Source organism: Actinomadura sp. NEAU-AAG7 (genome assembly GCF_018603865.1).
Lineage (GTDB): Bacteria > Actinomycetota > Actinomycetes > Streptosporangiales > Streptosporangiaceae > Spirillospora > Spirillospora litoris.
Genome location: NZ_JAHFZY010000001.1, coordinates 397,792 through 511,357, shown reverse-complemented (window position 1 = coordinate 511,357; position 113,566 = coordinate 397,792). Strand labels below are relative to the sequence as shown.

Sequence of the window (113,566 nt, the reverse complement as noted above, 5' to 3'; positions counted from 1 at the left end):
ACCAGCGGGCCAGCCTCCTCGCGCTGGACGAGGGCACGATCGGCGATTCGCTGTACTTCGCCGACCAGGCACTGGCGGCGCGCGGCGACGGCCTTCCCGTCCAGACGCACGCGCGGCTGCATCTGGCGGCGGCAAAGGCGCTGCTCAGGGGCGTCCCGCCGTTCTCGGACGCGGCGCCCTCGCCGCTTCCGGGGGACGCCGGCGGGGTGGTCCCCACGTCCGGCGAGTACAGCGGGACGGGTCTGCCGGGCATCGAGCGGCCCCGCGCGGAGGGGACGAGGGAGAGCGCGCAGGAGGCGCTCGGGCTTCTCCAGGGCGCCGCCGACCTCAGGGGCGCCGAGGCGACCGAGAGCGTCATCGCCAAGGCGCGCGCGCTCGTGCTGGTGGGCGAGGTGGACCAGGCGATCGTCCTGCTGGAGGAGTTCATCGACGCGGGCACGGCGCTCGCGCCGCCGGGCAACGGACCCCGTCCGGTGCCCGCGCCGCCCGACAACGAGCTCGTCGCGCGTAGCCAGCGCACCGTCCTGGCCCGGCTGGTCCTGGCGCGGGCCCGTGTCGCCCAGGGCGACCCCGGCGCCGCCCAGGCCGTCCTCAGGGCCGCCTCGGAGCAGCTCACGACCCTTCCGGCCGGGCGTCCGGCCGCCCATCTCTACCGTGAGCTGGGCGAGATGTACGAGCTCGTGCGCAGCAACGACGACGCCGCGGCGGCCTACCGCCGGGCGCTGGAGGCCGCCGGCCTGCACCCCGCGCGGGCGCAGGAGGCGACCAGCGACCTCGGACGCGTCTGACCGTCCCTGGTTGGTGACACTGGACCCCGGAATAAATCCTGGGTACCAGTGTTCCTAACATAGAGACATGGGATGACCGGATGTCGCTGTGACGGGCGGCACCCTGTGTTCCGAACCGCAGCCGACCGAGGGGGACCGTTGACCCTGCGCACCGCCCGCCGCTCGTCGCTGGTCGACCAGGTGATCGACCAGCTCAGGAGCGAGATCACCGGGGGGACCTGGCCGCTGGGCGCGAAGATCCCGGCCGAGCCGGTGCTGTCGGAGACCCTCGGCGTCGGCCGCAACACCGTCCGGGAGGCGGTGCGCGCCCTCACGCACGCCGGGCTCCTGGAGAGCCGCCAGGGCGACGGGACGTACGTGCGCGCCGTCAGCGAGCTGTCCGGCGCCGTCCGGCGGCGCCTGGAGACGGCGGAGCTGGTCGAGATCCTGGAGGTCAGGCGAGGGTTCGAGGTCGAGGCCGCCCGGCTCGCCGCCGAGCGCAGGACGCCGGAGGACATCGCCGCGATCACCACCGCGCTCGCCGAGCGGAACGCGGCCTGGGCGGCGGGAGACCACGCCGTCTTCGTCGAGGCCGACCTCGCGTTCCACACCGCCGTCGTCGACGCCACCCACAACCGGGTGCTGACCGACCTCTACCGCGACTTCAGCGCGGCGCTCCGCGCCAGCATCGGCGCCGCCGGGATCCTCCTGGAGCACGCCGACGTCCCGCACGGCCCCATCGCCTCCGCCATCGAGGCCGGGGACGTGACGGCCGCCACGGCCGCGACGCATGCGTGTCTGGACCAGATCCTGGCCTCGACGAAACCCCGCGTCCGCACCACTTGAAGGGACGCCCCCGCCGGGACGTCCGTGCCGCCTCCGACTTCCGCGATCGCCAGATCTCCTAGCGCCGCCGAGTAGCCCGACTGCGCCTCGGCACGCCCGGGATCGTTCGTGCAGCCCTCCGAAACCGAAGACCTGCCCAGTTCGACGCGCCATGACGGCGCATGACGAAGGTGAAATGACTACCTCGGCCATGACCCCGACCACCCGCGTCTCGCGCGCCACGGCCGCCTGGTCGCTCGCCGGCCTGGTGCTGCTGACGATCAACCTGCGCGCCGCGATCACCGGCGTCTCGCCGCTGCTCGGCGATCTGCGCGACGCGCTCTCGCTCTCGGGCGTGCAGGTCAGCGTGCTGACCACGCTCCCGGTGCTGTGCCTCGGCCTGTTCGCGTCGCTGGCGCCGGTGCTCGCGCGCCGGGTGGGGGCGGAGGTCGCCATCGCCGGATCGCTCGTGATGATCACGGCGGGGATCGTGGTCAGGGTCGTCCCGTCGCCGGTCGCGCTCTACCTTGGAACGGTCCTGGCCGGGGCGGGGATCGCGATGGGCAACGTGCTGATGCCCGCCGTCATCAAGCGCGCCTTCCCCGAGCGCGTCGGGTCGCTGACCGGCCTCGCGATGATGCTGATGGCCGCGAGCGGCGCCGTCGCGGCCGGGCTCGCCGTGCCGCTGGACGCGGCGGGCGGCTGGCGGCTCGCGCTCGCGGTGTGGGCCGTCCCGTCGCTGATCGCCGCGCTGACCTGGGGGCCTCTGGCCCGCGGCGCCCGCCGCGACCGCCCCCGGCAGGAAGGCGCCCCCCGCGCGGCCCGCGCCGGCGGGACGCTGCTGCGCTCGGCCAAGGCGTGGTTCGTGGCCGCGTTCATGGGCCTGGCGTCGCTGATGTTCTACGTGCTGATGTCATGGTTGCCGGAGATCATGCGGGACGCGGGATACGCGCCCGCGACGGCCGGGATGATGGTCTCGGCCATGCTGATCGTCGGTATCCCGCTCGGGTTCCTCGTCCCGGTGTTCGCCGCGCGGCTGCGCGACCAGCGTGCCCTCGTCGTCGCCGTGGCGGCGACGATGGTCGTCGGGATCCTCGGGCTGCTGGCCGCGCCCGAGGCCGGCTGGGTCTGGGTGCTCACGCTCGGCCTCGGGACCGGCAGCGCGTTCCCGCTCGCCTACACGCTGCTGAGCCTGCGGTCGCCGAGCCCCTCGGTCGCCGCGCGGCTGTCCGGGATGGCCCAGACCGGCGGTTATCTCCTCGCCGCGGCGGGGCCGCTGGCCGTGGGCGTCCTGCACAGCGTCACGGGCGGCTGGGAGGTCTCGCTCGTCCTCCTGCTCGCGCTCGTGGTGCCCGAGCTGGTCTTCGGCCTGCTGGCCGCGCGACCCGGGTTCGTGCGGCCGAGCCCGGACCGGGTGGAGCACCTGGTCGAGGCCAAGGAGATCAGGCTCCCCGAGCCCGCCAGGGCCCGCTGAGGCTCCAAGCCGTCCGTGCGACCGTGGCCTCAGAGTTCGAGCTTGAACCCCTCGTGGCTCCGGACGAAGCCGAGCGAATCGTAGAAGCGGTGCGCGTCGTCGCGGCGGCGGTCGCTGGTCAGCTGCATCAACGTGCAGCCCCGCGAACGCGCGCGGTCGATGGTGTGGCGGAGCAGGAGACGCCCGAGCCCGGCGCCGCGCCGGTCGGCCCTGATCCGGACGGCCTCCACATGCGCGCGTTCCTGCCCGTGCCGTCCCAGGCCCGGGATGTAGGTGACCTGGAGGCAGCCCACGGCGGCGCCGCCGTCGTCGAGGACGAGAATCTCGTTGCGCGGGTCGGCGTCGACGGTCTCGAACGCGCGGATGTACGCCTCGTCCACCGTCGCGACGCCGTCGGTGAGCAGCGCGACGATGTCCGCGAGGTCGGCACGGACGGCCGGACGGACGATCACCCGTGCATGTCCACGGCGTCGAGGTCCAGGACCCGCGCGTGCAGGACGACCCGCTGGTGCAGCGCGGCGCGCAGGGCGCGGTGCAGGCCGTCCTCCAGGTAGAGCTCGCCCTTCCACTGGACGACGTGCGGGAACAGGTCGCCGTAGAAGGTGGAGTCCTTCGCCAGGAGCGACTGGAGGTCGAGCTCGCGTTTGGTGCTGACGAGCTGGTCGAGGCGGACCTGGCGGGGCGGGATCTTGGCCCAGTCCCGGGACGAGAGTCCGTGCTCGGGATAGGGCCTTCCGTCACCCACCGCCTTGAAGATCACGCCCTGAGTCTACGGGGTCGCATGGGGCCGGAGAAGGCACGGCAACTGAAGGGGTCACCGGGTTTCGCGAATCCGGTAAACCACTGACATCGCCGCTCGGCGACGCGGTGAATAACTACGTCGCCGTGGCCGCGTCCAGCCTGGCCCCGCCGCGCCCGAGAGGGTCGCCCAGATCACACCCGGCCCTTCTTGGCCGCGTCGAGGAAGGACCTCCATTCCGCCGTTCCGAAGCGCAGCACGCCCGCACCGGGAGCCTTGGAGTCCCGGACCAGAAAGGCGCCCCGTCCATCCCGGGCTATTTCGACGCAGTCCTGGCCGTCCCCGCTGTGCCTGCTCTTTCGCCAGGTGGGGCCCGATGGGGTGGACGTGATCAAGCTGGGTCTCCGATCCGTGGTGGTCGTGGGGGGCGTCCTACATCTCGTCCGCGGCGCGGCGGATGAAGGCGCTGGATTCGTCCGGGGGGATCGCTCGTTCGCGGAGCTGCTCGAAGGCGAGATGGTAGCGGTAGACCTCCATCTCGTCCTCCACGTAGACGCTTCCCCGGAGAAGTTCCACAAAGACCATATCGGTCTGCGGATGGGGGAATTTGAGCGTGATGAATGATCCGGCCATCGCGGCGTGCGCGCCGGCGTCGAACGGCAGCACCTGGATCACCACGTTCGGCATCTCGGCGAGCGCGGACAGATGTTCGAGCTGCGCCTTCATGACCGCCGGGCCGCCCACGCGCCGCCGGATGGCCGCCTCGTCCAGCACGACGTGCAGATCGACGGGCGGCTCCTCACGCAGGCGCCGCTGCCTGCGCAGCCGGACGTCCACCCGCCTCTCGACCCTGCCCGGGGCGGGGTCGACGACCATGCCGATCAGGGCGCGGGCGTACTCCTCGGTCTGTAGGAGCCCGTTCAGGGACTGCGCGCTGTAGCAGCGCAGGGCCTGGGTCTCGGCTTCGAGGCCGATGTAGTCGGCGTAGTCGCTGCCGACATCGGGGAAGGCGTCCCACCAGCCGCGTTCCTCGGCCCCCCGCGCCATCGCGAGCAGCCGCTCGCGGTGGCTGCCGGTGACGTGGTAGAGGTCGATGAGCTTGCCGAGGTCGCCGGGCCGGACGAGCGTGGCCGCCGTCTCGACCCGCGACACCTTGGCGCTGGACCACCCGAGGCTGCCGGCGACCTCCTCGCCCGTCAGCCCCTCGATCTCGCGCAGCCTGCGGAGTTCGCGGGCGAGCTGCCGCGCCCGCACCGGTGGTGAGCGGCGTTCTGCCATATGGACCTCCGCCAGGCAGCCGACTGCTATGTTGCAAGGCTGCAAGCAATACTACGTGAAAGCTTGCATGTATCGCTACGTTCCCGCATGCTGAGACTTGGGGAGTGGGGCCCTGTGGCCTCGGGAGGCGAGAGCCTTGGCGATACCGGCACCAGAGCACGCACGTCCGGCGCGGGCGTGACCGCGGATGGACGAGCGAAACGGCATGATCGCGGGGGAGCCGCGTCCGGACGAGGGGCGGCTCGGCTACCACTTCCTCGCCGCCGTCGACATCGAGGGCTTCAGCCGCCTCCACACCCTCGAACAGGTGCGGACCCAGCGCGCGCTGAGCGTCGCGCTGGACGCCGCCGCGCACGCGGCCGGCCTCGACCGGCACCGCTGGACGATCCAGGTCACCGGCGACGGCGAGCTCGCCGTCCTGCCGCCCGGAATCGACGGGCCGCGCCTCGTCGCCGACTACCCGCACGAACTCGCCGACGCTCTAGCCGCCGTGAACCGGACCCGGCACCCGGCATCGCCCCCGTCCGCGCCCCGACTGCGGGTGCGGCTCGCCCTGCACCACGGCCCCGTCGCCGACGGCCACCTCGGCCCGGCCGGCAGCGGCCCCATCGTGATCTCGCGCCTGCTCGACCTCGACCCCCTGCGCGCCGAGCTGTCCCGCCAGGAGGACGAGGACCTCGCCCTGATCGTCTCCCCCGCCCTCTACGACGACGTGGTCAGGAGCCGTTTCCGCGGCCTCGATCCGGAGGGCTTCTATCCGGTGGAGCAGATGGTCAAGGGCGTGCGGCACCTCGGCTACATCCGCGGCGGCCGGGAGCCGTCCGCCCCCGCCGCCCGTCCGCGCGCGGGCCCGCCGCGGACGCCGGTTCCCCTATTCTCACTCGGCCGAAGGGGACGGACAATCCCGGCGCCGCAATGACCGGTGGGCGAACTCTTGCCGAGCGGACAATACCGGGATAGAACTCGATCAGGGACGAGACTCCGGTATGTGTTCGAACCCCGGCACCATCCGGTCCGGGGTCCTTTTGGCTGAGAGGGATGTAATGTCGGCTCCTGATTGGTCCACCGCCGCGTGGCGCAAGAGCGCTCGCAGCAACGGTATCGGCAACTGCGTCGAGGTCGCGACATCCGGCGGCATGATCGGTGTCCGCGACTCCAAGGACATCTCCGGAGGCGTGGTGCTCGTCTTCGCCAAGGACGACTGGTCGGCGTTCACCGGCACCGTCAAGGCGGCTCGCGCCCGCCACTGAAACGCTCCCTCCCCCGGTTTTCGTCCGCCCCCCGCTGATCAAGCGCGGTCCCTGCGGCCATCACCGGCGAATCCGGAGTACGTTCGCGGCTTGGACGTGTCATTCGTTGGGGGCACGTCCAAGCCGCGTTTCGTCTTGCCGCCATGCGGAGTCTCTGAACGATCATAGTTTTGGCCGCACGCCCACAACGGGAAGGCGAAAACGTTTGATCCCAACCGAGCTGTAAGGCCCAAAAACGGAACCGGAAGATCCCGCCATCGGGCCGCGCCGTCGGCTCGGCCGGCCCACCGGCCCGCCCCGACCGGGTGGCGGCGGCAGCCGGGGTATAGCTTGCAGCAAAGGCATCGGCAGAGCCCCATCGGCAGGGCCCCACCGGAGGCAGGCGCTTCATGGCTGAGTTCAAGGTCTTCCCCGATCCCGCCTCGCTCGCGCGGGAGGTCGCGGCGAGAGCGATAAGGGAGATCGACGAATCCGCCGGCGAGAATGGCGCGGCGACCTGGGTGCTGGCGGGCGGCAGCACTCCGGCGGCGGCCTATCGCATCATCGCCGAACACGCGGCGGACGTCGCCTGGGACCGCGTCAGCGTCATCATGGGCGACGAGCGATGCGTGCCGCTCGACCACCCCGACTCCAACTGGCGTCAGGCGGTCGACCTGCTGCTCTCCAAGGTCCCGATCCCCGAGTCCGGTCGGACGCCGCCTCCCGTGCACCTGCCGCCGGCCGAGGCCGCCGCCGAATACGCGAACGTCCTGGGCGCCCTCCTCGGGCAAACGGAATTCGGCCCCCGCCTCGACCATGTCTGGCTCGGCATGGGAGAGGACGGCCATTGCCTCTCCCTCTTCCCCGGCCACCCGGAACTCGACGTCACGGAACCGAGCGTCATTCCCGTCCTCGATTCCCCCAAGCCGCCGCCGGCCCGCATCACCCTCACCCTCGGCGCGCTCCGCGCGACCCGGAACTGCCTGATCATCGCGGCGGGCGCGGGCAAGGCCGCCGCCGTCGCCGCGGCGCGATCGGGCGACCTGGACCTTCCGGTGGCACTGGCCGCCCACACCATCGAAGAAGCGGGCGGAACAGTCACCTGGCTCGTGGACGAGGCCGCCGCGGGAAACTAGCCGGTCACCGCGCCGAGAGCCGAATCAGGGCCGGACGACCCTCGGACGCTCGACCGTGCCGGGAAGGTCGGTGACCTCCCAGGCCGCCTCGATCATCTGGAAGATCTCGTTCAGCGCGGCGTCCGGATCGGCCGCCTCGCGGGCCAGGGAGAAGGCGTCGATCGCGAACCTGGCGATCGTCCGGCAGGACGTCGTGGAGTCCGGCAGGCCGAACTCGGCGGCCATGGCCGCCGCCAGCGATTCCGCGTGGCGCAGCCGCATCGCGCTCTCGTACTGCCGCAGGGCGGGTGACTCGTCGATCATCTCCCAGATCGGGAGGGCGCCCTCGGCCCCGCAGTGCGCGACCAGGGCCTCGATCTCGCGGCGCAGCGCGGGGATGAGCCCTTCGTGCGGCGCCCGGTCGGTGACGGCCCGGACGAGGCGCAGCTCGAAGTCCTCGTCCTGCTCGAACACCAGGGCCTCTTTCGAGGCGAAGTGGGAGAACAGCGTGGTGACGGCCACGTCGGCCTCGGCGGCCACGTCGCGGATGCCCACCGCGTCGTAACCGCGCTCCAGGAAGAGCCGCAGGGCCGCGTCGGCGATCTTCTGGCGGGTCGCGGCCTTCTTGCGCTCGCGACGTCCGGGCACCGTCATGGCCTGATGCTACCAGATCCAAAACTGAACCAAGTGCTAAAAGCTAACCGTTAGTGCTATCGTCGGCCGCATGAAGAAAGTGATCTACACAGAGTTCGGCGGTCCTGACGTCCTGCGACTCCTGGACGCCGAGGAGCCCCACGCGGGCCCCGGCGAGGTGCGCGTCGCTGTGCGGGCGGCGGGGGTGAACCCCGTCGACTGGCGGCTCCGAGAGGGCCAGGTCCTGGGCGCCCACCCGATCACCCTGCCCGCCGGTGTGGGGCTGGACGCCGCCGGCGTGGTGGACGAGGTCGGCGACGGCGTCGAAGGCGTCGCGGTCGGCGACCAGGTGTTCGGCGAGGGGACCGACACCTACGCCGAGTTCTCCGTGCTGTCCGGCTGGGCCCGTATGCCCGCGGGCCTGACGTTCGAGGAGGCGGCCGGCTACCCCTCCGTGGTGGAGACCGCGCTGCGCGTCATCCGCGAGGTCGGCGTGCAACCGGGGCAGACGCTGCTGGTCAGCGGCGCGGCCGGGGGAGTCGGGTCCGCGGTGCTGCAGATCGCCCGCGACCGGGGCATCACGGTGATCGGCACGGCCGGCGCCGAGAACCAGGACTACGTGCGCGGCCTGGGCGCCGTCGCCACGACGTACGGCGCGGGCTGGGTCGAGCGGGTGCGCGGGCTCGGCAGGCCCGACGCCGCGCTCGACCTGGCCGGCGCGGGCGTGATCGGTGACCTCGTCGAGTTGACCGGCGACCCGCGGAAGGTCGTCACCATCGCCGACCTCGACGCGCCCAGGCTCGGTGTCCGGTTCTCCGACCAGGCCGGGAGCATGAAGGACGCGCTGGCGGAGGCCGTCCGGCTCATCTCGGGCGGCGGGCTCCACATCCCCGTCCAGAAGTCGTACACGCTGGGCGAGGCCGCGGCCGCGCACATCGACAGCCGCTCCGGCCACACCCGCGGCCGCCGGGTGATCCTCATCTGACACCCCGCCGTAAAGGGCCGTGAGCGCGCCCCCCGAGTCGCCTCGGGGGCGCGTGGTGCACACGAGGGCCGGCCGGCCTCACACCACGTCGAGGAACCGGAGCACGGCCAGCACCCTGCGGTGGTCGGCGTCGGCCTTGGGCAGGTCCAGCTTGGCGAAGATGTTGTTGATGTGCTTGGCGACGGCGCTGTCGCTGATCACCAGGCCCGCCGCGATGCCCGCGTTGGAGCGTCCGCTCGCCATGAGCTCCAGGACCTCGTGCTCCCGCCGGGTGAGGCGGTCGAGCGGACCGCTGTGGCGGCGGAGGAGGAGCTGCGAGACGACCTGCGGGTCGAGCGCCGTGCCCCCGGCCGCGACCCGGCGGACGGAGTCGGCGAACTCCTCGACGTCCGCGACCCGTTGCTTGAGCAGGTACCCGATCTTCGAGGTGTTGGCGGCGAGCAGATCGGTGGCGTACCGCTCCTCCACGTACTGCGAGAGGAGCAGCACCGCCGTGTCCGGCCACCGGCGGCGGATCACGGTGGCGGCGCGCACGCCCTCGTCGGTGAAGTCGGGGGGCATGCGCACGTCCACCACGGCGATGTCGGGGCGGTGCTCGGCGACGGCCGCGAGCAGCGCCTCACCGTCTTCCACCTGGGCGGCCACCTCGAAGCCCGCCATCTCCAGCACCTTGACCACTCCGATCCTGAGCAGGACGGAATCCTCGGCTATCACGGCGCGCACGGCAGCTCCACGGTGATGACGGTCGGCCCCCCGAGGGGGCTGTGGCAGGTGAACGTGCCATCGACGGACGCGGCGCGCTTGGCGAGGCCCGCGAGCCCGGTACCTCCGGACGGTCCCGCGCCGCCCACCCCGTCGTCGGCGATGACGACCACCAGTGTCCCGCCTCTCCGCTCGACGGTGACCTCCGCCTTCGACGCCCGGGCGTGCTTGACCACGTTCGTCAGCGCCTCGGAGACGGTGAAGTACGCGACGGCCTCGGCGGTCGCCGGCGGACGGGTCGCCAGGTCCACCGAGAGCCGGACGGGGATGGGCGCGCGGGCCGCGACGCCCGACAGGGCGGCGTCGAGCCCGCGGTCGTCGAGGACGGCCGGGTGCAGCCCGCGCACGAGATCGTTCAGCTCTGCGACGGCCTGCTTCGCCTCGGTGTGGGCGTCGTCGATCACCCGGCGCGCCTCCGCGGAGAGGCCGGTGAGCGTCGCCCTGGCGATCCCGAGGTTGACCGCCAGCGCCACCAGCCGCTGCTGGGCGCCGTCGTGCAGGTCGCGCTCGATCCGGCGCCGCTCGGCGTCGGCCGCGTCGACGACGCCCGCGCGGCTCTCGGTGAGGTCCTCGACCCTGCGTTGCAGTCGCTCGGCCCGGGTCTGACCCAGCAGGACGTTGGCCACCCCGGTCTCCAGCCGCGCCACACGCCCGGTCAGCCACGGCATCACCGCCATCAGGGCGAGGCCGCCCGCCGTGATGTAGGCGGCCTGTGTCGTGTATCCGACCTGGGTCAGCCGCTGCTCGGGCGGCAGCGCCCAGATCCACACGTAGATGCTCGCCGCGGCGAATCCCGCCGCCCACAGGACGAGCACGGCGGCCTCCACCGGGGCGAGGAGCGGGCCCACCAGACCGTGGTAGGCGATCTGCCGCCAGGCGCCCGGTGATCGCAACCACTGGATCGGGTGCCGCAGCGCCGGCCGTCCCGTCCTTTGCGGCACTTGGAGCGCGCCCGGCCCGCGCAGCATCCGGTACCTCCACCGCTGCACCGCCGTCAGAACCCCGGCCGAGACGATCAGGAGCGCCGCCGGGAGCGGGGCGAACCCCGGCACCACCACCGCCAGGCCCACCAGCCAGACCCACAGCGCCACCGCGACGAGGTGCGGTGGCAGGCCCGCCGCGACGAAGGCCGTCGAGCGTCCCGCTTCCCGGAACGGCCGCCGCAGGGACTCCGGCGGGTGAAGCGCGAAAGGCATGGGCACGACAGTAAAGCCCCAGGACATGGCGGAGCCATGGCGCCCGTGCCCGCATCGGGGTGCGGTTTTCCGCACCCCGAGCCGGGCCGGACGCCCCGCCCGGTGCCGGTGCCGGTGCCGCACGCGTCGAAGCACCCGATGGCGGGCGCGGCGGTCAGGAGATCGACATGCCGCCGTCGATGCACAGCACCTGGCCGGTCATGTAGTCGGCGTCCAGCAGCAGCTCGACACCGCGCGCCACCTCGCCGGCGGTGCCCATGCGGCCGAACGCGGTCCGGGCCACGAGCGCGGCGCCGACCTCGGCGGGCACGGTCTCGGTGAGCGCGGAGGCCATCAGCCCGGGGGACAGCGCGTTGACCGTCACCTTCCACCGACCGCACTCCAGGGCCAGGCTCCGCGTCATCCCCAGCACTCCGGCCTTGGAGGCCGAGTAGGCCGTCTGGCCCCGGCTGCCGATGAGCGCGGCGGGCGAGACGACGTTGATGACGCGTCCCCAGCGGGCCCCCACCATGTCCGGGAGCACCGCCCGGCAGGTGTGGAAGGTGCCGATCAGGTTGACGGCGATGGTCTGCGTCCAGTCATCGACGGACTGCATGGCCATGAGCCCGTCGCGGCGGATCGCGCCCGCGTTGACGAGCACGCTGATCGGACCCAGTTCGGCGCGCACCCGGGCCACCATGGCCTGCGTGGCGGCCCAGTCGGCGACGTCCGCCCGCACGAGCACGCTGGGCCCGCCGAGTTCGGCCGCGACCTCGCGGGCGCGGTCCTCACCGGAGGCGTGGTGCAGCGCCAGCCGGTAGCCGCGCTCGTCGAGGACGCGCGCCACGGCGGCGCCGAGCGCGCCCGAGGCGCCGGTGACGAGGGCGACGCGGCCGTCGCTGCCCGGCGGTGCCATCAGATCGGCGCTCCCGGCGCCCCGCACAGGCCGTGGGCGCTCCGTGCCGAGGCGAAGCCTCCGATGGTCATCGCATCCACTCCGAACTCATGAGATACGGGACAGCCCTCCAAGCGCGGCCGACCCCCTGGCGCCGCGTACGGGCGCCTCGCCAGCGGGTTCCCTGCGGTTCCGCTACCGGCTGGGCTCGTCGGCGGCGTCCACCACGAACCGCTCGGCCGCCGCCGCGTCGACCCCGAGCGAGGTCAGCAGCCCGGTGCCGTTCTCCTCCTCCAGCAGCCCCAGCAGGACGTGGCCGGTGCCGACGCCGTCGTCGTCGAGCCGCAGCGCCGTCCTGAAGGTCAGTTCGAGCGCCTTCTTCGCGGGGGCGCTGTAGGGGATCATCACCGGGTCGGCGTCGCCGCGCGGCGGCAGGGTCGCCACCGCCGTGTCCCGCGCCCGGTCCGGGTCGACGCCCTGGGCCCGCAGCGCGGCGACCGCGGTGCCGTCGGTGCCGAGCAGGCCGAGGACGAGGTGCGCGGGCACGATCTCGGCGTTGCCCGCCTGCTTGGCCTCGTTCATGCCCGCGACGACCGCCTTGTGGGCGGGCCGGGTGAGCTTCTCGAAGGCGGGCGGGCCGGCGGCGGGGGGCTTGGCGACGAAGCGGCTCTGGACGGCCTGCTTGGTGACGCCCATCGCGCGCCCGATGTCGGTCCAGGACGCCCCGGAGCGGCGGGCCTGGCCGACGAAGTGGTCGAGGAGGCGGTCGGAGACCTCGCCGATGTGGTCGGCCATCCGCACCGCTGCGGTCAACCGGTCGAGGGCGCCGGTGTCGTCCGTGGCGATCGCCGTGATCAGGTCGTCGAGCCTGACCGGCGGAGTGCTCTGGGTCATGTCGTCAGCCTTCGTTGTCGATCCGCTGGCGTCAAGGTGAAGTTGACGATCCATCGCCGGAGGTGCACCACCCATCGCCGGAGGCGCGCGCGCCGCGGTCGGCGGGCGGCGAGCCCCGATATGCGTCGAACACCCTGCTCGGGGCCGCCGCGCCCGCCTCCCGGGCACGCGCGACGGCCGGTCCGCCTACCAGGTGATCGGCATTTCGGCCGGGCCGAATGCCTGGATCGAGTGGTACTTGTACGTCAGCTCCGATTCGGGCACCGCCAGCGCGAGCGTGGGGATCCGCTCGAACAGCATCGTGTAGACGATCTCCAGCAGGTCCGGCACCATGCGGTTGGCCGGGCACCGGTGCGGCCCGTGGCCGAACGCCAGGTGCTTGACGGGCTCCTCCCGCATGAGGTCGAGCCGGTTGGGGTGCGGGCACACCGCCGGGTCGCGGTTGACGGGGAACATCGGCAGGGCCAGGCCGTCGCCCGCCTTGACCAGCGTGTCGCCGATGAGCACGTCCTCCGTCGCCAGCCGCATCGGGGTGCCGTCGTTGACCGAGAAGAACCGGAGCATCTCCTCCACCGCGATGGTCAGCCGGTCCGGGTCGGCGAGCAGCGTCACCCGCTCCTGCGGATGGTTCAGCAGGGTGAGCACGCCCAGCGAGATCATCGTGGCGACCGAGTTGTGGATGCCCTGGGCGTTCGCCAGCATCATGGGCGCCAGCCTGAACCAGTCGACCTCGCCGTGCTCGTCGCGCTCCCTCATGATGAGGCGGCTCATCATGTCGTCGCCGAGGTTGTTCGCCTTCTCCTTCAGGACGTCCATGGCGTGGCCGTTCAGTCGCGCGGCCATCGCCTCCTCCTCGTCCTCGCTGGAGAGCAGGAGGTTCCGGACGTTGTCCCGCATCTCATGCAGTTCGGCCGCCGGAATTCCGAGGACCATCTCCTGGAGCCGCCAGGCGACCGGGAACGACAGTTCCGACACCAGGTCGACCGGCTTCTCCCCGCGCTCCAGCAGGGCGTCGATCTTCTCGCTCGTGGCGGCCCGCATGAGCGGACGCATTTTGGCGAGCGCGCGCGGGGCGAATTCCTGGAGGATCGACCTCTTCTTCTCCATGTGCGCCGGGCCGTCCAAATTGATCATGAACGGCGCGCAGTACTTCAACTTGTTCAGCGCGCTCGGCGTCAGCTTCGGGAAGTCGGGCCGCAGCTTGTCCGAGCTGAACCGCGGGTCGGAGAGCACGAGCCGGGCGTACTCGGGCCGCACCACCATCCACGCCAGTTTTCCGGTGGGCAGCGTCACCCGGCCGATGCCGCGCTCCCGCAGCGTCTCGTACTCGGCCGGCAGCACGCCGGGCTCTTGTCGCCGGATGGGGAAGGTCGGTAGCTCCGTCATGCTATGCCTCCGCGGTCCAGTGGTAGAAACGGGTGGCCAGTGAATGGCTGTTCGGGTCATAGGGCGGAATGATCCGCGTCAGGTCGTCGACGAGTTGCAGGAAACGGGGATCCCCGTCCGTCCACACCTTGCTGATCGCCTCGATGCTGTTGGAATCGGAGAAGTCCTGGATGTGCAGGTAGACCCCGCGCCACAGATAGATCTGGCGGCGCAGCGTGCCCATGCTCTGCGGGATGTCGGTCGCATCCGATTCCGCGAAAAGGCGCGCCACCTCGGGGATGTGCTCCCGCAGCTGCTTGTTCACGATGATCGCGCTGTAGGTCTGCTCCAGGTTCTCCAGCCGCTCGGCCGGCCACAGATAGAAGCGCTCGGCCTCCCGCTGGTCGTGCGGGCCGTCCCATTCATCGGTCGCGGTGTAGTCGCCGAAATAGGCCGAGAGGCGCTCGTTCAGACGCGCGCACCGGGGATCGGTGGTCGCCGCCTGGTACGCCTCGGCCGCGTCCGCGACGTCCCAGTCCTGTAGGTGGATGTAGAGATCGCTGTAGGTGAAGACCTGCCTGCGGCGCAGTTGGGGCAGCTCGGACGCGACCTCGCCGTCGAACTCCTGGAAGATCTTCTTGACATCGGGGATGTCATCACTGTCGAACGTGCCGACGGCGACGGTGCTCGGCATAGGCGTCTCCTCACGGTTCGCTGATGGAACTGCGCCGCGTCACGGACCCCGCGGGGTTCGCTTCAAGGTCGCGGCCAAGACTGCGCTCGCGCCTTCGACGCCGGATCGACGACGAATAGATGACCGGTTCGCGCCCTCCGCGGGCCGCGTGGCGGGCTCGACGGGTCCTCGAACCGAGGTCGAACGGCGCCGGACATCGTCGGGGCGACGGTTCCGAACCCGCGACGGTTGTGAGGTGTCTGGTCGTGCCGAGCACGCAGCAGCAAATTGACCACGGCGTGGTCGTCGACGCCGGCTATGAGACGGTGTTCGACCTGGTGGCCGACGTCGGGCGCTGGCCGCAGTTCCACCTTTCCGCCGTGCACGCGGAAGTGCTCCACAGCAACGAGAAGGGCGACCTGATCCAGCACTGGGCGCTGGACGGCGACTCCACCGTCCGCACCTGGCGGACGGTGCGCCGCTCCGACCGGGCCGGACGCCGCATCACGTTCTCCTACATGGACGCCGATCCGCCGGACACCGAGGTTCGCGGCGAATGGGTGTTCACCGAACTGGCGCCGGACCGGACCCGCGTCGAACTGCGGCACACCATCGAGGGACCGGCCCGCGCCGATCTCGGCCCGCTGCTGGACGGGATCGGCCTGGACGGCAAGGAGCATCTCGACACGCTGCGCGACACGGCGGAACGGCGCGCCGAACTCGACGACCTCGTCGTCTCCTTCACCGACCCGCTCTTCATCGCGGGCTCCGTCGAGGACGCCTACGAATATCTCTACCGGGCGGACCTGTGGCCCGAGCGCATCCCGCACGTGGTGGGGCTCGACCTGACCGAGGACGTGCCGAACGTCCAGTTCTTCGACATGGACACCAAAAGCCCGGACGGCACCACGCATTCCGTCCGCTCGGTGCGGATCTGCCTGCCGCCCAACCTGATCGTGTACAAGCAGATCTCGCTGCCCGCCGTTCTGGACGCGCACACCGGTCACTGGCGGTTCACCGAGACGCGGGAGGGCGTCGTCGCCGAGTCCCGGCACAGCAGCACGATCAAGCCCTCGGCGGTGTCGCAGCTCGGCGGCGGGACGGTCGACGGCGCACGCCGGTACCTGCGGCGCCTGCTGAGCGGCCACAGCATGACCAACCTCCGCCTCACCAAGACGTTCGCGGAGGAGCGCGCCGGTCTCCGACCGGGTACGGACCGTTGAACCGACAGGAAACCGCTGAGTCAGGAGGGGTCATGGCCGAGGAGACGACCGCGAGAGGCGGGGGGATCTGGGCGGCCGCCGATCTGCTGACGCCGATGGCCGTCCGGGTGGCGGCGACGCTGCGGCTGGCCGACCACATCGCCGCGGGCACCCGAACGGCGCGGGCACTGGCCGAGGCCGTGCACGCCGACCAGGACGTGCTCGGACGCCTGCTGGACCATCTGGTGACCGCCGGAGTGCTGTCGAGCACGGGGGAAGGCGCCTATGACCTGACGGACATGGGCGGCCACCTCCGGGACGGGGAGCCCGAGGGGATGCGGTCGGTGCTCGACATCGAGGGCGCCATCGGGCACGCCGAGTTGAGTCTCATCCATCTGCTGCACACGGTCCGCACCGGCGAGCCGGCGTTCCCGCAGCAGTACGGCCTGACGTTCTGGGAGGACCTCTCGGCCGACGACGGGCGCGCCGAGTCGTTCGACGCGCTGATGGGCGCCCGGCTGGCGGCGCACGCGCCCGCCGTGGCCACCGCGTACCCCTGGGGAAGCCTGCGCCATGTCATCGACGTCGGCGGTGGCGACGGCAGCATGCTGATCGCCATCCTCCAGGCCCACGGCGAGCTGCGCGGGACGGTCCTCGACCTGCCCGGCCCCGTCCGCCGCGCTGGGAAGGCCATCGCCGCGGCCGGTCTCGACCACCGCGCCGACACCGTGGCCGGCAGCTTCTTCGACGAGCTTCCCACCGGGGCGGACGGCTATCTGCTGTCGAGCATCCTGCACAACTGGGACGACGCGTCGGCCGCGCGCATCTTGCGGCGCTGCGCCGACGCCGCGTCCACGTCTACATCCGCGTCTACGTCCGCGGGCACGGGCGGCAGCGTGCTCGTCGTCGACTACTTCACCGACCAGAGCGTCATGACCGAAGGCGACCTCCGCATGCTCTGCTACTTCGGAGGCAGGCAGCACAGCATCGAGCAGCTCGGCGAACTGGCCGGGGCCACCGGCCTCAAAATCGCCTCGATCATGCCCGCCGGACGCCTCTCCGTCGTCGAGCTGCGCGCGTCCGGCTGAGGCGTCACATCACGGGCGACCTGGTTTCGACGCGGTCACCCGGCCGGGCGTGAACCGCCGTTCCCGGTTTTCGTCAGGAACCGGGCCTGCACCCCGTCCAGGAGTATCGCCAGCCCGTTCTCGAACCGTTCGTCGGGCTCGCCGATCTCCGAGGCCCGCATCATCTCGCTCAGATGGGGGAACTCGCCGGTCGCGATCATGGACTTCAGATACGGCCCCATGCGCAGCCGCCAGGCATGGCGGTCGACGCCGGACCGGTGAGCGGTCGCCCGCTCGGTCAACTCGGCCTGCACGGTGCCGCTGACCCAGGAGTGGAGCAGGTTCAGCACGTCGAGCGTCTCGTCCATGCCGAGCCCGCCGCCGGCGAGCAGGGCGAGATCGCGCTCCATGCCGCGCAGGAGGTTGGGGCCCATGACCGGGCGGGTGCCGAGGAGCGGGGCGAGCCAGGGATGCCGCAGGAAGGTCTGCCTGCGGCGGCGGGCCAGGGCCGTCAGATCGGCGCGGACGTCCCCGGTCGGCTCCTGCGGCTCGAAGCCCGTCGCCTGGTCGATCATCACCGTGTACAGGTCTTCCTTGGCCGGCAGGTACCGGTACAGGGTCATCGTGCCGGTGCCGAGCCTCTTGGCGATCGTCCGCATCGACGCGGCCTCGATGCCCTCGGCGTCCGCGATCTCGATCGCCGCCTCGGCGATCTGCTCGCGGCTGTGCTGGGGCGCCGGACCTCGCGTGGGCTTGTCCGCCCGCATCCAGATGATGGGTTCCGAGTCCGACACGACGACCATCGTACGCGCGCGGTTCCGCCTGTTGCGTGCGTCGCTCGCGGCTGGTTATGTTGAAACCGCGTACATTGTACTCGGTCAGGAGGTGCTCCATGGATGACGCGATCGTGCACACCAGCCGGCTGCGGAAGCAGTTCGGGGAAGTCGCCGCGCTGACCGGCCTGGACCTGATGGTGCCCTCGAACATCATCTATGGCCTGCTCGGCCCGAAAGGCGCCGGCAAGAGCACCGCCGTGCAGATCCTGAGCACGCTGACCAAGCCCACCGGCGGACGGGCCGTCGTCGCCGGATTCGATGTGGCCCGGTACCCCGAGGAGGTCCGGAAAATGATCGGGATCGCCGGTCAGGACGCCTCCCTCGACGACAGGCTGACGGCCCGGGAGAACCTGCGGATCTTCGGCCGCCGGTCGCGGCTGGGCACGCGCGGCGCCCGGCGGCGCGCGGACGAGCTGTTGGAACGGTTCGATCTCGCTCACGCGGGCGACCGTCCGGTCGGCGGCTACCCCGGCGGCAGGCGCCGCCTGGTGCACCTGCTCGCGAGCCTGCTGCCCGGCCCCGCCGTGCTCCTGCTCGACGAGCCCACCAAGGGGCTCGACGTCCGGAGCCGCCGGGCGATCTGGGCGAGCGTCCGCCAGCTGGTGGCCGACGGGACCACGGTCCTGCTCGCCACCCAGTACCTGGACGAGGTGGACCAGCTCGCCTCGGCCGTCGGCGTGATCGACCACGGCAACCTGATCGCCGAAGGCGGACCGGCCCAGCTCAAGTCCCAGATCGGCAGGCACATCGACGTCGTGGTGGAGGCCGCCGAGCACCTGCCGTGCGCCATGGCGCTGCTGGAGAGGATCACCGGCCGGTGCCCGGAGGCGGACGGCCTGCACATCGTCGTCGCCGCCGTCGACGCGGTGCCGACCGTGCCGCAGATCGTGCGCGAACTCGACGCGTCCGGCGCCGTGATCCGCACCATCGGGATTCGCGAGCCGAGCCTCGACGACGTCGTCCTGTCCCTGACCGGCAAGAACGCCCCACCGGCGGAACCGGTCGGGTGCGTCGCAGGCGGGACGGGAGCGCGGTTCCCGGCTCAGGAGGGGCACTGATGCGGGTCGTCATCGTCGGAGGTGGGACCGTCGGGCTGTGCGCCGGCGTCATGCTCGCCCGCCACGGGATCTCCGTCCACGTACTGGAGCGCAGGACGCGGGCCGACGACCATCCGAGGGCGTTCGGCGTCACCGACCGGTCGGCGGAGATCCTGCGCGAGGCCGGTATCGAGATCGAGACGGAGGAGCGCGCCCGGGGCCTGATGAGCGGTCCCAGCCTGGCCGAGGCGAAGGCCGTCACCGCCCGGTTCGAGCCGCCGGAGATCGGACCGGCGAGGCTGGGAAGCTGCCCGCAGGACCGGGTCGACCGGGCCGCGGCGGCGCGGCTGCGGGAACTGGGCGGCACGGTGGAGTTCGGCGGCGAGGTGGTCGCGGTCGCCGATGGCGCCGTCACGACGTCCGACGGCAGGACCGTCACGGCCGACCATGTGATCGCCGCCGACGGCGGCCGCAGCACGGTCCGGGACCTGCTCGGCATCGGCGTGACCGGGCCGGGCGCGATCGGCACCGGCCACATGCTCAACGTGCTGTTCCGCGCCGAACTGCCGGCCCCGCCGTCCTCCATGACGTTCCTGCGCAACGAGCGGGCGTCCGGAACCCTGATGAAGGTCGACGCGAGCCGCTGGGTCTTCCACATACCGAACGGCGACCCGAACACGCCCACCGAGCGGATCCGGCAGACGATCAGGGACGCCACCGGGGTCCCCGATGCCGAGCCGGAGATCATCAGCCTGCTGCCCTGGTCGGCACGGGCCCAGGTGGCCGACAGCTTCAGGCGGGGGAACGTCTTCCTCGTCGGCGACGCGGCGCACGTGGTGCCCCCGGTCGGCGGTTTCGGGCTCAACATGGGCATCGCCGACGCCCACAACCTGGCGTGGAAGCTGGCCGCCGGCGGTGACGGGCTGCTCGACACCTACGACGCCGAGCGCCGGGCGGTCGCGCTGTTCACCATGCGGCAGTCCATGATCCGCCTCCGCAACCGCGACCTGCACTGGGACACCGATCCGGGCCGGGCCGCCGACCGCGCGGCCGTCGGCATGGCGGACCTCATGATCCCCGTGGTCGGGTACCGGTACGAGTCGCGCGCGATCATCGCCCCGGAACCGCTCGCTGACCTGCGGAGCCTCACACTGGACGGGGCGCCGGGCAGCCGCCTGCCGCACCGCTGGCTCCCGGACGGGCGGTCCACGGTCGACCTCGTGGACGGCTTCACGCTGATCACGGGGACCGCGGGCGACCACTGGCTGGAGGCCGCGCGGGAGCTGGGGATCACGGCGCACGCGGTCGACCGGTGGGCCGAGGCCGCCGACATCCGCGAGGACGGCGCCGTGCTCGTCCGTCCCGACGGCTTCGTCGGCTGGCGTGTGGCCACGACGCGAAACACCGCGGCCACCGGCGGGCAGCAGTTGCGGGACGCACTCGACCGCATCCTCTGCCGCCGGTAGGACGACCGCCACCGCACACAAGGACGCGCACCGCCGGACGCGATCGCACCGCCTCCGGCAGCACCCTCCTACGCCTGCCGCGCGGGCGCCCTCCTGCGCCGCCGCGCGGGCGGCCCCGGTCGAACCGGACACGAAGCCGCCTCGAATCACCGCCGCGAAGATCGGCACAGCGTCTTCGCCCGTACCTCGCGGAGCGGATGAAACGGCGTTGTGGCGGCCGGCATCGAGATGCCTGTCAATGCGGAGGAGGCGAACGGGTGGATTTCGGAGCTGATCCCTATCCCGAGTACGCGCGGCTGCGTGAACACGAGCCCGTCCGGCACGTTCTGGAAGGCCAGGGGCTCTACGGAGTGCTGGTGACCCGGTATGAGGACGTGCGCATGCTGCTGAACGACCCCCGGATGAGCAAGGACCCGCGCAACGCGCCGGGCGATTGGCAGGAAGCGGGGAAGGGACGGCCGCTGGAGGACCGTTCCGGGCTCGGGACCCATCTGATGACCACCGACGCGTCCGAGCACACGCGGCTGCGCCGGCTGGTCTCGACCGCGTTCACCGCCCGCCGCGTCGAGGGCCTGCGCGGCCAGGTCCAGCAGATCACGGACGGGCTGCTCGACGAGATCGTGCCGGCGGGACGCGTCGACCTCGTCTCCGAGTTCGCGTTCCCACTGGCGATCACGGTGATCTGCGAGCTGCTCGGGGTGCCGGCGGCGGACCAGGACGTGTTCCAGCGCTGGACGAAGGACTTCCGCCGGTGGACGAACAAGGCCGCCGACGACCCGGGCGGCGGGGCGGGCGAGCGGCCGGTCGGCCTGCGCGACCTCCTCACGTACCTGACCGAGCTGGTCGAGATGCGTCGCCGCGAACCGGCCGACGGCCTGGTGGACGCCCTGATAGCGGCCAGGGACGCGGGCGACAGGCTGAACGAGACGGAGCTGCTGTCCATGCTCGCCCTGCTGCTGGTCGGGGGCTTCGAGACGACGGTCAATCTGATCGGGAACGGCACCCTCGCCCTCATCCGCCACCCCGACCAGCTCAAGCTGCTGCGGGAGCGACCGGAACTCCTCGATTCGGCGCTGGAGGAAATGCTCCGGTACGACGGATCGTTCGAAACGGCGACCTGGCGGTTCCCGCTGGAGCCCATCGAGATCGCCGGTACCCGCATCGAGAAGGGCTATCCGGTCCTCCTCTCCTTGGCGTCGGCCAACCGGGACCCGGGGAAGTTCATGACGCCTGACCGGTTCGATGTCGCCCGAGCCGAGAACGGGCACGTGGGCTTCGGACGCGGCGCGCACTTCTGCCTCGGTGCCCCGCTGGCCCGGATGGAGGGCCGGATCGCGTTCGAGGGCCTCCTGCGCAGGCTGCCCAACCTCGCCCTGGCCGTACCGCCCGAGCGGCTGCGCTGGCAGCGGAGCCTCACGATCCGCGGCCTGGAATCGCTGCCGGTCACGTTCGACGCCTGACCCCGCCTTCGGCGCGGGCCATCAGTGAAGGGCTATCAGTGAAGGGACTCACATGCTGAACGCTGCGTTCTTGGTGCCGACGGTGGGATCACGATGAGCCGCCGGGTCGTCATCACCGGAATCGGCGTGCGCGCCCCGGGCGGCGGCAACGCCAAGGAATTCTGGGAGCTGATCTCGTCCGGCACCTCGGCCATTCGCGCCATCACGCAGTTCGACGCGTCGGGGTTCCGCTCCCGCATCGCGGGCGAATGCGACTTCGACCCGGTGGCGGAGGGCCTGTCGGAGCGGGAGATCCGGCGGCTGGACCGGGGCGCGCAGCTCGCCGTCGCCGCGACCAGGGAGGCGATCGCGGACGCCGACCTCGACGTCCAGAAGATCGACCCGCAGCGCACCGGGACCAGCGTCGGCAGCGCCATCGGCGGCACGATGAGCGTGGCGGAGGAGTACGGCATCCTCTCCGACGGCGGCCGCGAATGGCTCCTCGACCACGAGTACGCGGTGCCGCACATGTACAACTACCTCATCCCGACGTCGATGGCCGCCGACGTGGCCTGGGAGGTCGGCGCCGAAGGCCCCGTGGCGCTGGTGTCCACGGGGTGCACCGCGGGAATCGAGTCGGTGTCCCATGCGGCGCGGCTCATCCGCGAAGGCTCGGCCGACGTGATGCTGGCCGGCGGCTCGGACGCGCCCATCTCGCCGATCTGCGTCGCCTCCTTCGACGCGGTCAAGGCGACGACGCCGCGCAACGACGAGCCGGCCACCGCGTCCCGCCCCTTCGACCGCACCCGGAACGGGTTCGTGCTCGCCGAGGGCAGCGCGATGCTGGTGCTGGAGGAGTCGGAGCACGCCAGGGAGCGCGGCGCGCGCGTCTACGCCGAGATCGGCGGGTGGGACGTGCGCGCGAACGCCTACCACATGACCGGGCTGCGGCCCGAGGGCGTCGAGTTGGCGAAGGCCATCGAGGTGGCGCTGCGGATGGCCGGGCGCACCCCCGAGCAGGTGGACTACGTGAACGCGCACGGCTCCGGCACCGCGCAGAACGACAGGCACGAGACCGACGCGTTCAAGCGGAGCCTCGGCGAGCACGCCTACCGGACGCCGGTCAGCTCGATCAAGTCCATGATCGGCCACTCGCTGGGCTCGGTCGGCTCGGTCGAGATCGCGGCGTGCGCGCTCGCCCTCGAATCCGGGCTGATCCCGCCGACGGCCAACCTGAACGAACCCGATCCGGAACTGGACCTCGACTACGTGCCGCTGGAGGCACGGCGCGCGGATCTGCGCACGGTGCTCAAGGTCGGCAGCGGGTTCGGTGGTTTCCAGAGCGCCATGGTGCTGACCAAGGGGGAGGACCGATGACCGCGACCTTCGCGGAACGCGACGCCCGCGCGGAGCGCGGGCTCCAACGCGCGGTGATCACCGGCCTCGGGACGGTCGCGCCGAACGGGTTCGACGCCGGTGAGTACTGGGACGCCGTCCTGCACGGGCGGGGCGGCATCGACCGCATCACCCGGTTCGATCCGGCGCGGTACCCCGTGAGGCTGGCGGGCGAGGTGCCCGAGTACGACGTCCGCGAGCACGTCCCCGGACGGCTGGTGCCGCAGACCGACCAGGCCACGCGGCTGGCGCTGATCGCGATGGGCGGCGCGGTCGGCGACTCCGCCCTCGACCTGGCCGGCATGCCGGGCGACCAGGTCGGCGTCGTCACCGGCATGGCCGTCGGCGGGCTCGAATACAGCCAGCGCGAGCTGGAGAAGCTGTGGCGCCTGGGCGGCGACCATGTGAGCGCCTACCTCTCGTTCTCCTGGTTCTACGCGGTGAACACGGGTCAGATCTCGATCCGGCACGGGGTGTACGGGCCCGGCGGCGTCCTGACCGGCCAGACGAGCGGGCTCGACGCCATCGGGCATGCCCGCAGGTACGTGGCCGAGGGGCTGCCGGTGGTGATGTGCGGCGCGGTGGACAGCGCGATGTGCCCGCTCGGGTTCGTGATCGAGCTGGCCGCCGGGCGGATGAGCACCGTGGCCGACCGGACGCGCGCCTACCTGCCGTTCGACTCCGCCGCGTCCGGCTACCTGCTCGGTGAGGGCGGCGCGATGTTCACCGTCGAGGAGGCCGGGCACGCACGCGATCGCGGGGCTCGGCCGTACGGCGAGATCGCCGGTTACGCCACGACCTTCGACCCGCGTCCCGGTTCGGGACGCGAACCCGGGCTGCGCCGCGCGATCGAGGCCGCGCTGGCGGACGCGGGCGTGACCCCGTCCGAGGTGGACGTGGTGTTCGCGGACGCGGCGGGCGTCGCCGAACTCGACCGCGCCGAGGCCGCCGCCATCACTCGCGTGTTCGGCCCGCGCGCGGTTCCGGTGACCGCGCCGAAGACGATGACCGGACGGCTGTACGCGGGCGGCCCGGCGCTCGACGTGGCCACCGCGTCGTTGAGCATGCGGCACGGGGTCATCCCGCCCACGATCAACGTGACCGACCCGGTCCGCTCCGATCGGCTCGACCTCGTGCTCGGCGAGCCGAGGGAGACGACCGTGTCCACCGCGTTGGTGCTGTCCCGCGGTGAGGGCGCCAACTCCGCGATGGTGCTGACGGCCGCATAGCGGGCGGCGCCTGCACCGCGGTCGCGGTGCAGGCGCCGGCGCGTACGCTCACGGCCTGCCGACGATCTCCAAAATGGCGACCGTCCAGGTGAAACCGGCGCCGACGCTGGCCAGCGCGCAGATCTGGCCGTGCTCCAGGGCGCCCTCCGAGGCGAGATGGGCCAGCCCGCCGAACTGGTCGCCGGGGCCGAGGTGGCCGACCCGCCTGCCCCACGACCAGGTGGAGCGCTGCGGGTCGATGCCGAACGGGTCGAAGTACTGCGCCCGCATACGGGTGCGGCCCAGGTTGGGCAGCACGTACCAGTCGACGTCGCCGAGCTTCACGTCCGCCTGGTCGCAGGCCCGGCCGAACGCCTCCCGCTGGCCCGCCTCGATGCGGTGGAGCAGGGCCTCAAGCCCGAGCTCGCGCACCAGGGCGTCGCTGTTGAGGCCCAGGTCGATCGGTGATCCCGCGGCCATCGGCGCGTCGCTGAACAGGTCGCCGTGGCTCCCGCGCTCCAACCCGGGGTCGGACACGGTGGCGAGCCCCCGGAGCGTGGCGAACCCGCCCCGGGTGGACAGCACCACGGCGGTGGCGCCGTCGCCGCAGACGGTGCTCGGGTCGCTGTGCCAGCGGTCGAAGCCGGGCGGGCAGTACCGGTCCGCCGTGGTGATCAGGGCGGCCGGGCGATCGTCCGCGACCAGGTAGCCCGCCGCCAGTTCCAGCGCCGCCATCCCGCCGTTGGACATCTGCCGGACCTCGATGGCCGGACACGCGCCACCACCGCAGAACCGCTGGATATAGGACGCCGGCGGCCACATGTCGTGCCCCTGGTGGTAGGCGCACGCGTGCAGGAGCAGGTGGAGGTCCTCCGGCGCCGTCCCGGCGCGGTCGAGCGCGGACCGCGCGGCCAGCACCGCCATGTCCGGCGCCGACTTCTCCGCCGAGACGCAGACCGACTCGATGCCGGTGTTCCAGACCCGCGACCGGTCGGCGAGACCGGCGCGTTCCGCCTCGTCGAGCGTCATGCGCTCGGGAAGCCACGAACTCGCGGCGGCGACGTAGAGTGCACGGCTCATCGGGGTCTCTCACAGCTTGATTCAGGTGCGCGCATTCGGACAGCGTCGTCATGTCCCGCGGAGCCTCGTTCGAGCCCCGGGCCAGGCCGCATCGCCGTCGATTGGAACTCGATCGAGTGTTTAGGCCGTCCGGCGATGTTGGGTTTCAGGACGAGGAGAAGGGCGTTTCCATGGCGACTTTTACCCTGGCGGACCTGGTGGGATACATCCGGCAGGCGGCGGGTGAGGACGAGGATTTCGACCTGGACGGCGACATCGGAGAAATCACCTTCGCCAATCTCGGCTACGACTCGATCGCGATGGTCGAGGTGGTGGTCTCGGTCGAGCGGGAACTCGGGATCAGTCTGCCGGGCGAGGGGACGGACAAGGACTCGACGCCGACGAAGTTCGTCGAGGTGGTCAACGAGCTGATGCCCGCGTCGGTCCAGCCGTAGGCGCACACCGGCGGCCCCCCGAAGGCCCCGGGAGCCCGGGGGCCGCCCCGGTCGGCCGGAGGGTCCCGGTCGGCCCGGGGGCCCGGGAGCCGGGCGGGACGGGACGTTCACCGGGCGCGAGCGACAGGAGAACCCCATGTACAACACAGACCACGAGGAACGCTTCGACAATGACGCGCCGGTGGCGGGCGAGCAGTTGGCCCTGCTCGCCCAGATCCTCAACCGGGAGACGTTCGGCGTGCTGGGCGAGGTGGTCGTCAGCCACGGTTACCGCAGCTGGGACGTGGGCACCGGGGACGGCTCGGTCGCCCGCTGGCTGGCCGCGCGGGGCGGCGTGAACGGGCACGTGGTGGCCAGCGACCTCAAACCGCAGCACGTGCCCGACCACCCGCGGATCGAGGCGATCCGCCACGACCTCACCGCCGACCCGTGGCCGGAGCCGAAGTTCGACCTGATCCACGCCCGGCTGCTGCTGATGCACCTGGTCGACCGGGACGCCATCGCGGTGAGGTTGGCGGAGCACCTGCGTCCCGGTGGCGCGCTGGTGCTCACCGACTGGGCCTGCGCCTGCGCTGACGGGAGCCTGATCAGATCGCCCGTGGACGAATACAAGGAACGCGTCTTCGATGAGTTCCACAGCGCCGTGCACAAACTCGGCGAGCAGACGGGAATGGATCTGGCCTGGGCGTCGCGCACCCGGGACGTGCTGTCCGCCGCCGGATACGAGGACATCACGGTGCGGGACTACCAGGCGCCCGGCCGGGGCGGGGAGCCGAGCGCGAAACTCGCCCGCATGCACATCTCCATGATGGAGTCCTTCCTCTTGAACCAGACCGGCCTGACCGAGGCGGACATCACCGTGATGCTGGAGACGCTTCTTGATCCGGAATTTGAGATGGTCACCAACCACGCGTACACGACCATCGTCCGGATACCGAAGTGACGTGGCCATTGCATTCGACGCTGTGACACCTCAGGAGGTCTGAGTTTCGAGGTCAAGGCGACTTGCTATCGCATGCCCGGCGGCGGGCGAGGACGGCGGGTGAGGGCTCGGCTTCGGTGTGCTCGGGTTTGGTCGGCCCGGTGTGCGAGAGTGCGGCGAGGCCGCCCGCCCATGTCGGCGGGCCGGGTCGCCGTGCCCGCCCCGGGCCGCGCCGATGTGCTCTGCCGGAGTCCGCGCCACACACCTGACGGGGCGGGCGCCGCCGTTCCGGGACCTCACGTCCCGCTCCGGGCCGACCGCGGCCGGTGGCCACCGCTCCGGCGCCGCTCGGCGTCGAGGCCGCCGTGCTCCCGGGCGGCGCCCGCGCCGGGACGGGGACCGGCCGAGGCCGCGGCGCGCGCGGATTGCGAAGCTTCAGGGATTGGGTGGTTTACGTTTCGGGCTCAACCGGATGCCGCACACCGGTTTCCCGGCTGTTAGTGGATGTTCGCCCATGACGTCGGCGGGCGTGTTTCAATCGAGGGTTAGCGGGTCTATTGTCAGGTGCTCGCGCTACGGCCCGAAGTTCGCCGCATCAGATGGTGACAGGCCCGCGCCCCGGGGAAGTACTGGCGCGGCGGCCAGGCACCCGTGACCTCCCATCCGTGCCTGAAGCAACCGCTTGGTCCCGAGGGCTCGGAATGGCGCGACGCTTGCCCTCGGCGTGGCCGAAGCTGACCAGATCCGTCCGTGTTCGGGTGCTGGATTCAGTTGAATGCGCCATGTTTGCTCATACTCCTGGCGTGCGGTAACCTCTGGATGATCATCGTTGCGAACAACGGAATCGTAGTGACAGATGTCACAGACGAGCGTTCGGGGGGGTGATGGGGATGGGGAAAGTGGCAGCTTGTGCGGCTCGGGAATTAACGGAACATCGGCCGATCGGACTCGACCGCCTGCGTCTGCTCGCGGAGCGCGAGCCGGCGGGCGGCCTCGGTCACCGGGCACGCGGAAGACCTCTGCCGGACACCATCCGCGGGGGCGGGTCCGGTGAAGGCCGCCGCCTCGTGCACGACCTCCGGCACGTCACCGTCGACGGCGCCGTCCAACGAACCCTGCGGAGCCACCTCGGCGAGGAGAGACCCGACCAGGCCACCAGCGTTGTAGTCGCCGGCCGTGTCGCGGGAGGCCGCCCGGCCTTCGCGAAGCCGGATGGCAACGGGCTCCCACCCGCCCCGGCGCGAACGCGGCTGCTCGACGGAGAGTTCTCTGTGCTCGATCTCCCGAGGATGCCCGCACCGCTGTAGGAATCGTCGTTCCCGCTGGGGGAGTGGATGATGCCGAAAGGCCACGACAGTCAGCTACGAATTGTACTGATCGACGACCACACGATGCTGCGCGAGATGATGCGCGAGGCGCTCGACGTGGAACCGGATATGGTCGTGGTCGGCGACGCGGCCAGCGGTGCGTCCGGTATCGAACCCTGCCGGACCGAACAACCCGACGCCGTTCTGCTGGACGCGGATATTTCCGGCGAGTCGGTCACCGAGACCGTGCACGCCATTCGCGCCGTAGCGCCGGGCGCCCGAATCCTGGTCGTGAGCATGACCGATGCGCCGGTGCTGCTGCGTCAATTGCTCGACTGCGGTGTTCGCGGCTATCTCATCAAGTCGGTGAGCCGCACCGACCTGGTTTCCAGTATCCGCGCGGTGTGCGCCGACGACAGCCGCATTGTGCTGCACGTGTCCGCGGACGCGCTGACCCATATCGCCTCGGCGGCGAACTATCCAGAGGTGCTCACCGAACGCGAGCTCGAAGTTCTGACACTGGTGAGCAAGGCGATGAGCAACCGGCAGATCTCACGGCGGCTGACCATCGCCGAGGGCACCGTGAAACGCCATCTGGGGGCCATTTTCGCCAAGCTGGGCGCCCGCACGAGGCTTGAGGCGGTCAACAAGGCGATCGCGGGCGGCATCATCACCCCCGCCGGGCAAGACCTTTATTGGAATCCGTAGAGACAATCCGTGGAGCGTGGCAAACCGGAGAAGGCTGCCGCGCCCTGGAGCGTGCCGCACCTTGAAACGTGCCGCGCCCCGGAGCGTGCCGCGCCCTGGAGTGTGCCGCGCCCTGAAGTACCGGGCGCACCGTCATCATCGACGGTGGCCGGTCGCTCCGCGGCGGACGGTTCCTGGCAGCCGGACCCGGCCCCCGGGTCCGGCCGCGTCGTCCTAGCTGTCGGCCGGGAGCCGCTTCGCGGCCGCGCCCGGGGTGAGCCAGTCCGACCAGGAGTCGCGTCCGGTCAGCACCTCCTGGTGCAGCCGTTGCAGCACGTCCGACGGTTCGAGCCCGAGTTCGATCGACAGTGTCTTGCGCAGGTCCTGGTAGGCGAGCAGCGCTTCGTGCCGTCTGCCGATGCTGGCCAGCGCCTTGATGAGCTGCGCGTGGTACCACTCGTTGAGCGGGTTGGTCAGCAGCATGGCCTTCAGCTCTCCGACGAGCTCCCGGTGCCCGCCGAGCATCGCGTCGGCCTGGATGCGCAGTTCCAGGGTGTGCGACCGCTGCTCCATGAGATGGACGACGTGCGCCTCGATGGCCCGTCCCGCCGTCACGTCGGCCAGCGCCGGCCCCGACCAGAGGTCGAGCGCCTGCCGGAGCAGCCGCGCCGCCGCGGCCGGATCACCGGCGGTGAGCGCGGTGCGCCCCTGCTCGGCCAGCTTGAGAAACGCCTCCAGGTCGAGCTGGTCGGGGTTCACCCGGAGTATGTAACCGGTGCCGTAGGTGCCGAGCACCTGCTCGACGGTATCGGCGGGCAGCCACGGTTCGAACTGGCGCCGTAGCTGGTAGATGTAGGTCTGCGCGGTGGGGACGGCGCTCTTGGGCGGTTTGTCGCCCCACAGCTCGTCGATGATCGCGTCGAGCGTGACGATGTTGTTCGTGCACAGGAGCAGCAGCCCGAGCACACGCCGCACCATCGGCGCGGTCGGCGTGCAGTCACCGAGATCGTTGGTGACGGTGAGGCGGCCGAGCACCTTGAATCGCAACACTGGTGAATCCTTTACCTGGTGTCCGATGGGTCGAGGCCTCGATTCAGATTCTGCCGAGCCCTTTGCCGGGCTTGCAACGCTCAGGGGCGAAGATCCCACGCCGGTGATCATGTCGGGTCGCGTCGATACAACCTTCGTCGCATTGCCATGGACGAAGAGTTCGCGTCCGGTGCTCCGGCCCGTCCCTGAGAGCAGAGTGAGAACCCGCTGCCATGACAGATAACTCCGGGATATCCAATGGTCACGACGTCGTCGCGGTGGTCGGGCTGGCGTGCCGCTTTCCGGGCGCGAACTCGCCCGGGGCGTACTGGGACCTGCTCTCGGCGGGCCGGGAGGCCGTCGGCGAGGTGCCCGCCGACCGCGCCGCGCACGTCGGCACCCGGGCGGGCCGGGCCGGGCTGATCGGCGGGGTCGCGGATTTCGACGCGGGCTTCTTCGGGGTGTCGCCGCGCGAGGCGGCGGCGATGGATCCGCGGCAGCGGCTGATGCTGGAGCTGGCATGGGAGGCCGTCGAACGCGCGGGAATCGAGCCCTCGACGGTGCGCGGCGACCGCGCGGGCGTCTTCGTCGGCGCGATGGGGGACGACTACTCCAGGCTGGTGCACGACCAGGGCGAGGGAGCGGTCGACAGCTTCACCCTGTCCGCGCTCCAGCGCGGCATCCTCGCGAACCGGATCTCGTTCTTCCTGGGGCTGACCGGCCCGAGCGCGGTGGTGGACTCGGCGCAGTCCTCGGCCCTGGTCGCCCTGCACCAGGCGTACGAGAGCGTGCGCCGGGGCGAGTCGGCGTGGGCGCTGGCGGGCGGGGTGAACCTGATCCTCGCGCCGGAGTCGACGGCGACCGCGAGCGGGTTCGGCGCCCTGTCGCCGGACGGCCGCTGCTACACCTTCGACGCGCGCGCCAACGGGTACGTGCGCGGCGAGGGTGCCGGAATGGTCGTCCTCATGCCGCTGGCGGACGCCCGCGTCCACGGCCACGAGGTGCTGTGCGTGATCCGCGGCGGCGCGGTGAACAACGACGGCGGCGGCGAGCAGTTGACCCGGCCGAGCCGGTCGGGACAGGAGAAGGTGCTGCGGCTGGCCCTGTCCGACGCCGGGTCGGACCCCGCCGACGTGGGCTACGTGGAACTGCACGGCACCGGCACACCGGTCGGGGACCGGGTGGAGTCGGCGGCGCTGGCCGCGGTCTTCGCCGACCGGGACCGCCCGCTGGTGGTGGGCTCGGCGAAGACCAACGTCGGGCATCTGGAGGGCGCGGCGGGGATCGCCGGTTTCATCAAGGCGGCGCTGGCCGTCCACCGGGGGCAGGTCCCCGCGAGCTTGAACTTCGTCGCTCCGCCGGACGACCTGCCCCTGGCCGGGCTGGGCATCGAGGTCGCCACCGAACTGCGCGGGTGGCCGCGCGACGGGCTGCGGGTGGCGGGTGTGTCGTCGTTCGGGATGGGCGGGACGAACTGCCACCTGGTGCTCGCGCAGGCCCCCGATGCGGCACCGGGCGAAGGGGGCCGTCCCGAGAGCGCGGGCACGGTCCCCTGGCTGGTGTCCGGCGCCACCGCCGAGGCGTTGCGCGCCCAGGCCGCCCGGCTGGCTGAGCACGTCGCCGCATCGGACGCCCCCCGTCCGCTCGACATCGGATTCTCGCTGGCCACCACCCGCGCCGCGTTCGCGCACCGCGCCGCCGTGTTCGGCGCGGACGCGGCCGAACTGGTCGGCGGCCTGACCGCGCTCGCGGCGGACCGTCCCGCGCCGAACGTCGTGTCGGGCGAGGTCTCCGAGGGCGGCACGGCGTTCATGTTCACCGGGCAGGGTGCGCAGCGAACCGGTATGGGACGGCGGCTCCACGCGGAGTTCCCGGTGTTCGCCGAGGCCCTCGACGCCGTGTGCGCGGAACTCGATCCGCTGCTGGACGCGGAGCTGCGGGAGATCATGTGGTCCGACGCCGCCCCGCTGGAGGAGACCCGGTTCACGCAGGCGGCCTTGTTCGCGCTGGAGACGGCGCTGTTCCGGCTGGTGGAGTCGTTCGGAGTGCGTCCGGATCACCTGATCGGCCATTCGATCGGCGAGGTCACCGCCGCGCATGTCGCGGGGGTGCTGTCGCTGCCCGACGCCTGCGCGCTCGTCGCGGCGCGCGGCCGGTCGATGCAGGCGGCGCCGGCCGGAGGGGCGATGGTGGCCGTCAACGCGGCCGAGGACGACGTGCGGGCGCTGCTCCCCGTCTCGGGGGTGGGCGTCGCGGCGGTCAACGGCCCCGGTTCGGTCGTGATCTCCGGCGACACCGGACCGGTGCTCGCGCTGGCGGAAGCCTTCCGGGCCACGGGGGTGAAGACCAAGCGGCTCAACGTCAGCCACGCCTTCCACTCCCACCACCTCGACGGGATCCTGGACGAGTTCGCCGACGCCGTCAGCGGGCTGGCCTTCCACGCCCCGCGGATCCCGATCGTCTCGAACCTCACCGGGCGCTTCGCCGAGACGGCCGAGCTGACCGACCCCGGCTATTGGAAACGCCACATCCGTGATGCCGTCCGCTTCGCGGACGGAATCCGCACCCTCCGGGACGCGGGCGTCTCCCGGTTTCTCGAACTCGGCCCCGAGCCCGTACTCGTCGGAATGGCCAGGGAAACGCTCGCCGACAACACCTCGGCAATGGCCTCCACGCTGCGGAGCGGGCAGGCCGAGGTCCGCACGCTTCTGAGGGCGCTCGGAACCATGCACGCGGCCGGCGCCGTCGTGGACTGGACGCCGCTGACGAACGGCGGCCGCAGAGTCGCGCTGCCCACGTACGCCTTTCAGCGCCGTCGCCATTGGATCGGTGAAACGCGGGAGGCCGAACGCGCGGCGCAGCCGCTGCCCGTCCGCGATCGCGAGGGAGTGCGCGACCAGGTGCGCAGGCACCTCGCGGCGGTTCTGGAATACGACACGGTCGACATGACGACGTCGTTCAAGGACCTCGGGCTCACCTCACTGACCGCCGTCGAGTTGACCGACGGGCTTTCCCGCGAACTCGGGCTGGTCCTGTCCGGATCGCTGGTGTTCGACCATCCGACCGTCGAGCGGCTTGCGGCATACCTGCACGCGGAACTCACCGGTGCGGACAACGCGGTGAGCATCGTCGCTCCCGCATCGGCGGGGAGGGGGGAGCCGATCGCCGTCGTCGGTATGGGCTGCCGTTTTCCCGGTGGTGTCCGGTCGCCGGGCGAACTGTGGGATCTGACGCTGTCGGGGCGCGACGCGATATCGGAACTGCCGCGAGACCGGGGCTGGAACCTGGACGACCTGTTCGACGCGGACCCGGCGGCCTCCGGCCGGGCCTACGTCCGGCATGGGGGCTTCCTCGACGGCGTGGGGGAGTTCGATGCCGCGTTCTTCGGGATCTCGCCGCGTGAGGCGTTGGCGATGGATCCGCAGCAGCGGTTGTTGCTGGAAACGGTGTGGGAGACGTTGGAGCACGCCGGGATCGAACCGGGCTCGCTGCGCGGCAGCGATACCGGTGTGTTCATCGGCGCCATGGCGGGTGACTACGGCCCACGGTTGGACAGTCCGTATGGAGGCGTCGACGGATATGTCCTCACCGGTACCGCCGGAAGCGTCGCGTCCGGCCGGGCGGCCTTCTTCCTTGGCTCGGAAGGGCCGGCGGTGACGGTGGACACGGCGTGTTCGTCGTCGCTGGTGGCCTTGCATCAGGCCGCCCAGGCGCTGCGGAACGGGGAATGCTCTCTGGCGTTGGCCGGCGGCGTGACGGTGATGTCTTCGCCGGGGATGCTGGTGGAGTTCTCGCGGCAGCGCGGGTTGTCCGTGGATGGGCGGTGCAAGGCGTTCGGGGCGTCGGCCGACGGCACCGGCTGGGGCGAGGGGGCCGGTTTGGTGCTCCTCGAACGCTTGTCGGACGCTCGCGCCAACGGTCATCGGGTGTTGGCGGTGTTGCGGGGTTCGGCGGTGAACCAGGATGGCGCGTCGAACGGGTTGACCGCGCCCAATGGTCCTTCGCAGCAGCGGGTGATCCGCCGGGCGCTGGCCAACGCCGGGCTCACCGGCGCCGATGTCGACGCGGTCGAGGGGCACGGCACGGGCACCAAGCTCGGGGACCCGATCGAAGCGCACGCGCTGCTGGCCACCTACGGCAACGAGCATTCGCCGGATCAGCCGCTGTGGCTGGGCTCGCTGAAATCCAATGTCGGCCACACGATGGCGGCGGCGGGCATCGGCGGCGTCATCAAAATGGTCGAAGCCCTGCGGCATGGCGTGCTGCCACCCACTTTGCACGCCGACGAGCCGACCCCTCAGGTGGACTGGAGCAGCGGCGGCGTCCGGCTGCTCACCGAGGCCCGTGAATGGCCTTCGCTCGGTCGGCCGCGTCGAGCGGGGGTGTCGTCGTTCGGTATCAGCGGCACCAACGCCCACGTGATTCTGGAGCAGGCACCACAACCGGAACAGGTCACCTTGGAGCCTTCTGCGGAGGGGCCGGTGGGGTGGGTGCTATCGGCCCGCTCTGAGGAGGCGTTGCGGGCGTATGCGGGACGGATCGCCGCAGCCGCCGACTCGGACCTGTCTCTCGCCGACGTCGCCGCGACACTGGCCGCGCGCACGGCTTTCGAGCACCGCGCCGTCGTGGTCGGCACCACCCGCGAGCAGTTGCTGGCCGGGCTGGCATCTCTGGCCGAGGGTGAACCCTCGGAGGCTGTCGTGACCGGGGTCGCCGGGAGCGGTAAGTGCGTGTTGGTGTTCCCGGGCCAAGGTTCGCAATGGGATTCCATGGCCCGCGACCTCTATGCGGCTTCCCCTGTGTTCCGGAACCGTCTCGACGAATGCGCGCACGCCATCTCGGCCCACGTCGATTGGGACCTGTTGCAGGTTCTGCTGGCCGACGACGGCGCGCCGCTTCTGTCACGGGTGGATGTGGTGCAACCGGCGTTGTTCGCGGTGATGGTGTCCTTGGCCGCGCTCTGGGAATCCCACGGACTCCGTCCGGCCGCAGTACTAGGACACTCGCAAGGAGAGATCGCCGCCGCATGTGTCGCCGGAGCGTTGTCGCTGGAGGACGCGGCGCGTGTCGTGACGCTGCGCAGCCAGGCGATCCGTGCCCTGGCCGGGCAGGGCGGCATGGTCTCCATCGCGCTGCCGGTCGACCAGGTCCGGCCCCGCCTGAAGCAGTGGAACGGTGACATCGGCATCGCCGCGATCAACGGCCCAGGGGCCACCGTGGTCTCCGGTGGCGCTCACGCCCTCGATGAGTTGCAGGCAGTTTTTGAGGACGAGAGCACTCGCACCTGGCGCATTCCCGTCGACTACGCCTCGCACTCCCCGCACGTCGACCAGATCCGCGAGGAGCTACTGAACCTGCTCGCCCCGATCAGCCCCCGGCCCAGCGACGTCCACTTCTACTCCACGGTGACCGGGCAGCGGATCGACACCACCGAGTTGAACGCCGACTATTGGTTCCGCAACCTTCGCGGCACGGTCGAGTTCGAGGCCACCACACGGCGGCTTCTCAAGGACGGCTACGACACCTTCATCGAGTCCAGCCCCCACCCCGTCCTGGCGCCCGGGGTGCAGGACACCATCGACACCACAGATACCCCGGCCCGCAGCATCGCGACGCTCCGCCGCGACGAGGGTGACCTGACCACCTTCCTGCTCGCCACCGGACACGCCTTCACCGCCGGCGCCGGCACCGCCCACCACCACAGCGGCGGCCACGCCACCCTGCCCGCCTACCCCTTCCAACGCGACCGCTACTGGCTCACACCCAGCCGGGGCGATGTCAGCAGCGCGGGCCTGACCACCGCCGACCACCCACTACTCACCGCCGTCACCGAAGGCGCCGCCAGCACGGTCTTCACCGGCCGGATCTCCCTGACCACCCACCCCTGGCTCGCCGACCACAAGGTCGCCGAGACCATCGTGCTGCCCGGCGCCGCATTCATCGAACTCGCGTTCTTCGCCGCCGACCATGTCGACTGCGGCACCATCCGCGAACTCACCGTCCAGACGCCGCTCCTGCTCCCCGAACACGGCGCCCTGCGACTACGCGTGGAAGTCGGAGAGCCCGCACCCGGCGACGAGGCGCGGCCCATCCGCATCGACGCCCGCCCCGACACCGGCACCGACACGCCCTGGACCAGCCACGCCACCGGCCTCCTCGACACCCGGACGCCCCCCGCCGACTGGGACCTCACCGCCTGGCCCCCGCCCGGCGCACGCCCCCTCGACCCTTCCTACGAAGCCCTCGCCACCCTCGGATACCACTACGGCCCGATCTTCCAAGGGCTCCAGAAGATGTGGCGCCACAATGACCACGTCTACGCCGAGATCACCCTCCCCACCGAGCCCGACACCTTCGACATCCACCCCGCGCTCCTCGACGCCACGATCCACGGCGCCCTGATGGGCCAGGTCCTGCCGAACGACGGCGGGATACGGCTGCCCCACACCTGGGAAGGCGTGACGCTGCACGCATCCGGCGCGTCCACACTGCGGCTCGCGGTGTCGCCGGTGGGGGACAACGCGCTCCGGCTGCGCGCGGCGGACGGTGCCGGAGCGCCCGTCGTCGGGGTGACCTCCCTGGCCATGCTTCCGGCCGACGTCGCCGACCTCGGCGCCCCGGCCGCGAACCACGACTCCGTCCTGCACCTGGAATGGGTACCCGCGCCGACGGCGCCCGCGGAGCCGCCCACCCGGATCGCGCTGGTCGGCCATGACCCGTTCGGCCTGCGCGCGGTGACGGGGACCGTTGATCGGCATGAGGCCGCCGAGCTGTCCGAGCTGCCCGACGGCTCGCGCGACGTGGTCGTGTGCATCGCGGGTGACGACGCGCCGGACGTTCCCGAAGCCGCCCGAACGGTGCTGAACGACGCGCTCGACCTCGTCCAGGTGTGGCTGTCCGACGACCGGTTCGCGGACGCGCGGCTGGTCGTCGTGACCCGGCACGCGGTGATGACCGGACGCGGCGAGCCCGCCCCCGATCTCACCACCGCACCCGTCTGGGGGCTGCTCCGCTCCGCGCAGACCGAGAACCCCGGGCGGCTCGTGCTGGTCGACGTTGAGGACGATGGTCGCTCGCTCGCCGCGCTGCCGTCCGCGCTGGCCGGTGGCGCCGCCCAGTGCGCGCTGCGCGACGGCCAGGTCCTGGTGCCGAGGCTGGCCAAGGCCGGTTCAGAGGACCGACCACGGGTAGCGGAAGGTGTACCCCGGCGCCTGGACGGCGGCACCGTGTTGATCACCGGCGGCACCGGAACGCTCGGCGGGCTGTTCGCCCGGCACCTGGCCGCGAAGCACGGGGTGAGGGACCTGTTGCTGGTCTCGCGGCGTGGAGGGGACTCCCCCGGAGCCGCGGGCCTGGTCGCCGAGCTGTCCGGACTGGGCGCCGAGGCGACGGTCGCCGCCTGCGACGTCGCCGACCGGGACGCGCTCTCCGCGCTCATCGCGCAGATCCCCGCCGACCGCCCCCTCACCGGCGTGGTCCACGCGGCGGGGGCCCTGGACGACGGGCTGATGACCGGGATGACGCCGGCGCGGCTCGACGCGGTACTGCGGCCCAAGCTGGACGCGGCGTGGAACCTGCACGACCTGACCAGCGACCTCGGGCTCTCCGCGTTCGTGCTGTTCTCCTCGATCATGGGCACGATCGGCAACGCGGGCCAGGGAAACTACGCCGCCGCGAACACCTTTCTCGACGCGCTCGCCCAGCACCGCCACGCCACCGGACTCCCGGCGACCTCGCTCGCCTGGGGCCTCTGGGGCGAGCGCAGCGAACTGACCGGCGACCTGGGCGATGCGGACATCGCTCGGATGGCCCGCACCGGGCTGAAACCGCTGCCATCGGACGAGGGCGTCGCGCTGTTCGACGCTGCGCTCGCCTCCGGTGAGGTCAACGCGACTCTGGCCGCGCTCGACCTGGACCGGTTGCGCGCACAGGCCCGGGAGGCGAGCCTGCCCGAGGTGTTCCGCGGACTCGTCCGGACGCGGCGCGCGGCCACCTCGGTCACGGCGGCCGGCACGTCGCTCGCCGACCGGCTGGCCGGACGCCCGGCCGAGGACGTCGATCGCGAGCTGCTCGAACTCGTGCGCTCGCACACCGCCACCGTGCTCGGCCACGCCGGTGCGGGCTCCGTGCAGCCGGACGTCGCGTTCCGGGAACTGGGCGTCGACTCGCTGTCCGGGATGGAGCTGCGGAACCGGCTGAACGACGTCACCGGGCTGCGGCTGCCGTCCACCGTGGTGTTCGACCACCCGACCCCGTCGGCACTGGCGGTGCTCTTGCGCGGCGAGCTGCTGGGCGAGGTCGTCCACGTCGCCGCCCCGGCGGCGCCGGCCCCGGCGGGGAGGGGGGAGCCGATCGCCGTCGTCGGTATGGGCTGCCGTTTTCCCGGTGGTGTCCGGTCGCCGGGCGAACTGTGGGATCTGACGCTGTCGCGCCGGGACGTCATCGGCGGGCTGCCGCGAGACCGGGGCTGGGACCTGGACGACCTGTTCGACGCGGATCCGAGGCGCACCGGCAAGAGCTACGTCGACAAGGGCTACTTCCTCGACGGCGCGGGGGAGTTCGATGCCGCGTTCTTCGGGATCTCGCCGCGTGAGGCGTTGGCGATGGATCCGCAGCAGCGGTTGTTGCTGGAAACGGTGTGGGAGACGTTGGAGCACGCCGGGATCGAACCGGGCTCGTTGCGCGGCAGCGATACCGGCGTGTTCATCGGCGCGCTGTCCCAGGATTACGGGCCGCCGATGCACGAGGGTTCGGTGGAGGCCGACGGATACGTTCTGACCGGCACCAGCGGGAGCGTCATCTCGGGTCGAGTGGCGTTCTTCCTGGGTTCGGAAGGCGCGGCGGTGACGGTGGACACGGCGTGTTCGTCGTCGCTGGTGGCCTTGCATCAGGCCGCTCACGCGGTGCGGAACGGCGAGTGTTCTCTGGCGTTGGCCGGCGGCGTGAGCGTGATGTCCTTGCCGGGAGTGCTGGTGGAGTTCTCGCGGCAGCGCGGGTTGTCCGTCGATGGGCGGTGCAAGGCGTTCGGGGCGTCGGCCGACGGCACCGGCTGGGGCGAGGGGGCCGGTTTGGTGCTCCTCGAACGCCTGTCCGACGCTCGCGCCAACGGTCATCGGGTGTTGGCGGTGTTGCGGGGTTCGGCGGTGAACCAGGACGGCGCGTCGAACGGGTTGACCGCGCCCAATGGTCCTTCGCAGCAGCGGGTGATCCGCCGGGCGCTGGCCAACGCCGGGCTCACCGGCGCGGACGTCGACGTGGTCGAAGGCCACGGCACGGGCACCCGGCTCGGCGACCCGATCGAAGCGCAGGCCCTACTCGCCACCTACGGAAAAGAACACTCGCTCGACCGCCCCCTGTGGCTGGGCTCGCTGAAGTCGAACGTCGGCCACACGATGGCGGCGGCGGGCATCGGCGGCGTCATCAAAATGGTCGAAGCCCTGCAACGCGGCGTGCTGCCGCCCACTTTGCACGCCGACGAGCCGACCCCGCACGTGGACTGGAGCAGCGGCGGTGTCCGGCTGCTCACCGAGGCCCGCGAATGGCCTTCGACCGATCGGCCGCGCCGTGCGGGGGTGTCGTCGTTCGGTATCAGCGGCACCAACGCCCACGTGATTCTGGAGCAGGCACCACAATCAGAGTCGGCCACCGAGGAGCCGTCCGAGGACGGGCCAGTGGGATGGGTACTCTCAGCCCGAACCCAGCAGGCGTTGCGAGCCTATGCATCACGGATCGCCGCAGCCGCCGACTCGGACCTGTCTCTCGCCGACGTCGCCGCGACGCTGGCCGCACGCACGGCTTTCGAGCACCGCGCCGTCGTGGTCGGCACCACCCGCGAGCAACTGCTGTCGGGACTGACCTCGCTGGCGGAGGGCGTCCCCTCAGACGACGTCGTCACCGGGACGGCCGGTGAGGGCAAGTCCGTGCTGACGTTCCCCGGCCAAGGTTCGCAATGGGATTCCATGGCCCGCGACCTCTACGCGACCGCCCCCGTGTTCCGGAACCGTCTCGACGAATGCGCGCATGCCATTTCCGCCCACGTCGATTGGGACCTGCTTCAGGTATTGCTCGACGACGACGGCGCGCGGCTCCTCACCCGGGTGGACGTGGTGCAACCGGCGTTGTTCGCGGTGATGGTGTCCTTGGCCGCGCTCTGGGAATCCCACGGCCTCCGTCCGGCCGCCGTGCTGGGGCATTCGCAAGGGGAGATCGCCGCCGCATGTGTCGCCGGAGCGTTGTCGTTGGAGGACGCCGCGCGCGTCGTGACGCTGCGCAGCCAGGCGATCCGTGCCCTGGCCGGGCAGGGCGGCATGGTCTCCATCGCGCTGCCGGTCGACCAGGTCCGGCCCCGCCTGAAGCAATGGAACGGTGACATCGGCATCGCCGCGATCAACGGTCCCGGAGCCACCGTGGTCTCCGGCGGCGTCCAAGCCCTCGATGAGCTGCAAACACTTCTAGAGGCCGATGACGTCCGGACCTGGCGCATTCCCGTCGACTACGCCTCGCACTCCCCGCACGTCGACCAGATCCGCGAGGAGCTACTGAACCTGCTCGCCCCGATCAGCCCCCGGCCCAGCGACGTCCACTTCTACTCCACGGTGACCGGGCAGCGGATCGACACCACCGAGTTGGACGCCGACTATTGGTTCCGCAACCTTCGCGGCACGGTCGAGTTCGAGGCCACCATCCGGCGGCTTCTCAAGGACGGCTACGACACCTTCATCGAGTCCAGCCCCCACCCGGTGCTGGTCCCCGGTATCCAGGACACCATCGACGACACCGCCGCGTCCGCCCGCAGCATCGCGACGCTCCGCCGCGACGAGGGTGACCTGACCACCTTCCTGCTCGCCGCCGGACACGCCTTCACCGCCGGCGCCGGCACCGACCACCACCACAGCGGCGGCCACGCCACCCTGCCCGCCTACCCCTTCCAACGCGACCGCTACTGGCTCACACCCCACCCCGTCCGGGGCGATGTCAGCAGTGCGGGCCTGACCACCGCCGACCACCCGCTGCTCACCGCCGTCACCGAAGGCGCCGCCAGCACGGTCTTCACCGGCCGGATCTCCCTGACCACCCACCCCTGGCTCGCCGACCACAAGGTCGCCGACATCACCGTGCTGCCCGGCGCCGTCTTCATCGAGCTGGCGTCCCATGCCGCCGACCACATCGGCCACGGCGTGATCCGCGAGCTGACCACCCACACCCCGCTCCTGCTCCCCGAACACGGCGCCCTGCGACTACGCGTGGAGATCGGAGAGCCCGCACCCGGCGACGAGGCGCGGCCCATCCGCATCGACGCCCGCCCCGACACCGGCACCGACACGCCCTGGACCAGCCACGCCACCGGCCTCCTCGACACCCGGACGCCCCCTGCCGACTGGGACCTGAGCACCTGGCCCCCTACCGGCGCACGCCCCCTCGACGTCTCCTACGACACCCTCGCCACCCAGGGGTACCACTACGGTCCGACGTTCCAGGGCCTCCACCAGATCTGGCGCCACAACGACCGCGTCTACGCCGAGATCACCCTCCCCACCGAGCCCGACGCCTACACGATCCACCCCGCGCTCCTCGACGCCGCACTCCACGCCGCTTACGGCGACGGCCCCGGGCTGGCGACGACCTGGCGCGGCGTCGCGGTGCACAGCGTCGGCGCGACGATCCTGCGGGTGCGGATCAGCCCGAACCAGGCCGGGTCGGTGTCGATCCTGCTGGCCGACAGCGTGGGCGACCCGGTCGCCGAGGTCGGCGGAGTCAGCATCACCCCGACGGATTCGGGGCAGTTGCAGGCGGCCAAGGCCGCGCAGCTCCACGCGCTGTACCGGGAGGCGTGGGTCGACCACCACGACGCGAGATCCCTGCCGCGCAAGGCGAGCTGGGCGGTCATCGGCCCGGACGCGCTCCTCGCCGTGGCGGGGCTGGCGGCCGCAGGCGTGCAGGCGGAGGCATTCCCGGAACTCGGCGCCCTGGCCGGAGCCGTGCCGGACCACCTCGTGTTCAGCGTCCCGCCGGACGGGGAGGTCGGCGCCACCGCACGGGAGGCGTTGCGCCAGGTGCAGGCCCTGCTGGAGACGGAGACGCCGGCCTCGGCGACGGCGGTGTTCCTGACCACCTCGGCGGTACCGGCGTTCGATGACGCCGCCGTCGACATCGCGGGCGCGGCGGTCTCCGGCCTGCTCCGGTCCGCGCAGGCGGAGAACCCCGGCCGCTTCGTGCTCGTCGACATGGACGCGGACGAACGCTCCTGGCGAGTCCTACCGAGAGCCGTGATGTTCGGCGAGCCGCACCTGGCTCTGCGCGAGGGGAAGGTCAGGGTGCCGAGGCTCGTACCGGTCAAGCCGAGCAGCGACACGGAGCGGCCCACCGAACCTGACACCACCGTGGTGGTCACCGGCGGACCCACCGCGATGGGTGAGTGCTTGGCGCGGCACCTGGCCTCCGCACATGGAACACACCGGGTCGTGCACACCGACGCCAGGAACCCGGCACTGCGCGAGCTGATCGACGGCCTACCCCCAGGCCGTCCGCTGAGCACGGTCGTCCACATACCGCAGCCGCCGCCGGGCGACCTGACGACCCCCGATTCGCTCGCCGAAACCCTGCGCGCGACGGTCGCGGCCGTGGAGATCCTCGGGCGGGAGGCCGGGAAGGCCACCGTCGTCCTGTGCTCCTCGTTCGCCGGGACCGCGGGCGGCGGAACCGCGGCCGAAGCCGCCTCCGCCGCCGCCCTGGACGCGCTCGCCCGGCGCCGCCGCGCGGGCGGCGCCCCGGCGGTGTCGCTGGCCTGGGGTCCGTGGGCGCTTGGCGACGAACCGCCCGGTGCTCGGATCGCGGGAGTCGGCGTGCTGGGAGAGTCGGAGGCCGTCGCGCTGTTCGACGCCGCCCGCCTCGCGAGCGAGCCCGTGTTGATCCCGGCCAGGCTGGACCTGGACGATCTCGCCCGGCAGGCCAGAACCGGGACGGCGCTGCCGCCGGTGTTCAGGTCGCTCGTCAGGACCACCGCCAAACGCACCGCGCGCGGAGGCGCGGTCTCCACGACATCGCTACGGCAACGGCTCGCGGCGATGGCGGAGGCCGACCGGGACGAGGCGCTGTCCGACCTGGTCTGCACGCATATCTCGGAGGTGCTCGGGCTCGGGCCGGCGAACGTCGTGCGGCCGAACCAGGTCTTCCGGGAACTCGGGTTCGACTCGCTGTCCGTTCTCACCCTGCGGAACCGCCTGAAGTCGGCGACCGGCCTGCTTCTGGATTCCTCGTCCATTCTTCAGCACTCGACACCGGGCGAGCTGGCTCGGCACCTCAAACAGGCCCTGCTCGAAACCTGATGGGTCGGGCCTCTCACCACCCGAGGAGATGATGATGAAATCCGCACGGGTCGTCAGCCCGACGGGCCATGGGTATCTCCTGCTCGAATCGCATCCGGCCGGGTGCTTCCGCGGCGTCGCGCGGATGTGGGACGAGGTGTCCGCGCCCGGGAGGCCGCCGGCGCGGCGTCCGACGGCGCTGGTGATCGGTGCGAGCGGGGGCTACGGCCTGGCGATCACGGTCGCGGGGCTGGCGCGCCACGGCATCGACGGCGTGGGCGTCAGCGTCGAGCGCCCGGCCGGGCGCCGCACCGCCTCGCCAGGCTGGTACCGCACCATCGCGACCGAGGCGATCGCCCGCGAGACCGGGTCGGACTTCTCCTTCCGCAACGCCGACGCCTTCGCCGACACCACCAAGGCCGAGACGCTGGACCTGCTGGCCGAGCGGTTCGGCGGCGTGGACTACCTGATCTACAGCGTCGCCGCGCCCCGGCGCACCGACCCCCGCACCGGTACCACCCACCGCTCGGTGATCAAGCCCCTCGGCACGCCGTACACGACCTGGAGCCTGGAGTTCTCCGGCGACGGCGCCGCGTCCCTGCGCGAGGCCGTCCACCTCCCGGCGACCGAGGCCGAGACCGCCGCGACCGTGCGCGTCATGGGCGGCGAGGACTGGGGCCGCTGGATCACCGCGCTGGCCGACCGGGGGCTGCTGCGCGACGGTTTCCGCACGGTCGCCCTCACCTACATCGGCTCGCCGATCACCGCGCCGATCTACCGCGCGGGCACGATCGGCGCGGCGAAGAGGGACCTGGAGTCCACCGCGGACGCCCTGACCAAGCAGCTCGCCGAGGTGGGCGGCCACGCCTACACCTCGGTGAACGGCGCCGCGGTCAGCCACGCGCTGACCGGCACCCCCGGCATCCCGCTCTACGCCAGCCTGCTCCGCGCCGTCCTGGGCGACCGCTTCCCGTCCCCCGTCGAGCAGTCGGTCGAGCTGTGGGAGCAGCTCACGACGGACCGGCCCGACCTGGACGAGTCCGGCCGCATCCGCCTCGACCGCTGGGAGCTGGCCGATCCGGTCCAGGCGGCCGTGACCGAGCGCTGGCGGACGATCACCCCCGAGACCCTCACCGAGCTGGCCGACATCCCGTGGTTCCGTGCCCAGGCCCGCTCGCTGTACGGATTCGACGTCCCCGGCGTCGACTACGACGTCCCGGTCGAGACCGACCTCCCCTGGCCGAACCCGAGCTGACCACCTTCGACACCGACCACACCTGACACCGACGAGTCCCGCTCCCAGATCCGGGGGCGGGACTCGCGCGTCGCGTCAGCCGGCCTCGGCGGCCTGGCTGGTCCAGGTCGCATACATCCGGGCGTAGGCTCCCCCGGCGGCGACGAGCCGGTCGTGCGAACCGGTCTCGACGATCCGGCCCTCGTCCACGACGACCACGCGGTCGGCCTTCATGGCGGTGGACAGCCGGTGCGCGATCAGGATCGCGGTGCGGCCCTCCAGCAGCACGTCCAGCGCGCTCTCGATCCTGGCCTCCGACCGGAGGTCCAGGTTGGACGTGGCCTCGTCCAGCACCAGCACCCGGGGCTGGGCCAGGAAGGCCCTCGCCAGGGCGACGAGCTGCCGTTCGCCGGAGGACAGGGACTGGCCCCGCTCCTGGACGACGGTGTCCAGGCCGTCCGGCAGCCGCTCGACCACCTCGTCCAGTCCGACCGCCCGCACCGCCTCCCAGACCCGGTCGTCGGACGCGTCGGAGGTGGCGAAGCGGATGTTGTCCCGCAGCGGCCCGGCGAACAGGAAGGGCTCCTGCGGCACGACGCCGAGTTGCCCGCGCAGCGACTCGATCCGCACGTCCCGCAGGTCGCGCCCGTCGATGAGGATCCGCCCGGCGGACGGGTCGTAGAACCGGGTGACCAGCTTGGCGAGCGTGGACTTGCCCGCGCCGGTCGGACCGACGAACGCCACCGTCTCGCCGGCCCGGATCTCCAGCGACACATCGGAGATCACCGGCCGGTCCGGAAGGTAGCCGAACGACACGTCCTCGAAGGTGATCTCACCCTCGACCCGCGGCAGGTCGACGGCTCCGGGCGCCTCCGCGACCTCCGGCCGGGTGCTGAGCAGCTGCCTCAGCTTCACGACCGACGACTGCCCCTGCTGGTAGGTGTTGTACTGCTGCACCAACTGCTGGATGGGCTGGAAGAACGATCCGAGGTAGAGCAGGAACGCCACCAGCTCGCCGATCGTCAGCGTCCCGTCGGTGACCATGCCCGCGCCGATGGCCAGCAGGACGATCTGCCCGGCCACCCCGACGACCTGGGTGCCGGGCGTGTAGATCGAGTTGATCCGTCCGGTCTGGAGGCTGGCGTCGAAGTACCCGCCGGTGACCTGCCGGTGGTGCTCGGCGTTGCGCCGCTGCCGGTTGTGCGCGGTGACGACGCGCACGCCCTGGAGGCTCTCGGAGAGGTCGGCGATCACGTCGGCGGTGGCGTCCCGCACCCGCAGGTAGCCCTTGGCGGACGCGCGGCGGAACCACAGCGACATCGCGGTCATGACGGGCACGACCAGCACGATCGTGATGAGCGCCAGCTCCACGTCGTAGGTGAACAGCACCACCGAGACGATGACCATCGTCAGGCCCTGGATCGCGAACTGCACCAGGCCCTCTTGCAGCAGCGCCTGGAGGTTCTCGATGTCGGCGGTCATCCGGGTCATGATCACACCGGCCTTCTCGCCGGTGTAGAAGCTCAGCGACAGCCGCTGCAACTGGGTGAAGACCCGGACCCGAAGGTCGTTCATCACCCACGCGGCGATCCGTCCGGTCACCTTGACCCGCGCGGCCTGCGTGAGGCCGGTGACCACCAGGTTGACCAGGTACATCCCCGCGACCACCACCAGGACGCCGAAGTCCTTCGCCGTGATGCCGTCGTCGATGCCGATCTGGGTCAGCAGCGGACCGGCCTGCAGCGTCACCGCCTCCACGATCACGAGCACACCGGCCAGCAGCGCCAACGCCCCGTACGGGCGGACCAGGCGCCGCAGGCTCAGCCCGGCGCCGTCGGGATCGGGCGTGCCGTGCTCGAAGACGACCTCGGGCTCGGGATGCTCCGGCTCGGTCTCCAGCAGCCGCTCGACACCCGGCCGCATCTCCGGCGGCACACCGGCGAACGGGTGGGCCGACGCGCCCGCGTTACCGCCGGTGAACGCCGCTCCGCCACCACCTCCGGGAAACGTCATCGGCCCGTACCCTCCAGCTCCTTGACGCGCTCGTCCGCCTGCGCGAGCACTTCCGCATACAGCTGCGTGCTCGCCAGCAGTTCCGTGTGCGTGCCGTCGGCGACGACGCGCCCGCCGTCCAGCAGCACCACGCGGTCGGCCAGGCTGATCGTGGACGGCCGGTGCGCGATGATCAATGTCGTCCGGCCGCTGAACAGGGTCCGCAGCCCGGCATGGATCTCCTGCTCGACCTGGACGTCGATGGCGCTGGTGGCGTCGTCGAGCACCAGCACCGGCGGATTCACCAGCAGGGTCCGGGCGATCGCGATGCGCTGCCGCTGCCCGCCCGACAGCGTGTAGCCGCGTTCGCCGATGACGGTGTCATACCCCTCGGACAACTCGCCGATGAACCCGTGCGCCCCCGCCAGCCGTGCCACGCGCTCGATGTCGGCGATGCCCGAGTCCGGGCGCCCGTAGGCGATGTTGTCGCGGACCGACGCCGAGAACAGGAACGGCTCGTCCAGGACGATGCCGACGGCGTCGCGCAGGCTGTGCAGGGTCAGCTCCCGCACGTCATGCCCGTCCACGATGACCGCCCCCTCGCGGACGTCGTAGAAGCGCGGCAGAAGCCTGGCCACGGTGGACTTCCCGGAGCCGGTCCGGCCGACCAGCGCCACGGTCTCGCCGCCGCGTAGCCGCAGCGAGAACCCGTCCAGCACATCGGGCCCGTCGCCGTAGCCGAAGCGGACGTCCTTGAACTCGACGTCACCGCGCGCCCCGGTGAGCTCCAGCGCGCCGGGGGCGTCCACGATCTCCGGCTTCTCGTCCAGCACCTCATACAGCCGCTTGGCCGCCGCCGACGCCCGCTGACCGAACGTGATCAGCTTGCCGAGCACCCGGAACGGCACCTGGAGCATCAGCAGATACGAGCTGAAGGCCACGATCGCGCCGATCCCCAGACTTCCCTCGATGACGAGGTGCCCTCCGTACAGCAGCACGATCGCCATGCTGATGCTGGGCAGGTTCTGCACCAGGGGCGTCCACCGCGCACGCAGATCGGCGTCCTTCACATAGGCCCAGCGAACCCTCGTCGCCGCCTTCTGGAGCAGCGACAGCTGGTTCCGTTCGGCCGCGAACGACTTGACCACGCGGACGCCGTTGACGTTCTCGTCCACCACGGTCGCGACATCGGCCAGCCGGGCCTGGATCAGCCACGACACCGGGAACATCGAGCGCTGCATGCGCTTGCTCGCCACGTAGAACAGCGGCATCGGCAGCATGGCCATGACGGCGAGTGGCACGTTGATCGCCAGCATGTACACGAACGCCACCAGCGAGACACCGCACTGCACCAGCAGATACGGCGCGAACCCCAGATACATCTGCACCGTGCGGATGTCGGAGTTGGCGCGGGAGATCAGCTGCCCGCTCTGCACCCGGTCGTAGAACGGGAACGACAGCCCGGTCAGATGCGCGTACACCATGTTGCGCAGGTCGTACTCGATCCTGGCGGCGGCGCGGAACAGCAACTGCTTGGACAGGTAGCCGACGACCAGCATGATCACCGTGAGCGCGACCAGCCACCACACGTAGTGCGACAGCGGCACCCGGTCCGCCACGACCGAGTTGTCGAGCGCCTCCTGGATCACCTTCGGCACCTGGACGGCCACCAGCGTGCTGGCCCCGGACGTCACCAGCGCCGTCCCGAACATCCACTTGTGCGCCCGGACCAGCGGCCACGCCCGCCGCAACCAGGAGCGACTCGGATCCGGGTCGATCGCCGCGCTCGGCGGCGGATGGACCTTGCTCACCTGGACTCCTTCCTCCGCGCGCCCTCGCGGGCGGCCCACTCGGCCTGCTTCTCACCGGCCAGCGCCTCATGCCACAGCGACAGCGCGGCCATCGCCCGCTCGGCCTGCTCGGCGTCGAGGAACGAGGCCAGCTCGCCCAACCTGCGGTTGATCTCCTCGTTGGCCGTGGCCAGCAGGTGCCTGCCCTCGGACGTGATCACGAGCGTGACCTTGCGCCGGTCGTGCGGATCCCGCTCACGCCGCACGTACCTTCCGGCGACCAGACCGTCCATGACCGCGGTGACGGTCGCCGGCATCACCGACAACATCCACGCCACGCGCGACGCCGTCGGCGGTTCCTCCACCGTGAGCACCGACAGCATCCGGTACTGCGGCAGCGTCAACTCCACGCGGAGCAGGGCGTGTTCAACGGACTTCGCCAGCGCGGCCACCACCACGCCCGGCTCAACTGCTTCGGCCATCACACATTTAGATTATCAAACTTAGTACAGTGTGCGCAGTAGCACTCCAGCAGCCTCGCACACACGACGAAGACCATCAAGAGAACCGCCGCGACCCGGCCCCACGGCTCAGCCGACCGTGATCACCGCTGCACACAAGCCCGAAGACCCAGGGCGACCCGGCTGCCGGCAACGATGACGAAGACGACAAAAAGCCGGTGCTCTGGCGAGCACCGGCTGTTGTTGCCTGGTCAGGCGAGCGGAGGATACGAGATTCGAACTCGTGAGGGCGTGAACCCAACACGCTTTCCAAGCGTGCGCCCTAGGCCACTAGGCGAATCCTCCACGGGAGAGCCTACCGGGTCCTGGGCAGTGGGAGGACCTCAATAACCGCCGAGGTGGGTATCGGGCCGTACACGTGCGGGAACACCTGATCGCCCACAGGCTCGTACCGGACGGGCGAGCCGAGGCCCGCGACGTCGATGACCAGCAGCACCAGGCCGTCCCTGGCCACGCCGGTGTAGAAGTTGGCGAGCACGCCCTCGACCTGCGCCATGTCGAACGAGCAGTGGACGAAGCCCTCCTCGTCCAGCGTCCTCCCCAGCGTGGACATGGTGTAAGGCGCACCGGCGTCGCGGACCGGTTCCCAGTGCTGCCGTTCGGCGATATGCAGGAGCGTCTCCTGCCGAGGCACGGACATACAAGGAGCCTAAAGCCCCCGTGAGGGCCAGGAGCGTTGAGCGAACGCGAAAGCCCCGGCCCTTGCCAGGCCGGGGCTCATGCTGGAGGGGGCTATCGCTTGAGGTCGGCCACGAGCGAGGCGAAGGCGTCGCGAGAGACGACCAGCCTGGGCCCGTCGGGGTCCTTGGAGTCTCGGACGCCCACGACCGCGCCGAGGTCGGCGAGTTCGATGCAGGCATCCCCTTGCGAGCTGCTGTGGCTGCTCTTCCGCCATGGGGGGCGAGGCGTCATTGCTTCCATACTTCGTCTGCAATCTCCCTGATCAGCGCCGCCGACATGGTCGCCGGGAGCGCGTACGTGCTGATGTCGGTGAAGCGCCGGTTCAGCTTCTCGACGTCAGACCGGCCGTCCCTGATGGTTCCATGCGGTTCGCTGACGGTGTACCCCACTTGATCGCCTGCTGGCAACGTCGCAATCATGAACGCTCCGCTGTTGCCGGGGTGGGGCTCGCCGTCCGGGATGACCTGGATGCTGACGGTCGCCGACACGGCATCGGCGAGGCGGTGGAGTTGCTCGTACATAACGGCGGCCGTGCCCACACGCGATCGCAGAACCCGCTCGGGTAGGACATACACCACACGCGGTGGGGGCGGGTCCTCGCGGAGCAGGACCGCCTGGCGTTCCAAACGACCCATGATCTTTTGCTGGTCGCCATACAGCAGGACCTCGGCGACAGCGGGCGTCTGGAAGAGCCCGGTGACTACGAGCGGTTCATAAACGCGCAGCAGCTCGGCCATCCCTTCTGTGTCCGGCCAGTCCTCGAACCACACGGGGAACCTGGCGGAGCGGCCGTCGAAGAGGCCGTCGTGGAGGTGGGCGAGGGCCTCCCGGGTGTTGAGAAGGCGGTCGCATTCCACGGCGAACACCCGGTCGCAGCCGGACTTGCCGAGTTCGATGTCTCCGATGGTGGACGCCGCGTAGGGGATCTGGTCCGCGAGCTGGGCGAGGGAAAGCCCCGCCAACTGGCGGTATCGACGTACTTCGGACCCGAACAAATCCATCGGGCCGCGCGAGGGGGTCAGACGCTTGGGGCGTTGCGGCATGTCGGCCTCCTCATGACCGATGATCACCGGGCGCGTGCGGGAAGTCGTGAGTGACGTCCGCGACGATGCGCTTTGTCTGTGCCGCCATTCTTGCCTGAGTCAAGCTCGGACACAGGAAAAACGCAGATGTTCCGAGGTGATTCCCGATGTCCTCTCCAGTCGCGGCGCCCGAAATTCCCACCCTCGTCCTTGAATCCACCGATAAGGCCCCAGGGATAGCGCGACGGTTCGTGGCGGACGTGTTCGCCGAATGGAAGATCGCCGACGACTACGTCGGACGGCTCGCGGTGTGCGAGTTGGTCACCAATGCCTATCTGCACGGCGAGGGCCCGATCGTGGTGCGGATACTCCGGGATGACCGGCTGGTGATCGAGGTCTGGGACGCCGGTTTGGGGCGTCCGAAGATCGTCCCGGAGGACTGCGCGGGCACGTCGGGCCGGGGCCTGTTCCTGCTGGCGGAGATGACGCGGGCATGGGGTGTGCGCCCGCTGAACGAAGGAGGAAAGATCACATGGTTCGAGCTTCGCTGACGGTTTACGAGATAAGGCGCAGGCTCCACGTCCGCTATCTGAAGTGGCGTACCGAACTACAGCGAGAAACGGCGATCGAGTATCTGGACGCGCTAGCGCCGGAATTGGAGGCATATGGGTGGCGCTGTGTCCGGACGTATTACCCGGAAGTGATCCCGGTGCGCCCTCCGCTGCTGCGGGTCTATGGCGAACTGGGTCCGGTGACCACGCTGAACGTGATGGCCGTCCCTGGCGGCCGCTGGGGTTTCCACGAGGCGGCGCGCGGACGGCGCGGATTCCTCTCCCCCTGCGAAGGCGACATCAAGGGCGCGGCCGAAGGAATAGATCACTTCCTCCGGGCCCGCGCGGCGCGCTCGATTTCGTGATCTAGCTGACGAGACCGTCGGCGAACAGGGCGAGCCGGGCTGCCAGGTCCGCGCGGTCGCCGGACTCCGATCGTGCGATCTCCTTCAGCGCGCGACTCATCAGAATCACCGGGTCCCGGTCTTGGCGGGCCTTCTCGTGCAGTCGCAGCCTTGCCTGGTCCTCGCTCATGGTGAGCAGGTATTCCGCTTGCTGCCTGGCGGCCTCATAGTCGCCCATGGCGCGAGCGAGCGCGCCAATAGTCTTTCCGGCATTCTCCAAGAAACCCATTGGGGCCTCCAGACCTGGGGGAGAAACTGTTCTCAGCGTATCCCCTGGAAGCGACTCGATCTTGGCGAGATCCGGTCAACTCGAATCAAGGCTAGGCTCGTCTGCTGCTCAAGTTTGACCGCCGGTGCGCCCCGATAACGGGTGCACTGGATGAGCTTGATCTTATTTACGTCCATGCGCGCCACCTGCTCTCGGAGACGGTGCAGGGTTTCACGTTCTCGCAGGTCATGTCACCTGTGCGTGAAGTTGGTGACGCTCGGTGGTGGATGACCGGAACCCATGAGCCTTGACCACCGCGGGAACGTGGTTGCGGAGAACTCTGGCCGGATAATTGGCCTCCAGGTGGAACGCCCAGCGGTCAGGCAGCGTGTTCCACCGGCCGCGATATGGGAGAGGCGGACGGCGGCGTCGCGCCCCGAGGGCTTCTGGCTGGCCTTGTCGGCCCGTAGGCCGGCAGCGACTCTGACATGGATGCCCGGATGACGGGGTCGAGCGGCGCCTGATCGGTCGTGAAAGGTCGTCGCTGGTTGTCGATGTCGGTATTGCCGGGGCTTAGGTCGTGGGCGTCGAGGGTCTGGGTGTGAACGGCGTGGTTGGGGCGGGGGTGGGTGGGGTGTGGTGGCTGCGGCGTGGCTATCTGGGGATCCGGCCGATCCTGGGGCGGGGATGCCATAGACTCTGGGCAGACCCCTCGCACGGCGTCACCCTGTGAACCTCCCCAGGGCCGGAAGGCAGCAAGGATAAGCAGGCTCTGGCGGGTGTGCGGGGGGTCCTTTTCGCTTCTGACGCTCCGCTTCTTGAGGGAGGGCGGGCCCCCGATGAGTCTGGCTCTGTACCGCAAGTACCGGCCAGCGACGTTCGCCGAACTGAAGGGGCAGGAACACGTCGCCGAGCCCCTGCGGCAGGCGCTGCGCAACGGCCGGATCAACCACGCCTACCTGTTCAGCGGTCCGCGCGGCTGCGGCAAGACGTCCAGCGCCCGTATCCTCGCGCGTTCGCTCAACTGCGAGCAGGGGCCGACCGCGGATCCGTGCGGCGAGTGCGACTCGTGTGTCGCGCTCGGTCCGTCGGGCAGCGGCCACATCGACGTCATCGAGATCGACGCGGCCTCGCACGGTGGCGTTGATGACGCCCGTGACCTGCGGGAACGTGCGTTCTTCGCGCCGGTGTCGGCGCGCTTCAAGGTGTACATCATCGACGAGGCGCACATGGTCACCCGCGAGGGCTTCAACGCGCTGCTGAAGCTCGTCGAGGAGCCCCCGCCGCACCTGAAGTTCGTCTTCGCGACCACCGAGCCGGAGAAGGTCATCGGGACGATCAGGTCCCGGACCCACCACTATCCGTTCCGGCTCATCCCGCCGGGCGTCCTCCAAGATCTCGTCGAGGAGATCCTGCGGTCGGAGAAGGTGCCCTACGAGGAGTCGGCGCTGCCGCTCGCGGTGCGGGCCGGGGCGGGCTCCGCCCGTGACACCCTGTCGATCCTCGACCAGCTTCTCGCGGGGTCGGACGAACAGGGCATCACCTACACGCGGGCCGTCTCGCTGCTCGGATACACCGATTCCGCCTTGCTGGACGAGGTGGTCGCGGCCTTCGCGGCCCGGGACGGCGCGGCCGTGTTCGCCGCGATCGACCGGGTTGTGGAAAGCGGTCAGGATCCGCGGCGCTTCACGGCCGACCTGCTGGAGCGCGTCCGGGATCTGGTGATCCTGTCGAACGTCCCGGATGCCGGGGGTTCCGGTCTCCTCAACGTTCCGGCCGACGAGCTGGAGCAGATGCGGCGGCAGGCCTCGTCCATGGGGCCGGGGGAGCTGACGCGCGCGGCGGACCTGCTGCACACCGGGCTCACGGAGATGCGCGGCGCCACGTCCCCGCGCCTGCTGCTTGAGCTGATCAGCGCACGTATCCTCCTCCCCGCCGCGTACGAGGACGAGGCGTCGATGTTCGCGCGGCTCGACCGGCTGGAGCGAACGGCCGCGCAGGGCGGGTTCGCCGGCGGCGGCCAGGGCGGCGCCCAAGGGGGCGGCGGGTTGGCGCCCGCCTTCCAGGCCGGGCAGGGAGCACCTGTCCCGGGGGCGCCTGGTCGGGCGACGCCGCCTGGCGGGGGTGGACGGCCGGGGCAGGACTCCGCGCAAGGACCTCCGCAGGGCTCCGCGCAAAGCCCTGCCCAGAGTCCCGCGCAAGGATCCGCCCCTGGACCAGCGCAAAGCTCTGCCCCCAGGCCCGCGCAAGGGTCCGCGCAGGGTTCCGAGCAAAACCCGGCGGGACAGCCCCCGCCCGCCCAGGGGGGCGACCCCACTTCCAGTGTCAACCGCCGCCCCGGGTCTCCGGAAGCGGAACGCGGTTCTGTGGATAACCGCTCGAACACCCCTGCGGACAACCGCCCCGACGACCGCTCGGACCACCGTCCGGACAACCGTCCGGACAACCGTCCGAGCCAACCCGCTGCGCCCACTTCGCCGGCTCCGCCCGTCTCACCCGCCCCCCAGACCGCCGCTCCGGGCGGCGGGATGGACGTGGGCACCGTCCAGCAGTACTGGCCGGACATCGTCGAGGCCGTCAAGCAGGTCAGCCGCGCCACCTGGATGGTCATCATGTCCGGGGTGCGGCCCGTCGCCCTCGACGGACGCGTGCTGACGCTCTCCTTCGACGCCGAAGGGTCCCGGCTGGGCTTCGTCAACGGCAACCGCGACGTGATCCTCTGCGAGGTCCTGAAGGAGCGGATGGGCGTCGACTGGCGGATCGAGACCGTCGTCGGCGGCGGCTCACCCCCCGCAGGCGGACGTCCCGGCGGACGGCCGGGAGGCGGCGGCAGCCCGCCCAACCGCGGAGGCGGCAACCCGGGCGGCGGCCAGGGAACCAGGCCGGGCGGCCAAGGCAGCGGCAATGGCGGAACGGGAAGCGGTTTCGGTTCCTCCCCCGCGGCCGGGTTCGGCGGCGCGTCCGACCAGGCGGCCCCGGCCGGTGCGCCGAGCGGAGCGCCGGCGCCGTCCGCCGGTGCGCAGCCCGGCCGGGCTCCCGCGCCCCGGACCGCCCAGGGCGATCCCGGGCCGATGCCCCCGCCTCCGGACGAGCCTCCCCCGCCGCCCGACCCGGGCCCGGTGGACGAGAGCGACGAGGTCGACCCCGAGGGCGACGCCGACGCGGACGGCACCGAGGCCGAGATGAGCGGGATGGCGCTCATCCAGCGGGAGCTGGGCGGACAGATCATCAAGGAGATCGACAACACCTGAGGCGGGCCCGCGGAGGGCTGAGGGGGAGGCCGGAGGGGGGCGGCGCACCGGGCGGGGCCGGACGTACCGCATCATGGTCGAACCCCGTAGTCTCGGGAGGACGGACGTCCGGTGGTCGGCTGGTCGCCAGACAGAAGGCCCTCGCGAGAGGGCCGGAACAACGCCGGAATAAGGAGTGGACCGTGGAACCCGGTGGTCAGTTGAACATCCAGGAGCTGCTCCAGCAGGCGCAGGCCGTCCAGGAGCAGCTCTTCACCGCCCAGCGCGAGCTGGCGGAGGCCGAGGTGAAGGGGACCGCGGGGGGCGGGCTCGTCACCGCGACCGTCAACGGTGAGGGCGAGGTCACGGGGCTCTCGATCGACCCGAAGGCCATCGACCCCGACGACCCGGCCGACACCGCCGAGACCATCGCCGACCTGGTACTGGCCGCGATCCGCGACGCGGCCCGCGAGGCGCGCGAGCTGCAGCAGGAGAAGATGGGTCCGCTCGCCGCGGGCCTCGGCGGCGCCATGCCGGGCCTTGGCGGCGGCGGGTTGCCCGGCGGTCTTCCGGGCGGTTTCCCCGGCCTCGGCGGCGGCCCCGGTGCGGGCGGCGCGGGCGGCGCGGGCGGTGCCGGTGGGCAGCAGGGCGGCGAGCCCGGGGCCTGATCGCGAGGCGGCCAGGGCGAAAGGACGCGCCCCGGTGGAACGTCCTAGAAGGTAGTTGGACGCGAAGAAAGGAAGGGTCCGTTGTACGAAGGGGTGGTTCAGAACCTCATCGACGAGCTGGGCAGGCTGCCCGGCGTCGGCCCCAAGAGCGCGCAGCGGATCGCCTTCCACCTCCTCGCCGCGGATCCGGCCGACGTCGAGCGGCTGGGCAAGGCGCTCAAGGAGGTCAAGGACAAGGTCCGCTTCTGCAAGACGTGCGGGAACGTCGCGGAAGAAGAGGAATGCCGGATCTGCCGTGACGCGCGCCGCGACCCGCAGGTGATCTGCGTCGTGGAGGAGTCCAAGGACGTCGTCGCCATCGAGAAGACGCGGGAGTTCCGCGGCCGCTACCACGTGCTGGGCGGCGCGATCAGTCCGATCGAGGGCGTCGGCCCGGACGACCTGCGCATCCGGGAGCTGATGCAGCGGCTCGCCGACGGCACGGTGACCGAGCTGATCCTCGCGACCGACCCGAACCTGGAGGGCGAGGCGACCGCCACGTACCTCGCCCGACTGGTGAAGCCCATGGGCCTCACGGTCACTCGCCTGGCCAGCGGCCTGCCGGTGGGTGGCGACCTCGAATACGCCGACGAGGTGACGTTGGGCCGCGCATTCGAAGGACGGAGGCTGCTCGATGTCTGAAGCCAACAGCCCACAGGACTGGAACGTCCTCGCCGAACGCGTGGCGCGCCATGTGGAGAACTACCTGAACGGCCTGGAGGCCGTCGCGCGCGGCGACGGCGAGGAGCACACGATCCCGCTGCTCCTGCTTGAGGTGTCGCAGGTCATCCTGGCCGGCGCGCAGCTCGGCGCGAGCGCCGACGTGATCCTGCCCGACAACTGGGAGCCCGAGGTCGGCCCCGACCCGGACCTCGACGCCGTCCGGCAGGGCCTCGCCGAGCGGCTCGCGGGGCTGGACGAGTACGTCGAGGTCTTCGACCCCTACAAGGACACCGAACCCACCTCCTACCGGCTTTCGGACGACCTGGTGGACGTGGCCAGCGACCTCGTCCACGGGCTGCGCCACTACCAGCAGGAACGTCCGCTGGAGGCGCTCTGGTGGTGGCAGTACTCCTACTTCAACCACTGGGGCAACCACGCGGGCGCGTCCCTGCGAGCCCTCCACGCGGTGGTCGCGAACGCCCGCCTGGACGTCGCGCACGAGACCGCCACCGCCTGACCTAGCCGGACGCCTCGCGGCGTTCGGTTCGCCCCACCCTCCCCAACCGGCCCGTTCGATATCCAGGGTGACGTCCGTCCCTTATATCCGGGACCGGTCCCGGGCGGTCGCTGGCACGCTGTGCTCCCTATCGGCGGATGGGGAGGGAGACCGCGCGTGGACGGCGTGGGGACGACATTACGCGGCGCGCTGGCCGCCATCCCTCTCGTCCTGCTGATGACGGCCTCGAACGCGTCCACCGGGCAGGCGGCGGCACGACCGACGGGCTGTTCGTCCCCCGGCCAGGTGTATCAGGCGAACATCCTCGTGAAGCACGGAGACGCTCCGTCCGAGGCGAAGGCGCTGTTCCTCGTCTGCCAGCAGAACCGGTTCGTGAAGATCGTGGACTCCGACGGTCGCTCCTACGACGACCTGGACGACTTCCGCGCGCACAACCGCCTCTTCGGCGAGGACGACATGATCATGGTGCCGCGCTCCTTCCCCGCGGTCGACGCGAGCCAGAGTCCCGGGTTCGGGCCGTGGGTCACGGGACACACGTCCACGTCGCAGGCGTGGCGCTGGCTGCCCGCCGGAATCGTCCTCGTTCTCGTCCTGGGCAGCGGCGGCGGCTTCGCCTGGCTGGTCACCCACCGGCGGAAGGCGCCGGTCGGCGGTGCCACGAGCACGGGAGCCCCGGGTGACGGAACCCCTGATGGCGGCGAAGTCCCGTGACCTCGGACGGCTCAGGCGAAACCCGCCGAGACAACCCCGCCCCCACGCCACGACCACCACCGACAGCGGAAACAACCCCTCAACAGGGCCTTCTTTCTGGAACGCCACCGCGCGGAGGGGCTGAGCGCCCTCCGCGGCAGGGCCGTGATCTTGGCTATCCGTGACAGGTGTTACCTGGTCGTAATCCACTGGAACCGGATCGGTAGACTCGCTGATCGGTACGCCTGACCCCGATCCGAGGAGCGCCCACCCGTGGCTCTAGTCGTGCAGAAGTACGGTGGCTCCTCCGTCGCCGACGCCGAGTGCGTCAAGCGGGTCGCCCAGCGCATCGTCGCGACGAAGAAGGCGGGCAACGACGTGGTCGTCGTGGTGTCCGCCATGGGTGACACGACGGATGATCTCATCGACATGGCCAAGCAGGTCAGCCCCCTGCCACCGGGCCGTGAGCTGGACATGCTGCTCACCGCCGGTGAGCGGATCTCCATGGCGCTGCTCGCCATGGCCATCGCGAACCTGGGCCACGAGGCCCGCTCGTTCACCGGCTCCCAGGCCGGTGTCATCACCGACGGCTCCCACGGGAAAGCCAAGATCATCGACGTGACGCCCGGACGCATCCGGACGGCGCTGGACGAGGGCTCCATCTGCATCGTCGCCGGGTTCCAGGGCGTCTCGCAGGGCACCAAGGACATCACCACCCTCGGCCGCGGCGGCTCCGACACCACCGCCGTGGCGCTCGCCGCCGCGCTGGACGCCGACGTCTGCGAGATCTACTCCGACGTCGACGGCGTGTTCACCGCCGACCCGCGCATCGTCCCGCCCGCCCGCAAGATCCCGCGGATCTCCTACGAGGAGATGCTGGAGATGGCGGCGAGCGGCGCGAAGATCCTGCACCTGCGCTGCGTGGAGTACGCGCGCCGCTACAACATCCCGATCCACGTGCGGTCCTCGTTCAGCCAGAAGGAAGGCACGTGGGTCGTCGACAGCAGCGACATCGAAGGGCACGACATGGAGCAGGCGATCATCTCCGGGGTCGCGCACGACCGGAGCGAAGCCAAGATCACCGTGGTCGGAGTGCCCGACAAGGTCGGTGAGGCGGCGACGATCTTCACGGTGCTGTCCGAGGCCGAGATCAACATCGACATGATCGTGCAGAACGTGTCCGCCGCGTCCACCGGGCGGACCGACATCTCCTTCACGCTGCCCGCGAGCGACGGGCAGAGCGCGCTGACCGCGCTGAACAAGCTGAAGGAGCGGATCGGGTTCGAGTCGCTGCGCTACGACGACCGGATCGGAAAGGTGTCGCTGATCGGCGCGGGCATGCGCTCGCACCCGGGCGTCACCGCCGCGTTCTTCGCCGCGATCGCCGACGCCGGGGTGAACATCGAGATGATCTCCACGTCCGAGATCCGGATCTCGGTCGTCGTCGCCCAGGACGACATCGACACCGCCGTCGCCGCCGCGCACCGCGCGTTCGACCTCGACGCCGACCAGGTCGAGGCCGTGGTCTACGGCGGCACCGGCCGCTGATCGCGGACCGCCCCGTCCTCCTAGGAGACCGCCGAGGACGGGGCGGGACGGGACAGCCGGCTCAGCAGCCGCTGCCCCTGCCGCGGGCTGAGGTTCAGCCGCCGTCCCAACTCGGCGCCGGTGATGTTCGGATCGGCCGCCAGGATGATCTGCGCACGCGCCTCGGTCCCGGCGGTCGCCGACGTGAGGCCACGCCGCGGCGCACCCGAACCGCGCGCCTGCGCGGCCGCGGCCGGGCCGCGTTGCCGCACGGGCGCGGCCGGCTCGCGCGGTTGCGCCGAAGCCGCCGGAAGATGAGGCTGGACGGCCGGGCTGCCCGGCTGCGCTGCCGCGGCCGGTGGACGTTGCCGCGCTGGTACAACGGGGTCGCGCAGTTCCGGAGCCGCGACCCGATCGCCTTCTGGTGCAGACACCGCAGTGCTGCGAGGCTCCGCGGGCGCACCCGGATCGTGCGGTTGTCCATGCGCGGACTGATTCCGTGGCCGCTCGGCGGCGGGACGCGCCGGCGCCGGACGCGGCGCGCGTCCCCCGGCAGCCCGTCCCGGCGCAATCGAGGTCTCCTCGCCCGGAGTGTCGGACGCCTGTGCTTTGGTGAGCGTGGACGGTTCCTCGGCGGACGCAGCGCCCGTGACCTCGGGCAGAGCCCCGCCCAGCGCGGTCCCGACCGGCGGCGCCTCCTCCAGCGCGGTTCCAGCCGGTGGGCCGGGAGTGGGGGTGGTCAGTTCGGTGACGCGGGCCAGGGCCTGGTCGAGCATGACGCCGTCCGACAGCATCCAGACGACGTCCGCCGGGGCCTTGTTCTTCCACGCGCGGCCGTAGTGGTCGCGTAGCAGGGCCAGCGCGCGCCGGCGGCGCTGCTCGGCGGTGAGCGCCCGGGGGTAGGAGGTGATCTGCCACAGCACCATCCGCCGCCACATGCGGAAGGTCGAGATCGGCGCCAGCAGCCAGCGGGCCAGCGGGACGCCCTCGCGGACCGTTCCGGCCGCGATCCCCGCGCGCCGCCGGATCGCGTGGCGGACGGCCTCCACGAACGTCACGAACAGCACGGGCATGGCCGCGTGCATCACGACACCGGCCGGATCCCCATGCGCGGCGGACACGTTCAGCCAGACCGTCGCGCCGGTGAAGGCCATCGCCATCCAGCGCAGCGCGGGCATCGGCATGGCCAGCCATTCCAGGAGCAGGGCCACGGACACGAGCGCCAGGATGCCGAGGTCGACCCCGGCGGGCACGATCCACGCGTGCCCGCCGAACCAGGGCTCGGCGACATCCCGGACGGAGGCGTACGAACCGTAACCACCGAGGCCCGCGAGCCCGGCGAAGAACACGCCGCCGATCACCGCCAGGATCCGCTGAGCCCACGTCAAGGGCGGTACGGGCGGGCCGTGGCCCGCCGTCGTGTCCTCGTCCATGGCGGTCATGTCGATGTCCCTTTCCGCGCGCCCGGGCCTGGGCGCCTGGTCGACGATCTCCCAGGGACCGTAGCGTGATGGCGTCCTTGATAAGGGGCAAAGCCGACGAATGGTGTAAAAGCCCCGGTCAGCGGCATGCGGTCCGGGCTGCGTCGCGTGACGCGGCCCGTCGGTGTCACCGTGATCGTGGGAACCGGCCGGAGCCGGTGAGAGTTCAGTTGTGTGGACCTGCGTACGCGACTCGATGACGAGAGGGCGGGTGCGACCATGGCTTCGACGGCCGGGCCGAACAGCACGGACGGACGAGAGGGCAGACCCACCCTCACCGTCGTCGGCGCGACCGGCGCGGTCGGCGCGGTGCTGCGCGACCTGCTGTCCACCCGCCTGGACGTCTACGGGGAGATCCGCCTGGTGGCCTCGCCGCGGTCGGCGGGCCGGACGCTGACGGTGCGCGGCGAGCCGTCCGAGGTCGTGCCGCTCGGGCCCGAGGTGTTCGACGGAGCCGACATCGCGATCTTCGCGGTGCCCCCGCCGGTCGCGGCGGAGTGGGCACCGGTCGCGGCGGCCCGCGGCACCGTGGTGGTGGACGCCTCGCCCGTGTTCCGGACGAGCCCGGGTGTGCCGCTGGTCGTCCCCGAGGTGAACCCGGAACGCGTCCGCGACCGTCCGCGCGGCATCATCGCGAGCCCCGGCTGCCCGACGCTGTCGATGATCGTGGCGATCGGCGCGCTGCACCACCGCTACGGGCTGCGCGAGCTGGTCGTCTCGTCCTACCAGGCGGCGTCCGGGGCGGGCCGGAGCGGCATCGAGACCCTGTACGCGCAGATGGAGAAGGTCGGCGGCGACCGCGCGCTCGGCAACCGCGCGGGCGACGTGCGCGGCGCCGTCGGTGAGTTCGGACCGTTCCCGGCCCCGCTCGCGATGAACGTCGTCCCCTGGACGGGCTCGCTGGGCGCCGACGGCTGGACCTCCGACGAACTCGGCATCCGGGACGAGACACGCAAGGTCCTGCGCCTGCCGGACCTGAAGGTCGCGGCGACCTGCGTCCGCGTCCCGGTGACGAAGGCGCACTCGCTGTCGGTGCACGCGGTGTTCGGCGACCGGGTCGACCAGCGCGAGGCCCAGGCGATCCTCGCCGGATCGCCCGGCGTCGTCCTCTGCGACAACCCCGAGTCGCACGAGTTCCCCACCCCGGCGGACGTCGTCGGCACCGACCCGACCTGGGCCGGACGCGTCCGGTGCTCGCTCGACGACCCGAAGGCGCTCGAACTGTTCCTGTGCGGCGACAGCCTCCGCAAGGGCGCCGCCCTCAACGCCGCCCAGATAGCCGAACTGATCGCCACCGAGCTCTGACGTCCCCCAGGACGGACATCCGCGCCGCCGCCCGTCCCGAGCGCAGGCTTAAACACCCACCACATCACCTGGTGCCGCGCCCACGAACCACTTCCCCATGACCGGTCGGCGTTGCCCCAGCCACCTCCGCGTGGTCACGCTCGGCCGGGCCCGCTTGGCGCAGGTATCGACCTGGGGCGCGTGCCTGTAGGTGCAGATCACATCCGCGTGCACCGGACGACGTCCACGCGATCAACGTCGGTTCTGGACGGGGTTCTGGTGAGGTTGGACGGTGTCCAGGCGGGTTTGGACGGCGGGAGCGAGACCGCGCGACTGGCCTTTAGGGTGGCAAGGGTGACCGAGACGAAGGCCGTGAAGTCCGAGCAGACGCGCGCCCTGATCGTCGTGACCGCGTTGAGGCTGTTCCGCGAGCGCGGGTACGAGGCGACGACGATGCGGGCCATCGCCAAGGAAGCGGGCGTCTCGGTCGGCAACGCCTACTACTACTTCGGCTCCAAGGAAGCGCTGATCCAGGCGTACTACGACGAGCTCCAGGAGGCGCACGCCGCCGCCTGCCGGGCCGTGCTCGCCGCCGAGAAGGACTTCGCGCCCCGGCTGCTGGGCGTCCTGAAAGCCCGGGTGGACACGATGGTCCCCTACCACGAGTTCGCCGGGAAGTTCTTCAAGTTCGCCGCCGAGCCGACCAGCCCGCTCAACCCGTTCAGCGCCGAGTCCGGGCCGTCCCGCAACTCCGCCGTCGAGATCTACCGCGAGGTCGTGGACGGCTCCAGCCTCAAGGTCGACAAGGAGTTCCGCAAGGAGCTGCCCGAGCTGCTGTGGCTGTACTCGATGGGCATCGTCCTGTACTGGGTGCACGACAACTCGCCCGGCTGCCGCAAGACCTACCTCCTCGTCGAGCGGACGGTCCCGCTGGTCAACCGCATGGTGTCGATGTCGCGGATCCCCGGCTTCAAGTCGGTGACCAGGGAGCTGGTCGACATCATTCGCGACGTCCGGGCCTGACGCCCGGGATCAGCGGAACAGGATGTCCCAGTGGTCGCTCTCGCGGGCGAACAGGGCGCCCGCCGGTGAGCGGTAGAGCTTGGCGCCGTCCCTCCGCACTCCCACGAACGGATAGCGCGTGACGGCACCGTCGACGCAGGGGCCCGTCGCGATGTCGAGTTTGTAGCCGTTCTCGTGGCTGTACTGCCCGCCCGCGTGCCCGCGCTCCGTCCCGCCGGTGACGGTGATCTCACAGCCGCTCCCCCTGGCGAAGACGAGCAGCCCCTTGAGCGAGCCCCAGCGCAGCCCCTCGAAGGACGTGCAGGTCGGGATCGCCGCGTCGGAACAATTGCCGGTCGAACGCCAATCGATCCCCTTGGCCCGTAGGACGTACTCGGCGAACTGCTGCTCCACCCGGATCGAAGCGGGCAGATCCTCGATCTCAGAACGCGGCGGGACGGTCCGATACGGCGTGCCCGACACATTCCGACGGGACATGGGCTGAGGCTCCGCCGACGCGGAGGCCGACGGAGACCCGAGAAAGAACACCGCAGCGGCCACGGCGAAAACCGTCACGCCAACCGCCGACCGGCCCCCAAGCCCCGCACCACTTCGTCGCCGACCAACCTCCAGCCCATCACCCACCCGAACATCGACCACTGGAGCATCTGCGACCCCGGCCTCGACCGCCCCGATGTCACCCCCTCGCCCACTCCCCGACCGCCCACCGGCGCCGGCTGCTCGACCGCCCAAGCCTCGGACCTCAGACGCGCCGTCGGGTCTCGCCGCATCGGACGCCGCGTTGCGTTCGGGGGAAGGGGCGTTGTCGAGCCGTGCCATGCATCCCCCCCGCTTCGGCTCTCCGGCGCGGAGAGCGACGGTTCGAGCGCTGCGCCGCCGCGTCGGACGACGGCGCCGGGGGGTGCCGATCACGTGGACCGGCTCCTGCTCACTGGCGACCGTTCGAAGGGATGCCCCCCACTTCGATCTTGTAAACCCACAGCCCAGACCCCACCCGCAGCCCAAACTCCACCCGCAGCCCAGACCCCACCCGCAGCCCAAACTCCACCCGCAGCCCAGACCCCACCCGCAGCCCAAACCCCACCCGCAGCCCAGACCCCACCCGCAGCCCAAACTCCACCCGCAGCCCAGACCCCACCCGCAGCCGGAGCGGCGCCTCGCAGGAAAGCGTGTGCCGGACGTTCCATTGGTCGACCGCACGAGAGCCGCCCTGTGGACTCGCGGGTGGCTGCCCACGCATTTACGCGCAGTACAAACGAGACCCCGCCTCCCCGCCTCTCCGCCTGCGGGCACGAACCACGACTTACGCACCCGGCACGGCGACCCCGCGCAGACGCATGCGGCCGGAACCCCGACCCCCAATGCGCAACAACGGACCGCCTATGCGCATGCGAGGCGCCAGCTCCCAGCTGCGGACTGCTTCTCGCGTACCGCCACACACGACCGTCCGCCCACGACCGTCCGCCCACGACCGTCCGCCCACGACCGTCCGCCCACGACCGTCCGCACACGATCGGTGCCGTCGCGCACGCCGGGCGATCATCGCCGGGGGCGGGCGGCGGGTCAGGGCCCGGGGCCCGCCCGCCGCCGGAGGGTGGGTCAGGGCATGTTGAGGTGTTTGCGGGCGAAGGCGATTTCGGTGGCCATCTGTTTGATCCGTTCCTCGACGACGAGGGAGCCGTGGCCGGCGTCGTAGCGGTACACCTCGTGGGGGAGGCCCAGGTCGGTGAGCCGTCCGAGGTAGTTGTCGATCTGCCGGATCGGGCAGCGCGGGTCGTTCTCCCCGGCCAGGACCAGGACCGGGGCCTTGACCTGGGAGACGTAGGTGATCGGGGACGACTCGCGGTAGCGGTCGGGTACCTCGTCGGGGGAGCCGCCGAACAGGGAGCGGTCGAAGGCCTGGAGGCCCTCCATCTCGTCCTCGTAGGCGGCGACGTAGTCGGCGACGGGGACCCCCGCGACCGCGACGCTCCAGTCGTCGGGCTGGGTGCCGATGCCGAGCAGCGTCAGGTAGCCGCCCCATGACCCGCCGGTCAGGACGAGGCGTTCCGGGTCGGCGAGGCCCGAGGAGACCGCCCAGTCGCGGACGGCCTTCACGTCTTCCAGTTCGGTGAGCCCGACCCGCCCTTCGATCGCGTCGCGCCAGGTCGAGCCGTATCCCGTCGAGCCCCGGTAGTTGACGCGCACCACCGCGAAGCCGTGGTCGACCCACGCGGCGACGGCCGCGACGAACGAGTCCTCGTCCTGCGCGGTCGGCCCGCCGTGGATGTCGAACACCGCCGGGAACGGACGATCGCCCTCCGGCTTGCTGATCAGGGCGTGGATGCGGCCTCCCGGGCCGTCCACCCACACGTCCTCGACCGGCACGGACGGCGGCGCCGTGGGACCAGGCGGGGTCAGCACGACCGCGCCCGACGTCGAGCGGATCACCGGTGGCTCGGCGGCGGACGACCAGGAGAACTCGACCGTCCCGTCCGGCCGGACGGCGGCCCCGCCGATCACCCCGCGCGGCGTCTCGATCCGCTCCAGCGCGCCGGTGCCGAGGTCGTAGCGGTACAGCTCGTCCCGCGCCTCGTGCGAGTGGGAGATCAGCAGCGCGGACCCGTCCGGGTACCAGCTCGCGCCGATCTCGCCGGGCAGGTCGAGGACGATCTCCTGCTCGACTCCCGCGACCGCGTCCCAGATGAGCAGTTCGTCCCGGCCGCGCCGCTCGTGGCCGACCAGCAGGCGCGCGTCGCCCTCCACGGGCGCGAACCCCGAGCCGTAGACGCCCTTGCCCGGCCCGTCCCACAGGTCGCCGACCGCGGACCCGTCGGCGCGGACGACCCGCAGCGCCATGTGGCGGCTGTCGCCGTGCTCGCTGTGCCCGATCGCGACCAGCGCCTCGTCCCGCGAGAGGCCCGCGACGTGCGCGTCCTCGGCGTGGTGGTAGAGCACCTCGGGCTCGGCGCCGGGGCGGCACAGGTGGACGGAGTTGCCGGATTCGTTCGTCCGCCCGACGACGGCGAGCCCGCTCGCGCCCAGCGCCAGCCCCGACGGGTACGACGGCTCCAGCCCCGGAACGGCCGGGACGCTCTCCGCCCCCTCCGGCGCGTCGAACGCGACGCGCTTCCACACGCCGAACTCGTCGCCGTCGGTGTCGGCGAACCACCACACCCACGCGCCGGACGGATCGACGGCGCCCGTCCACGTCCCGTTGGGACGCTCGGTGACCTGCCGCCGCTCACCGGACTCGCGATCCCAGGTGTAGATCTCCCAGGTCCCCGTGACATTGGACTGGTAGATGCTGCGACTCGGGGCGTCGCGCGCCCACCGGGGGAGGCTCATCCGCGCGGCCCGGAACCGCGCCCGCCAGCGCTCTTCGTCGACCATGCACCCCAGTATCGCCGCTCACGGCCGCCTCGGACGAAACCCGGTGCACCTGTGGACAACCCTCAGCGATCAAGGGGGACGGAACCGTCCGATTCCTCCCAAACGCCATCCGGGACGTTCCTGACCTCCGCCGACCGCGAACCCGGGTTGAGCGTCCGGTGGACGGCCCGCGCCACGCGCTCGATCGTGGTCACCCCGTACGCCATCGAGGGCGTGTCCTGCGTCAGCACCACGATCATGTAGTCCTCGCCGTGCCCGTCGAACGCGCCGATGCTGTGGACGCGCCAGTAGCGGCCCTTCCTGGGAAGCCAGCCGTTCTTCACGTGCCACGTCACCTTCGCCGGGGTCCCCGCCGGAGCACCCCACCGCTGGGATGCGATGACGTCGTTCATGAGCCCCAACGCATACGCGCGCGCCTTGTCCGGCAGCAGTTCGTTGTGCTGGGTATAGCGGCTGAGCAGCGTGATCTCGTCCTCTGCCGTTATCTGGGTGAGCCCCCAGTAGCCGGACGGGCCGAGCGTCGTGTGCGACATCCCGGCCAGTTTCAGGAACCGGGCCATCCGGGCCCGTCCCACCGAGCGCCACAGCCGGGACGCGGCGTCGTTGTCCGAACGCGTGACCATCTTCTGGGCCAGGGACTTCTCCGTGGCCGTCAACGACCGGTCCTCGTCCGCGGCCTGGCGGAGCAGCCCGCCCAGGATCGTGGCCTTGACGACGCTCGCCGAGTCGTAGTGGCGGCCGGCGGCGACCGCGCAACGGATGCCGCGCTTCCGGTCGAGAACCGCTACCGATTCCGTCCCGGCGCGGTCGGCCAGCGCGATCCGGATGCGCGAGCCCAGCGTTTTCGCCATCGTCGGATGCGCGGACGACGCGCACACGCTGGCCGGGGCGGCCGAGGCGTCAGGCACCGGTAGCAGAGCGCCGGTCGCGAGCACGGCGACCGGTAGCAGCGTCGAGGAGCGGAGTCCTGGCACGCCGTCACGGTAACGACCCCTGGACGGGAAGTCGCGGACATGACCGGCAACGGACCCCTACGGAACCGTCAGGATGTGGCCAGGCGTCCGACGAACTGGTCGATCGCCACGCGGACCTGCCGGTCCATGGCCCGCGCGAAGCCCGCCTCGACGGTGATCTCGGCGCCGGGACGCAGCCGCGTGAGGGTGTCGGTGAGGTCGCCCAGGCTGGTGTCGCCGACGCGTCCGACGACGTGCTTGGCGATCAGCCGGACGAACAGCGCGGCGAGATCGTCCATCGTGCGCTGGATCTCGCGTCCGGCCGTGAGCACCTCCTCCAGCGGGACCCCCGCGCCGACCAGCGTGACGGCCGCGTCGAGCTGGCGGCGGCTCCAGAGGGTGACGCGGTCGCCGTCCATCTCGACGAAGCCGAGGGAGGCGGCGCGGTGGATGACGCTGGGCGGATCGTCCTCGTCCGGGAAGAGCGCGGCCAGCTCGTCCAGCGTCATCGTCACCGGGACCTCGTGCGACCACGGTGTCGTCGCCGCCTTCTCGACGCCGAGCACGACGCCGATGTCGCGGCCGAGCTCCCAGGCGGACAGCAGCTCGCGGATGCCCTCCAGCGTGTGCCCGCGCTCCAGCAGGCCGCCTATCATGCGCAGCCGCGCCAGGTGTGTCGCCGAGTACAGGCCGACACGGCCCGAGCGTCGCGGCGGCGGAATCAGCTTGCGTTCCTGGTAGTAGCGCAGTGTCCGTACTGGAACCCCGGCGGCCTCCGCGAGCTCGCCGATACGGTACTCGCGCCTGTCACCGGTCGCGTCGGGCCAGCGGCCCTGCACGCCGTCCCGGCCTCGCGCCGGTTCTTCAGTCACGGCCGCCAGCATAGTTCGTGACGAACGGCAACCCTCCGTGCCCGGGACGCCCTAGGGACGGGCGAGGGTCGGACAGGGGAGACGCCCAGACCTGCGCGGGGACGACCAGGGCCGCGCCGGGGGAGCGGGCGGGCAAGAGCGTGGCCGGAGTCGGGCAGCGGCCAAACGCGGTCGGGCGGCGGCGATGCCGTGGACGCGGAACGCCTCCATGATCGCGCACGTCAGACCTGCGTTACCCTCGGCCGGGCTCCGGCATCCGCGAAGAAAGAGGCATTTGATGCGGAAGTTCCCCTCCGTCGTGCTCGCGACGTCCGTTCTGGTCGCAGGGCTGGGCCTCGCCGGATGCTCCGAGAAACGCTGGTGCGAGCACGACGCGACCGACACCAAGGTGAGCGACCGTTACTGCAAGAACGGCACGCCCGGATACGAGTGGGAGTCCGGTAGCAGTCACAAGAAGTCCAAGAAGTCCAAGAAGAAGAACTGACGCATGCGGGCGCCCTCCACATGACCCACGGCGCGGGCCTACGTGCCGTACCCCCGCGTCGGCCTAGGTGACGCGCCTCGTGCTTATGACCTTGCGTGGTCGGCGCCGCCGCTTCTCGTCGTTCTCCTGTGCCGCCTCGGCGGCGATCAGCTCGCGGAGCGAGCGGGGAAGGATGTCCTCGCGGCGGTCGGTGAACGGTGAACGCATCGGATCTCTCCCTCGGCAGAAGTCCTGGGTGCGATTCCTCTTGCGGGCCGTGCTCGGATGTGGCGGGTGCCAGGCTCGTTGGGACGGGCGGTCTCAGGCCGCGGCGGCGTATGCGGCGGACACCGTGGTGAGCGCCCAGCGCATGCGGGTGGTGTAGGTCTCCGGGTGGTCGCCCGCCTCCTGTGCGACGACGGCGGTGCATATCGAACGGTCCCCGCCGCAGGCGCAGAGCCGCGCGTCGATGGCGGTGCGGACCTGCTCGGCGGACGGGTCGTCGGACGCCTGGAGCACGGAGCTGAACAGGATCTGGGCCAGGTCGGAGGTGCTCAACGGGGTGAGGCTCAGCGTGTTGTGTGACATCGTGCGCCTTCTTCCTGCGGAGGGGCTCCTCATTCCCCTGCTTGCTACTTACGACTCTGACGGTTGGCGCGAGTCATCGCTATCGGGGAAAACCCCTATCCAAGGTGGAGTCTTCCCCGCGACGATCCGTAGGGTTGGCCCTACTATCAGAACGGAAGGATCTATTCCGCAAGATGTTCCATGAGGCGGGACAGCAGGGCGCGGCTCGCGTCCGGGGAGAGCGCCTCACGTTCCAGCCTGTTCCAGACCCGCTCGAACGCGTGTGTATCGGCTGGTTTGTCGAGGTAGAGCGCCGTCGTGAGCAGCTCCACGTAGACGACGTCCGGAATGGCCTGCTCGTCGAAGCGCAGCACGGTGAACGCGCGGCCGGTCGGCGCGAGGGACGCCCGGTCCGCCGGGATGATCCGCAGGTCCACGGTGGCGGCCTCGCTCACCCTCGACAGGTGCCGCAACTGCCCGCGGATCAGTTCCGGACCGCCCACGAAACGTCTTAACGCCGCCTCCTCGACGATCGCCGCCAGCGTCCTGCGCCGGGATCGCGCGAACATCCGCTGGCGCATGAGCCGGACGCTGATCCGGCCCTCGATCTCGATCGGCGGCATGCCCTCGCGGATCCCGTCCCTGATGGCGAGGCTGGCGCGCGCGTACTCCTCGGTCTGGAGCAGCTCGGGGATCTGGCACGGATCGTAGGTCCGGACGGACCCGGCGGCCTCCTCCAGGTCCAGGTAGGGGTGCGTCCAGGACGGGATCATGTCGCTGTAGCGGTGCCACCAGCCGCGGGCGTTCGCCTCGCGCGCGAGGCGGAGCAGGTTGCGGCGCTCGGCGTCGTCGGTCACGCCGTACAGGACGAGCAGGTCCGCGATGTCGCGCTCCTTGACCGCCGTGCGGCCGAGCTCCATCCGGCTGATCTTGGAGTGGCTGCCCCGGATCGCGTACCCGGCCTCCTCGCGGGACAGGCCCTTCAGCTCGCGGAGCCTGCGCAGCCGGGCGCCCAGCAGCATGCGCCTGACCGTCGGCCCCCGGGCGTGGGCGGCCGGCCCCGCAGCCATCAACGGCGCTCCTCAAGATCGTCACAGCACGTGCATATGCACGTGCATTGGAACAATCTTCCCACGGCTCACGGACGCTCGACGGACTATTTCGGGGATGGCCAGAATAAGGATATATGTCAGAATTTGGCCATGCATCGTGTCGTCGTGCTGGCCCTGGAGGGCGTGTACCCGTTCGAGTTGAGCATCCCGACGCGGATCTTCGCGTCCGCGCGGTCGGCGGCCGGCGAGCCGCTCTACGAGGTCCTCACCTGCAGTATCGACGGCGGTCCCGTCCGGACGTCGGCCGACTTCTCCATCACCGTGGACCACGGGGCCGAGCTGGTCGGCACGGCCGACACGCTGATCATCCCGCCGTTCGGCCGCAGCGGCCCCGCGGACGAGACGGACTGGTATCCGCCGCCGCTCGCCGTGGTCTTCTCCCGGCTGCGTCCGGAAACCCGGATCGTCTCCATCTGCACCGCGTCCTACGCCCTTGCCGCCGCCGGCCTGCTGGACGGCCGCCCCGCGACCACCCACTGGCAGGAGGCCGACCACCTCCAGCGGCTGCACCCGGAGATCAAGGTGGATCCGGACGTCCTTTTCGTGGACGACGGCGATGTCCTCACCTCCGCCGGGGTCGCCGCCGGAATCGACCTGTGCATGCACATCATCCGCCGCGACCACGGCAGCGAGGTCGCCAACGGCGTCGCGCGGCGCTGCGTCATCCCGCCGTGGCGCGAGGGCGGGCAGGCCCAGTTCATCGAGCGGCCCATTCCCGGGCCGTCCGCCGCCACCACGTCCGCGACGCGCGACTGGGCGCTCCGGCACCTGCACCGCCCTATTCCGCTGACCGAACTCGCGGCCCACGCGCGCATGAGCGTCCGGACGTTCTCCCGCCGTTTCCGGGACGAGGTCGGCATGCCCCCGGGCCAATGGCTGACCCAGCAGCGCGTCGAACTCGCCCGCCGCCTGCTGGAGACCACCGACCTGCCCGTGGACCGCATCGCCGCCGAATCCGGATTCGGCACCGCCGCCTCTCTCCGCCAGCACCTGGTCGCCACGATCGGCGTTCCGCCGTCCGCCTACCGCCACACTTTCCGCACGGCCGAGCCCCGCAGAACCGGGGCCGGGCCCCGCGCGTTCGGGACCCGTCCGGCGGAGGCTCGCGAAACGGTCTGACCGTGGACGCCGTCAACGCAGGAACTGCTCGAACCCCCTGGCCAGCGCCACGGCCATACGCTGCCGGGACGTGGCGTCCGACATCGTCGACGCGTCCCCCGGATTGCCCATGTTGCCGCATTCGATGAACACGACCGGAACCGTGGACATGTTGAGGCCGCCGAGGTCATCCCGCTGGTCCAGGCCGTTCCGCCCCACATAGGTGGAATAGGGGATGCCCGTTCCCGTCCGGTAGGCATCGCGCACCACCGTGCCGAGCCGCCCCGACTCGGAAACGATGGAGGCGTTCTTCCCCACCGGAAGGGGCCGGATCACATGAAACCCATGCCCGTTGGGCGGAGCCCCGTCGGCGTGGATGGACAGCACGGCGTCGGCGTGGAGCCGATTGCCGATCGCCGCCCGCTCGGTGACACAGGGGCCGACGCCCTTGTCGTTCTTCCGCGTCAGCACGACCCGGGCACCCGCCTCTCGCAGGACGTTCGCCAGCCGGTTGGCCAGATCCCAGGTGAACGCATGCTCGGTGTAGCCGTCGGCCGTTTCGGTCCCGGTCGTGTTGCAGGGCTTGTAGCCGTTCCCGATGAAGACCTTCTTGTTGATCTCCTTCAAATGCCGGGCATTTCCGCCATTGTGCCCTGGGTCGAGCACAATGACCTTCCCTTTCATCCCGGCACGCGAAGGGGAAGGCGAAGCCGGGCTCGCCCTATCCGAACCCACCTCGCCGTCACCTCCGGAAGAACACCCGCCGACCAGGCACAATACAGCCAGAACCCATCCACGCCACCCCATGCCCCGTCCCCCCGGTCCCGAAGCCGCTGACGCTCGAAACCTAACCGCCGCCCAATGCCCAGGCAATCACCGATCAGCCCCAGGCTGATCAAAAAGAAACACGAGATTCGCGATGACGAGACGCGGATATCGCCTGCGAACTGACCCTGAGCGCCACTCGGCCGGGCACCCGCCCACGGCGGACACCCGGCCGGGCACCGCAACGGTTCAGCGTCCGCAGCGGGCGGGCGGCGGAGCCAGATCGACCGCGCCGTCGATGACCTCGATCACGTTGCCGGCGGCGTCCAGGCGGACGGCGTGCGCGGCCATATGGTTCGAGACCCCCCGAGCGACCGGATTCGGGTGGACCTCCCGGATCCCGGTCGCGGTCGAGATGTCGTTGTCGTTCCGGAAGAACTCCGTGCCGTTGTCGGTGAAGCTGACCGACCAGCGCTGCCCGGCCGCCGTGGTGGCGATCTCGAACTCCTCGCCCGCGACCAGCTGGTTCGGCGGGGTGCCGTCGTCGTCGTACTGCGACTTCAGCGTCCACGGCGTGCCCTGCGAACCGGTGCCGGCGGCCATCACGGGACGTCCGCACGGACGCTCCTTCGCCTGCGCGGCGGTGCCCGTCGCCGCGGCGGTGGTCAGCGCCAGCGCCGCCGAGGTCAACAGTCCTACTGCTATTCGCATACGCATCGAGGTCTCCTCCTCTGTTCGGCTCGTCCGGTTGATAGACCCCTGGGTTACAGGGGCCGTGTAACCCGGGTGCCTATCCCTTGTCGAACCCGACTGTCGGAGAAGGGACGGGGAGATGGGGAAAGCAATGGTGGTCATGGCCGCCACCGTGGGTGCCGCGTTGTCGACGGCCATGGCGTACGTGCCGCAGGCCAGACCCGCGCAAGCGGCCACCGCCACGCGGGGGGAGGTGGTGATCCAGTGGAACCGGACCCTGCTGGGGATCGTGCGGACGCCCGGCGCGCAACCGGCGACCGTCCACGCCACGCGCAACTTCGCCATCATGCACACGGCCATCGCCGACGCCGTCGACGCGAGGTCCGGTTCCGCCTATGCCGCCGCGGCCGAGGCCGGTCACGACAGCCTGACCGCGTTGTACCCCGCCCGGCGCGCCGACCTGGACCGGCAGCTCCATGACGAGCTCGCGAACGTGCCGGACGGCCCGGCCAAGACCGCCGGTATACGCGCAGGTCAGCGCGCGGCCGCGGCCGTGCTGGCCGACCGCGCCCACGACGGCTCCGACGCGACCCCGCCGCCGTTCGTCCCGGGCGACCGTCCGGGCGACTACCGGCCCACCCCGCCGGCGTTCGCGGCGCCGGTGTTCACGCACTGGTCCGGTGTGCGGCCCTTCGTGCTGGAACGCGGCGACCAGTTCCGGCCACGCCCATACCCCGCGCTGACCAGCCGGACCTATGCCAAGGCGCTCAACGAGGTGCAACTCCTGGGCAAGGACACCAGCACCGAGCGCACCGCGGACCAGACCGTCCAGGCGCGCTTCTGGGCCGCGCCGATCTGGAACTACTGGAACGAGATCGCCCAGGACGCCGCGCAACGCCACGGAACCGGGCTGGCCGCCACCGCCCACCTGTTCGCCACGCTCGACCGGACGTTCGCCGACGCGGCGATCGCCTTCTACGACGGCAAGTACCACTACCGCATCTGGCGTCCCGTAACCGCGGTCCGTGCCGCCGACACCGACGGAAACCCCAGGACCCACGCCGATCCGGCATGGAACCCGCTGGCGGTGACGCCTCCCGACCCCTCCTACCCCGGCGCGCACAGCGTCGTCGGGGAGGCCGGAGCGACCGTCCTGACCTCCTTCTTCGGCCCGGACGACCACTTCACCGTCCGCTCGGAGGCGCTGCCCGACGTCACCCGGTCGTTCACCGGCTACCAGGACGCGGCGGACGAGGCCGGCCTCAGCCGCATCTACGCCGGCATCCACACCCGCCTCGACCACACCGCGGGCCAGACGCTCGGCTCCCGCGTCGCCCAGTACGTGCTCACCCACACAACAAGCTGACTGACCCGCCCGGGAGAGGGCGGCCGAGTGCGTCCACCACGTGGGCGCACTCGGCCGTGGACGGCGGCGAACGGAGGATCACCCCCCAGGTGATCCTCCAAGCCCGTTTCGGCGTGCTCCAAGAAACGGCGGAAAGGATCGTCATGCGCCGCTGGAACCCAGTACGACGCAAACCACCCGAACCGGCGGCACCACCCCCCGACGCCCGGGCGCCGCTGCACCTCGTCCAGGCGGACACCTATGCGAACTGGGAGGCGATCTACCTCCACAACGTCGACCGCATCTACCGGCTGATGTTCTCCAAGGTCGGCAACCGCCCCGACGCCGAGGACCTCACCGCCGAGGTCTTCCTGACCGCCCTGCGCCCGCTACGGGTCTCCGCGAGCGTCGGCGAGGTCCGCGCCTACCTACTCGCCACCGCCCGCACCGTTCTCGCCGCACACTGGAAACGCACCCTCGGACGCGAAATCACCGTCATCGACCTGGACCAGATGGCCATAGGCGACGAGCCCCCTCAGGAGACCAGCAACTCCCAAGGACGAGTCGAACAACTCCTGGCCGCACTACCCGAACGCTACAGACGCGTCCTGGAACTGCGCTTCCTGAATTCCTGCACGATCCGCCAGACCGCGGCCGAACTCGGGACCACCATCGGCAACGTCAAAGTGATCCAGCACCGCGCCTTACGCCTCGCAGCAGAACTGGCCCGCGACGACCCAAGCCTCCAAGGATGAGGGTGACCATGAGAGGACTGCCCCGCTTCGTCGAGACCCTGCTGTCCGGCGGCCGCCCCCGGCCGTTTCCAGCCGACGACGCCGACGCGGAAGCCCTGCGCGTGGCCATCGACCTGCGCGCGGCCCGCCCCGGCTCGGACGCCCCTCACGAAGAGTTCATCACCGCACTGCACCGCCGTCTAGCCCGTGACCTGGCCGAACCCGCCCCCTCCACCACCCCGGCCCGCCGCCGCCTCGTCCTGGGCACCGCCGTCGGCGCCCTGGCGGGAGCCGTCGCCGGCGTCTTCACAGGCCGAGCAACCTCAAACGACCCGCCCACCGCGAACAGCGGCGAACTGACCCCCGACCTGGGCATCTGGCACCCCGTCGTAGCAGCCGCCGACCTCCCCGAAGGCGCCGTCCACGGCTTCACCGCCAGCGGCATCGACGGCTTCGTGACCCGCACCAACGGCCGCCTGCGCGCCGTGTCCGGCGTCTGCACCCACCAGGGCTGCCGCCTGACCCCGCACCCCGAAAAGGGCCTCCGCTGCCCCTGCCACGGCGCCCATTTCGCCCCCGACGGCACCGTCCTCTACCACCGCCTGAAAGCCCCGATCCCAGCCCTCCCCCGCCTGGCCCTACGCCAAAGAAACGGAACAATAGAGGTCTACATCCCCCAAGCCTGACCCCAGCCCCTACAACGAACCAGAACCGTCCACCAACCCCAGGCCACTATGCCTCGGAGCACCAAGCGGAGTGCCTCACCCGAGCCTCAAAAAGCAGAACCTCCCTGAGCCGCTCACCCGTCCGCCCCCACGTCTTGATGGCGTGGCAGTTGGGGCATAGCGCGATCATCTGGATCGGATGGTCGCGCCCCCACCGCGCCCTGTCGAGAACATGATCGACCTCAAGAATGGGGTCGCCGTTCTCCTTGACATCCTCGGGCTGCCCGGCGCACAACGGATTCTCGCACCGCCCACCGCTTCGCATCAGGACGGCCCGGACCGCAGCGGAAGACCGCACAGGCTGTTCACGGGCAGCCCGAGTGCTGGCGCGATCGTGATCCCCACGCGCCTCCGCAGCCTCGATCGTCCCGCAGAGCCGACGATAAGCATCCCGCGAATCCGCCCCCTGAAACGGAGACTCGTCAGCACACCCTTGCCCCAAACCGACTTCCTCAAGCAGCCCTTCGGGCAGACCACCACCAAAGAACCGACTGCCCAGAAAGCCGACGGCCTCCATACGAACAGACGCGTCAAGCTCATAAACCCAAGCCGCAAGACCGCATGAAGGATCCTGCTCATCAAGCCATGCAACCGGGTTGCCATGCGCCGCCGGCACGTCGCCAACATGTCCCCGCAACTCCCAAAGGTCCGTACGAGCAAGCGCCAGGACGGGAAACTCAGGCGTCGCCCTGGAACTCGGCTGCCCGTACTCCCGCATGAGCCCCCGCAGCTCACGTCGCGCGCTTCTCCAGGAAACCAGCCGGGGACGGCGCTGTGCCGCCCGCCCCAGAGCCCAAAGAAGCGTTATGGGCTGGTGCCGAGCAGGCCCCTCCGCGGTGATGGCGACCCGCAACGAACCGAGGAGCTCAAGAAGACGCTGCTCAGGCGCGGGCGGCTCATCGGAGACCACCTCGAACCCCAAACGCGCCAGAAGCCGACCGACCGTCTGCTGCCCGCCGGAGAACTCACCTGCCGACAGCGGCCGTCCAGCCACGTGACGGTAAGCCACCCCAACAATCGCCTTCGAGTCGTAGTAGACCCCGCCATAGCGAAGGAAGTACCGGCGAGCTTCCTCGAAACCGTACCGCTCAAGAAACCGCTCCCGCCCGACCTGATCACACTCGGCGATCGCATCCAGGACGGCCTCACGAGTGATCACCGACAGATCCATGCCGGCATGCTATGCCCGAAATGGCCAACGCCGACCAATCCCAGTGTCCCATCCATTGCCCGTCGACAACCGATCCAGCCGACAGAAGCCAACTGCCAAGCCGGCGGTGGGGCCCTACCTCCCGATATCACCGACCGTACCTGAACAACTCCAATCCGGATACCCTCTTTTGGATCACAGATCACTTGGCCCGACGTTAGGGATATCCGGACACCAATGCTGTCGCAGACCTAACAATTGCCTTCCCGCACCATGCAGCCAGGGGCCTCTCCGTGACGGGGTGGTTTTGCGGCCGGTCTGACCTGTTAGGCATCGCCTCTGAGTGAGAGTTGTCGTCGGCAGCGCGCTCCTCCACGATCGAGGACGAGGTCCGGCCCTGCCCCCGCGCTCTTCGACCTACCTCAGAGTCCCGTCCTGAGCACAGGCTGGACGCCGACCGAACGGCGCCGGTGGGGCTCAGAGGAGGGTGACGGTTCGCTGGGACAGGCCGGGACAGGTCGTGTCCATGGTCGGGGTTGGTTCGCGACAAGGCAGGGACAAAGCCTTGAGGCCGGTCTCCTTGGCGGAGAACCGGCCTCTGACCTGCATCTTTATGTCGGGGTGGCGGGATTTGAACCCACGACCTCTTCGTCCCGAAGTAGGTCCTGGGCGATCACCAGCCTGTGGGTAAATCGAATGCCGCTGGTCAGTGCGTTCTCTCCGTGGGTTTGCGTTGGTCACAGGTGCCCTCGATCTCAAGATCTTCTCCAGAACTTCTCCAGACCTGGGTCACTGACCGCCACCGTGATCTGACGGCGGGCCTACCAGGTGGCGCCGCCGTCGCCCATCACGCCGTGGCGCTCCAGCAGCTCGGCGAAGAACTGGCGAACCATGACGCGGGCGGTGCCCTCGTCCTGCGTCAGCTCGTAGCCGCCAAACCGGTACACCTCGTACCCGTACAGGCGCAGCTCGCGGTCCTCGGCGACCATATCCGAGTAGCGGAGCGGTGAGGCGGTTTCGTCCTCCGCGTAGTGGTGCTTGCCGTCGACCTCAATCACGACCCGGACGCCGCCCGGCAGCAGCATCAGGAAATCCATGCGTTCGCGCTCCAGGACGTCGCCGACGCCCTCCTTCCGACGCTGCCTGCGTGTGTACGGGTCATAGTGCAGGTACACCTGCGGCAGCAGGGCCGGGAAGTCGGCGTCCGGCTCGGTGGGCGGGAAGTACTTGACGTAGGTCTGGAACAGCAGCTTCTCGGCGTCGCTGGCCAATGAGGCGAACAACCGCTTGTACAAGGCGCCGCCGACCTCGGTCACCGAGACGGACTCCTCGAACGACTCCCGCTCCCGCCACCAGCCGGTCAGGTCGCTCCACCTCATGCCCTCGGAGCCGAGATGGCGGTCGTAGGTCAGGATGTCCTCGTCGCCCTCGACGACCTCTATCTTGTTCTCGATCAGGTCGCGTAGCACGATGCGCGGTTTGCTCCCGTTCGAGGCGAACAGGATGTTCTTCACCTCGCCATCCACGCCTCGGATCGCGCCGTCCGGACCATCCTCAATCTCCTCCAGCCGGATCAAGATTGGTTCGAAGATGCCGCGCAGGTAGGCGTCCCGAGCTTTGATATGGGCGGTGAGGCTGCGCTCGCCAATGGATCGGTCGTCGCAAAGGTCAAAGTAGCCGTCCCTGTCGCGGAAGTCGGTCTGAAATGGGATGCCGATCCGCCGCAGCACGACTCGCAGGGTCCGCAGGATCTCCCTGATCTCGTCGTTCTCCAGCCACCATCGCGTAGTCCCGTAGGCACTCTTGAACGTCTCGTAGGTGAGCCGGGCAAGTCCATGTGCCACCCCTACGTCGTCACGGTTCTCCAGGGGGCCTCTCCGCAACTGCCGGAGGAGCGCCATGTCTAGGTACCGCTCGTCGTCATCTGAGTAACCGAAGAAGGTGTCCGGGTGCACGACTCGATTATCACCAGCGTCGCTGACACTTCGGTGGTCTTCGGAGTGAGAGGGGCGAAGTTCTTAGCTGGCCGGCTAGGTTGCCGCCCCGACGGCAGCAGACGCATCTGTAACTGCTATTTGGTAGATGACGATTACGCGATCCCGCTGGCACGGACCGGGGTACTCGTTCGCGCGAACGGCGCGCAACCCGTGACAGACCGTTTCGCGCGAACGAGTGCCCCGGCTCGCGGGGGTCCAGGGGGCGGCGTAGCCCCCTGGTTCGAGCTCGCTCAAGCGGCTTCCAACCACCTGGATCCATCTGGATTGGCCATCCCTCGCAGGGACGATGAGGACGCCTCGACCATCACCAAACGAGGCCGGTAGTACATGTTGCGAACCCTCGTAGAGCGATGAGGAACATGCCCAGCGGCCTCTGGAAGCCCTGAAGACCTAGTTGCGAACCCCGGTAGGGGCGATGAGGACTCCGGGAAGGGCTGACCGACCAGTACCAGGACCACAGGTTGCGAACCCTTGTAGGGGCGATGAGGACCCCTCGCCACGGTGGGACCCCTGGCGCACGATCCCGTTGCGAACCCTGGTAGGGGCGATGAGGACGCACCTGACCCGCTCCACGTCCGCGGCTACCAGCTGTTGCGAACCCTGGTAGGGGCGATGAGGACCCCATGGTAAAGCCGCTGGCTGGATGGTGCACGGGCGGCCGTACATAGAGCGCGATTTCAGCAAACCTCCGGTAGTGCGCGAGACCCCGGCGTGTCGCTGAAACGATCAAGGACGATTTCGTGGGCGAGCACGTCCGAAGCATCCCAGAGCGGCCTGGTTGCTCGCTTTCTCCTGCGCTTGTTTGCCCTGTTGACAGGGGCAGCGCGGGACGGCGGGACCGGCCCGGAGAGGCCGCACGCCCGCCGTCCCGCGCTGGCCCCGGCGACCGCGTAGCGGGCGCCTTTAAAGACGTAGAGAAAGTTCTCATCCGGTGTGGGTGCTGGCTGGGTGACCTGGGGTTACGGGATGAGCTTGGTTAGGGCTCGGCGGGTTTGGTCGGCGAGGCTGACGGCGGCGCCTAGGCGGTTGTCGATGGTGAGGTGGGCGGCCTGGGGCGGGTCTTCGGTGTTGAGGCCGGCGGTGTACTCCTCCCAGTGGGCGAGCTTCCAGCCGTCTCGGGCGGCGTCGCGTAGCTCGATGTACTCGTGCATGGTGTCGACGTCGCTGTGCACCCATATCGCGGTGACGTCCACGCCCTTGGCCTGGCACCGGTGGGTCAGGCGTGGGAGCCATGACGAGTCGTTGAGCTCGTTGACGAACGGGGCGGCGAGGATGATCGACACTCCGCACTCGATGTTGCCGTGGGCGGTGTTCATCAGGCATCGGTACTCGTGCGGGCGGACCTCGGTGCGGTAGAGGTCGGTGTGGCGGTCGTGGGGGTCGCCGTTGAGGGAGACGAGTAGGCGTTCGGTCAGGCGGCGGGTGAGGGCGTCCTTGTCCAGGAACGCCCATCCCGAGAGGTCGGAGAGGAAGCGGGCGAACTCGGTTTTCCCGGAGCCTGCGTAACCGCCCACCAGGACGAGCGTGGGGTTGCCGCCCGCGTTGGCGACGGCGCGGCCGTGCCAGGCGTTCGCTATGCGGGTCGTGAGCGGGACGGTGTCGGGGAAGAACGGCGACAGGTCGAACGGGATGCCGTCCGGGCCTGGGGTCTTGCCGCGCACTTCGGCGGCCATGCGTTCCAGGACGGTGAGGGGGACGTTGTGAGCGCGGGCCAGGTGCGGCAACCAGTCGTCGGGGATGCGGTCGCCGCGTTCCCAGCGGGAGATCTCGTGTCGGGTCAGGGTGTTGGAGCCGGTCAGGGCGCATAGCTCGGCGGCTAGCGCGGTCTGGCTTCTGCTGCCCCGTAGGCGTCGCAGGTAGGCGCCGAACTCCTGGCGCTTCTCGGTGGTCATGCGGTGTGGCCACCTCCCCTCACCGAGTGTGGCCCACACCTGGCCCCCTGTCAGGCTCCTTTGCTAATCGCGGTACGGCGCAACGCTGGTCGTCATGCCGTACGGGCCTGCTCGCCGGGCTCGCCGTCGATCACCAAGGACAACCGCGATGGAAACGCGAGCGCAGCAGGAAGACCGAGCCCTTCGCCAGCTACGGGACGACTTCACCGGACATCGGATCTGGAGGTCTCGCCGCGGCGGCGGGCAAGCCGGTGACTGGGTGGCGACCCTGCACGACTCGGCGGCAGGCGTCGACCCGACGGTAATCCGGCCGAACGCTGGCGAGCTGCGGGCGGCGCTCGTCGAAGAGCGCAAGCGCGTGCCCCGTGCGGCTAAGCGGGTCCGGTGATGGCCGCTGTTCCTGTCCCATCACCGGACGGGGCCGCAGATAAGTCCGGGGCGGCCCCGGGGGAGGTTGAGGTGGCGCGGTCGGTGCAGGTTCCCCCGAGCGCACTGGCCGCGTCGCCTCGACCGTGGCAGGCGCGTCGTCGGCTCAACCGGCTGCGGCGGGCGCTGCGGCGGCGGGGGTGGATGGTCGAGCGGCGGTATGCCGAGTGGTCGGTGATTCTGCGGGTGTACTCGGCGCACACGCCATCTCTTGGGGAGAGCATCACGGTTGTCCGTGCGGATGGCGACTGGTGGTTCCAGTCGAGTACCGGCGAGCTGGTAGCGCCGTGCCGCCGCGTCGGCCTGGCCGCGGCTTCGGTCTCGGCTTCGCTGGGCTCGCCGTGGTTGGCGGCCTTGCGGTCTCGGGGTGGGGACGGTACGTGATGGCTGCCCGGACGGCGCTAGACGAGCTTCGGGCGCGTTTCGGGGTGTGGTGTTGGCGGGGGAAGTACACGCGGACGTATTGGGCAATGGTGCCCGCGTGCGGGCGATGGCGCCTGGTGGAGGCGCGTTCGCCGCAAGAGCTGGCCAAGGCTATTCAGGTGCCGGACGGATGGCCCTGGCCCAAGAACGGCCGCGCGGCAGGGTAGGCGGCTGGGTGTCGCGGACGAGCCCTGCCGCGCGGTTCTCTATGCGAGGTCGGCCAGAACGGCGATGGGCTCGCCGGGGCCGGCGGCTACGGCGGCGGTGATGCGGCGGGCCGCCTCGGTCCCGTCGGTGTGGTCGGTACGGATGATCGTGTTGAAGACGGGCGTGTCGGCGGTTGCGCGTAGGTCGGCGTGGGTTTCGTCCCATGCCTTGACGCGGCTCGGGGTATCGAGGTCGCCTCGGTGTTCCGAGCGCTTGGCGCAGACCTCGCGCGGAACCCAGAGCAGAACGCTTGTCCAGGCAAGCGGGACGGCGGCCCGTAGGCGTCGCAGGTCGGCGACGTTGCCCATGTGGACGACGGGGACTCGGTCGGCGTCGACCAGGGCGGCGATGTCCTGCCGGTCAATGGCGTACACGTTGCCGTAGCGGTGGGTCTCTACGACCAGGCGGCCCGCGGTGTGGAGCGCCTCGCGCTCGGCTTCCGAGACGAGCCGGTAGCCGGTGCTTCGGCCGGTCCCGGTCTTGAGCTTCGGCAGTAGGGCGTACCGGTCGTCCAGGCGCGACAGTTCGGCGGTGACGGTGTCCTTGCCGCTGGTCGGCGGGCCGTACAGGATCACGCCCGGACTGGTCATGGCAGGACTCTACGCAGTGCCTCGCGCGTCTGGTCGGCAATGCTGATCGCCGCGCCTAGCCGGTTGTCGACGGTGAGGTGGACACCGGGCGGGCTGGTCTCAGTGTTGAGCCTGGCAGCGTACTCGTCCCAGTGGGCGAGCTTCCAGGCATCGCGCGGGGCGTCGCGGAACTCGATGTACTCGCGCATGGAGTCGACGTCGCACCGGACCCAGATCACCGCGACGTCCACGCCCTTGGCCTTGCATCGGTTGGTGAGTCGACCTAGCCATGCCTCGTCGTTCAGTTCTGATATGAACGGGGCGGCGAGGATTGTGGATATGCCGCAATCAATGTTGTCGTTGGCGGTGTCCATGAGGCACTTGTACTCAAGGGGCCTGACCTCGTTCAGATAGAGGTCGGTGTGGCGGTCGTGCGGGTCGCCGTCCATGGAGACGAGAAGGCGTTCGGTCAGGCGACGGGTTAGGGAGTCCTTGTCCAGGAATGCCCACCCGGACACGTCGCCGAGGAAGCGTGCAAATTCGGTCTTACCTGACCCGGCATAGCCTCCGACCAGGGCGAGCGTCGTCGTTCCGATGCTGCCGCTCATGGCTCGGCCCCGCCATGCGCTGACGACACGAGCCTTGAGCGCGTCGCCTGCGGTGGCGTCCTGGCCCTGCGTCTGGTCGGAGACCCGGTCGAGTCCCTGCGTGATGGCGTTGGCGGCCTCCTCGGTGGCGGCCGGGCTGAGCGGCGCCGGGAGGGGCAGCGTCAGGTCTCCCGTCGCCTCGCCGGGGAGCGGAAGGCGAAATCCGAGTTCAGGTTCGGTGGCCTCGTACATGAGGCAGTAGGCGCGCCGGTAGTGCGGACCCGGGTACATGCTGCCGTTCTCATGGCCCCACAAGGTCTGGAAGTTCGCCGCGACCCTGAGTCCGCCTCGTTCGGCGACCGTGCGCAACTGGTCCCCGGCCGCCTCAAGACTCAGCCCGTGGGTCTCTCGGCGCTCGCGCAGCTTCGTGGGTTTCCAGCCGGGGCGCTGCTTGGTCGTGCTCATTCTGGCCTTCCGTTTCACCGTAGACGTCGGCATATGTGCGCATATCCCGAGCGTCTGCCATGGGGGTGTGAAAGTGGACGTATAAGCGAACGTGAAAGAACCCGATGAGGGAACAGTGATGGGCTGGCGGTGCCTCCTGGCGCGAACATTGCTGAGTGCCGGATGACAGAGCGAATCACATCGGGAGGCGATCAGCGGTGCCGGAAGGCGGCGAGCAGGAAGGGACTCCGCATGAACAGTTGGCGCTGATTCTGGTAGAGCTGGACGAACTCATTTGCCGGACTGACCAGCTTTCGGAGGCTCTGGAAACACAGCCCGTTCGATCCGGGCGACGCGCTCTCCGAGATCACGGATCGCGGTGAGTACCTCCGTGAGCTGCTTCATCGTCACGTCGTCGTCACCGGTCGTCGGTGGGGCCTCGCCGGACGGGCGGGCGTCGGCCTGGTCGCGGACGAACACGCCCTTACCTTGCTGGCCGATCACCGCGCCTTCGGTCCGCAACACGCTGATAGCGGCCTTCACGACCCCGGCGGACACGTCGTACTCCTCGCGGAGCCGGGCCGTCGACGGTAGGGCCTCCCCCGCCACCAGGCGGCCATCCCGGATCTGTTGCCGCAGGTCATCGGCTATTTGCAGATATCCGGGCCGTCCGGTCCTCTCGACCACTCGTCCGCCTTCCGTCGGGGGCTTCGACCCAAGTTCAGCACACCCGACCGGCTAAGGAAACCATGGCGTCCTTGACAACATGGAAGACTAGGTCGACTATGTTGTCTAAGTAGTTCACGCAACTCTGGAGGTTCCTAGTGCGCAGCATCCCGGTGGACCTGTCGGCGCTCACATTCGTGTGCGTGTCGGCGCCGCGTCCCAAGCTGGTGAGTCAGGAGACGGGGGAGGTGAAGGTGGACCGTGACGGGAAGACGGTGTTCACGGTCGGGTTGTCGGCGGCCGATGCGACGGGTCGGGTCGATCTGGTGAATGTGTCGGTGCCGGGTGATCAGGAGGTGTCGATCGGGCAGATCGTGACTCCGGTCGGTCTGGTGGCGTTCCCGTGGGAGCAGGTGATCGGCGGTCAGAAGCGGTGGGGTGTCGCCTACCGGGCCTCGCGTATCACCCTGGCCGCTCCGGTCTCGGCACCGGACAGTTCGGCCGCGTCGGTTGCGGCGGACGTGGCCTGAGCGGCGGCCTTGGTGATGAGCGACTACCTGGTGTTCGGGGTCCTGGCCGCTGCGGCGGCCGGGCTCTGGGCCTGGCGCCGGTTCCACCCGGTCTCGTTCTGGTACGGCGTGGCTTTCCCGGCGCGTGCGGCGCTGGTGTACCTGAGCTGGCATCACGTCGCCTCGGGTTGCAGGCTGACTCGTCACCGGCGGCGGCTGCGGCTCGCCCTGGACGCCGTCCCGGTCGTCGGCGGGGCCTCCCGTGCTGAGGCGGCGGTGGTCGAGCACAAGCGGCGGGTGCGGCGCGTCGATGTCGAGCGCGCTCCCCGGCTGGGTTTGCTGCGGCCGACCCGGCTGGGGTGGCGGATGCGGCTACGCCTGCACGACGGCCAAGTTCCGGCCGACTACCAGAAGGCAGCGGAGGGCATCGCGCATGCCTGGCGCGTGCACTCGGTACGGGTAGTGGACGTGCGCCCCGGTTTCGTGACGCTGTGGGCGACCATGGCCGATCCGCTGACCGAGGTGGCGGTGTCGCCAGAGCCCTGGAAGTTGTTGCGGGTGCGGCCGGGGAAGCTGGAGAATGGGCGCGACTGGGTGATGGACTTGCGTGTCGTTCCGCACTGGCTCATCGCCGGGGCGACCCTGTCGGGTAAGTCCAACCTGGCCAACGCGATCATCTGTGCTCTGGCGCCGCAACCGGTCGCGCTGGTGGGGTTCGACCTCAAAGGCGGCGTCGAGTTCACCCCCTACGCGCCCCGGCTCTCGGCGCTGGCCACCACCCGCAAAGAGTCCGTCGATCTGCTGGCCGACCTGATGGCCGAGGTGGAGAACCGCATGGCGACCTGCCGTGCGCACGGGGCCCGCAACATCTGGACACTCCCCGAGGAACTGCGGCCCGTTCCCATCGTCGCCCTGGTGGACGAGGTCGCCGAACTGTTCCTGATGGCCGACAAGACCGAGAAGGACGAGGTGTCCAAGACCGCCACCTCGCTACTGAGGATCGCGCAGCTCGGTCGGGCGTTCGCGGTCTCCCTGATCGTCTGCGGGCAACGCATCGGCTCCGACCTGGGGCCCGGCGTCACCGCCCTGCGGGCGCAACTGTCGGGGCGGGTGTGCCACCGGGTCAACGACCCCGAGACCGCGAACATGACCCTGGGCGACCTGGACCCCGCCGCCCTGGACGCTGCACGCGCGATACCGGCCGAGACTCCGGGCGTGTGCATCCTGGCCGGGCAGGACGGTGCTTGGCACCGTGCCCGCTCGGTCTTCGTCCCTGAAGCTGCGGCCGAGCAAGCCGCCCGCGACTACGCACACCTGACCCCGGACTGGAACGTCCTCGTCGGCTCCGTCCCGGACGTGCGACCCGCCGCATAGGCCCCCACTTCACTGCGGCTCGGCGTGAGCCCTCAATCCGCGCCACGTCCCTACCCGACCCATGCCCGAAACCGCCCCTGGAGGTAGCCCGATGGCTGCTCGCATCCGCGTCCTTCGTCCCCGTCCTGCCCGTCCTCGTCCCCGGTTCGCCGTCGTCCCGTCCTCGTCCCGGTCGGCGTCGGTGTCGTCCTGGGATGTGTGGCCGGTCGGGGTCGAGTGGGACGAGTTCCGCTCCCTGCACATCGCCCGGTGTCAGCGCTGCGCCGACTCCTTCGCCTCCGCGTCCTGGGCCCAGGTGGACCGGTGGGCTGACACCCACCGTTGTGACGCCGAGTTGGCCGCGCTGCTCGCGCTCGTCACTGAGCGGCGGGCGGCATGACCCGCCGCCTCCTCGGGGCGCTGGCCGATTCGGGGCCGGTGGTGGTGTTGGCGGGGATCGCGGCGGCGGGGTCCTTCACCCACATCCGCGACACCGCCACCGACCACGGCCAAGACGGGTGGATGGCCTGGGCCATCGCCGTGTGCATCGACCTCACCTGCGTCATGGCGGCCGGGGAACGCCAGCGGGACAAGCGCACCGGGCGGGAGACGGGGCGGCTGTCGTGGCCGACGCTGGTCCTGGTCGGCGGCATCCTGCTCTCCCTTGCGGCGAACCTGGCGCAAGCCGATGCGTCGGTGTGGGGTTGGATCACCGCCGGTACTCCGGCCGGGGCGTTCCTGGTCGCCGTCTCCATGCTGGAGCGTCGCAAGGCCGCCCCGGCGGCTGAGCGGACCTCGTCGGTTCCCGTCCCCGATGGCGCGGCCGCCCCGGACACCTTCGACCGTCCGTCCTCGACTGTGTCTCCCCCGTCCGCCGTCCCGTCCTCGTCCTCGTCGTCGTGGGTGGTGTGGGAAGCCGACCCGGCCGCCGCCGCTTCGTCCGCAAAGCCAGTCGGCGACGACCAGGACACCAAGGACGACCAAGACGGCGAGCACGGGCAGGACGGCCAAACCACGATCCCCGTCCCGGCCGCCGAACAATCCGCGGCTGCTTCGCCCGATCCGGCCCCAGCGGCGGCTCCGCTGGTGGAGTTCGCGCGGCGGGTCGCCTCCGAACACCAGAGCAGGGAAGGGCGCCCGATCACCCGTGACGCGCTCCGCGCACGGCTTGGGGTCTCCAACCAACTCGCCTCGGACCTGCTCCGCCAGATCCGCACCGAAACCGCACCCACCGCCTGACCACTGGAGGAACCGCACCATGACCACCCACACCAACCCCACCGATCCGACCGACCCGACCGACCCGACCGGCGGTGTTGTTCCGGGTGACCTGTTCGCCCGTCACCAGGTCATCACCGGCCTGCGCGACCTGGCCGACTTCCTAGAAGACAACCCGGCCGTTCCGGTCCCCGAGTACGGCGACAGCTTCGACGTCTTCCCCCGCGAGGCTGACGAGACCCTCTCGGCTGCGGTCGTCGACCACGTCGCCGAACTCCTGGGCGTGCCCGTCCAGGACGACCGTGCGCAGGGCGGGCACTACATCGCCGCCCGTTCCTTCGGCCGGATCACCTACCGCCTCGTTCACATCCCCGACCGTGTCCGCCGCGCATTCGACGCGCGGCGGAGCTACCTCGACAACATCCGCACCGACGACGACCAGGACGACGCCGGGCAGGCGGCCTGATGACCACACCGCACCCGACCCGTCCCCTACGGGGTCGCCCGGACGACCGGCCGCCCCTCCCCGTCCTGCTGGTCCCGCTGGTGTGGGGCTGGGTGTGCGGGTCCTGCGGCGGGGGCGGCGTCGCCTCCGACGGGACGACCTGCCCCGACTGCCACGGCCACGGCTACCACTAGAGGAGAACCGTCATGTACCTGCGCCGTACCGCGTCCATCGCCTTCTGGATCGCCCTGACCGTGTTCCTGATCCGCCACCCCGAAACCGGAGCGCAGACGGTCAAGGCCATCGGCGGCGGCTTCGCCCTGCTCGCCGACGCCCTCTCCCGGTTCATCGAAGCGTTCTGACCGTGCCCCGGCGCGGCGACTCGCCGCCAAGCAAAAGGCGCCGCGCCGGGGCCCTTCCCCGCTAACCACATCACCGGATAGGGAGACCCCTCCATCGTGCCCCACCCAGCACCGTCCATCACCGGCCTTGCCGCACGGGACATGGCGATGCGGTTCAACCGGCCCGACTTCAGCCGGTGGGCCGCACGCGCCCGCGCCACCGGGGGATGCGCTCAACCCGTCCACCTACGCGGACGCGTCGAATACCGCGACCCGCTCACCGGCGCGGTGCTGCACCACTACTCGACTGCTCGTGAGCCGGGCGGGGTGCTGCGGGTGGCGTGCAAGACCCGCCGCGCCTCCCGCTGCCCCGCCTGCGCCGAGACCTACCGCGCCGACACCTACCAACTCATCCGCGCGGGCCTGATCGGCGGCAAAGGCGTCCCCGCGACCGTGACCACCCACCCGGCCGCGTTCGTCACCCTCACCGCCCCCTCCTTCGGTCCCGTCCACTCCCACCGGGCAGGGGCCGGCGGAGGTGTCGCGCCCTGCCATCCCCGGCGCGGCGGCGGCACCTGCGAGCACGGACGGCCGGTCTCCTGCACCCTCCGGCACTCCGCAGATGACGGGCGGCTTGGGCAACCGATCTGCCCGGACTGCTTCGACTACCCCGGCGCCGTGCTCTGGAACGCCAACGCCCCCGAACTCTGGCGCCGCTTCACCATGGCCGTCCGCCGCCACCTCGCGCGGTCGGCCGGGCTGCGTGTGGGGGAGCTGCGCGAGGTTCTCACGGTGTCGTTCGCCAAGGTCGCCGAATACCAGCGGCGCGGCCTGGTGCATTTCCATGCCGTCATCCGCCTGGATGGACCGGGCGGCCCCCACGCGTCCCCGCCCGCCTGGGCCACCCTCGACCAAATCCGCGCGGCCGTGGACCACGCGGCGGGCGCGGTCAAGGTCACCACCCCGGCGGCGGCCGGTGTCCCGGCCAAGACCCATCGGTGGGGTGCGCAGATCGACGTGCGGCCCATCACCGCCTCCGGGGACCTGACCGATGGTGCGGTGGCGGGCTACATCGCCAAATACGCCACCAAAGCCGCCGAATGCGTCGGCACCCTCGACCGCCCCATCCGAGCAACCGACGACCTAGCCGACCTCCCCATCACCCCACACGCCCGACGACTCATCGCCGCATGCCTGCGCTTGGGCGCCGCCGAAGAACTCGCCGGGCTGAGGTTGGCCGAATGGGCGCACATGCTCGGCTTCCGCGGCCACTTCTCCACCAAATCACGGCGCTACTCCGTAACCCTCCGGGAACTACGCGCCGACCGCATCGAACACAACCAGCGCCAACACGACCACATCACCACCGGCCGCCTCCCCTTCGATGACGACCAAGTCCTCGTCATCGCGCACTGGCGCTACCTCGGACAAGGCATGACCCCCGGCGAAGCTCTCCTCACCGCTGCCCTCACCGGCAAACCCCTGCCCGAACTCGCAGCGCCCGCACTGTCGCAGGGGGGTTCTGCATGACCGGGCGATACCTGCCACCACTGCCTCCGGTCTATCTGGCGAGCGACATCGCCAAAGCGCTGCACTGCTCCGAATGGTGGGTCAAGGAGCAGGCGCGTCGGGGCCGCATCCCCTTCAGCAGGGTCGGGGGAGGCTACCGATTCACCGCTGATCACTTCGCCGAGATCATGCGGATCTTCGAAAGCCGTCCTGCGCAAGCTGCCAGCGTCCGCGCCCGGCCATCAGCTTCCGCTACCCGCGAGCCCGTTTCGCCGCCCCCTCCTGTTCACGAGCTGCGGGCGCGGACGCCTCGCAGAACACGGCAAAGCCGACAGCCCAAAGCCGCCTGACCAGACCCCTGCTCGCCGAGCATCCGGGCGAGTGCTTCCAGCCGATCGATAGGACGTCACGTGGGCTATGCCGAGAAGCTCGGTAGCTACTGGCGGGGCCGGTACAAGGCTGCCCCTGGTAAGTACCTCACCGTCAGCGACCAAGACGGCGAGACGATCCGATACCGCACCAAAGCAGCCGCGAAGAAGGCCGCCGATGACGCGGAAGCAGAGGTGAGGGCCGGTCTGAAAAAGCCGCCTCCCAGCGAAATCACTTTTGGTGACTACGCGAGGCGCTGGTATGCCGCGCAAGACCTCGCCTCTTCCACCATGCAAAACTACCGCCGTCATCTCGAAGATCATTTGCTCCCGGCCTTCGAGGGCGATCTCCTGGTCGACATCACCAAGGACATCATCACAGCGTGGGAAAAACGCGAGCGAGCGGTGCCTTACGAGGTCAGTAGCATCAAGACCTGGCGGGCGACGCTGCACCTCATCCTTGCTGATGCGGTGGATGAGGGGCTGCTCACCTCCAACCCTGCGACGAAACGACGTGGCCGGGGTAAGCGTGCTGGTCGCTCGCGCAACCGAAGCCCCGAAAAGGTCGTGACGTCAGCGCTCGGGATCTTGCTCCTTGCGGAGCGGGTCGCGCTGCTATCCGGACGTGATGATGAATTCGTTGCCGTGGTCCTCAAGGGCTACACCGGCATGCGCTGGGGGGAGCTGGTCGGCCTGGAGACGGAGTTCGTCCGGCCTGGCAAGATCCGGGTCGAATGGCAACTCTACGAACTCGACGACGGGCAACTAGAGCGCTGCCCACCCAAGGACGACTCTTACCGGGACATCGACCTGCCGTCCTTCCTGGACACCCTCTTGGAGGATCACCTCACTCGTACGGCTCCCAAGCCGTGCACCTGCCACGGAAAGGCGTACGCCTTCCGGAGCCACGGCACTGCCAACGGTGCCGCACGCAGTCCGGGAGCAAAGCTCGTCGACGTAGCGCGTCGCGCCGGTGTCTCCACGGGCACTGTGTCCAACGTCCTCAATCGTCCCGACACGGTGGCCGAACCGACCCGCCTCAAGGTGGCGGCCGCCATCGCTGACCTTGGATACGTCCGTAACGGCACCGTAGGAGAACTGGCAGCGCACTGGAGGCGCTCTGGTTTCGCCACCTGGCTCTTCCAACCAGCTACCACCGGCTGGTACCCCAAGCGCGGAACGCAACCTGCGCACCCCGTACCCCTCGTCGCTGAGCCCTGGCCGGGAGTTCCGGCACGTGGCCGGGGCGCGTCCCGCCGGGCAGAGTTGCACTGGCTGCCGATTGCGCCGGGCCTGACGCCGCATGGGCTCCGTCACACCCACAAGACCCTCATGCGGGAACTGGGCATCCCGCCCAAGCTCATGGACGAGCGGATGGGCCACCTCGACGGGTCGGTCCAGGCTCGCTATGACCACGTGACGCAGAGGATGAGGGACGTCCTGCTGGAGGGCCTTACCGCCATGTGGGAAGACGCGCTGCAAGCACGCCGGGCCATGAACCCTCGCTCGGCCGTGAAGATCCTGGACGAGCTGCTGAGAGGCTGACTTTTCTCCAGAACTTCTCCAGAGACCCTCGGAGAAACACTCAGGGCCGATCTCCCATGGCGGGAGTATCGGCCCTGACCTGCTGCTTCGGCTGTCGGGGTGGCGGGATTTGAACCCACGACCTCTTCGTCCCGAACGAAGCGCGCTGCCAAGCTGCGCTACACCCCGGTGGTGGCTGCCCGGGAGTCGTACGTGCCTCCCGGCGCCTTGACCACTTTAGCGGATGCTCGGGGGTGCTGCGTCCTCAATATCGGGGGCGCTGGCTGGGTGTGAAGCTGGTCACGGCTGCGGCGGGGGCGTAGGTCTTGGGGCTGCCTCGGTCGCTGGGAGCCATCGTCGCAGGTCGGGTGCGGCGGCGTGTGAGGGTGAGCGGGCCGCTCAGGGGCGCTGGGGGCGGGTGGGTGCTGTCAGGTCCTTGGCTGGACAGGGGGTTGTCGGTGGTGGGTGATCTGATGGTTACGGAGGGGAGTGGGTGGCGGTTTGGTTGGGGTGCTAGGGGTCAGCGGGGGACGAGGGTTAGAAGGGATGCTTCGGGAGGGCAGCAGAAGCGCATGGGGGCCGTTGGGGAGGTGCCCAGGCCGGCTGAGACGTGCAGCCAGGAGCCGCGGTGGCGGTGGAGGCCCTTGACGCGGGGGCGGTCGATGCCGCAGTTGGTCGCCAGGGCGCCGTAGAAGGGGACGCAGACCTGGCCGCCGTGGGTGTGGCCCGCCAGGAGCAGGTCGTAGCCGTCGGCGGTGAAACGGTCCAGGTTGCGGGGCTCGGGGGAATGCATGACTCCCAGGTGGATGTCCGCCTGCGGGTCGACGGGGCCGGCGACCTTGTCGTAGCGGTCGCGGTTGATGTGGGAGTCGTCGATTCCGCCGAACTCGACGTCCAACTCGCCGACCTTGAGGCGGCCGATGCGGTTGTTCAGGTCGAGCCAGCCGGCGGCCTGGAGGGACGAGCCGAGCTCGCGGTAGGGCAGGTCGGGCTCGCGGCGATGCCGCTTGTAGTCGGCCTTGCTCGTTCGCCAGATGTAGCGAAGGGGGTTCTTGAAGACGGGCGAGTAGAGGTCGTTGGACCCGTACACGAAGACGCCCGGACGGTCGAGGAGGGGGCCCAGGGCGTCCAGGAACGGCCCGATCGCATCGCGGTGCGAGAGGGTGTCGCCGGTGTTGACCACGAGGTCGGGTTCCAGCGCGTCCAGGGACCGGACCCAGCGGATCAGCCGTGACCGGCCGGGCGTGAGGTGCGCGTCGGAGATGTGCAGGATCTTCACCGACGGACGACCGGGCTGCAACACCGGAACGTCGAAGCGGCGGAGGCGGAACCAGTTCCGCTCGATCACCGAGGCGTACCCGAAGGTCGCGGCACCCGCGCCCAGGAGGCCCAGGGGCACGGTGTAGATCTTTCGCACGGTTCTCCCTTCTCAGGTCTCCATGCTTCCAGACACGGGCACCCTGCGGTAATCCTGATGAGGCAACTGGGTCTGGACGGGCATGATGTGACCATGGCCCTGAAGGAGAAGCTGGAGACCGATCTGTCGGCCGCGATGAAGGCCCGTGACGGCGTGCGCACCCGCACGCTGCGCATGGCGCTCACGGCGGTGAAGAACGAGGAGGTCGCCGGCAAGCAGTCCCGCGAGCTGTCGGACGACGAGGTCGTCAAGGTGCTCGCCCGGGAGGCGAAGAAGCGGCGGGAGGCCGCCACGGCGTTCGATGACGCGGGCCGTGCGGAGCAGGCTCAGGCCGAGCGGGACGAGGGCGTGGTGCTGGAGGAGTACCTGCCCGCGCCACTGGCCGACGAGGAGCTGACCGCGCTGGTAGCGGACGCGATCGCGGCGACGGGCGCGGCCGGTCCGCGTGCGATGGGCCAGGTCATGAAGGTCGTGAACCCCAAGGTCGCCGGGCGTGCGGAGGGCGGACGCGTCGCCGCGGAGGTCAAGCGCCAGCTCGCCACCTGAGCGGCCCCTGGTCGGTCAGGGCGCGCAGGGCAACGGTTTCGTGGGTGCTGCTGCGGCGCATCGTCCCGCCGTCGGCGGAGGCCGCGAGGCGTGGATCAGCGGGGCGGATGAGGGCAAGCAGTGTGATGCCCTGCGCGCGTTCGGGCAAGCCCGTGCGCGTCTCCGAGATCTCGTGGCCGGGACGTAGAAGGGCCCGGCGGATGCCGGGCCCTTCGTGGGATTTACTGGCCCCAAGGAGGGCTGCCGAAGTTCGATGACGGGCGGCCGTTGTCGCGACCGCCGCCTCCCTTTCGGCCGCTGCTCACGTAGAGGATGACGGTGGTGCCGGGGCCGACCTCGGTGCCCGCGTCCGGGGACGTGGAGACGACCGTGCCCTTCGGCTGGTTGGAGTCGACGGAGCCGGACGCCACGCTGACCTTGAGGTCAGCGGCCTTCAGCTTGGCGGTCGCGGCGGCCACCGACAGGCCCTTCACCTTCGGGACGCTGGTGGTGTCGCCGAAGTCGCGGGACGGGGTGTTGAAGCCGGGCGCGGGCGTCCCGGCGAGAGCGTTGCGCATGCTCTGCTGCCACATTCCGCCGGGGATGTCGGCGCCGTATACGCCGTAGACCTTGTACTGCCAGGGGCCGCGGAAGTCCCAGTAGGCGGTGGCGGCGGCGAGCGTCGGGGTGAAGCCGGCGAAGACCGCGCAGGTGAACTCCTCGCAGGTGCCGGTCTTGCCGGCGGCCGGACGTCCGAGGCTGCGTCCCGCGGCGGTGCCCTTGGTGAGGACGCCTTGGAGGATCCCGTTCACCTTGTCGGCGACGGCCGTGTCCACTGCTTGGTGACAGTCCTGTTTGGGCAGTTTGAGCCGCTTGCCGTCCGAGTCGATCACCTCGGTCACCGAGATGGGCGCGCAGTACTTGCCGCGTGCCGCGAAGCCCGCGTAGGCGGCGGCGAGGTGCACCATGTCGATGTCGTTGGTGCCGAGGACCTGGGACGGAGCCGGGTAGAGCGCGTTCCCGTTGCCCTGCTTCAGGCCGAACTTCTCGGCCATCTTGACGGCGTTGCAGACGCCGACGCGCTTCTCAAGCTGGGCGTAGAACGTGTTGACCGAGTGCCAGGTGGCGGTCTTGAGGTTGAAGTTGCCCGCCTCGCTGTCACCCGCGTTGGACAAGGTCCAGTTGCCGCCGCCCGCCATGTCGTTGTCGTACTTTTTGCCCTGGTACGTCCCGGTGTACTTGCAGGGATTGAAGCCGTTGACGCTCGTCGTCTGCGGCGAGTTGATGTTGGTGCTGACCGGGATGCCCTGGTCGAGCGCCTCCGCCAGTGTGAAGACCTTGAACGTCGACCCCGCGGAAACGCCGTTGCCGCCGCCGTGCTGGGCGTCCGCCGGGAGGTTGATCGTGGTCTTGCCCTTGCCGGCGCCGAACTCCTTGCTCAGCCCGATCGCGCGGACCTTGCCGGTGCCGGGCTCGACCATCGCCTCCGCGCCGACGCGGTTCCCGGTGGGCTGGACGGTGCCGCGCAGGGCCTGGTCGACGGCGCGCTGGTCGTCCATGTCCAATGTGGTGCGGATCGTGTAGCCGCCGCGGTTGAGCTTGTTGACCACGTTCTGCCGCTGCTTGGGCTCCATCTCCCAGTACTTGCCGTTCGACAGGATGTTGAGCATGTCGTACTTCACGTACTCGCAGAAGTAGGGCGCCTTGCTCGTCTCGCATCCGCCGACCGGGTCGGTCCGGTTCAGCTGGATCGGCTTGGCGGCCTCCTGGTCGGCCTGGGCCTTGGTGATGTGCTTGAGCTCGACCATCCGGTACAGGACGGTGTCGCGCCTCTTGCGCGCGTCCGTCGGGTTGCGGATCGGGTCGTACGCGGTGGGGTTCTGGGTGATGCCCGCCAGCAGCGCGGCCTCGCCGAGCTTGAGCTTGGACGCGGGCTTGCTGAAGTAGCGCTTGGACGCCGCCTGGACGCCGTAGGCTCCGGCGCTGAAGTAGGCCACATTCATGTAGCCCTCAAGGATCTGGTCCTTGGTCATGCGCTGTTCGAGGTCGAGCGCGTAGCGCAGTTCGCGGAGCTTGCGTCCGACGGTGGGCGCGGTGACCTCGCGGTACTCCTCCTGCGTGGTCGCGCTGTCGACGAGGAGGTTCTTGACGTACTGCTGGGTGAGCGTCGAACCGCCCTGCGTCTGCTCGGACTCGACATTGGACGCCAACGCGCGGATGGTGCCCTTCAGGTCGAGCGCGCCGTGCTCGTAGAAGCGCGAGTCCTCGATGTCGATCATGGCCGTCCGCATGATGGGGGCGACCTGGTCGAGTCGGACGGACTCGCGGTACTTGTCGAAGAACGTGGCGACCGGCTTGCCCCCGGCGTCGTACATCACCGTCTTCTCCGACGGCGGTGTCGTCTTCAGCTGGCTGTCCATGTCCTCGAAGTTGTTCGCGGCGTCGCGCGCGGTCAGGCCCGCGCTCCCGACACCGGGCAGCGCGATGAACGCGACCAGGACCCCCGCGACGACACCCGCAACCAGCAGCCTGAACAGCGTGGAGAGGGCCTTACCCCGATCTGATTTCGCAACGCGCACGGGCTCTAGAGTACGCGGGACGACCAGTGCATTCGGGACAGGTCCCCCGGCGGGCAACATCGATCGACGATCGCGCGTCCGTTCTGTCCCCATCGTGACAACCTGCGCCATGTCTGGCGCGTCAACTACAGGTAACTAGTCCGTTCCGGCGGTATGGCCCCGGTGGGCTATATCGAGAATGGGCCCATCGGGGACTGTTGAATCGTCCCTCGCTTCCGTAAGTTCTTCCCCACGGCTTTCGTTTGGCGGCCTGACGTCCGCGCCCGTCTGGCCAAGGAGCGCAAATCGACACAGACCCTAGGGGAGTGGGGCCAAGATGTGGATCACGGATTGGACCGCCCGCGCCGCCTGCCGTAACGCGGATCCGGACGCCCTGTTCGTGCAGGGCGCCGCGCAGAACCGAGCCAAGCTCATCTGCCGCGGTTGCCCAGTGCGCACGGAGTGTCTAGCCGATGCCCTCGACAACCGGATCGAGTTCGGCGTCTGGGGCGGGATGACCGAGCGGGAGCGCCGAGCGCTGCTGCGTCGGCGGCCGGACGTGAAATCATGGCGCGAGTTGCTGGAGACGGCCAAGGACGAGTACGAGCGATCAGTGGACATCGAGGAGCAGGAACTCGTCGCCAGCTGACCCTTTTGGGTGGTTGATCCGTTCGGGTGGTTGACTCGTTCGGATGGTCGGCTTGGTGAGTCGGTCCGTCGTGAGTCGGTTCGGTTCGTCCGGGTGATCGCTGGTAGCCGGGTGGCGGGAGGTGGCCCGTCCGGCGGAAGGTCTCTGGGCTGGGCAAGGTCTTCAGGCAAGGGCTTAAGAAGCAAGCGCGGCTGCGGGCCTGCACCGTTTGTTGGGTGCGGGCCCGCTGCTGCGTGCTTTCAGGCCGCCTCATGCTGCTCGCTGTCGTTCCCGCGCCACGTTGAGTGATCATCGGTCGGGTTGGCGGGAGGGCTTTGGTGGTGTTGGTGCTTGGTCGAGGCTCGGCCGAGGTGGCAGAGCTCCGGACTTCTAATCCGTAGGTTGTGCGTGAGGGCATCCCTGCACGCTGCGGCGATCGCGAGCCGAACCGTGGTTGGCGCGCCCGCATGAACATCAGCGGCGCCCGCGAAGTGGCGCCGGCTGATCAGCGTCGCGGGACGCATATTCGCAGGTCAGTGCCCTGTTTGGTGGGTCGGTCGAGCATGTTGCTGGACGGTCGTCCGCCGCGATCCCCGCCTCGATGCTGTTTCGGAGTCCCCGCCTTCCCGCACGCCTGGCGGCGGTGGTCCGCCGGTTCCGGCCCAGTGACACCGGACTTCGTCGCAGAGGGTTATCCACAGAACGTCGTTCGACTTACCTTGTCCGGCTGGAGGGCGGACGATGGTGCTGGTCAGACGATGAGAGGGGGAGGTTGCGATGCGACGCGTGTCATGCGGCGGTCGGGGTGGTCGGGGCGGCTAGGTCTTCGCCGACCCTGCGCAGGCCGTCGAGGTCGTGAACGTCCTCGGCCTGTGCCGGGACGGCGGTGACCGGGACGTTCGGGTGCGTGGACGCGAAATGGTCGCGGAGGCGTTCCTCCCGGGCCGCCAACTGCATGCGGTCGGTGTGCAGGCGTAGCAGGGCGGCGGTCAGCCGGTGTTCGCCGCGTTCCTCCAGTGTCTCGGCGGCGGCCTGGCTGCGGGCCGCGGACGGGCTGCCGTCCGCGGACTCGTGGACGCGGTTGACGACGAGCCCGGCGAGCGGCATGCGCTCCTCGGCGAGGCGTTCCACGAAGTAGGAGGCCTCCCGGAGCGCGTCCGGCTCGGGGGCGGCCACCACGAGGAACGCGGTGCCGGGGGTCTGGAGCAGCCTGAACGTCTTCTCGGCGCGCTCGCGGAAACCGCCGAACATCGTGTCGAAGGCGGCGACGAAGGTCTGCACGTCGCGGAGCAGTTGGACGCCGAGCACCTTGTTGATCACGCCGGTGAACATGCCGAAGCCCGCGCTGAGGACCTTCACGCCGAAGCGGCCGCCGGTCTTGGCGGGGGCGGCGAGGATCTTCATGAAGCGGCCGTCGAGGAAGCGGCCCATCCGCTCGGGCGCGTCCAGGAAGTCCAGGGCGTTCCGCGACGGCGGGGTGTCGACGACGATCAGGTCCCAGGCGCCGGAGCGGTGGAGCTGGCCGAGCTTCTCCATCGCCATGTACTCCTGCGTGCCGGACAGACTGGAGGAGAGCGACTGGTAGAAGGGGTTCGCGAGGATCTGCTTGGCCCGGTCAGGGTCGGCGTGGGCTTCGACGATCTCGTCGAAAGTGCGCTTCATGTCGAGCATCATGGCGTGCAGTTCGCCGTCGCCGTCGATCTCGATCTTGCGCGGGTTGTTGTCCAGCTCGGACAGGCCCATCGACTGCGCGAGCCGGCGGGCCGGGTCCACGGTGAGGACGACCACGTCGCGTCCCCGCTCGGCGGCCCGGACACCGAGGGCCGCGGCGGTGGTGGTCTTGCCCACGCCACCGGAACCGCAGCACACGATGATCTTCGTGCGCGGATCGTCGAGCAACGCGTCGATGTTCAGCGCGGGCGGGTTCTTGCCGGTCGAGCTCATCGGTTCGTCTCCCGCGTTCGTGACTCGGCTCCGGTGGAGGGCATCTTTGCGAGCCTCCCGCCGGGCACTCCTGAAGCGCCGCTATGAACAGCGTGGGCCATGAGGGTCGGGACGCGCAGCGCTGGAGCGGCCGGCCTCAGGAACACCGGACGGGAGGGTGCGCCGGGTGGTGCTGTCGCGATCGGCCTTGGGGACGCCGGACGGGAGGGTGCGCCGGGTGGTGCTGTCGCGATCGGCCTTGGGGACGCCGGACGGGAGGGTGCGCCGGGTGGTGCTGTCGCGGTCGGTCTCGGGGACGCCGGACGGGAGGGTGTGCCGGGTGGTGCCGTCGCGGTCGGCGCGAAGGGATCGGTGCAGGTCTTGCGCGGCTCGGCTCGTGCTACGCGCGGTTCGAGGCCGGCGTGTGGGAGGCGAGGGGTGGGGTGGGACGCGAAGGGTCTGGTCCCAGGGGAAGGGGTTGGTTTTGCGAGGGGTACCGGGGTGGGGAGCTGTTCGGGGGTCATGCGGCGCCTTGGGCGCGGAGGGCGGCGGCCAGGTCGTAGAGGCCGGCCAGGTCCATGCCGTCCGTGAGGAGGGGCAGGGTGTAGCGGGGGCGGTCGATCGACTCCAGGCGCTCCTTCTCGCGGCGCTGGAGGGCGGTGCGGCGGGCGTGCTCGACCGCCTCGGCGGCCAGGACGGCGGCGATCGGTTCGGCGTCGTGTTCGAGGCCCGCGGCCTTGACGCCGCGCAGGATCTCGTCGGCGTCGAGGGTGCCGGCGGCGGCCGCGGCGAGGTCTTCTTCGGAGAGGACGGGGGGATGTTCCATATTGATGATCACGCCGCCGATGGGCAGGCCGACCTCGGTGAGGTCGTGGATGCCGTCCATCGCCTCCTGGACGGGCATCTCCTCCAGGAGCGTGACGAAGTGCACGGCCGTCTCGGGGCTGCGGAGCACCTTCATCACGGTGTCCGCGTGGTTGCGGACGGGGCCCATCTTGGCGAGCCCGGACACCTCGTCGTTGACGTTCAGGAACTTCGTGATGCGTCCCGTGGGCGGGGCGTCCATCACGACGGCGTCGTAGATGAAGGAGCCGTCCTTCTTCTTTCGGCGGACGGACTCGCTGGTCTTGCCGGTGAGGATCACGTCGCGCAGGCCGGGGGCGATGGTCGTGACGAAGTCGACGATGCCGAGCTTGGTCATCGCCTTCCCGGCGCGCTTGAGGCTGTAGAACATCTCCAGGTATTCCAGGAGCGCCTCTTCGGTGTCGACGGCGAGCGCGTAGACGTCCCCGCCGTCCGGGGCGACGGCGACCCGCCGTTCCCCGTACGGGAGGGGCGGGCAGTCGAAGAGCTGGGCGATGCCCTGGCGGCCCTCGACCTCGACCAGCAGGACCTTGCCCCCGCCTGCGGCAAGGGCCAGGGCGAGTGCGGCGGCGACCGTGGTCTTGCCGGTGCCGCCCTTGCCGGTGACCACGTGCAGGCGCACGCCGTCCCAGTCGGTGTCTCTCGCGCTCACCTGTACGACCATATCGTTCACTCGGCAAGGACTTTAGGGGGCGTCCTTCCGGATGCAAGTGATCCCTGACACGGTGCGCGCGGCCGTTGTTTCGAGCGTGTTCGCGAGGTTAGCTGGAACTGTGGGCCCGGCTTTTGGGCCGGGCCCGTCTGGGCCCTCTGGGCTCAGGCTCTCTGTACAGAGAGGTGCCCGTGATGGAAGCGGTAGCCCTGGTCATCTTGCTCGTCGTGGTCGTGGGCGGGTTGCTCACGCTGGCGTCGTCGCTCCGGGTCGTCCAGCAGTTCGAGCACGGGATCGTGTTCCGGTTCGGACAGGTGCAGCGGGGCGGGCAGTTGCGTCCGGGGGCGGTCCGCACCCCCGGACTGACGGTGATCATCCCGATCGCCGAGCGCATGCAGAAGGTCAACCAGCAGACGATCACGCTGGGAGTGCCCGCCCAGGAGGGCATCACCCAGGACAACGTGAGCGTCCGCGTCGACGCCGTCGTGTACTTCCGGGTGGTCGACCCGGTGAAGGCGATCGTCAACGTCCAGAACTACGGATACGCGGTGTCGCAGGTGGCGCAGACGTCGCTGCGGTCCGTCATCGGCCAGGCCGACATGCAGGAGCTCCTCGGCGAGCGCGAGAAGATCAACCTGCGGCTGCGCGGGATCATCGACGAGATCACCCAGGACCCGTGGGGCCTGCTGATCGAGCGGGTCGAGATCAAGGACGTGTCGCTGCCCGAGGGCATGAAGCGGTCGATGGCGCGGCAGGCGGAGGCGGAGCGCGAACGGCGGGCCCGGATCATCACCGCGGACGGCGAGTTCCAGGCGTCCAAGCGCCTGGCGGCGGCCGCGGAGATCATGTCGCAGGACCCCGCGGCCCTCCAGTTGCGGCTGCTGCAAACGGTCGTGGAGGTGTCCGCCGAGAAGAACAGCACGCTGGTCATGCCGCTGCCCGTCGAGATCCTGCGCTTCTTCGACCGCGCGGTCGGCGGCGCCGGATCCGGGGCCTCTGGGTCCGACGAAAGCGGCGGGGACAAGCTGGGGCTCGGTGAGCGGCTCGCCAAGGCGGAGGAGGAACTGGCCAAGGCGGCGGAGAAGCCGTCCACGCTGGAGTCCACCGACGAGGTTCCGCCCGTCATCGGGCTGGACGAGCCCAAGCACAAGTCGCAGCACGGGATCGGTTCGCCCGAGCAGACGCCTGAGGTCCCCGGACCATCCGCCGACCAGCCGCGCGGCATCTCCGGCGGCGAGGGGGAGGACCGGCAGAGCTGAGCCGGGGCGAGCCCGGCCGGCCGACGGCCGCCTGGTTCGGGCGGGTGGGCCGGTTCGGCTTGCTCGGCGAGAGCTGGTGAGTCCTGCCGGCTGGGCGGTTGGTCGACGGGGGTGCCAGCCTCGGGGTTGGCGTGGCTTCGGTTCGCTGGGCCCATCCTTGGCTGCTCGCTTGTTCCACTGAGGTGTCGTGAGCAGGGTCGGGCGGGGCGAGAGCTGCTGAAGGTGCCCGTTGGTGTTGCGGGGCTGGGTCGTGTTGCTGGACGTATGCGGGTTTCGCGGGTTGGGGTTGGTGGTGGTGGAGGTGGCGTGTCGTGTGGCTGCTTGGCGGCGTGGGCTGGTTTGGGGGGCTGGTGCATGGAGGGCGGTCAGGGGGCTGGGTTGTGTGGGTTTCTCGGGCTGGGCTTGGTGGTGGCGGAGCAGGTGTGCCGCGTGACCGCGTGACCGCGTGACCGCGTGAGCTGGCTGGGGATCGGCGCATGGAGGGGCGTCGGTCAAGGGGCCGGGGCTGGGTGGTGCGGGATTCGGGTTGGGGTCGGTGGTGGCGGAGGTGGCGTGTCGTGTGGCTGCTTGGTGGCATGGGCTGGCTTGGGGGCCGGTGCATGGAGGGCGGTCAGAGGGCTGGGGCGTGTGGGTTTCTCGGGCCGGGCTTGGTGGTGGCGGAGCAGGTGTGCCGCGTGACCGTGTGACCGTGTGGGCTGGCTTGGGGATCGGCGCATGGAGGGGCGGCGGTCAAGGGGCCGGGGCTGGGTTGTGGGGGGTTCGGGCTGGGGCTGGGGCTGGGACCGGGTTGTGCGGGGGGCGGGCTGGGGTTGGTTGGGTTGGGGGTGGAGTGGTTGGCATTTGGAGGTTGCGGACGCTGGGGACCGCGATCGTTCCCAGGCAGCTCACGGCGACCAGGCAGGCGGCGATCATGAGGGGTGTGGACGAGCCCCAGGCCGACGCCGCCCACGGGGCCAGGGCGTAGGCGACGGGTGCGGCGGCGAGCGAGAGCAGCCAGTCGTAGGACGTCACGCGGGCCAGCGCCTGTTGCGGGACGGTCAGCTGGACGACGGTCTCCCACAGCGGGTTGAGGAGGCCCAGCCCGATGAGGGCCAGGCCGTAGGTGCCGATGACGAGGGGCGCCGGCGCGGCGACGGCCAGCAGGGCGAGGGGGACCGCGAACACCGCGAGCCCCGCGTTCGCGACGAGCACGGGGCGGCGCGGGTGGACCCTGGTGGCCAGGAGGGCGCCCATGACCAGGCCGACCGCGCCGACCTGGACGGTCGCGATCCAGGCCCCCTCGCCGCCGAGCCGCTCCACCGCGAGTGCGGGCCCGAGGGTGAGCAGGACGGCGGACGCCCCGTTCCAGACGGAATGCGCGATCAGGCTCGTCCAGTACCAGTCGCGGGAGCGGACCTCCGACCAGCCCTCGGCCAGGTCCGCGCGGAGCGAGCGGTGCGGGATCGGCACGTGCCGGACGCGGGTCGCCGCGAGGAGGGCGCCGCTGAGGGCGAACGAGGCGGAGTCGAGGACGAACGTCCAGCCGGGGCCGATCGTCAGCACGAACGTCCCGGCCAGGGCGGGGCCGATCAGGCGGGTGGCGCCGTTCGTCGTGCCCAGCACGGAGTTGGCCTTGTGCAGACCGGGCGCCTCCACGGTGCCGGCGACCAGGGGCGAGATGGTCGGCGCCTGGAAGGCCGAGGCCGTTCCGCCGATCACCTGTGCGACGGCGAGGTGCCACAGTTCCGCCCGCCCGCTGAGCAGTTCGAGGCCGGCGAAGAGCTGGGCGGCGCATCCGACCAGGTCCGTGACGAGCGCGACGGTGCGGGCGTTGAAGCGGTCGGCGACGACGCCGCCGATCGGCAGCAGGAGCAGGCGGGGCACCATCGCGCAGCCCAGGACGAGCGCGAGCGCGGACGTGGAGCCGGTCGTCCGCAGGACGGCCAGCGCGAGCGCCGCCGGAACCGCCGCGTCCCCCGTCATGGACAGGGTGCGCGCGGCGAAGAGCAGGCGGAAGTCGCGGCCGTGGAGGGGATGAGCCATGGCGGACAATGTAATTCGTCAAAGAATTATTCGCCAGCGAATTATTCGGCACCGACGGTATGCGGGGAGGGCGCGGGGCCTACGATCCGTGCATGGGGCACAGAGAGGACTCGCGCCGGCACCCCGGGGGCGACGAGCCAGGCGGGGACGTGCGGGATCGGACGGACGCCCATGTGGAGCGATGGATGCCGATCATGCTCGACCTCGACCCGGACATCGAGGGCGCCGTCACCCGCATGGTGTTCTTCGTCGAGCACCTCAAGCGCATCCGTGAGAGGTCGCTGAGCGAGTACGGGCTCCAGCGGCACGAGTACGACACGCTGCACGCGCTCGCCGGGCGGCACGGGCGGGCCGCGCCCTCGGAACTCGCCGCCGACCTCGGGATGGCACCCAACTCGATCACCGGACGGCTGGACGCGCTGGAGCGCCGCGGCTTCGTCCGCCGGACGCCGTCCGCCACCGACCGCCGCCGCGTCGTCGTGGAGCTCACCGAGGAGGGGCGGGCCACCTGGCGCGGCGCGATCGGCGGTGTCGGGCATGAGGAGGAGCGCACGCTCAACGCGCTGGACGCGGAGGAGCGGCGGACCCTTTCCGACCTCCTGCGCCGCATCATGATCCGGGCCGAGCGGGGCTGAGCGGGGACGTCGGCGGACGCGGCGGCTCGGCGGGCTCGGGAAGGGCGGGCGCCGTCAGGGGACCAGGACGAGGCGGCCGCGCAAGGGGGCACCCGACTCCAGCCGGACGTGGGCCTCGACCGCTTCCGCCAAGGGGAGCGTGGCGGCGACGCGGGTGGTGAGGCGGCCCGCGTCCACGAGGGCGGTGAGCTGCGCGAGTTGGGCGGCGTCCGCGCGGATCCACACGTTGTGGACGCGGATCCCGCGCAACGGCAACGGGACGGCCGGGCCTCCGTTCACGGCGACGAAGGTCCCGCCGCGCCGGACGGCGTCCAGGGCGGCGGCCGCCAGGAGCGCCGCGTCCACCGCGCCGTCGACGCCTCCGGGAACCAGGGCGCGGACGGCGTCGCCGAGGTGTGCGCCGCGCGGGACGAACAGCTCGGCGCCCAGGTCGCGCACCAGGGTCTCGTCGTCCGCCGACGCGGTGGCCACGACGCGCAGCCCGCGCTCGGCGGCGAGTTCGACCGCGTAGCCGCCGACCGCGCCCGCCGCGCCGGTGACCAGCAGCGTGCCGCCGGGCGGGAGGTCCAGCAGGTCAAGGGCCTGGAGCGCGGTGAGACCGTTCAGCGGGAGCGTCGCCGCGTGGACGTCGTCGATGGTGCGCGGCGCGCGGGCCACGGCGTCCACGTCCAGGACGACGGCGTCGGCATAGGTGCCGAGGGGGGCGTCGAGGCGGTCCTGGAGCCCGATGACCCGGTCGCCCGGCGTGAGGCGGGTGACGCCGGCGCCGACGGCGTCCACGACCCCGGCGACGTCCCAGCCGATGCCGACGGGGCGGTCGGCGCTGGATCCGGCCATCAGCCCGGCGTCCGCGAGGGCGCCCGAGCGGGTCGCCGCGTCCACCGGGTTGACCGCGGCGGCCGCCACCCGGACCCGCACCTGGCCCGGCCCGGGGGCGGGTTCTTCCACGTCCGCGGCCGTCAGGGCCTCGGGACCGCCGGGTGCGGTCACGGTGAATGCGCGCATGCCAGTGCTCCTGTGTCAGCGGGGATCTGCGTGCGGCCCACTCTCACCGGAACATCACCGGACGGGAAGGAGTTACCGCCAAGTGCGTTCAGCACCCGGAGGTGAGTCCAGCCCATGACCACGATGACGGCGGCGCGGCGCCGGCAGGAGGCGAAGGCGGAGTTCGACGCCTACATGGACGAGTGTCCGACGCACCGCCTGCGCGGCATCATCGGCAACAAATGGAGCTCGATGATCCTGCTGCGGCTGGAGGACGGACCGCGCAGGTACGCCGATCTGGGCCGCGCCCTGCCCGGTGTGAGCGCGAAGATGCTCACGCAGACACTCCGCTCACTCGAACGGGACGGATTCGTGGCGCGGAGCGTGACACCGACCGTGCCGGTCCAGGTGGAGTACACGCTCACGGTTCTGGGCGAACGGCTGATGCCGCTACTCGACGCGGTCCGGCAATGGGCGGACCGCCATATGGGCGAAGTGGACGAGGCGCGCGCGCACTACGACGCGACGCGCACGTAGGGCCGGCTTCTCAAAGCACTTCCAGACGGTGGGTTCGGGACGGTCGGGGACGGGCCGATCGCTAGGGTGATGGCCATGAAGAAGTGGGAGTACGCGACCGTTCCGCTGCTGGTTCACGCGACCAAGCAGATCCTCGACAACTGGGGCCAGGACGGGTGGGAACTCGTCACCGTCCTGCCGGGACCGAACCCGGAGAACCTCGTGGCGTACTTCAAGCGCGAAGTCCAGTCCTGACGCCGACCGCGCGGCGCCGTCGACGAGTCGCGAATCGGGCGGCGCCGGGCGGCGAGGGCTGTGCGAAGCTTGATCGGTGCGTGGGCCGCCCGGCCCGTCGCCGCTGGGGAGGGGAGTGGCCATGAGTACGCCCGAGGAGCGGATCAGCGAGCTCGGACTGGAGATCCCGGAGGTCGCCGCGCCGCTCGCGTCCTACGTCCCGACGGCCCGGACGGGCTCGCTCGTCTACACCGCCGGGCAGCTTCCCCTCGTCAAGGGCGAACTGGCCGTCGTCGGCAAGGTGGGCGCCGGGGTGACCGAGGAGCAGGCGGTCGAGCAGGCCCGGATCTGCGCGCTGAACGCGATCGCGGCGCTCAGGGCCGAGGTCGGCGAGCTGTCCAGGATCGCGCGGATCGTGAAGGTCGTCGGCTTCGTCGCCAGCGACCCCGGCTTCCACGGCCAGCCGAAGGTGGTCAACGGGGCGAGCGAGCTGTTCGGCGAGGTGTTCGGGGAGGCGGGCCGGCACGCGCGCAGCGCCGTGGGCGTCTCCGTCCTGCCGCGCGACGCGGTGGTCGAGGTCGAGGTCATCGCCGAGGTCCGCTGACCGGGTGATCGTCCGGCTTGACGGGAAGACCTGCGGTATGTCCGAATGGCGGGCCATGAGGATCTTGCGGTGCCCGGCCGCGGCCGGTCGGCGATGAGGGGCCGGCGGCTGCCCCGGGAGTTGTGGACGAGGGCCGAGGACGTCCTGTCCGGACGGGTCGAGCCGGCCCCCGCGCGGCCCGCGGCGACGGTCGCCGTGATCCGCGATCATGACGAGCACGGCCTCCAGGTGTTCCTGCTGCGGCGCGTCCGGTCGATGGCGTTCGCGCCGGGCGCCTACGTGTTCCCCGGCGGGGCGGTCGATCCGCGGGACGGGGAGGCGTCGCTCGCCTGGTCCGGTCCGCCGCCCGCCGCGTGGGGGGCGGCGTTCGACGCCGACGAGACGCTCGCCCGCGAGCTGGTCTGCGCGGCCGTCCGGGAGACGTTCGAGGAGAGCCTCGTCCTGCTCGCGGGCCCGACCGCCGAGACGGTCGTGGGCGACACCCGCGGGGACGACTGGGAGGCCGATCGCCAGGCGCTGCTGGATCGTTCCCAGTCGCTCGCGGACTTCCTCGACCGGCGCGGTCTGGTCCTGCGGTCGGACCTGCTCCGGCCGTGGGCGCACTGGATCACTCCGGCGGTGGAGCCGAAGCGCTACGACACGCGGTTCTTCGTCGCCGCGATCCCCGCCGGGCAGCGCGCCGGGGACGTCAGCACCGAGGCCGACCGGGTCGCCTGGGTGCGCCCGGCGGAGGCGGCCGAGCGCGGCCGCACGGGCGAGTGGCTGATGCTGCCGCCGACCGTGGCGACGCTGTCGGAACTGGCCGCGTTCGAGACGGTCGCGGACGTCCTGGCCGCGCCCCGCGAGATCATCGCCTACGAGCCCGAGGCGGAGATCGTCGACGGTGAGGTGTACCTCGTCCTGCCCAGGGACATCGAGCGCTACTACGCCGCGCGATGACGGGCCGGAGCGGTGGAGGCCGGTCCGGCGGGCCGATCGGGTCTCGGGCAGTATGGGGTGGATGAGCGAGATCGACGGGATGGGGACGGAACGGGCGAGGTGCGTACTCGCGCCGAATCCGTCCGCGATGACCTTGGACGGCACGAACACCTGGATCCTCGCCGAACCCGGTGCCGGCGAGGTCGTGGTCATCGACCCGGGGCCCGAGGACGAGCGGCACCTGCGCCGCGTCCTGGACGAGGCGACGGCCCAGGAACGGCGGGTGGCCCTCGTCCTGCTGACCCACGGCCACGCGGACCACTCGGAGGGCGCGGCGACGTTCGCCCGGCTCGCCGGTGACGGTGTCAGGGTCCGCGCGTTCGACCCCCGGCACCGCCTCGGCGACGAGGGCCTGGCCGAGGGGGACGTGATCACCACGGGGGGCCTGGAGCTGCGCGTTCTGGAGACGCCCGGCCACACCGACGACTCGGTCACGTTCTGGCTGCCGGCCGACGGCGCGATCATGACCGGCGACACGGTCCTCGGGTCCGGGACGACCGTGCTGGCGGGCAAGCTGGGGGACTACCTCGGTTCGCTGGACCGGCTGCGGGCGTTCGCCGCGGAGGCCGGGGCCGCCGCGATCCTCCCCGGTCACGGGCCGAAGCTGGACGATCCGCTCGCCGTCCTCGACCACTACATCGACCACCGCCGCCAGCGCCTCGCCCAGGTCGAGGCGGCCGTCGCGGCGGGCGCGCGGACCGCCCGCGAGGTCGTCGAACGCGTCTACGCCGACGTCGACAGGTCGCTGTGGCCCGCCGCCGAGTGGTCCGTCGAGTCGCAGCTGGAGTATCTGCGAACGCGCGACTGAACCGCGTCCGGAGACGAGGGGATTCGCACGACCACGGCTTCGATGGCGTGATCGTGCGGGGGGTGGGGGACGCGGCTACTTGGAGCGCTTGCGGAGCCGGTCGATGTCCAGGATCACCACGGCCCGCGCCTCGATCCGCAGCCAGTTGCGCTGCGCGAAGTCGGCCAGGGCCTTGTTGACCGTCTCGCGGGACGCGCCGACGAGCTGCGCCAGCTCCTCCTGCGTGAGGTCGTGGTGGACGTGCAGCCCGGCCTCCGACGGCTGCCCGAAGCGCTCGGCCAGGTCGAGCAGCGCCTTGGCGACACGCCCGGGGACGTCGGTGAACACCAGGTCGGCCATCACGTCGTTGGTCTTGCGCAACCGCTGGGCCAGGGCGCGCAGCAGCTGGACGGCCACCTCGGGGTGCCCGGTCAGCCACGGCCGGAGATCGTCGTGGCCGAGCCCGGCGAGCCGGCACTCGGTCACCGCGATCGCGCTGGCGGTGCGGGGGCGCGGGTCGAACAGCGACAGCTCGCCGAACATCTCGCTCGGGCCGAGCACGCTCAGCAGGTTCTCCCTGCCGTCCGGCGCCGTCCGGGTCAGCTTGATCTTGCCTTCCAGGACGACGTACAGCCGGTCGCCCGTCTCACCCTCGTTGAACAGCGTCTGACCGCGGGCGAGCCGCACCTCGGTCACGTTGGCGCGCAGCGCCTTGGCGCCCTGCTCGTCGAGGGCCTCGAAGAGCGGGGCTCTGCTCAGAACGTCCACGTCGCGGTCGGTCACGCTTTCTCCTCCTCGAACACCTACATGCATAGTGTGACCTACGTCCCACGGCGGACGTGAAGGTAGGGTCACGGCGCGCCGAAACGCGGGACCGAACAACTACCCTTGCCCTCGTGCCTCGCAACGGTAGTCCCGCCCCCGCGGCGGCGCCCTCCCGGCCCCGCCGGCCCCGGGAAGAGACGCGCCTCGCGCTCGTCCGCCGCGCCCGGCGGATCAACCGCGAGCTCGCCGTGCTCTACCCCGACGCCCACTGTGAGCTGGACTTCACGAATCCACTTGAGCTGTTGGTCGCCACGATCCTGTCCGCCCAGTGTACGGACCGGCGGGTGAATGCCGTCACACCGGCTCTCTTCGCCCGGTACCGGACCGCCGAGGACTACGCCGCCGCCGACCGGGCGGAACTGGAGGGGATGATCCAGTCCACGGGGTTCTTCCGGGCCAAGACGAACAACCTGATGAAGCTCGGGCACGACCTCAGCGAACGGTACGGAGGCGAGGTCCCGGGCAGGCTCAAGGACCTGGTCACGCTGCCCGGCGTCGGGCGCAAGACCGCCAACGTCGTGCTCGGCAACGCCTTCGACGTCCCGGGGATCACCGTCGACACCCACTTCGGCCGCCTCGCCCGCCGCTTCGGCTGGACGGAGGAGACCGACCCGGTGAAGGTCGAGACGGAGATCGGCGAGCTGATCCCCCGCAAGGACTGGACGATGCTGTCGCACCGGCTGATCTGGCACGGCCGCCGGATCTGCCACGCGCGGCGCCCGGCCTGCGGCGCCTGCCCGCTCGCCCGCCTGTGCCCGTCCTTCGGCGAGGGGCCGACCGACGAGGCCGCCGCCGCCAAGCTGGTCAAGCCGGGTCCGTTCTCCTGATGCCATCCGCCCCGACGCCGCCTCCCCCGCCGGTGCCCGCGCCCGCGTGGCCGACGTCCGGTCGTCTCATGCCCCGCCCGGGCGGCTGGAACGCTCCCCGGCCCGTCCCAAATGCCTCACCGGGAAGGAACGCCACCGTTCCGAGGTTGGGACAGCCGTGACCGAGACCCCACTGACCTGCCCGCCGTGGCTCGACTGCTTCCGCGCGGAGGCGCCGCGCATGCCGGTGCCGCCGTTCTTCGAGCCGTCCCGGCAGGCGCGCGCCGCGGCGGTGCTGATCCTTTTCGGGGAGGGCCCGGAGGGGCCGGACGTCCTGCTCACCGAACGGGCCGCCACCCTCAACAAGCACGCCGGTCAGCCCGCGTTCCCCGGCGGCCGCATCGACCCCGAGGACGACGGGCCGGTCGCGGCGGCGCTGCGGGAGGCGTGGGAGGAGGCGGGGGTCGAGCCGTCCGGCGTGGACGTCCTGTGCTCGCTTCCGGAGCTCTATCTGTCCTACAGCGAGCACAGGGTGACGCCCGTCGCGGCGTGGTGGCGGGAGCCGTCCGAGATCGCGCCGGGCCACCCGGGGGAGGTCGCGACGGTGGCGCGGGTGCCGATCTCCGAGCTGGTCGATCCGGCGAACCGGCTGACGGTCCGGCATCCGTCCGGGATCAAGCTGGGCCCGGCGTTCCGCGTCCGCGGCATGCTCGTGTGGGGGTTCACGGGCGCGCTGCTCAACCAGGTGCTGACGGTCGGCGGCTGGAACCGCCCCTGGGACGAGGAGCACGTCGAGGAGCTTCCGCCGCAGGTCGCGAACCCGCGGGGGCGGCGCTAGCCCGCCTCCGGGCCTCCGCCCAGGGCGCTCGGTGTCCGGCAGGTCAGGCGCGAGTGCCCGTCCGTGAGCGGACGGTGACGTTCCCGCATCGCCCCGGACGGCTACCCGCGGGGCCCCAATCTGGTACGGAGAGGGGACGTGCGGGACACCCGGCGCCCTATACGGTGAAGCGGTGCTGCACGACCACGTTCTCGATCTCATCCTCCTCGTGCTCGTCGTGCTGTTCGGAATCTCGGGCTACCGGCAGGGCTTCATCGTGAGCCTGCTGAGCTTCGTCGGCTTCGTCGGCGGCGCGGTCGCGGGCGTGCTCATCGCGCCGCCGATCGCCGAGTTCACCGTGGACGGCGGGGCGCAGCAGGCACTGCTCGCCATCGTCATCGCCTTCCTGGCCGCGACGTTCGGCCAGCTCGTCGCGTCCTCGCTGGGCGCCGTCCTGCGCAACCGGGTCACGGGCATGAACGCGCGGACCGCGGACGCGGTCGGCGGCACCTTCGTCAGCATGCTGTCGCTGCTGATCGTCGCCGTGTTCTTCGGGAACCTGTTCGCCCACTCGGAGTTCAAGCCGGTCCGGACCCAGGTCAACGGCTCCTCGGTCCTCAACGGCATCAACGACGCGATGCCCCCGCGGGCCCAGGGCTGGGTGTCCTCGTTCAACGGGTTCGTGAAGGACAGCGAGTTCCCGCAGGTCTTCAACGGCCTCGGCGGCGAGTCGGTCGTGCAGGTGCCGCCGCCGGACGACTCGATCCTGAACACCGGCGCGCTGCGCAACGTCCGGCGCAGCATCGTCAAGATCGTCAGCCGGGCGCCGGAGTGCGAGCGCAAGATCGAGGGCACCGGATTCGTGTTCGCGCCCAACCACGTCATGACGAACGCGCACGTCGTCGCCGGTGCGCGCGGCGCCTCGCTGGTCCAGTCGCTGGACGGCTCCAACGAGCACGGGCGGGTCGTCCTCTACAACCCCAAGCGCGACATCGCGATCCTCTACGTCCCCGGCCTGGACGCGCCGGCGGTGAAGTTCGCCGAGTCGGCCAGGGCCCGCGACAACGCGATCATCGCGGGCTTCCCGAAGAACCAGCCGTTCCGGACGGGCGCGGCCCGCATCCGCGCCCGGCAGACCGCGCGCGGCCCGGACATCTACCACAGCGGCCAGGTCAGCCGCGAGATCTACGCCATCCGAGGGAAGGTCGAGCCGGGCAACTCCGGCGGCCCCCTGCTGTCGACGGACGGCCGCGTCTACGGCGTCATCTTCGCCGCCGCCCTGGACACCCCGGCCACCGGCTACGCGCTCACCGCCGAGGAGGTCTCCCCGGACGCGCGCGTCGGCGCGACCCTGACGGCCGCCGTGGACACCCAGGACTGCTCGGACTGACGCTCCTCCCGGATCTAGCGCGGCTTCGTGAGGACCAGGTCCACGGGCCCTTCATCAGGGCGGTCCGCGAGGGAGCGGACCCGCCGGACGACCCCGTCCACGTCTATGCCGTGCGGTGGGTTCGCCGTATAGGGCTCCAGCCTGTCCGCGGCGCGGCTGAGCAGCGCCTGGGCGCCCTTCAGGTTGCCCCTGCGCAGATGGGTGACGCCCACGGCGACCTGGGCCAGGCCCCGCCACAGCTCCCGCTCGTCCTCCGCCGCGGCCTTCCAGACGGCTTCGAGGACCTCGTGCGCGTGGAACGGACGGTCGTCGTCCAGGAGGCGTTGTGCTTGCACGAGCGCCTCCGCGGGCTCCAGGTCGAGGTCGTCGGGCATCGTGGGGATCCCGCCGGCGCCATGGGGCAGCGGACGCCCGTACGCGTCACGCGGCCGCGCGTTGCGCGGCCTTCCCGCCTCGTCCCGGTCCCGCGCCGCCCCGCGCGCCGCCTCGCCTTGCCCGTTCGCGCGTTCCGCCTCGTCCCGCATGCCTCCACGGTACGCACGGGACGCGGCGGTCAGCGGTCGGGCTCCGGGTCGGCCAGCCAGCCGAGGAGTTGGGAGTCGAACGCGCGAGGACGTTCCTCATGCGGGAAGTGCCCGGCGCCCTCGATGAGCTTCCATCTGTAGGGGGCCGTGACGTAGCGCCCGGAACCCTGGGCGCTGCCGGGGAGGGTGCACGTGTCCAGGGCCCCGTGCAGTTGGAGGGTGGGCACCTGGATGGGCGTGCGCATGCGGTGCGCGTACCGGATGCCGTCCGGACGCGGCTGGGAGCGGATCAGCCAGCGGTGGTATTCGAGCGCGCAGTGCGCCGTCCCCGGGATCTGCACGGCGCGCCGGACGAGCCGCTCGGTGCGCTCGTCCGGCCAGCCGGGCCCGGACCAGTCGTGCAGGAGGTGCCCCACCAGGGCCGCGTCGTCGCGCAGGAGGCGCCGCTCGGGCCACATGGGGACCTGGAAGCCGAACGTGTGCCGCGCCGCCCACCCCTGGCCGCGCGGGTCGCCCCGGACGGCCTGCCGCAGGCGCAGCGGATGCGGGGCGCCCACCACCGCCAGGCGCTGGACGACCTTCGGGTGGTAGACGGCCATCGTCCAGGCCAGCAGCCCGCCCCAGTCGTGCCCGACCACGATCGCGCCGGCCTCGCCCAGGGCGCGGACGAGCCCGGCCGCGTCCCCGGCCAGGGTGACGAGGTCGTAGCCGCGCGGCGGTTTGTCACTGCCCCCGTAGCCGCGCAGGTCCGCCGCGACCGCGCGGAAGCCCGCCGCGGCGAGCGAGACCAGCTGGTTGTGCCACGACCACCAGAACTCCGGGAAGCCGTGCAGCAGCAGCACGAGCGGCCCCTCGCCCATCTCGACGACGTGGAACCGCGTCCCGCCCGCGCTGACCGCCCGGTGGGCCCACGGTCCGTCCACCTCGACGAGCGACGCGTCGTGCCCGGCCATGGCGTGGCTCAGTCCTTGAGCGCGGGGGTGTCGCCGGGATCGCCGCGGTGCCGCAGCATGCTCAGGTCGTCCTTCAGCGTCCGGCGCGTCCGCTTCGCCCCGTCGATCTTGCGGATGCGCAGGTAGCCGATGCCGATCAGGACGGCGGCGAGCAGCAGGTACACGCCCGAGACGATCAGGAACGCCGCCCAGTGCCAGATGCCGAGCGCGACCAGGCCGTAGGCCGCCGCGATCGACAGCAGGATGACGATCAGCCCCCCGATCAGCGCGGCGATGCTGAACATCACGCTACCGAGCGCGGCCTTCTTGGCGTCGGCCTTCAACTCCAGCTTGGCCAGGTCCATCTCCGCCCTGACCAGGTTGGAGATGTTGCTGGACGCCAGTGCGACCAGCTCGCCGAGGGATTTGTCCTCGACGCGCTCGCCCGGCAGTGCCTCGGACATATCGCTGTTCTCCTCTCAGAGCCCCCCGGCTTCCCGGCTGGTCCAAGCCTGTCAGCCGGACGGCTCGTCCGGCCACCCGATGTCACCGCGTCAGTCCAGGCGCGCGCTGCCGCACCCTCCTGCGGAAGACGACGGTGGCGGCCGCTGA

Annotated in this window: 105 protein-coding genes, 2 tRNA genes and 1 other RNA gene (2 of these 108 running past the window's edge); 57 read left to right on the top strand and 51 right to left on the bottom strand. The window is 70.6% G+C overall.

The features are described 5' to 3' along the window. From KLI87_RS02310 to KLI87_RS02300, 3 genes are all read left to right on the top strand, one after another. Positions 1–788, top strand: partial view of a helix-turn-helix transcriptional regulator gene (locus tag KLI87_RS02310; protein ID WP_214615650.1) — the 3' portion only. Its footprint begins 709 nt before the window's first position; the window shows 788 of its 1,497 coding nt (coding positions 710–1,497); its start codon lies beyond the left edge, outside the window; its stop codon occupies positions 786–788. 138 nt (positions 789–926) lie between these two features. Further along, positions 927–1,613: a FadR/GntR family transcriptional regulator gene (locus KLI87_RS02305; protein ID WP_214615649.1), complete on the top strand. Its 687-nt coding sequence runs from the start codon at positions 927–929 to the stop codon at positions 1,611–1,613. Between the two features lie 190 nt (positions 1,614–1,803). Beyond that, positions 1,804–3,066 (top strand): MFS transporter, encoded by a 1,263-nt coding sequence (locus KLI87_RS02300; protein ID WP_250903459.1) that lies wholly within the window; start codon positions 1,804–1,806, stop codon positions 3,064–3,066. A gap of 29 nt (positions 3,067–3,095) precedes the next feature. On the opposite strand, the gene KLI87_RS02295 is transcribed toward KLI87_RS02300, so the two are convergent. From KLI87_RS02295 to KLI87_RS02280, 4 genes are all read right to left on the bottom strand, one after another. Then, a complete protein-coding gene (locus KLI87_RS02295) occupies positions 3,096–3,518 on the bottom strand; it encodes a GNAT family N-acetyltransferase (protein ID WP_214615647.1) in 423 nt (140 codons plus the stop codon). Next, positions 3,515–3,826 (bottom strand): type II toxin-antitoxin system VapB family antitoxin, encoded by a 312-nt coding sequence (locus tag KLI87_RS02290; protein ID WP_214615646.1) that lies wholly within the window; start codon positions 3,824–3,826, stop codon positions 3,515–3,517. Before KLI87_RS02290 ends, KLI87_RS02295 begins: the two co-directional genes overlap by 4 nt. A 173-nt stretch (positions 3,827–3,999) precedes the next feature. After that, a complete protein-coding gene (locus KLI87_RS02285) occupies positions 4,000–4,200 on the bottom strand; it encodes a DUF397 domain-containing protein (protein ID WP_250903458.1) in 201 nt (66 codons plus the stop codon). Between the two features lie 37 nt (positions 4,201–4,237). Beyond that, positions 4,238–5,083: a helix-turn-helix transcriptional regulator gene (locus tag KLI87_RS02280; protein ID WP_156217164.1), complete on the bottom strand. Its 846-nt coding sequence runs from the start codon at positions 5,081–5,083 to the stop codon at positions 4,238–4,240. A 187-nt stretch (positions 5,084–5,270) separates the two neighbouring features. Between KLI87_RS02280 and KLI87_RS02275 the strand changes: the two genes are divergently transcribed. The 3 genes from KLI87_RS02275 (at position 5,271) to pgl (ending at position 7,448) form a co-directional block, all read left to right on the top strand. Next, complete coding sequence (locus KLI87_RS02275; protein WP_156217165.1) at positions 5,271–6,002, top strand: hypothetical protein; 732 nt, start codon at positions 5,271–5,273, stop codon at positions 6,000–6,002. Between the two features lie 124 nt (positions 6,003–6,126). Beyond that, positions 6,127–6,333: a DUF397 domain-containing protein gene (locus KLI87_RS02270; RefSeq protein ID WP_214615645.1), complete on the top strand. Its 207-nt coding sequence runs from the start codon at positions 6,127–6,129 to the stop codon at positions 6,331–6,333. Between the two features lie 389 nt (positions 6,334–6,722). Further along, positions 6,723–7,448: a 6-phosphogluconolactonase gene (gene pgl, locus KLI87_RS02265; RefSeq protein ID WP_214615644.1), complete on the top strand. Its 726-nt coding sequence runs from the start codon at positions 6,723–6,725 to the stop codon at positions 7,446–7,448. Between the two features lie 24 nt (positions 7,449–7,472). Here the strand turns inward: pgl and KLI87_RS02260 are convergent, their stop codons facing one another. Next, positions 7,473–8,081: a TetR/AcrR family transcriptional regulator gene (locus KLI87_RS02260; protein ID WP_214615643.1), complete on the bottom strand. Its 609-nt coding sequence runs from the start codon at positions 8,079–8,081 to the stop codon at positions 7,473–7,475. A gap of 70 nt (positions 8,082–8,151) precedes the next feature. On the opposite strand from KLI87_RS02260, the gene KLI87_RS02255 reads away from it, so the two are divergent. Further along, on the top strand, positions 8,152–9,045 hold the full coding sequence (locus KLI87_RS02255; protein ID WP_250903457.1) for an NADP-dependent oxidoreductase: 894 nt from the start codon (positions 8,152–8,154) through the stop codon (positions 9,043–9,045). A 78-nt stretch (positions 9,046–9,123) separates the two neighbouring features. Here the strand turns inward: KLI87_RS02255 and KLI87_RS39680 are convergent, their stop codons facing one another. The 6 genes from KLI87_RS39680 to KLI87_RS02230 form a co-directional block, all read right to left on the bottom strand. Beyond that, a complete protein-coding gene (locus KLI87_RS39680; RefSeq protein ID WP_308165816.1) occupies positions 9,124–9,768 on the bottom strand; it encodes a response regulator transcription factor in 645 nt (214 codons plus the stop codon). After that, the gene (locus tag KLI87_RS39675) at positions 9,756–11,003 is read right to left on the bottom strand and encodes a histidine kinase (RefSeq protein ID WP_250903456.1); all 1,248 of its coding nucleotides are present in this window, start codon (positions 11,001–11,003) and stop codon (positions 9,756–9,758) included. The genes KLI87_RS39680 and KLI87_RS39675 overlap by 13 nt, the downstream gene beginning before the upstream one ends. A 154-nt stretch (positions 11,004–11,157) precedes the next feature. Then, positions 11,158–11,898: an SDR family NAD(P)-dependent oxidoreductase gene (locus tag KLI87_RS02245; protein WP_156217171.1), complete on the bottom strand. Its 741-nt coding sequence runs from the start codon at positions 11,896–11,898 to the stop codon at positions 11,158–11,160. Positions 11,899–12,072: 174 nt separating this feature from the next. After that, positions 12,073–12,771 (bottom strand): Clp protease N-terminal domain-containing protein, encoded by a 699-nt coding sequence (locus tag KLI87_RS02240; RefSeq protein ID WP_250903455.1) that lies wholly within the window; start codon positions 12,769–12,771, stop codon positions 12,073–12,075. 186 nt (positions 12,772–12,957) lie between these two features. After that, complete coding sequence (locus tag KLI87_RS02235; protein ID WP_156217173.1) at positions 12,958–14,157, bottom strand: cytochrome P450; 1,200 nt, start codon at positions 14,155–14,157, stop codon at positions 12,958–12,960. A 1-nt stretch (position 14,158) separates the two neighbouring features. Next, entirely contained in the window at positions 14,159–14,830 is a 672-nt protein-coding gene (locus KLI87_RS02230; protein ID WP_156217174.1) for a TcmI family type II polyketide cyclase, read from the bottom strand. Positions 14,831–15,075: 245 nt separating this feature from the next. Here KLI87_RS02230 and KLI87_RS02225 point away from each other — a divergent pair, with 245 nt between their 5' ends. Together KLI87_RS02225 and KLI87_RS02220 are read left to right on the top strand one after the other, a co-directional pair. After that, complete coding sequence (locus KLI87_RS02225) at positions 15,076–16,032, top strand: SRPBCC family protein (protein ID WP_214615641.1); 957 nt, start codon at positions 15,076–15,078, stop codon at positions 16,030–16,032. 32 nt (positions 16,033–16,064) lie between these two features. Continuing rightward, positions 16,065–17,099: a methyltransferase gene (locus KLI87_RS02220; RefSeq protein ID WP_214615640.1), complete on the top strand. Its 1,035-nt coding sequence runs from the start codon at positions 16,065–16,067 to the stop codon at positions 17,097–17,099. A 35-nt stretch (positions 17,100–17,134) separates the two neighbouring features. Here KLI87_RS02220 and KLI87_RS02215 read toward each other — a convergent pair whose 3' ends face one another. Next, positions 17,135–17,872, bottom strand: coding sequence for a TetR/AcrR family transcriptional regulator (locus KLI87_RS02215; RefSeq protein WP_214615639.1), 738 nt, complete (start codon positions 17,870–17,872; stop codon positions 17,135–17,137). 98 nt (positions 17,873–17,970) lie between these two features. On the opposite strand from KLI87_RS02215, the gene KLI87_RS02210 reads away from it, so the two are divergent. From KLI87_RS02210 to KLI87_RS02190, 5 genes are all read left to right on the top strand, one after another. Continuing rightward, positions 17,971–18,972, top strand: coding sequence for an ATP-binding cassette domain-containing protein (locus KLI87_RS02210; RefSeq protein ID WP_214615638.1), 1,002 nt, complete (start codon positions 17,971–17,973; stop codon positions 18,970–18,972). Further along, entirely contained in the window at positions 18,972–20,417 is a 1,446-nt protein-coding gene (locus KLI87_RS02205; RefSeq protein ID WP_214615637.1) for an FAD-dependent monooxygenase, read from the top strand. Before KLI87_RS02210 ends, KLI87_RS02205 begins: the two co-directional genes overlap by 1 nt. A 257-nt stretch (positions 20,418–20,674) precedes the next feature. Then, positions 20,675–21,877, top strand: a complete 1,203-nt coding sequence (locus KLI87_RS40845; RefSeq protein WP_214615636.1) for a cytochrome P450 — start codon at positions 20,675–20,677, stop codon at positions 21,875–21,877. Between the two features lie 93 nt (positions 21,878–21,970). Then, positions 21,971–23,233 (top strand): beta-ketoacyl synthase, encoded by a 1,263-nt coding sequence (locus tag KLI87_RS02195; RefSeq protein WP_214615635.1) that lies wholly within the window; start codon positions 21,971–21,973, stop codon positions 23,231–23,233. Then, on the top strand, positions 23,230–24,480 hold the full coding sequence (locus tag KLI87_RS02190; protein WP_214615634.1) for a ketosynthase chain-length factor: 1,251 nt from the start codon (positions 23,230–23,232) through the stop codon (positions 24,478–24,480). Before KLI87_RS02195 ends, KLI87_RS02190 begins: the two co-directional genes overlap by 4 nt. A gap of 48 nt (positions 24,481–24,528) precedes the next feature. Here the strand turns inward: KLI87_RS02190 and KLI87_RS02185 are convergent, their stop codons facing one another. Next, on the bottom strand, positions 24,529–25,539 hold the full coding sequence (locus KLI87_RS02185) for a ketoacyl-ACP synthase III family protein (protein WP_156217182.1): 1,011 nt from the start codon (positions 25,537–25,539) through the stop codon (positions 24,529–24,531). Between the two features lie 170 nt (positions 25,540–25,709). Here KLI87_RS02185 and KLI87_RS02180 point away from each other — a divergent pair, with 170 nt between their 5' ends. Beyond that, positions 25,710–25,973, top strand: coding sequence for a phosphopantetheine-binding protein (locus tag KLI87_RS02180; RefSeq protein WP_156217183.1), 264 nt, complete (start codon positions 25,710–25,712; stop codon positions 25,971–25,973). 136 nt (positions 25,974–26,109) lie between these two features. Then, a complete protein-coding gene (locus KLI87_RS02175; RefSeq protein ID WP_214615633.1) occupies positions 26,110–26,916 on the top strand; it encodes a class I SAM-dependent methyltransferase in 807 nt (268 codons plus the stop codon). A 902-nt stretch (positions 26,917–27,818) separates the two neighbouring features. Here the strand turns inward: KLI87_RS02175 and KLI87_RS02170 are convergent. Next, entirely contained in the window at positions 27,819–28,022 is a 204-nt protein-coding gene (locus KLI87_RS02170; protein ID WP_214615632.1) for a hypothetical protein, read from the bottom strand. Between the two features lie 207 nt (positions 28,023–28,229). On the opposite strand from KLI87_RS02170, the gene KLI87_RS02165 reads away from it, so the two are divergent. Next, complete coding sequence (locus tag KLI87_RS02165; RefSeq protein ID WP_156217186.1) at positions 28,230–28,910, top strand: response regulator transcription factor; 681 nt, start codon at positions 28,230–28,232, stop codon at positions 28,908–28,910. Between the two features lie 213 nt (positions 28,911–29,123). Here KLI87_RS02165 and KLI87_RS02160 read toward each other — a convergent pair whose 3' ends face one another. Then, positions 29,124–29,939, bottom strand: coding sequence for an AfsR/SARP family transcriptional regulator (locus tag KLI87_RS02160; protein ID WP_214615631.1), 816 nt, complete (start codon positions 29,937–29,939; stop codon positions 29,124–29,126). Positions 29,940–30,151: 212 nt separating this feature from the next. Between KLI87_RS02160 and KLI87_RS02155 the strand changes: the two genes are divergently transcribed. Both KLI87_RS02155 and fabV read left to right on the top strand, forming a co-directional pair. After that, on the top strand, positions 30,152–43,243 hold the full coding sequence (locus KLI87_RS02155) for a type I polyketide synthase (protein WP_214615630.1): 13,092 nt from the start codon (positions 30,152–30,154) through the stop codon (positions 43,241–43,243). Positions 43,244–43,277: 34 nt separating this feature from the next. Continuing rightward, complete coding sequence (gene fabV / locus KLI87_RS02150) at positions 43,278–44,477, top strand: enoyl-[acyl-carrier-protein] reductase FabV (RefSeq protein ID WP_214615629.1); 1,200 nt, start codon at positions 43,278–43,280, stop codon at positions 44,475–44,477. 75 nt (positions 44,478–44,552) lie between these two features. On the opposite strand, the gene KLI87_RS02145 is transcribed toward fabV, so the two are convergent. The 7 genes from KLI87_RS02145 to KLI87_RS02115 form a co-directional block, all read right to left on the bottom strand. Beyond that, entirely contained in the window at positions 44,553–46,469 is a 1,917-nt protein-coding gene (locus tag KLI87_RS02145) for an ABC transporter ATP-binding protein (RefSeq protein WP_214615628.1), read from the bottom strand. Next, positions 46,466–48,259 carry an ABC transporter ATP-binding protein gene (locus KLI87_RS02140; RefSeq protein WP_214615627.1) on the bottom strand — a complete coding sequence of 598 codons (1,794 nt, stop codon included), beginning with the start codon at positions 48,257–48,259 and terminating at the stop codon, positions 46,466–46,468. The genes KLI87_RS02145 and KLI87_RS02140 overlap by 4 nt, the downstream gene beginning before the upstream one ends. After that, positions 48,256–48,720: a MarR family winged helix-turn-helix transcriptional regulator gene (locus KLI87_RS02135; RefSeq protein ID WP_214615626.1), complete on the bottom strand. Its 465-nt coding sequence runs from the start codon at positions 48,718–48,720 to the stop codon at positions 48,256–48,258. Before KLI87_RS02135 ends, KLI87_RS02140 begins: the two co-directional genes overlap by 4 nt. Before the next feature lie 239 nt (positions 48,721–48,959). Continuing rightward, positions 48,960–49,044 (bottom strand) — tRNA-Ser (locus tag KLI87_RS02130). 10 nt (positions 49,045–49,054) lie between these two features. Beyond that, positions 49,055–49,399, bottom strand: coding sequence for a DUF952 domain-containing protein (locus KLI87_RS02125; protein WP_214615625.1), 345 nt, complete (start codon positions 49,397–49,399; stop codon positions 49,055–49,057). 92 nt (positions 49,400–49,491) lie between these two features. Beyond that, positions 49,492–49,671 (bottom strand): DUF397 domain-containing protein, encoded by a 180-nt coding sequence (locus KLI87_RS02120; RefSeq protein ID WP_214615624.1) that lies wholly within the window; start codon positions 49,669–49,671, stop codon positions 49,492–49,494. Beyond that, on the bottom strand, positions 49,668–50,483 hold the full coding sequence (locus KLI87_RS02115) for a helix-turn-helix transcriptional regulator (protein WP_214615623.1): 816 nt from the start codon (positions 50,481–50,483) through the stop codon (positions 49,668–49,670). Before KLI87_RS02115 ends, KLI87_RS02120 begins: the two co-directional genes overlap by 4 nt. 230 nt (positions 50,484–50,713) lie before the next feature. On the opposite strand from KLI87_RS02115, the gene KLI87_RS02110 reads away from it, so the two are divergent. Both KLI87_RS02110 and KLI87_RS02105 read left to right on the top strand, forming a co-directional pair. Further along, on the top strand, positions 50,714–51,013 hold the full coding sequence (locus KLI87_RS02110) for an ATP-binding protein (RefSeq protein WP_214615622.1): 300 nt from the start codon (positions 50,714–50,716) through the stop codon (positions 51,011–51,013). Further along, entirely contained in the window at positions 50,995–51,378 is a 384-nt protein-coding gene (locus KLI87_RS02105) for a hypothetical protein (protein WP_214615621.1), read from the top strand. Before KLI87_RS02110 ends, KLI87_RS02105 begins: the two co-directional genes overlap by 19 nt. 1 nt (position 51,379) lies before the next feature. On the opposite strand, the gene KLI87_RS02100 is transcribed toward KLI87_RS02105, so the two are convergent. Then, a complete protein-coding gene (locus KLI87_RS02100) occupies positions 51,380–51,646 on the bottom strand; it encodes a hypothetical protein (RefSeq protein ID WP_214615620.1) in 267 nt (88 codons plus the stop codon). A gap of 682 nt (positions 51,647–52,328) precedes the next feature. On the opposite strand from KLI87_RS02100, the gene ffs reads away from it, so the two are divergent. The 7 genes from ffs (at position 52,329) to KLI87_RS02065 (ending at position 58,980) form a co-directional block, all read left to right on the top strand. Then, positions 52,329–52,424: signal recognition particle sRNA small type (ffs, locus tag KLI87_RS02095), an RNA gene on the top strand. A 40-nt stretch (positions 52,425–52,464) separates the two neighbouring features. Beyond that, positions 52,465–54,876 (top strand): DNA polymerase III subunit gamma and tau, encoded by a 2,412-nt coding sequence (locus tag KLI87_RS02090; RefSeq protein ID WP_214615619.1) that lies wholly within the window; start codon positions 52,465–52,467, stop codon positions 54,874–54,876. A 182-nt stretch (positions 54,877–55,058) separates the two neighbouring features. Next, the gene (locus KLI87_RS02085) at positions 55,059–55,523 is read left to right on the top strand and encodes a YbaB/EbfC family nucleoid-associated protein (RefSeq protein WP_214615618.1); all 465 of its coding nucleotides are present in this window, start codon (positions 55,059–55,061) and stop codon (positions 55,521–55,523) included. Positions 55,524–55,604: 81 nt separating this feature from the next. Next, the gene (recR, locus tag KLI87_RS02080) at positions 55,605–56,204 is read left to right on the top strand and encodes a recombination mediator RecR (protein WP_117397332.1); all 600 of its coding nucleotides are present in this window, start codon (positions 55,605–55,607) and stop codon (positions 56,202–56,204) included. Further along, positions 56,197–56,742: a DUF5063 domain-containing protein gene (locus KLI87_RS02075; protein WP_156217199.1), complete on the top strand. Its 546-nt coding sequence runs from the start codon at positions 56,197–56,199 to the stop codon at positions 56,740–56,742. The genes recR and KLI87_RS02075 overlap by 8 nt, the downstream gene beginning before the upstream one ends. A gap of 156 nt (positions 56,743–56,898) precedes the next feature. Beyond that, positions 56,899–57,453, top strand: coding sequence for a hypothetical protein (locus KLI87_RS02070; RefSeq protein WP_214615617.1), 555 nt, complete (start codon positions 56,899–56,901; stop codon positions 57,451–57,453). Between the two features lie 252 nt (positions 57,454–57,705). Further along, entirely contained in the window at positions 57,706–58,980 is a 1,275-nt protein-coding gene (locus tag KLI87_RS02065) for an aspartate kinase (RefSeq protein WP_214615616.1), read from the top strand. Between the two features lie 20 nt (positions 58,981–59,000). On the opposite strand, the gene KLI87_RS02060 is transcribed toward KLI87_RS02065, so the two are convergent. Then, positions 59,001–60,401, bottom strand: coding sequence for a DUF2637 domain-containing protein (locus KLI87_RS02060; RefSeq protein WP_214615615.1), 1,401 nt, complete (start codon positions 60,399–60,401; stop codon positions 59,001–59,003). A 258-nt stretch (positions 60,402–60,659) separates the two neighbouring features. On the opposite strand from KLI87_RS02060, the gene KLI87_RS02055 reads away from it, so the two are divergent. Both KLI87_RS02055 and KLI87_RS02050 read left to right on the top strand, forming a co-directional pair. Beyond that, positions 60,660–61,745: an aspartate-semialdehyde dehydrogenase gene (locus tag KLI87_RS02055; protein ID WP_214615614.1), complete on the top strand. Its 1,086-nt coding sequence runs from the start codon at positions 60,660–60,662 to the stop codon at positions 61,743–61,745. A 333-nt stretch (positions 61,746–62,078) separates the two neighbouring features. Then, positions 62,079–62,747, top strand: coding sequence for a TetR/AcrR family transcriptional regulator (locus KLI87_RS02050; RefSeq protein ID WP_214615613.1), 669 nt, complete (start codon positions 62,079–62,081; stop codon positions 62,745–62,747). A gap of 9 nt (positions 62,748–62,756) precedes the next feature. Here the strand turns inward: KLI87_RS02050 and KLI87_RS02045 are convergent, their stop codons facing one another. From KLI87_RS02045 to KLI87_RS02030, 4 genes are all read right to left on the bottom strand, one after another. Next, complete coding sequence (locus KLI87_RS02045; protein ID WP_214615612.1) at positions 62,757–63,224, bottom strand: hypothetical protein; 468 nt, start codon at positions 63,222–63,224, stop codon at positions 62,757–62,759. 1,122 nt (positions 63,225–64,346) lie between these two features. Beyond that, on the bottom strand, positions 64,347–66,119 hold the full coding sequence (locus KLI87_RS02040) for a prolyl oligopeptidase family serine peptidase (RefSeq protein WP_214615611.1): 1,773 nt from the start codon (positions 66,117–66,119) through the stop codon (positions 64,347–64,349). 62 nt (positions 66,120–66,181) lie between these two features. Beyond that, complete coding sequence (locus KLI87_RS02035) at positions 66,182–67,093, bottom strand: serine hydrolase (RefSeq protein WP_308165815.1); 912 nt, start codon at positions 67,091–67,093, stop codon at positions 66,182–66,184. A 68-nt stretch (positions 67,094–67,161) separates the two neighbouring features. Further along, on the bottom strand, positions 67,162–67,944 hold the full coding sequence (locus KLI87_RS02030; protein WP_308165814.1) for a MerR family transcriptional regulator: 783 nt from the start codon (positions 67,942–67,944) through the stop codon (positions 67,162–67,164). A gap of 277 nt (positions 67,945–68,221) precedes the next feature. Here KLI87_RS02030 and KLI87_RS02025 point away from each other — a divergent pair, with 277 nt between their 5' ends. After that, complete coding sequence (locus KLI87_RS02025) at positions 68,222–68,428, top strand: hypothetical protein (RefSeq protein ID WP_214615609.1); 207 nt, start codon at positions 68,222–68,224, stop codon at positions 68,426–68,428. Positions 68,429–68,491: 63 nt separating this feature from the next. Here KLI87_RS02025 and KLI87_RS02020 read toward each other — a convergent pair whose 3' ends face one another. From KLI87_RS02020 to KLI87_RS02010, 3 genes are all read right to left on the bottom strand, one after another. Next, the gene (locus KLI87_RS02020) at positions 68,492–68,635 is read right to left on the bottom strand and encodes a hypothetical protein (protein WP_156217207.1); all 144 of its coding nucleotides are present in this window, start codon (positions 68,633–68,635) and stop codon (positions 68,492–68,494) included. A 93-nt stretch (positions 68,636–68,728) separates the two neighbouring features. Then, positions 68,729–68,995: a hypothetical protein gene (locus KLI87_RS02015; RefSeq protein WP_214615608.1), complete on the bottom strand. Its 267-nt coding sequence runs from the start codon at positions 68,993–68,995 to the stop codon at positions 68,729–68,731. 161 nt (positions 68,996–69,156) lie between these two features. Beyond that, entirely contained in the window at positions 69,157–70,044 is an 888-nt protein-coding gene (locus tag KLI87_RS02010) for a DUF5753 domain-containing protein (RefSeq protein ID WP_214615607.1), read from the bottom strand. Between the two features lie 132 nt (positions 70,045–70,176). Here KLI87_RS02010 and KLI87_RS02005 point away from each other — a divergent pair, with 132 nt between their 5' ends. After that, the gene (locus KLI87_RS02005; RefSeq protein WP_156217210.1) at positions 70,177–71,205 is read left to right on the top strand and encodes a GlxA family transcriptional regulator; all 1,029 of its coding nucleotides are present in this window, start codon (positions 70,177–70,179) and stop codon (positions 71,203–71,205) included. A 12-nt stretch (positions 71,206–71,217) separates the two neighbouring features. On the opposite strand, the gene KLI87_RS02000 is transcribed toward KLI87_RS02005, so the two are convergent. Together KLI87_RS02000 and KLI87_RS01995 are read right to left on the bottom strand one after the other, a co-directional pair. Next, entirely contained in the window at positions 71,218–71,868 is a 651-nt protein-coding gene (locus KLI87_RS02000; protein WP_250903453.1) for an N-acetylmuramoyl-L-alanine amidase, read from the bottom strand. 330 nt (positions 71,869–72,198) lie between these two features. Further along, complete coding sequence (locus KLI87_RS01995; protein ID WP_156217212.1) at positions 72,199–72,666, bottom strand: hypothetical protein; 468 nt, start codon at positions 72,664–72,666, stop codon at positions 72,199–72,201. Positions 72,667–72,781: 115 nt separating this feature from the next. On the opposite strand from KLI87_RS01995, the gene KLI87_RS01990 reads away from it, so the two are divergent. Genes KLI87_RS01990 through KLI87_RS01980 form a run of 3 tightly spaced genes read left to right on the top strand, consistent with a single transcriptional unit; the run spans position 72,782 to position 75,407 of the window. Then, the gene (locus KLI87_RS01990; protein WP_214615605.1) at positions 72,782–74,008 is read left to right on the top strand and encodes a vanadium-dependent haloperoxidase; all 1,227 of its coding nucleotides are present in this window, start codon (positions 72,782–72,784) and stop codon (positions 74,006–74,008) included. 56 nt (positions 74,009–74,064) lie between these two features. Then, complete coding sequence (locus KLI87_RS01985) at positions 74,065–74,742, top strand: RNA polymerase sigma factor (RefSeq protein WP_214615604.1); 678 nt, start codon at positions 74,065–74,067, stop codon at positions 74,740–74,742. 8 nt (positions 74,743–74,750) lie between these two features. Beyond that, entirely contained in the window at positions 74,751–75,407 is a 657-nt protein-coding gene (locus KLI87_RS01980) for a Rieske (2Fe-2S) protein (RefSeq protein WP_214615603.1), read from the top strand. Positions 75,408–75,453: 46 nt separating this feature from the next. On the opposite strand, the gene KLI87_RS01975 is transcribed toward KLI87_RS01980, so the two are convergent. From KLI87_RS01975 to KLI87_RS01965, 3 genes are all read right to left on the bottom strand, one after another. Continuing rightward, entirely contained in the window at positions 75,454–76,617 is a 1,164-nt protein-coding gene (locus KLI87_RS01975) for an HNH endonuclease signature motif containing protein (protein WP_214615602.1), read from the bottom strand. An 800-nt stretch (positions 76,618–77,417) separates the two neighbouring features. Further along, positions 77,418–78,551, bottom strand: a complete 1,134-nt coding sequence (locus KLI87_RS01970) for a hypothetical protein (protein ID WP_214615601.1) — start codon at positions 78,549–78,551, stop codon at positions 77,418–77,420. A 1,001-nt stretch (positions 78,552–79,552) separates the two neighbouring features. Beyond that, positions 79,553–80,485, bottom strand: coding sequence for an AAA family ATPase (locus KLI87_RS01965; RefSeq protein ID WP_214615600.1), 933 nt, complete (start codon positions 80,483–80,485; stop codon positions 79,553–79,555). Between the two features lie 148 nt (positions 80,486–80,633). Here KLI87_RS01965 and KLI87_RS01960 point away from each other — a divergent pair, with 148 nt between their 5' ends. Then, entirely contained in the window at positions 80,634–80,873 is a 240-nt protein-coding gene (locus KLI87_RS01960) for a hypothetical protein (protein ID WP_156217333.1), read from the top strand. A 667-nt stretch (positions 80,874–81,540) separates the two neighbouring features. Here KLI87_RS01960 and KLI87_RS01955 read toward each other — a convergent pair. From KLI87_RS01955 to KLI87_RS01945, 3 genes are all read right to left on the bottom strand, one after another. Further along, positions 81,541–82,131: a guanylate kinase gene (locus KLI87_RS01955; protein WP_214615599.1), complete on the bottom strand. Its 591-nt coding sequence runs from the start codon at positions 82,129–82,131 to the stop codon at positions 81,541–81,543. Beyond that, positions 82,128–83,162, bottom strand: coding sequence for an AAA family ATPase (locus tag KLI87_RS01950; protein ID WP_214615598.1), 1,035 nt, complete (start codon positions 83,160–83,162; stop codon positions 82,128–82,130). The genes KLI87_RS01955 and KLI87_RS01950 overlap by 4 nt, the downstream gene beginning before the upstream one ends. A 270-nt stretch (positions 83,163–83,432) precedes the next feature. Next, complete coding sequence (locus tag KLI87_RS01945; RefSeq protein ID WP_214615597.1) at positions 83,433–83,828, bottom strand: winged helix-turn-helix domain-containing protein; 396 nt, start codon at positions 83,826–83,828, stop codon at positions 83,433–83,435. Between the two features lie 137 nt (positions 83,829–83,965). Here KLI87_RS01945 and KLI87_RS01940 point away from each other — a divergent pair, with 137 nt between their 5' ends. The 9 genes from KLI87_RS01940 to KLI87_RS41800 all read left to right on the top strand — a co-directional run bounded on the left by KLI87_RS01940 (position 83,966) and on the right by KLI87_RS41800 (position 91,095). Beyond that, the gene (locus tag KLI87_RS01940; RefSeq protein WP_214615596.1) at positions 83,966–84,337 is read left to right on the top strand and encodes a hypothetical protein; all 372 of its coding nucleotides are present in this window, start codon (positions 83,966–83,968) and stop codon (positions 84,335–84,337) included. A 15-nt stretch (positions 84,338–84,352) separates the two neighbouring features. Then, positions 84,353–85,690 carry an FtsK/SpoIIIE domain-containing protein gene (locus KLI87_RS01935; RefSeq protein ID WP_214615595.1) on the top strand — a complete coding sequence of 446 codons (1,338 nt, stop codon included), beginning with the start codon at positions 84,353–84,355 and terminating at the stop codon, positions 85,688–85,690. A 91-nt stretch (positions 85,691–85,781) separates the two neighbouring features. Continuing rightward, on the top strand, positions 85,782–86,069 hold the full coding sequence (locus KLI87_RS01930) for a hypothetical protein (RefSeq protein ID WP_214615594.1): 288 nt from the start codon (positions 85,782–85,784) through the stop codon (positions 86,067–86,069). Beyond that, positions 86,066–86,908: a DUF2637 domain-containing protein gene (locus KLI87_RS01925; RefSeq protein WP_214615593.1), complete on the top strand. Its 843-nt coding sequence runs from the start codon at positions 86,066–86,068 to the stop codon at positions 86,906–86,908. Before KLI87_RS01930 ends, KLI87_RS01925 begins: the two co-directional genes overlap by 4 nt. Before the next feature lie 19 nt (positions 86,909–86,927). Further along, positions 86,928–87,353 carry a hypothetical protein gene (locus tag KLI87_RS01920; protein ID WP_214615592.1) on the top strand — a complete coding sequence of 142 codons (426 nt, stop codon included), beginning with the start codon at positions 86,928–86,930 and terminating at the stop codon, positions 87,351–87,353. Continuing rightward, complete coding sequence (locus KLI87_RS01915; RefSeq protein ID WP_214615591.1) at positions 87,353–87,526, top strand: hypothetical protein; 174 nt, start codon at positions 87,353–87,355, stop codon at positions 87,524–87,526. The genes KLI87_RS01920 and KLI87_RS01915 overlap by 1 nt, the downstream gene beginning before the upstream one ends. 12 nt (positions 87,527–87,538) lie before the next feature. Next, positions 87,539–87,694, top strand: a complete 156-nt coding sequence (locus KLI87_RS01910) for a hypothetical protein (protein ID WP_214615590.1) — start codon at positions 87,539–87,541, stop codon at positions 87,692–87,694. Positions 87,695–87,835: 141 nt separating this feature from the next. Further along, on the top strand, positions 87,836–89,203 hold the full coding sequence (locus KLI87_RS01905; protein WP_214616580.1) for a replication initiator: 1,368 nt from the start codon (positions 87,836–87,838) through the stop codon (positions 89,201–89,203). Positions 89,204–89,592: 389 nt separating this feature from the next. After that, entirely contained in the window at positions 89,593–91,095 is a 1,503-nt protein-coding gene (locus tag KLI87_RS41800; protein WP_214615589.1) for a LacI family DNA-binding transcriptional regulator, read from the top strand. 94 nt (positions 91,096–91,189) lie between these two features. On the opposite strand, the gene KLI87_RS01895 is transcribed toward KLI87_RS41800, so the two are convergent. Beyond that, a tRNA-Pro gene (locus KLI87_RS01895) sits at positions 91,190–91,263 on the bottom strand. A 331-nt stretch (positions 91,264–91,594) separates the two neighbouring features. Further along, positions 91,595–92,491 carry a metallophosphoesterase gene (locus KLI87_RS01890; RefSeq protein WP_214615588.1) on the bottom strand — a complete coding sequence of 299 codons (897 nt, stop codon included), beginning with the start codon at positions 92,489–92,491 and terminating at the stop codon, positions 91,595–91,597. A 57-nt stretch (positions 92,492–92,548) separates the two neighbouring features. Here KLI87_RS01890 and KLI87_RS01885 point away from each other — a divergent pair, with 57 nt between their 5' ends. Then, positions 92,549–93,037 (top strand): GatB/YqeY domain-containing protein, encoded by a 489-nt coding sequence (locus tag KLI87_RS01885; RefSeq protein WP_246249883.1) that lies wholly within the window; start codon positions 92,549–92,551, stop codon positions 93,035–93,037. A 221-nt stretch (positions 93,038–93,258) separates the two neighbouring features. Here KLI87_RS01885 and KLI87_RS01880 read toward each other — a convergent pair whose 3' ends face one another. Continuing rightward, positions 93,259–95,595 (bottom strand): transglycosylase domain-containing protein, encoded by a 2,337-nt coding sequence (locus tag KLI87_RS01880; protein WP_214615587.1) that lies wholly within the window; start codon positions 95,593–95,595, stop codon positions 93,259–93,261. 316 nt (positions 95,596–95,911) lie between these two features. Between KLI87_RS01880 and KLI87_RS01875 the strand changes: the two genes are divergently transcribed. Continuing rightward, positions 95,912–96,223: a WhiB family transcriptional regulator gene (locus KLI87_RS01875; protein WP_156217217.1), complete on the top strand. Its 312-nt coding sequence runs from the start codon at positions 95,912–95,914 to the stop codon at positions 96,221–96,223. A gap of 768 nt (positions 96,224–96,991) precedes the next feature. Here the strand turns inward: KLI87_RS01875 and KLI87_RS01870 are convergent. Further along, positions 96,992–98,146 (bottom strand): ArsA family ATPase, encoded by a 1,155-nt coding sequence (locus tag KLI87_RS01870; protein WP_156217218.1) that lies wholly within the window; start codon positions 98,144–98,146, stop codon positions 96,992–96,994. Between the two features lie 499 nt (positions 98,147–98,645). Then, on the bottom strand, positions 98,646–99,641 hold the full coding sequence (locus KLI87_RS01865; protein ID WP_308165813.1) for an ArsA-related P-loop ATPase: 996 nt from the start codon (positions 99,639–99,641) through the stop codon (positions 98,646–98,648). Between the two features lie 194 nt (positions 99,642–99,835). Between KLI87_RS01865 and KLI87_RS01860 the strand changes: the two genes are divergently transcribed. Then, positions 99,836–100,900 carry a slipin family protein gene (locus KLI87_RS01860; protein ID WP_214615586.1) on the top strand — a complete coding sequence of 355 codons (1,065 nt, stop codon included), beginning with the start codon at positions 99,836–99,838 and terminating at the stop codon, positions 100,898–100,900. A gap of 729 nt (positions 100,901–101,629) precedes the next feature. Here KLI87_RS01860 and KLI87_RS01855 read toward each other — a convergent pair. Continuing rightward, positions 101,630–102,922 (bottom strand): MFS transporter, encoded by a 1,293-nt coding sequence (locus tag KLI87_RS01855; protein ID WP_214615585.1) that lies wholly within the window; start codon positions 102,920–102,922, stop codon positions 101,630–101,632. Positions 102,923–103,014: 92 nt separating this feature from the next. Between KLI87_RS01855 and KLI87_RS01850 the strand changes: the two genes are divergently transcribed. After that, a complete protein-coding gene (locus KLI87_RS01850) occupies positions 103,015–103,557 on the top strand; it encodes a MarR family winged helix-turn-helix transcriptional regulator (protein ID WP_214615584.1) in 543 nt (180 codons plus the stop codon). A 54-nt stretch (positions 103,558–103,611) separates the two neighbouring features. On the opposite strand, the gene KLI87_RS01845 is transcribed toward KLI87_RS01850, so the two are convergent. Beyond that, positions 103,612–104,562, bottom strand: coding sequence for an NADP-dependent oxidoreductase (locus KLI87_RS01845; protein WP_214615583.1), 951 nt, complete (start codon positions 104,560–104,562; stop codon positions 103,612–103,614). Positions 104,563–104,676: 114 nt separating this feature from the next. Here KLI87_RS01845 and KLI87_RS01840 point away from each other — a divergent pair, with 114 nt between their 5' ends. The 5 genes from KLI87_RS01840 to KLI87_RS01820 all read left to right on the top strand — a co-directional run bounded on the left by KLI87_RS01840 (position 104,677) and on the right by KLI87_RS01820 (position 107,681). Further along, entirely contained in the window at positions 104,677–105,078 is a 402-nt protein-coding gene (locus tag KLI87_RS01840) for a helix-turn-helix domain-containing protein (RefSeq protein WP_214615582.1), read from the top strand. A gap of 75 nt (positions 105,079–105,153) precedes the next feature. Then, complete coding sequence (locus tag KLI87_RS01835; protein WP_021591512.1) at positions 105,154–105,312, top strand: DUF4177 domain-containing protein; 159 nt, start codon at positions 105,154–105,156, stop codon at positions 105,310–105,312. A 121-nt stretch (positions 105,313–105,433) separates the two neighbouring features. Continuing rightward, positions 105,434–105,895, top strand: a complete 462-nt coding sequence (locus KLI87_RS01830; protein WP_214615581.1) for a RidA family protein — start codon at positions 105,434–105,436, stop codon at positions 105,893–105,895. A gap of 93 nt (positions 105,896–105,988) precedes the next feature. Continuing rightward, positions 105,989–106,834, top strand: a complete 846-nt coding sequence (locus KLI87_RS01825; protein WP_214616579.1) for an NUDIX hydrolase — start codon at positions 105,989–105,991, stop codon at positions 106,832–106,834. Between the two features lie 61 nt (positions 106,835–106,895). Further along, on the top strand, positions 106,896–107,681 hold the full coding sequence (locus KLI87_RS01820) for an MBL fold metallo-hydrolase (protein WP_308165812.1): 786 nt from the start codon (positions 106,896–106,898) through the stop codon (positions 107,679–107,681). Positions 107,682–107,756: 75 nt separating this feature from the next. Here the strand turns inward: KLI87_RS01820 and KLI87_RS01815 are convergent, their stop codons facing one another. After that, entirely contained in the window at positions 107,757–108,473 is a 717-nt protein-coding gene (locus KLI87_RS01815) for a Crp/Fnr family transcriptional regulator (RefSeq protein WP_156217227.1), read from the bottom strand. Positions 108,474–108,556: 83 nt separating this feature from the next. Here KLI87_RS01815 and nth point away from each other — a divergent pair, with 83 nt between their 5' ends. The 3 genes from nth to KLI87_RS01800 all read left to right on the top strand — a co-directional run bounded on the left by nth (position 108,557) and on the right by KLI87_RS01800 (position 111,498). After that, the gene (gene nth, locus KLI87_RS01810) at positions 108,557–109,312 is read left to right on the top strand and encodes an endonuclease III (RefSeq protein ID WP_214615579.1); all 756 of its coding nucleotides are present in this window, start codon (positions 108,557–108,559) and stop codon (positions 109,310–109,312) included. 157 nt (positions 109,313–109,469) lie between these two features. Next, a complete protein-coding gene (locus KLI87_RS01805; RefSeq protein WP_374225405.1) occupies positions 109,470–110,129 on the top strand; it encodes a CoA pyrophosphatase in 660 nt (219 codons plus the stop codon). Between the two features lie 172 nt (positions 110,130–110,301). Further along, positions 110,302–111,498 carry a MarP family serine protease gene (locus KLI87_RS01800; RefSeq protein ID WP_214615578.1) on the top strand — a complete coding sequence of 399 codons (1,197 nt, stop codon included), beginning with the start codon at positions 110,302–110,304 and terminating at the stop codon, positions 111,496–111,498. A gap of 14 nt (positions 111,499–111,512) precedes the next feature. Here the strand turns inward: KLI87_RS01800 and KLI87_RS01795 are convergent, their stop codons facing one another. From KLI87_RS01795 to nhaA, 4 genes are all read right to left on the bottom strand, one after another. Beyond that, the gene (locus KLI87_RS01795) at positions 111,513–112,022 is read right to left on the bottom strand and encodes a DUF309 domain-containing protein (RefSeq protein WP_214615577.1); all 510 of its coding nucleotides are present in this window, start codon (positions 112,020–112,022) and stop codon (positions 111,513–111,515) included. A 29-nt stretch (positions 112,023–112,051) separates the two neighbouring features. Beyond that, on the bottom strand, positions 112,052–112,975 hold the full coding sequence (locus KLI87_RS01790; RefSeq protein ID WP_156217229.1) for an alpha/beta fold hydrolase: 924 nt from the start codon (positions 112,973–112,975) through the stop codon (positions 112,052–112,054). An 8-nt stretch (positions 112,976–112,983) separates the two neighbouring features. Then, positions 112,984–113,418, bottom strand: a complete 435-nt coding sequence (locus tag KLI87_RS01785; protein WP_156217230.1) for a phage holin family protein — start codon at positions 113,416–113,418, stop codon at positions 112,984–112,986. 82 nt (positions 113,419–113,500) lie between these two features. After that, positions 113,501–113,566, bottom strand: the end of a protein-coding gene (gene nhaA, locus KLI87_RS01780) for a Na+/H+ antiporter NhaA (RefSeq protein WP_250903452.1). Its footprint extends 1,086 nt past the window's final position; only the last 66 of its 1,152 coding nucleotides appear in the window; its start codon lies beyond the right edge, outside the window; the stop codon is at positions 113,501–113,503.

Excerpts from the sequence above, each read along its gene's own strand:
- KLI87_RS02300 (WP_250903459.1), top strand. The coding sequence starts at position 1,804 with ATGACCCCGACCACCCGCGTCTCGCGCGCCACGGCCGCCTGGTCGCTC.
- KLI87_RS02280 (WP_156217164.1), bottom strand. The coding sequence starts at position 5,083 with ATGGCAGAACGCCGCTCACCACCGGTGCGGGCGCGGCAGCTCGCCCGC.
- KLI87_RS02275 (WP_156217165.1), top strand. The coding sequence starts at position 5,271 with ATGGACGAGCGAAACGGCATGATCGCGGGGGAGCCGCGTCCGGACGAG.
- KLI87_RS02270 (WP_214615645.1), top strand. The coding sequence starts at position 6,127 with ATGTCGGCTCCTGATTGGTCCACCGCCGCGTGGCGCAAGAGCGCTCGC.
- pgl (WP_214615644.1), top strand. The coding sequence starts at position 6,723 with ATGGCTGAGTTCAAGGTCTTCCCCGATCCCGCCTCGCTCGCGCGGGAG.
- KLI87_RS02260 (WP_214615643.1), bottom strand. The coding sequence starts at position 8,081 with ATGACGGTGCCCGGACGTCGCGAGCGCAAGAAGGCCGCGACCCGCCAG.
- KLI87_RS02255 (WP_250903457.1), top strand. The coding sequence starts at position 8,152 with ATGAAGAAAGTGATCTACACAGAGTTCGGCGGTCCTGACGTCCTGCGA.
- KLI87_RS39675 (WP_250903456.1), bottom strand. The coding sequence starts at position 11,003 with ATGCCTTTCGCGCTTCACCCGCCGGAGTCCCTGCGGCGGCCGTTCCGG.
- KLI87_RS02245 (WP_156217171.1), bottom strand. The coding sequence starts at position 11,898 with ATGGCACCGCCGGGCAGCGACGGCCGCGTCGCCCTCGTCACCGGCGCC.
- KLI87_RS02240 (WP_250903455.1), bottom strand. The coding sequence starts at position 12,771 with ATGACCCAGAGCACTCCGCCGGTCAGGCTCGACGACCTGATCACGGCG.
- KLI87_RS02235 (WP_156217173.1), bottom strand. The coding sequence starts at position 14,157 with ATGACGGAGCTACCGACCTTCCCCATCCGGCGACAAGAGCCCGGCGTG.
- KLI87_RS02230 (WP_156217174.1), bottom strand. The coding sequence starts at position 14,830 with ATGCCGAGCACCGTCGCCGTCGGCACGTTCGACAGTGATGACATCCCC.
- KLI87_RS02220 (WP_214615640.1), top strand. The coding sequence starts at position 16,065 with ATGGCCGAGGAGACGACCGCGAGAGGCGGGGGGATCTGGGCGGCCGCC.
- KLI87_RS02210 (WP_214615638.1), top strand. The coding sequence starts at position 17,971 with ATGGATGACGCGATCGTGCACACCAGCCGGCTGCGGAAGCAGTTCGGG.
- KLI87_RS02205 (WP_214615637.1), top strand. The coding sequence starts at position 18,972 with ATGCGGGTCGTCATCGTCGGAGGTGGGACCGTCGGGCTGTGCGCCGGC.
- KLI87_RS02195 (WP_214615635.1), top strand. The coding sequence starts at position 21,971 with ATGAGCCGCCGGGTCGTCATCACCGGAATCGGCGTGCGCGCCCCGGGC.
- KLI87_RS02190 (WP_214615634.1), top strand. The coding sequence starts at position 23,230 with ATGACCGCGACCTTCGCGGAACGCGACGCCCGCGCGGAGCGCGGGCTC.
- KLI87_RS02185 (WP_156217182.1), bottom strand. The coding sequence starts at position 25,539 with ATGAGCCGTGCACTCTACGTCGCCGCCGCGAGTTCGTGGCTTCCCGAG.
- KLI87_RS02180 (WP_156217183.1), top strand. The coding sequence starts at position 25,710 with ATGGCGACTTTTACCCTGGCGGACCTGGTGGGATACATCCGGCAGGCG.
- KLI87_RS02175 (WP_214615633.1), top strand. The coding sequence starts at position 26,110 with ATGTACAACACAGACCACGAGGAACGCTTCGACAATGACGCGCCGGTG.
- KLI87_RS02165 (WP_156217186.1), top strand. The coding sequence starts at position 28,230 with ATGATGCCGAAAGGCCACGACAGTCAGCTACGAATTGTACTGATCGAC.
- KLI87_RS02155 (WP_214615630.1), top strand. The coding sequence starts at position 30,152 with ATGACAGATAACTCCGGGATATCCAATGGTCACGACGTCGTCGCGGTG.
- fabV (WP_214615629.1), top strand. The coding sequence starts at position 43,278 with ATGAAATCCGCACGGGTCGTCAGCCCGACGGGCCATGGGTATCTCCTG.
- KLI87_RS02145 (WP_214615628.1), bottom strand. The coding sequence starts at position 46,469 with ATGACGTTTCCCGGAGGTGGTGGCGGAGCGGCGTTCACCGGCGGTAAC.
- KLI87_RS02135 (WP_214615626.1), bottom strand. The coding sequence starts at position 48,720 with ATGGCCGAAGCAGTTGAGCCGGGCGTGGTGGTGGCCGCGCTGGCGAAG.
- KLI87_RS02125 (WP_214615625.1), bottom strand. The coding sequence starts at position 49,399 with ATGTCCGTGCCTCGGCAGGAGACGCTCCTGCATATCGCCGAACGGCAG.
- KLI87_RS02120 (WP_214615624.1), bottom strand. The coding sequence starts at position 49,671 with ATGACGCCTCGCCCCCCATGGCGGAAGAGCAGCCACAGCAGCTCGCAA.
- KLI87_RS02115 (WP_214615623.1), bottom strand. The coding sequence starts at position 50,483 with ATGCCGCAACGCCCCAAGCGTCTGACCCCCTCGCGCGGCCCGATGGAT.
- KLI87_RS02105 (WP_214615621.1), top strand. The coding sequence starts at position 50,995 with ATGGTTCGAGCTTCGCTGACGGTTTACGAGATAAGGCGCAGGCTCCAC.
- KLI87_RS02100 (WP_214615620.1), bottom strand. The coding sequence starts at position 51,646 with ATGGGTTTCTTGGAGAATGCCGGAAAGACTATTGGCGCGCTCGCTCGC.
- KLI87_RS02090 (WP_214615619.1), top strand. The coding sequence starts at position 52,465 with ATGAGTCTGGCTCTGTACCGCAAGTACCGGCCAGCGACGTTCGCCGAA.
- KLI87_RS02075 (WP_156217199.1), top strand. The coding sequence starts at position 56,197 with ATGTCTGAAGCCAACAGCCCACAGGACTGGAACGTCCTCGCCGAACGC.
- KLI87_RS02060 (WP_214615615.1), bottom strand. The coding sequence starts at position 60,401 with ATGACCGCCATGGACGAGGACACGACGGCGGGCCACGGCCCGCCCGTA.
- KLI87_RS02055 (WP_214615614.1), top strand. The coding sequence starts at position 60,660 with ATGGCTTCGACGGCCGGGCCGAACAGCACGGACGGACGAGAGGGCAGA.
- KLI87_RS02045 (WP_214615612.1), bottom strand. The coding sequence starts at position 63,224 with ATGTCCCGTCGGAATGTGTCGGGCACGCCGTATCGGACCGTCCCGCCG.
- KLI87_RS02040 (WP_214615611.1), bottom strand. The coding sequence starts at position 66,119 with ATGGTCGACGAAGAGCGCTGGCGGGCGCGGTTCCGGGCCGCGCGGATG.
- KLI87_RS02025 (WP_214615609.1), top strand. The coding sequence starts at position 68,222 with ATGCGGAAGTTCCCCTCCGTCGTGCTCGCGACGTCCGTTCTGGTCGCA.
- KLI87_RS02020 (WP_156217207.1), bottom strand. The coding sequence starts at position 68,635 with ATGCGTTCACCGTTCACCGACCGCCGCGAGGACATCCTTCCCCGCTCG.
- KLI87_RS02015 (WP_214615608.1), bottom strand. The coding sequence starts at position 68,995 with ATGTCACACAACACGCTGAGCCTCACCCCGTTGAGCACCTCCGACCTG.
- KLI87_RS02010 (WP_214615607.1), bottom strand. The coding sequence starts at position 70,044 with ATGGCTGCGGGGCCGGCCGCCCACGCCCGGGGGCCGACGGTCAGGCGC.
- KLI87_RS02005 (WP_156217210.1), top strand. The coding sequence starts at position 70,177 with ATGCATCGTGTCGTCGTGCTGGCCCTGGAGGGCGTGTACCCGTTCGAG.
- KLI87_RS02000 (WP_250903453.1), bottom strand. The coding sequence starts at position 71,868 with ATGAAAGGGAAGGTCATTGTGCTCGACCCAGGGCACAATGGCGGAAAT.
- KLI87_RS01995 (WP_156217212.1), bottom strand. The coding sequence starts at position 72,666 with ATGCGTATGCGAATAGCAGTAGGACTGTTGACCTCGGCGGCGCTGGCG.
- KLI87_RS01990 (WP_214615605.1), top strand. The coding sequence starts at position 72,782 with ATGGGGAAAGCAATGGTGGTCATGGCCGCCACCGTGGGTGCCGCGTTG.
- KLI87_RS01980 (WP_214615603.1), top strand. The coding sequence starts at position 74,751 with ATGAGAGGACTGCCCCGCTTCGTCGAGACCCTGCTGTCCGGCGGCCGC.
- KLI87_RS01975 (WP_214615602.1), bottom strand. The coding sequence starts at position 76,617 with ATGGATCTGTCGGTGATCACTCGTGAGGCCGTCCTGGATGCGATCGCC.
- KLI87_RS01965 (WP_214615600.1), bottom strand. The coding sequence starts at position 80,485 with ATGACCACCGAGAAGCGCCAGGAGTTCGGCGCCTACCTGCGACGCCTA.
- KLI87_RS01960 (WP_156217333.1), top strand. The coding sequence starts at position 80,634 with ATGGAAACGCGAGCGCAGCAGGAAGACCGAGCCCTTCGCCAGCTACGG.
- KLI87_RS01955 (WP_214615599.1), bottom strand. The coding sequence starts at position 82,131 with ATGACCAGTCCGGGCGTGATCCTGTACGGCCCGCCGACCAGCGGCAAG.
- KLI87_RS01950 (WP_214615598.1), bottom strand. The coding sequence starts at position 83,162 with ATGAGCACGACCAAGCAGCGCCCCGGCTGGAAACCCACGAAGCTGCGC.
- KLI87_RS01935 (WP_214615595.1), top strand. The coding sequence starts at position 84,353 with ATGAGCGACTACCTGGTGTTCGGGGTCCTGGCCGCTGCGGCGGCCGGG.
- KLI87_RS01930 (WP_214615594.1), top strand. The coding sequence starts at position 85,782 with ATGGCTGCTCGCATCCGCGTCCTTCGTCCCCGTCCTGCCCGTCCTCGT.
- KLI87_RS01925 (WP_214615593.1), top strand. The coding sequence starts at position 86,066 with ATGACCCGCCGCCTCCTCGGGGCGCTGGCCGATTCGGGGCCGGTGGTG.
- KLI87_RS01920 (WP_214615592.1), top strand. The coding sequence starts at position 86,928 with ATGACCACCCACACCAACCCCACCGATCCGACCGACCCGACCGACCCG.
- KLI87_RS01915 (WP_214615591.1), top strand. The coding sequence starts at position 87,353 with ATGACCACACCGCACCCGACCCGTCCCCTACGGGGTCGCCCGGACGAC.
- KLI87_RS01910 (WP_214615590.1), top strand. The coding sequence starts at position 87,539 with ATGTACCTGCGCCGTACCGCGTCCATCGCCTTCTGGATCGCCCTGACC.
- KLI87_RS01905 (WP_214616580.1), top strand. The coding sequence starts at position 87,836 with ATGGCGATGCGGTTCAACCGGCCCGACTTCAGCCGGTGGGCCGCACGC.
- KLI87_RS01885 (WP_246249883.1), top strand. The coding sequence starts at position 92,549 with ATGAGGCAACTGGGTCTGGACGGGCATGATGTGACCATGGCCCTGAAG.
- KLI87_RS01875 (WP_156217217.1), top strand. The coding sequence starts at position 95,912 with ATGTGGATCACGGATTGGACCGCCCGCGCCGCCTGCCGTAACGCGGAT.
- KLI87_RS01870 (WP_156217218.1), bottom strand. The coding sequence starts at position 98,146 with ATGAGCTCGACCGGCAAGAACCCGCCCGCGCTGAACATCGACGCGTTG.
- KLI87_RS01860 (WP_214615586.1), top strand. The coding sequence starts at position 99,836 with ATGGAAGCGGTAGCCCTGGTCATCTTGCTCGTCGTGGTCGTGGGCGGG.
- KLI87_RS01855 (WP_214615585.1), bottom strand. The coding sequence starts at position 102,922 with ATGGCTCATCCCCTCCACGGCCGCGACTTCCGCCTGCTCTTCGCCGCG.
- KLI87_RS01850 (WP_214615584.1), top strand. The coding sequence starts at position 103,015 with ATGGGGCACAGAGAGGACTCGCGCCGGCACCCCGGGGGCGACGAGCCA.
- KLI87_RS01845 (WP_214615583.1), bottom strand. The coding sequence starts at position 104,562 with ATGCGCGCATTCACCGTGACCGCACCCGGCGGTCCCGAGGCCCTGACG.
- KLI87_RS01840 (WP_214615582.1), top strand. The coding sequence starts at position 104,677 with ATGACCACGATGACGGCGGCGCGGCGCCGGCAGGAGGCGAAGGCGGAG.
- KLI87_RS01835 (WP_021591512.1), top strand. The coding sequence starts at position 105,154 with ATGAAGAAGTGGGAGTACGCGACCGTTCCGCTGCTGGTTCACGCGACC.
- KLI87_RS01830 (WP_214615581.1), top strand. The coding sequence starts at position 105,434 with ATGAGTACGCCCGAGGAGCGGATCAGCGAGCTCGGACTGGAGATCCCG.
- KLI87_RS01825 (WP_214616579.1), top strand. The coding sequence starts at position 105,989 with ATGAGGGGCCGGCGGCTGCCCCGGGAGTTGTGGACGAGGGCCGAGGAC.
- KLI87_RS01820 (WP_308165812.1), top strand. The coding sequence starts at position 106,896 with ATGAGCGAGATCGACGGGATGGGGACGGAACGGGCGAGGTGCGTACTC.
- KLI87_RS01815 (WP_156217227.1), bottom strand. The coding sequence starts at position 108,473 with ATGCATGTAGGTGTTCGAGGAGGAGAAAGCGTGACCGACCGCGACGTG.
- KLI87_RS01795 (WP_214615577.1), bottom strand. The coding sequence starts at position 112,022 with ATGCGGGACGAGGCGGAACGCGCGAACGGGCAAGGCGAGGCGGCGCGC.
- KLI87_RS01790 (WP_156217229.1), bottom strand. The coding sequence starts at position 112,975 with ATGGCCGGGCACGACGCGTCGCTCGTCGAGGTGGACGGACCGTGGGCC.
- KLI87_RS01785 (WP_156217230.1), bottom strand. The coding sequence starts at position 113,418 with ATGTCCGAGGCACTGCCGGGCGAGCGCGTCGAGGACAAATCCCTCGGC.